Here is a 115,343-nt window from a genome sequence, read left to right as displayed (position 1 = left end):
GTGACGCTCGATTCCCGCGATTTGATCGGCGGTCTCGACCACCTGCGTCAGAGCCTCGGCGGCGGGGCGTTCCAGCTTCGACGGGTCGCTTTCGACCGCCTCGAGATAGACGCGCAAGGTCGCGCCCACCGTCCCGGTGCCTGACAGGCGATAGACGATGCGGCTGCCGTTGTCGAAGAGGATGCGGATGCCCTGCCCTTCCGAGTGCGAGCCGTCGACGGGGTCGTCGTAGGCGAATTCGTCAGCCGCGCTGACGGTGCCCGCCGGAAAGGTCTGTCCCGCAAGCCCGGGCAGGCGCGCGCGGAGGTCGTCCATCAGCGCGTTGGCGCGGGCGTTCTCGACCGCCTCGTAGTCGTGGCGGGTGTAATAGTTGCGGCCGAAGCGCTGCCAGTGCGCACGCATCAGGTCGCCGACGCCTTGTCCCGTTTCGGCGAGGATGTTGAGCCAGAGCAGCACCGCCCAAAGCCCGTCCTTCTCGCGGACGTGGTCGCTGCCGGTGCCGGCACTTTCCTCGCCGCACAGGGTCACCTTGCCGGCGTCAAGAAGATTCCCGAAGAACTTCCAGCCGGTAGGCGTCTCGTAGCAGTCCAAACCCAGCGCCTCGGCGACGCGGTCGACGGCGCCGCTTGTCGGCATGGAGCGAGCCACGCCCTTGAGGCCGCCTGCATAGCCGGGGGCGAGGTGCGCGTTCGCGGCGAGGACGGCGAGGCTGTCGGAGGGCGTGACGTAGAGCCCGCGCCCGAGGATCATGTTGCGGTCGCCGTCGCCGTCGGAGGCGGCGGCGAAGTCGGGGGCGTCCGGACCCATCACGAGGTCGACCAGCGGCTTGGCCCAGATCGGGTTCGGGTCGGGATGGCCGCCACCGAAGTCGGGCATCGGTGTGCCGTTGACGACAGTGCCCTTCGGCGCGCCGAGGCGGCGTTCCAGGATCTCTACGGCATAGGGGCCGGTCACGGCGTGCATGGCGTCGAAGCACATGGTGAAGCCGGAGGCGAAGAGGTCGCGGATGGCTGCGAAGTCGAAGAGGCTCTCCATCAGCGCGGCGTAATCGGCGACGGGGTCCACGACCTCGACCTCCATGCCGCCGAGAGTCGTCGTGCCGGGTGTCGAGATGTCGATGTCCTGCGATTCGACGATCGCGTATGAGGCGAGTGACGTCGTCGCGTCGAAGATGCGGTTCATCAGATCTTCCGAACCGGGACCGCCGTTCGGGCCGTTGAACTTGATGCCGAAATCCTCGTCTGGACCGCCCGGGTTGTGGCTGGCCGAAAGGATGATGCCGCCGTCGGTCTCGCGCTTGCGGATCAGGTGCGAGGCGGCGGGGGTCGACAGGATGCCGTCCTGCCCGACGATCACCTTGGCGGCGCCCGAGGCCGCCGCCATTCGCAGGATCACCTGCACCGCGCGGTCGTTGAAATAGCGCCCGTCGCCGCCGACGACGAAGGTCTTCCCCTCTGCGCCGCCGATGCCGTTCCAGATCGCCTGCACGAAGTTCTCGAGGTAGTGCGGCTCCATGAAGGTGCGGGTCTTCTTGCGCAGACCCGAGGTGCCGGGCTTCTGGCCCTCGATGGGCTGCGTCTTGACGGTCAGGCTTTGCATCTGGTGTCTCCCCTCGCACCACTCGCACCTAGCGAGGGTTCAGTCCCCGGCAACCCCGGCAGGTCAGACGGACATCGTCGCTGCCACGGCCTTCTTCCAACGCGCGTATTTCGTGTCCCGCTCGTCCTTGGGCATCGTCGGCTCGAAGCGGCGCTCCAGCGCCCAGCCTTTCGAAAAGCCCTCGGCGTCCGGATAGACGCCCGCGCGCATTCCCGCCAGCCAGGCCGCGCCGAGCGCCGTCGTTTCCAGCACCTGCGGGCGGTCGACGGGGGCGCCGATGATGTCGGCGAGAAACTGCATGGTCCAGTCGCTGGCTGTCATGCCGCCGTCGACGCGCAGGACGCCTTCGCTGTCGTGGCCCATGTCGCCGCGCATCGCCTCGAGAAGGTCTCGGGTCTGGAAGCCCACGCTTTCGAGCGCGGCGCGCGCCAGCTCCTTGCGGCCCGAGTTGCGGGTGAGGCCGAAGACCGCGCCCCGGCAATCGGGATCCCAGTAGGGCGCGCCCAGGCCGGTGAAGGCGGGCACGAGGATCAGCGACTGGCTTGCGTCCGCGCCTTCGGCCATCGCCTGCGTCTCCTTGGCGGCCTCGATCAGTCCCAGCCCGTCGCGCAGCCATTGCACCACAGCGCCGGCAATGAAGATCGAGCCTTCGAGCGCATAGGTCGGCTTGCCGTCCAACTGATAGGCGATGGTGGTCAGAAGCCGGTTGGTCGACCGGACCGGCGCATCGCCCGTGTTGAGCAGCGCAAAGCAGCCCGTGCCATAGGTCGACTTCATCATGCCGGGCGAAAAGCACGCCTGACCCACGGTCGCCGCCTGCTGGTCGCCCGCGACGCCGAGGATGGGGATGTCGCCGCCGAAGACCGTCGTGGTGCCGAAGTCGTCGGCACAGTCGCGGACCTCGGGCAGCATCTCGCGGGGGACGTCCAGCAGTTCGCAGATCGTCGAGGACCAATCGCCCTTGTGGATGTCGTAAAGCATCGTGCGCGCGGCGTTGGTCGCGTCGGTGACGTGCGAGCGTCCTTCGGTCAGACGCCAGATCAGCCAGCTATCGACCGTGCCGAACATCAGCCGGCCGATGCGGGCGCGGTCGCGGGCGTCCTCGACCTGATCGAGGATCCACTTGGCCTTTGTCGACGAGAAGTAGGGATCGGCGATCAGGCCCGTCTTGGCGGTGATCGTCTCTTCGTGACCGTCGGCCTTCAGCCTCGCGCAGTAGTCCGCCGTGCGGCGGTCCTGCCAGACAATGGCGTTGTGCAAGGGTTTGCCGGTGTCGCGGTCCCAGACCAGCGTCGTTTCGCGCTGGTTGGTGATGCCGATGGCGGCGATGTCGGCGGCGGTGGCGCCGGCCTTGTCCATCGCGGCGGTCGCGGTCTCGACCACCGTGCGATACAGGTCCTCGGGATCGTGCTCGACCCAGCCCGACGCCGGGAAGTGCTGGGGGAACTCCTGCTGGGCAGAGGCCACGATACGGAGGTCGGCGTCGAACAGGATCGTCCGGCTGGAGGTCGTGCCCTGGTCGATCGCCATAACGTAGGTGGTCATGCTGTCCCTCCCTTTGGGGCGCAGTCTGTCCAAAGCCTTGGCACTTCGCAACTGCGTGCCTGCCGCTTCATCTCTTCCCCATCATGCAAGCCCGCTCCTGCCGTCCCTCACCCGCTCGTGATTGGCGCTGGCCGACCTGTCCGCTAGGCTTTGGCACAGGAGGTTTCCCCATGCTCCGACTGACCCTTGCCGTCGCCCTCGTTACCGTCGGCCTGCCCGCGCTGGCGCAGGACCGGATGCCGAGCCACTGCATCGCCATCGCCGACGCCTCGCCCGAACTTGTCTGGCGGGCCGCATGGTCCGACCCCCTGCCCGACGCCGAGACGGTGCGGATCTCCTATGTCGATCACTCGATGTACCTGATCCAGACCGAGGGCGGGCTCGACGTCATCACGGACTTCAACGGGTTCACGGGCTCGGGCGGTCCGCGGCCGGACGTGGTGACGATGAACAACTCGCACAGCAGTCACTGGACCGCCATTCCCGACCCGTCGATCCCGAACATTCTCGAGGGCTGGCGGCAGGAGGGCGCGCCGGCCGACCACTACCTCGATTTGGGCGAGATGCTGGTCCGGAACGTGACCACCGACGTGCGGGGCGGCTTTGGCGGCGACCGGATCACCGACAACAACTCGATCTTCATCTTCGAGGTCGCCGGTCTCTGCATCGGGCATCTCGGACACCTTCACCACGAGCCGTCGGACGAGACCTATGCCGCCATCGGGCGGCTGGACGTGGTGATGGCGGCGGTGGACGGCGGCATGACGGTCGACATCCCGACGATGATCCGGATCGTGAAGCGGCTGCGGTCCTCGGTCGTCCTGCCGATGCACTGGTTCTCGGGGCCGTCGCTGGAGCGTTTCCTTGTGGGCGTTTCGGACGAGTTCGCGGTCGACGTCCGTGACGGCAGCGAGATGGAGGTGTCGCTGCGCACCTTGCCGTCGCGGCCGACGGTTGTCGTGCTGCAACCGGGCTTTCTGGCACCCTCGCTGGATTGACACTCTCGGGGCCCGGACCTACCGCTTGGCCCATGCTGACAGACGCCGACCAAGCCTTCGCCGACGCGCTCGCCCTTCGTGGCGTGACCGTGAAACCCGCCGCACCCAATTACCTGGAAGAGCCGCGCGACGTCTATCATGGCCGTCCCGGCTTCGTGGCGCTGCCGTCCGATACCGACCAGGTATCCGAGGTGGTGAAGGCTTGCGCCGCTGCGGGAGTGGGGATCCAGCCCTATGGCGGCGGCACGGGTCTTGTCGGCGGGCAGGTTTCGTCCGAGGGGCCCGTACCGCTGATCGTCTCTCTCGAACGGATGAACCGCGTGCGCGCGATCTATCCCGAGGAAGATACCATCGTCCTCGACGCCGGCGTGACGGTGTCCGAGGCGCAGGCGGCGGCCGAGGCGGCGGGGCGGCTGTTTCCGGTCAGCTACGGCAGCCAGGACAGCGCGAGGATCGGGGGCGGGCTGGCGGTGAACTCGGGCGGGCTGAACGTCCTGCGCTATGGCATGGTCCGCGACGTGTGCCTCGGGATCGAGGCGGTGCTGCCGGACGGCTCGATCCTGAACGGGCTGAAGCGGCTGCGGAAGGACAACACGGGCTACGATCTGCGCCACCTGCTGATCGGGTCCGAGGGCACGCTCGGCATCATCACGGGAGCGGCGATGCGCCTGTTCCCGCGCCCCGCGCAAATCGCGACGGCCTTCCTCGTCGTGCGCGACCCAGGCGCGGCCATCGCGCTTCTTACGCTCTTCCGACAGCGGGCGGGCGAGGCGGTGTCGGCCTTCGAGCTGATCTCGCGCACGAACTTCGACATGATGGCCGAGACGCATCCCGAGGCGCGTCAGCCGTTCGAGACGTTCCCGGAGTGGGCGATCTTGACCGAACTGGGCACCGGCCCCGGCGCGGACCCCGAGGAGATGATGACCGCACTCTTCGAGGATGCCTTCGAAGCCGGCCTCGTCAGCGACGGCGCGGTGGCGCAGAGCGGGCAGCAGCGCGCCGACTTCTGGCATTTCCGCGAGACCATCCCCGAGGCGAACCGCCGGATCGGCGCCATCGCGTCGCACGACATCTCGCTGCCGCTGTCCGAACTCGCAGGGTTCATCGCCGAGGCGCCGGAGGCGATCGCCGCGATCGCACCGGGCCGCATCGCCTGCTTCGGCCACCTGGGCGACGGCAACCTGCACTACAACCTCTTCCCGCAGAGGGGCGACACCCGCGACGCCTACATGGCGCGGTCGCACGACGTGTCGGACCTTGTCCACGAGATGGTCGTCGCGCGGGGCGGCAGCTTCAGCGCCGAGCACGGCGTGGGCCGCAAGAAGGTGGGCGAACTGCAACGCTGGGGCGACCCCGCCAAGCTGGCCGCCATGCGGGCGATCAAGACGGCGCTCGATCCCAAGGGCATCATGAACCCCGGCGCGGTGCTGCCCCTCCTCTGACCGTGGCTTCCCTGCCGCGTCCGGGGAACTGCGTGACCAAGACGCTTGCGACAGCGCCGGGCGCCTGCCAAGGTTTCCCGACCTACAGCCGCCATGAGAGCGGCGTCCATGAGAGGCAGGACCAATGAGCGAGCAGCACGCTTTCGCCGACGAATTGCGCACGCGAATTCTTCAGCAACCCGACGTGATCCTCGAGGATCCGGATGTAATGCGGGCGCTCATCACGGCGAACGACCGGTCGCTTGGCGGCAATGTCGTCGACCTTCGCGGTGTGGCGATGGACCGTCTCGAGGCACGACTCCAGCGGCTGGAAGACACGCACCGCTCGGTCATCGCGGCGGCCTACGAGAACCTCGCGGGCATGAACCAGGTGCATCGCGCCATCGTGTCTTTCCTCGAGCCTCTGACCTTCGAGGGCTTCCTGTCCTGCATCGGGACGGACGTGGCCGACATCCTGCAGGTCAACCTCGTGCGCCTTGTCCTGGAAAGCCAGGAGATGCCCGACGCGAACCTCGGCAGCGACGTCCTGACCGTGGTGCAGCCCGGCTTCGTGGGAGACTACATGGGGCAAGGGCGTCCGATCCGGCGCGTCACGCTGCGCCAGACCGACGGCAACGCCGGCCTCGTCTTCGGGCGCGGCGCGGGGTGGATCCAGTCGGAAGCCTGCATCTATCTCGACTTCGGCGCAGGCCGCCTGCCGGGGATGCTGGCCTTCGCCTCGGATGATCCGCTGCATTTCGCGCCGACGCAGGGCACGGACCTTCTGGACTTCATGGGATCGGTCTTCGAACGCGCCATGCGGCGCTGGCTGGGGTGATCCAGCCCGGCCTCCGCGACGCGCTGGAGCGGTGGCTGGCCGAGCTGGCCGCCGTGGGCGGGCGGTCGCCGCGCACGGTCGAGGCTTATGGCTCGAACGTGGCGGCATTTCTGGCCTTTCTCCAGACGCATGACGGAGACGGCGCGGGCACGGCGCGGATCGGACGGCTGACGCTTCAGGACATGCGGTCCTGGATGGCGCACGAGCGCGCCCGGGGACTTTCGGCGCGGTCGCTGGCGCGGGCGCTGTCGGCGGTGAAGAACTTCGTCGCCTGGATGGCCGAGCGCGAGGGGTTCGACCCCTCGGCCGTCTTGATGACGCGCACGCCGCGGTTCAAGAACAAGCTGCCGCGCCCGCTGGCCGAGGACGCCGCGCGCGCGATGATCGAGACAGTCGAGCTTCAGACCAGCGCCGGTTGGACGGGCCTCCGCGACCAGGCGGTGCTGACGCTTCTCTATGGCTGCGGGCTGCGGATCTCGGAGGCGCTTGGCCTGATGGGCCGGGACCTGCCTTTGGGCGAGTCGCTGCGGATCTTCGGCAAGGGCGGGAAAGAGCGGATCGTGCCGGTCCTGCCGGTCGCGCGGCGTGCCGTCGCGGCCTATGCCGAGGCCTGCCCCTTCGATCTGACGCCGGAGGCCCCCGCCTTCCGCGCCATGCGCGGCGGCGGCCTGGGGCCGCGCCATATCCAGAAGGTGATGGAGCAGGCACGGGCGCAACTCGGGCTACCGGCGACGGCGACCCCCCACGCCATGCGCCACAGCTTCGCCACACACCTGATGAACGCGGGCGGCGATCTGCGCGCGATCCAGGAGCTTCTGGGCCATGCCTCGCTGTCGACCACGCAAGCCTATACCGCCGTCGATACCGCGCGGCTGATGGAGGTCTACGAAGCGTCGCATCCGCGTGCGGCGGCGGAGTGAGGACCTTTTGCGGTCGAGAACCGTTTTGCACCCGACAGCCGGATCAGGCATGAGGGACCGATGACGCGGAAGACGCAGGCCTACCTTGTCCACCTTTTGACCGCCTCGGGCGCGGTCTTTGCCATGCTGGCGCTCCTTGAGGCGGCCAAGAACGACTGGGCGGCGATGTTCTTCTGGTTGGTGGTCGCCTTTGCGGTGGACGGCATCGACGGGCCTCTCGCGCGCAAGACCGACGTCGGGATCAACGCGCCCCGGCTCGATGGCGCGCTTCTGGATCTCATCATCGACTACCTGACCTATGTCTTTATTCCGGCCTTCGCGCTGTTCCAGTCGGGGCTGATGCCGGGCTGGACGGGGTGGGCCGCGATCATCGTCATCACCTTCGGGTCTGCGATCTATTTTGCGGACACGCGGATGAAGACGTCGGACTATTCCTTCTCGGGCTTTCCCGCCTGCTGGAACATGGTCGTCCTCGTCCTCTTCGCCATCAAGCCCAGCTTCTGGGTGATCCTGCTTCTGGTCTGCATCCTCGCGGTCGCGATGCTGCTGCCGATCAAGTTCATCCATCCGGTGCGCACCGCGCGGTGGCGCTGGATCTCGCTGCCCGTGGCGCTGCTCTGGACGGTCTTCGCAGGATGGGCAGCGGCCGTCGGGTTCGACCCGCAAAGCTTCGCGCACTGGGGCCTCGTGGTGACCTCGCTCTGGCTTATGGGTGCGGGCGCGGCGCAACAGGTGATCTACCGCGAGCGTCTCTGACCCGACGCTGCGGAACTGTCACAAGCATATCGCGTTCTTCGGTCATCGTCCCGTGGCGGGAGACAGTATTTCACCCCGCTTTGCGGAATGGACGAATCGTTGCAGGATCGTCCCCGGGGGGAGTGCATTATGTCGGAATATCTGCCGAAAGAAGTGCGTGAGGGGCTCGAGTTGGCCCGCAAGCAGACGCTTCGCAAGAAGAGCCGGATGAGGGTCAAGGCGGGCGACCGGACCTTCGTCATTCTCAGACACTGGACCGACGGGTTCGCGCTCGATGCCGACGACGCCCCGCACCTGCGGGGGCTGGTCGACGTCTATGACGGCGCGCGGCACCTGTCGCAATGCCTCATCGTGGCGTCCGAGGCGGACGGTGGCGAGATGGTCTTTGAATACAAGCGAGCGACGCCTACCGCCGAGCAGGCGCCGCTGGACTATGAGAAGACGGCGGGTCCGGTCGCCCTGATCGCCAGCCGCGTCGGGCGCAGGCCGCCTTGAGACGGTCGCGCCCATGCGGCGCGGACCAGTCCAGCACCGGATTGATCGGGATGATCCGGTTCGGGTTTATGGTCTCGTGGCTATAGTGGTAGTGGCGCACGATGTGGTCGAAGTTGACCGTCTCGGCCACGCCGGGCCATTGGTACAACTCGCGCGCATAGGCCCAGAGGTTGGGATAGTCGCGCAGGTAGTTCCGGTTGCACTTGAAGTGCGTGTGATAGACCGGGTCGAAGCGGAAGAGCGTGGTTGCCAGCCGCCAGTCCGCCTCGGTGATGCGGTCCCCGACCAGATAGCGGTTCTTCCCGAGGATCCCCTCCAGCCAGTCGAGGCTGTCGAACAGGTCGCCGACGGCCTCGTCATAGGCGTCCTGCGTCGTGGCGAAACCGGCCTTGTAGACGCCGTTGTTGACGGTGTCGTAGACCCGCGCGTTCACCTTCTCGATCCGCTCGCGCAGGTGCTCGGGCCAATAGTCGTCGGTGTTGCCCGTCAGCCCGTCGAAGGCCGAGTTGAACATGCGGATGATTTCGGCGCTTTCATTCGACACGATGGTGTCGCGGGTCTTGTCCCAGAGGACCGGGACAGTCACCCGGCCCGAGACGTCGGGCTCGGCGCGGATATAGACGTCGCGCAGGTGGGGAAGGTTGAACAGCCCGTCGCCCGTCGCCCCCTCGTAATCGGCGTCGAAGGTCCAGCCGTCGGACAGCATCTCGGGATGCACGACCGAGACCGGGATCAGGTCTTCGAGCCCCTTCAGCTTGCGGAAGATCAACGCGCGATGCGCCCAGGGACAGGCGTAGGAGACATAGAGATGATAGCGCCCCGCTTCGGCCTTGAAGCCGCCCTCGCCCGTGGGTCCGGCGCTTCCGTCCGGGGTGACCCAGTTGCGGAAGGCGGTGGTGGACCGCTCGAAGCGTCCGCCCGACTGGGAGGTGTCGTACCAGATGTCCTTCCAAACGCCCTCGACAAGCTTGCCCATGATCTGTCTCCTCTCGCAGTCATTCGTCCTAGATAGGACGCCTGCGCGCCAGATAAGGTCCCGAACGGGACCTGTGCGGCTCCGCACAACGGCAAGTGGGCCCGGCGTCGCCACCGGGCCCTGCACTCGTCACGACAGATCGAGGGGTCAGCCGACGAGGCCGCCGTCCTCGCGCCAGACGGCCACGATGGACGACCGGGGCAGCATTCCTTCTCCGTCCGGGAAGGGGGCGGCGGGGTGCTGGATGCCGACGAACATGGTCGAGCGGTCGGCGGACCAGGTCAGGCCCGTGACCTCCGACCCTTTGGGGCCGGTGAGGAAGCGGCGGATTTCTCCCGTCGCCGGGTCGCCGGCCAGCATCTGGTTGTTGCCCTGCCCTTCAAAGACGCCTTCGTTCGAGTCCTCGCCGTCGGTCTGGATCCAGAGAAGGCCGGAGGTGTCGAACATCATCCCGTCGGGCGAGTTGAACATGTTGCCCTCGGTGATGTTGGCGCTGCCCTTGTGCGCGCCCTCGGCCGCCTTCGGGTTGCCCGCCATCACGTAGAGGTCCCAGCGGAAGCTGTCGGCACCGTGGTCCTCGTTCGTCGGATACCAGCGCACGATCTGGCCGAACTCGTTGGCCTCGCGCGGGTTGGGCGCGTTCAGCTTCATCGCGACGGTGCCGTCATCGCCTGCGACGCCCCGGCGCGAGTTGTTGGTGAGCGCGCAGTAGGCCTCACACGAGACCGGGTTCACGGCGACCCACTCGGGCCGATCCATCGTCGTGGCACCCACGGCAGTGGCCGCCATGCGGGTGTGGACCAGGATCTCGGCCGTCTCCATCCCGGTCGTCTCGGGCGTCAGCTCGACCCAGTCGCCCGTGCCGTCCCAGTCGAAGACGGCCACGTAGAGCCGGCCATCGTCCAGCAGACTGTCCGTGTCGACGCCGGGCGCGTAGACGCCGTTCGAGACGTACTTGTAGAGGTGTTCGCCCCGCTCGTCGTCGCCCATGTACACAACGACATGGCCCTCGCGGGTCAGCGCGCAGGCGGCATTCTCGTGCTTAATGCGGCCCAAGGCGGTGCGCTTCGCCGGAACCGAGGCCGGGTCGGCGGGGTCGATCTCGACAATCCAGCCGTGGCGGTTCGGTTCGTTCGGCTCTTGCGAGATGTCGAAGCGGGCATCGTGCGCCTCGTAGGCATAGCGGCCCTCGGCCCCGATGCCGTAGCGCTTGAAGGCGGGCGTGATCTCGACCGTGGCGTCGGTCGAGCCGAAGTAGCCGTTGAAGTTCTCTTCGCAGGTCAGATAGGTGCCCCAGGGCGTCTTGCCCGCGCCGCAATTGTTCAGCGTGCCGAGGACCGACGTGCCCGTCGCGTCAGCCGAGGTCTTGAGCAGGTCGTGGCCCGCCGCCGGTCCGGTCAGGCGCATCTCGGTCAGATGCGTGATGCGGCGGTTGAAGGGCGAGTCGAGCACGACCGACCAGGTGTCCCCCTCACGCGCGACTTCGAAGACAGCGACGCCCTGAAGGTTCTGGAGGGTCTTCACGTCGTCCGCGCTCGTCACCTCGCCCGCGCTGGCGGGCAGGTTGATCTCGGGGTTGGCGTATTCGTGGTTCACCGCGATGACCTGGCGACCATCGATCTCGAACAGCTCCATCCCGTCGGTGTTCTCGCCGAAGACGCGGGCGGCCGCGTCGGGCGCGAAGGCGGCGTCCTGCGCCATTTCCGACGCGTCCGAGAACAGCGGGTCGCCGTAGCGCACGAGCGTAGACCAGGCATAGCCCTGCGGGACGTGAATCGTGGCGTCGGTCTGGGCCGCGATGCCCTCGAAGGCGAAGCGGCTGGCGGCTGCCTGCGCCGAGGTCGACGACAGAAGCGTCCCCGCCCCCATGGCAGCGGCGCCCGATCCCCAGGCGAGTACGCCGCCCAGGAAACCCCGGCGGCTGAGCGCGATGTCGACCACGCGGTCGAATCCGGTCTCGGCAGGGCGCGGGCTTTTGAGTTCGTCCCACTCGTCCCAGCTCAGGTGGCGGGTGTCGGTCGTGTCTTTCATGTCGGTCTTCCCTCTGACGATTTTACGCCGAAGTAGAGCCGCAGGATGACAGGTTCGCGTCGCCGCCGTTACGGTTTCGTGACGGGGGCGCCGTAACGGCGATGGCCGCGTCTCGCAGCGTCCCGCGAGCAACGGAAAACACCGCCCTTGGCGGAGTTCTGCACAAGACCGGCTTTCCCGAGACATGCCGGCGCCGTGCCTCATTGCCAGGTCGAGGTCGCTCAGCCAATCATGGACGCTGCGAGCAGCGGCATCCCGGCGCGAGTCGCATCGTCGCCAGAGGAACCGGGACCCTCCGAGGTGTGTCGTCACGAACGTTCGGGTCACCGTTATATCGTCTGCGCCCATCCGGCACGCCCGCCGGAACGCCGACCCGAACCCATGTTTCCGCGCATCTTCCCGCCCCGATCCCGACCCGAGGCACGTCCCGGGTTCACGGCGAAGCACCGTCCCGACCCCGTCGCCCGGGTCCGCGGCTGACACGCCACCATCGCTCGACCGCCGCTCGTCCAATCGCGTCCCAGGAGGCGCACCAACCTATGGAAATCCTATCATCGCTCAGCGATGGAATTCTGATCGCCATTCAGCCCGTGAACATACTGCTGATCCTCGCGGGCGTGACCGTCGGCCTCTGGATCGGCGCCATGCCGGGCCTCGGCTCGGTCAACGGGGTGGCGATCCTGCTGCCCATCACCTTCCTGGTCCCGCCGGGATCCGCCATCATCTTTCTCGCCGCTATCTATTACGGCGCGATGTACGGGGGCGCGATCTCGTCGATCACGCTCGGCATTCCGGGGGCCTCGACCGCCGTCGCAACCACCTTTGACGGCCGGCCGCTGGCCCTCAAGGGGCAGGCGCGTCTTGCGCTCATCGCTGCCGCTATCGCGTCTTTCATCGGCGGCACGGTCGCAAATATCCTCTTCACGGCCTTCGCGCCGCTTCTCGCCACCGTGGCACTCAGCTTCGGTCCGCCCGAGATTTTCGCGCTGATGCTTCTGGCCTTCGCGACCTTCGTGGGGCTGGGAGGAGACGATATCCCGAAGACCATCTTCTCGATCTGCTTCGGACTCGTTCTTGCCGCCGTCGGCTTCGACCAGATCACCGGCGCGCCGCGCCTCGTCCTCTTCGACATGAACGGGTTTCTCGGCGGCATCAGCTTCCTCGTCCTCGCCATCGGCGTCTACGGCATCGGCGAGATGCTCTGGACCCTGAACGAATCGCAAGGCAGCACCACGACAAGCGAAGCGAAGATGTCGCTCCGTGGGGTGATGGACGACACTGCAACCACCTTCCGCCGCGGCTGGAGGGGCATGTCGATCGGCTCGTCCCTGGGCTTCTTCGTCGGTGTCCTTCCGGCGGCGGGCGCCACGCCGGGCGCCTTGATGGCCTATGGCGTCGCCAAGATGACGTCGAAGAACCCCGAAAGGTTCGGGCAAGGCGAGGTGAACGGCGTGACCGCGCCCGAATCCGCGAACAACTCGGCCGCCAGCGGAGCGATGCTGCCGATGCTGACGCTCGGAATCCCCGGCTCTCCCACCACCGCCATCCTTCTCGGCGGCATGGTGATGTGGGGCCTGACACCGGGACCGATGCTGTTCGTGGAACAGCCCGAATTCGTCTGGGGCCTGATCGGGTCGTTCTACGTCTCGAACTTCTTCGCGCTCGTCGTGAACCTGGCCTTCATCCCGCTCTTCATCTGGATGCTGCGGATGCCCTTCACGGTGCTGGCGCCGCTGATCTTCGTTCTGTCGATCATCGGCGGCTACGCGGCGACTTCCGACATGTTCGACGTCTGGCTGATGGTCGTCTTCGGCCTCGGCGCGTTTCTGCTGCGGAAGTTCGACTACCCGGTCGCGCCTGCGGTGCTGGCGATCGTCCTCGGCCCGATCGCCGAGCCGACACTGCGGCAGTCGCTACTTCTGTCGTCGGGCGATCCCACGATCTTCATCACGCGCCCGATCGCGGGCCCGATCACGATCATCGCGCTGATCTTGATCTTCCTGCCGGCCCTCAAGTATCTGCGTCCGTCCCGCCGCCGGCCAACATGAGAGGATGCGTTCAGACGCTCGGCTGATCGTGCCAAGAGACCGGCGGGCGCGCTTGCGCAAGCCTCGCCGGTCTCTCGCATTGCGGGCTCAGGCCGGAGCCTTCACGAACCGCAGGTAGGGCAGCTTCTTGTCGAGCGCGCCGAACTTCGCCTCGGCCGCCGCGTCGTCGAGCGACAGTGCCGCGATCACGTCCTGACCGTGGACCCAGTTGGCGGGCGTGGCGATCGGCACGCCGAAGGTCGCCTGCAAGGCATCGAGCGCGCGCAGCACCTCGGCGAAGTTGCGGCCGACCGACATGGGATAGGTCATGGTGAGCTGAAGCTTCTTGTCGGGGGAAATGATGAAGACAGACCGCACCGTGGCCGAATGCGCGGGCGTGCGCCCGTCCGGCAAGTAGGCGTCTGCGGGCAGCATGTCGTAAAGCTTCGAGACCTTCAGATCCTCGTCGGCGATGATCGGAAAGCCTGCGGGCGCACCGGCGACGGTCTCGATGTCCTGCTTCCACTTCTTGTGGTCGTCCACGCCGTCGACCGAGATGCCGATGACCTTGGTGTTGCGCGCCTTCCACTCGTCGGCAAGCTGCGCCACCGCACCGAACTCGGTCGTGCAGACCGGAGTGAAATCCTTCGGGTGGCTGAACAGGATCGCCCACTCGTCGCCGATCCACTCGTGGAACCGGATCGTGCCTTCGGTCGTCTCGGCGGTGAAATCGGGAACGGTGTCGTTGATACGCAGGGACATGGCGTCCTCCTTCGTTTGCTTCGACACCGACATAATCCCCTTTCCGCTCTGTCAACAGAGGCGCAGCGCCGCACGGCAGCATCGCGTTGACCGCGCGGGGGTGTTGGGGCACCCTTGCGAAAACCCGGAGAGGAGCGCGAGCAGCGTGGCGGACAGGCCCAAGGACGTCGATCTCGACGATACCAGCCCGGAAGACACCGGCGCGGTCGGCGTCGCCTTCCAGCACACCAGCAAGAAGGGGCCGGAGTTCCGCACCTGGTTCCGGGGCGAGCACACCAACTTCAACCCGAAGCTCCAGCAGCTGATGGAGCTCGACGGTCCCGAAAAGTGGGTACTTCACGGCTGGCTTCCCGACGCGCCCCTGATCGACAAGGGCACCCAGATCACCGCCTTCGGGTCGTGCTTCGCCGCCAACATCTCGAACTGGCTCAGCGAGCGGAACTTCCGCGTCCTGAACCGAGCGGGCGACGCCGCGCGCGCCTATGTCGTGACCATGGGCGAAGGCATGGTGAACAGCTTCGTCATCCGCCAGCAATTCGAATGGGCCTGGGAGAACCGTGTCTTCGGCCAGGCGCTCTGGCACGGCTACAAGACCGAGGAGTACGGCTACGACGAAGACGTGCGGCTGGAGACGAAACGCATCTTCGACGAGACCGAGGTCTTCATCCTGACCTTCGGCCTCAGCGAGGTCTGGTACGACGAGAAGACCGGTAACGTCTTCTGGCGCACGATTCCCAAGGACGCCTACGACCCCGAACGGCACAAGTTCCGCCTGTCGACGGTCGAGGAGAACCGCGACAACATCCGCGCCATCTACGACCTGATCCGGAAGTACCGCCCCGACGCGAAGGTCATCGTCACGCTTTCGCCCGTGCCGCTGGTCGCAACCTTTCGCGACGTGTCCTGCATCACCGCCAACTCGGTCTCGAAGGCTACCCTGCGCGTCGCCATCGACGAGGTCTGCCGCGAGGTCCGCGACGAGGGACGGCTGTTCTACTGGCCGTCCTACGAGCTTGTGACGGATGTGTTCCGCAGCCCTTACAAGGCCGACCGGAGGCACGTCCGGCCCGTGGTGCTGTCCTACATCATGCACCTTTTCGAATCTGCCTGGTGCAAGGACAGCGGCGTCACCGGCACCGAGTTGCTGGAGGCCTGGGTGCGGGCGCATGTCGCCTCGGGCACGCTTCCCGGCGAGTTGCAGCCTATCCTCGCCAAGCGGAAGCCCTATCGTCTGCGCAAGTTCCTGTCGGGCGTGCGGCTGCACGAGGACGACCGGACCGACGCCGCGATGCGCGGCCTTCTCGAGACGCTTCTCGACGCCTGGCGGGCGGAGAGGGCCGAGGCCGAGGCTCAGGACGAGCCCGCCGACGCGGACGCCTAGCGGCCGAGCGCGGCCTTCTGGCGGCCGATCTCCTCCGTCAGTTCGCGGGGCGCGTGGCGCGCGCCGTCCAGAGCGTCGGCGAGCGGCACGCCCTCGACCGCCGCACTTGCGATCTTCGACAGGCTGTAGGTCGGCACCGCCGTGACGCCGCGCAGCGCCTCGCGCGTCAGGGTCAGGACCGAGAGGTACAGCGTGTGCCCGCCGAGGACTCCCGGCCCTGCCACGGCCTCGCCCTGCGCGACCCTCTCGCAGAGCGCCGCGTCGGGCGAGATGTAGCTGCGGCAGATCGCGGGCCGCGCCTCGTAGGCACGGCACAGCCGCGTCTCGGGATCGAGCGCGGCGCAGGCCGACGGGTGCCAGTCCCGCCCGTCAGGCTGGTCCGCGAGCGGGGCCAGGGCCTCATGCAGCCGCGCCGCCTCGACGCCCGTCATCGTGCCGCCGTCCGAGCCGAGGAGGATGCAGCAGAAGGCGCAGCCCTTGCGGCAATCGGCCTGCGCCATCGGTCCAGTGGGATCGGACGCTTGCGCTCCCAGTGCCGCCCGGGCTACCTCGACCGCCGCCTCGCCGTCGCGCAACCGCCGCAAGGCCTGGCGCATGTCGAGACGATGCGTCTCGGCCATGTCCACCCAAGCCAGTAGGGTGCGCCGCGCCGCCTCGCGGAAGGCTGCCGGAACGGACCCGGACCTGGTCGCACCGACCTTGCGCTTCAGGTCGCCAAGGCTCTTCATGCAGAGGCCTCATGTGCGCCAGCGATCAAGAGATGCGCGAAATCGGCCATTTCATCCGCATCCACACACACTAACTTAGCCTCAACCGAACTACGGAGGGCACCATGCTCAACCAGATCAAGGGACTTCACCACGTCACGTCGCTCGCCTCGTCGGCGTCGCGAAACAACGCCTTCTTCACCGACGCGCTCGGGCTGCGCCGGGTGAAGAAGACCGTGAACTTCGACGCCCCGGATGTCTACCACCTCTACTATGGCGACGCCCAGGGTACGCCCGGATCGGTGATGACCTACTTCCCCTTCCCGCAGGCCGCGCGCGGCCGTCCCGGCACGGGTGAGGTCGGACGCACCAGCTTCTCGGTCCCCGAGGGCAGTCTCGACGCCTGGGCCGACCGGCTTTCGACCTTCGAAACCGCCGGCCTGTCGCGTGATACCCGCTTCGGGCAGGACCGCGTCCTGTTCGACGGTCCCGATGGCGATGCCTTCGCACTTATCGCCACCCGTGACGACGAGCGCGCGCCCTGGACGGGCAACGGCGTGAACGAAGACATGGCGATCCGGGGCTTCCACTCCGCCGACATGCGCCTGCGCGATGCGGGCGCTTCGGCCGAACTGCTGCGCTTCATGGGCTACGAGGAAACGGGCAAAGACGGCGACGTCACCCGCTTCGAGGTGCCGGGCGGCAACGGCGCCGACGCCATCGACATCGAGACGCTGCCGGGCGCGGCCCACGCCGCTCAGGGCGCCGGATCGGTTCACCACATCGCCTTCGCGGTCGAGAACCGCGCGCGGCAGCTCGAGGTGCGCGAGGCGCTGATCGACACGGGCCACGCGGTGACGCCGGTGATCGACCGGGACTATTTCTGGGCGATCTACTTCCGCACGCCGGGCGGAGTGCTGTTCGAAGTCGCGACCAACGAGCCCGGCTTCGACATCGACGAGGATACCGCGCACCTCGGCGAGGCGCTGAAACTGCCATCCCAGCACGCGCATCTGCGCGACAAGCTGGAACGCATCCTGGAGCCGATCCAATGAGGTATGTCACGGCCCGGACCGAGGGCGCGCAAGGCGCGCCCCTCGTCTTCACCTTCCACGGCACCGGCGGTGACGAACACCAGTTCCACGCCGCCGCCTCGACGCTTGTCCCCGGCGCACAAGTCGTGTCCCCGCGCGGCGACGTCTCCGAATCCGGCATGAACCGCTTCTTCCGCCGGACGGGCGAAGGCGTCTACGACATGGACGACCTGGCACGCAGGACCGAGGCGATGGCGAATTTCCTGAGCGCCGAGAAGAAGGCGGCAGGCGATCCGCCCACCATCGGGCTCGGCTACTCGAACGGAGCGAACATCCTCGCCTCGGTCGCCTTCGCGCGGCCCGAGATCGTCGACCGCCTCGTCCTGATGCACCCGCTCATCCCCTTCACGCCCGACCCGCAGCCGGGCCTGTCGGGGCGGCACATCCTCATCACCGCCGGACGGCGCGACCCGATCTGCCCTGCACCTGCGACGCAGGCCTTCGCCGACTGGCTGGAGGGACAAGGGGCGCAGGTCACGCTGACCTGGACCGACGGCGGCCACGAGATTCGCCCCGAAGAGACCGAGGCCGTCCGCGCCTTCCTCGCCTAGCGGAACATCGGCGGGCGGGCGTCCAACCAGACGCCCTCCGCCTGCCCCGAGGCCGCAACCGCCGCGATGGCGGCCATCGACCTCAAGCCGTCCTCGGCTGTCGGATAAAGCGCGGGAGGTGCAGGCTCCCCCGCCTTCCGCGCCCGGATCGCGCGGGCGAGGTCGCGATAGATGTTGGCGAAGGCCAGGGGCATCCCCTCGGCATGTCCGACGGTCACGCGGCTTGCCGCCGCGGCCTCGGGCAGCATCCCGGCATCGCCGCGCTCCACGATCTGCGTGCGTTCCCCCAGCGGCGTCCAGCGCAACTGGTTCGGCTGCTCCTGCGCCCAGGCCAGTCCGCCCCTCTCGCCGTAGACCTGCAGTTCCAACCCATGCTGCCGCCCGACTGCCACGGACGAGGTCCAGAGCCGCCCCACGGCGCCGCCGTTCATGCGAAACGCCACCAGCGCATCATCCTCCAGCACCCGCCCCGGCACGCAGGATGCGAGGTCGGCCGACAGACGCTCGACCTCCTGCCCCGTCACGAAGCTCGCCATGTGCAGCGCGTGGATGCCGCAGTCCGCGAATTGCGCCGAGATACCTGCCGTCGCCGGGTCATAGCGCCAGCGGACGCGCGGGTTGTCGGCGTCGGCCGCATCCGCATGGTGCCCATGCGCGAAGGTCGCCATGACGAGGCGCACCTGCCCCAGGTCGCCACGCGCGACCATGCCGCGCATCTGCCGGACCAGCGGATAGCCGGTGTAGCCGTAGTTGACCGCACAGATGCGCCCCGTCTCGCGCGACAGGCGCACCAGCGTCTCGGCCTCCTCCACCGTGATCGTCATCGGCTTCTCGACCAGCACGTCGAACCCGGCCTCGAGAAACGCGCGCGCGATCCCGAAGTGAGTCGCGTTGGGCGTCGCCACGGTCACCAAGTCGACCCGGTCGGCGCGGCCCGATTCCCCGGCCAGCATCTCCTTCCAGTCGCCATAAGCGCGGTCGCCGGCGATGCCGAGAGACCGGGCATAGGCGCGTCCCGCATCGGGCCGGTGATCCAGCGCCGCCGCGGCGAACGAGAACTCTCCGTCCACCGCGGATCCAAGGCGGTGCGCGGGGCCGATCTGGCTTCCCTCGCCGCCGCCGATCATCCCCCAGGTCAGTCTCTCCATCCGTTCCTCCCCGAACGAAAAAGGGCTGCCCGAAGGCAGCCCCGTATTCCATGCGTTGCGCGGGCGATCAGCCCTGGCGCGCCTTGAACCGGCGCTGCGTCTTGTTGATCACGTAGACGCGGCCCTTGCGACGCACGACGCGGCAATCGCGGTGCCGGTTCTTCAGCGAACGCAGCGAATTCCTGACCTTCATCGGCCCTCTCCTTGTCGTGGCGCGTGACAGGCGCCTGTCCAGATTGCCGCGCGTGGCGCGGCGGTGAATGGTGGGCGGTACTGGGATCGAACCAGTGACCCCTACGATGTCAACGTAGTGCTCTACCGCTGAGCTAACCGCCCGTCCGCCGTTTCCGACTTGTCCTAATAAACACGACGCGGGGGGACTCCCCGCGTCGATCCGGTGTCCTATAATGGGATAGGAAAGGCACTTCAAGGGCCTTTCGACAGCCTGTCAATGCGTGTAGGATGACACGCCAGTGGGGAGCATTCCGTGACGGCTTACCGCCTGAACATGCCGGACATTCGGACGACAAGCGTCGTCTTCGCGTCGCCGCATTCGGGCAACGAATACCCGTGGAGGTTCGTCCGCCGGTCGGTTCTGGACGAGCGCACGCTCAGATCGTCCGAGGACGCTTTCGTGGACGTTCTCTTCGCCACCGCCCCCTATCACGGCGCGCCGCTTCTGACAGCCGTGGCGCCCCGCGCCTGGATCGACGTCAACCGCTCGCTCGACGAACTCGACCCCGCTCTGATCGAGGGCGTGAAGAAGACCGCGCATAATCCGCGCATCGCCTCGGGTCTTGGCGTCGTGCCGCGCGTGGTCGCCAACGGCCGGGCGATCTACAAGGGCAAGCTGACCCGCAAGGAAGCCGAACAGCGTATCGCCGACCACTGGAAGCCTTGGCACGACGCGCTTCAGACGCTGATCTCGGACAGCCTCGCGCTGTTCGGCGAGGCGGTGCTGATCGACTGCCACTCGATGCCGCACGAGGCCATCGAATCGCTCTCGTCGCGCGGGCCGAAGCCCGAGATCGTGCTTGGCGACCGCTTCGGGGCCGCCGCCTCGTCCGAGGTGGTGGATCGGATCGAATCCGCCTTCACCGCCGCCGGGCTCAACGTCGCGCGCAACGCTCCCTTCGCGGGCGCCTTCGTGACCCAGCACTATGGACGGCCGGCGCGGAACCAGCACGTCGTCCAGATCGAGATCGACCGCTCGCTCTACATGAACGAGCAGGCGATCCGGCCGAACAACAACTTCGACGCCTTCGCCAAGCTCATAGACCGTGTGGTGCGCGACGTCACCGACATCGGGCGGGCCGACATCCCGATGGCGGCCGAGTAGGCCGTCGGGGCCGGACTGCATGGCGGAGCGAACGGCCGACAGTCGCACCACGGTCCTCGTCCTCAGCGGATGCGGCCTGATCGGGCTTTCCTGCAGGGAGGCGCTCGACCGGGCGGGCTTCCGCATCCTGGGCGCGGGTCGGTCCGCCAGCGCCGCGGCGGCGACACGCTTCACCGACTGGCGCATCCTCGACCTCGCAAGCGCCTCGCCCCGCGACTGGTCCGACCTCCTCGGCGGCGTCGACGTGGTTGTGAACGCGGCCGGCCCGCGGGATCGGGGCGATCCCTTGCCCTCCGCCTATCACCGCCTCTACCGCCTGTGGTTCGCCTTCGGCTTTCCGGCCTTCGCAGCCGTGCTGGCGATCCTCTGGCTCATGCTCACGAAACCGTCCCTCTGAATCGCGACCGCCGGCCCCGTGAGGGACCGGCGGTTCGAGAGCATGCATGGTTGGGGGGATCAGCTCTCTTCGAGAGAGAGGGCGACGAAGCGCGGCTCTCCCTCGCGGCGGACGAGAAGCAGAAGCGACTTGCGCCCGGCCTCCTTCGCCTCGTCGATGCGGGACTGAAGCTCGGCCACGGTGGCGATCTTCTCCTGCCCGGCCTCGGTGATCAGGTCACCCGCGCGCAGGCCCTTCTCGTAGGCTTCCGAGTCCTCGGCCACGTCCGACACGACCAGGCCCTCGGTGTCCTCGGGCAGGCCGAGCTGCTCGCGCAGCTCGTCGCTCATGTTGCTGACCGTCAGCCCCATGATGTCGCTCGTTTCCGGCTCGGTCGTGGTGACCGCGGCCGGGACCGCGCGTTCGGCCTCTTCACGGCGGCCGAGCGTGACGCGCAGCGTCTCGGTCTTGCCGTCGCGGAAGATCAGCACGCGGACTTCCTTGCCGATGTCGGTCTCGGCCACCTGCCGCACGAGGCCGCGGGTGTCGTCGACCTCAACGCTGTCGAAGGACAGGATCACGTCGCCTGCCTGCAACCCCGCTTCGGCCGCAGGGCCTTCGGGAACATCGGTGATGAGAGCGCCGCGGGCCTCTTCCAGGCCCAGGCCATCGGCCAGGTCTTCGTCGACGTCCTGGATGCGCACGCCCAGCCAGCCGCGGCGGGTCTCGCCGAACTCCTTGAGCTGCGACACGACCTTCTCGGCCACCCGGCTGGACATCGCGAAGCCGATGCCGATCGAGCCGCCGTTCGGGCTGAGGATCGCGGTGTTGATGCCGATCACCTCGCCGTTCAGGTTGAACAGCGGTCCGCCTGAGTTGCCGCGGTTGATGGCGGCGTCGGTCTGGATGAAGTCGTCATAGCTGCCCGACAGCGCGCGGCCGCGGGCCGACACGATACCGGCCGAGACCGAGAAGCCCTGGCCAAGCGGGTTGCCCATGGCCATGACCCAGTCGCCGACGCGGCTGGCCTCGCTGTCGCCCCAAGCGACGAACCTCAGGGGCTTGTCGCTGTCGACCTTGAGAAGGGCGAGGTCCGTGTTGGGGTCGGTGCCGACGACCTTGGCTTCCAGATCGAAGCCCTCGAAGAACTCGATCATCACCTCGTCCGCGCCCTGGATGACGTGGTTGTTGGTGACGATGTAGCCGTCTTCCGAGATCACGAAGCCAGATCCCAGGGCCTGACTGCGCTGGGGTCCGCCGGGCATGCCGGGTCCGTTCGGGCCCTGGCCGTTGCGGTCCATGAAGTCGTTGAAGAAGTCCTCGAAGGGCGACCCCTCCGGCACGATCGGGCCGGGCTGGGTGTTGGTCGCGATCGTCGTCGAGGTGGTGATGTTGACCACCGCCGGGCTGACCTTTTCGGCCAGGTCGGCGAAGGTGTCCGGCCGCGACTGGGCGGCGGCGGAAAGGGTCTGGGCCAGCACGAAGGCGGCGGCGACCAAGAAAAGCCAGATCGACTGAAGCGGGTGGATCCGGCGGGAAGTGAGGGAAAGTTCTCTCACGCGTTCCTCCATTCTGCTCGGTGTGCGGTCCGGGCGACCGCGACAATTGCGCACTCTTCGACCAGATAGGTACGACTGACAATGCAACAAGCGCTCGCAGTCCTTCACCTCGGTGTGACCGACTGCAACGTCCTAGCACGGATGCCACCGACAGGGCTACGGCGGCGACGGCGGCCCGCGGCGCGCCGCGGGAACGTGCCGACCGCGTCACGCGCGGCGACGAGACACGCGCGGCAGTCCGGGACGGAGCCGGAAGGATAGACCGGAAGAACGTGGCCGGAAGGACGTGCCCCGAGAGCCGACTCGTCCTGCCCCGAAGATCGGTGCGACCGCTGCCCTCCGCCTTCGCCGCGGAGACTGCGCCTCAAGCCACCTGCCTGGCCTCTTCCGCGCCGGGGCGGGCGACGTCGAAGTAGCTGACCTCGTGGTTCATCTCGTTGACGGACAAGCGGAGGCTCTGAGCCGAGGCGTTCGTCTCCTCGGCCATCGAGGCGTTGTGCTGGACGGCGCGATCCAGGTCGTCGATGGCGTTGTTCAGCTCCGACAGCCCGGTCGCCTGCTCGTTGGCCGAGTGCGAGATCTGCGAAATGCTCTCGTCGATCGAGACCATCATCTTCGCGATCTTGTCCAGCACCGCGCCCGTCTGGCCGACGAGCTTGACGCCTTCGTCGACCTGCTTTTCCGACGTGGTGAGGAGGTCCGCGATCTCCTTCGCGGCCTCGGACGACCGTTGCGCCAGCGCGCGCACCTCCGAGGCGACGACGGCGAAGCCCCGCCCCGCGTCGCCCGCACGCGCGGCTTCGACGCCCGCGTTCAGCGCCAGAAGATTGGTCTGGAAGGCGATGTCGTCGATCACGCTGGTGATGGAGGAGATCTTTCGTGATGATTCGGCGATGGCATCGACGGCGCGCACTGTCGCGCCAACGATCTTCGAGGATTCCTCGGTGTCGCGGCGGGCTTCCGAGGCCTGCAGGTTGGCCTTCGAGGCTTCGCCGGCTGCGTTCCTCACCGACGTCGAAAGCTGCTCCAGCGCCGCGGCACTCTGCTCCAGCGTGGCCGCCTGCTGCTCGGTCCGGCGGGCCAGCTCGTCCGTCGCCTGGTCGATCACGTTGGTTTCCTCGTCGATGCGCCGCGACCGCTCGATCACGCCCATCATCACGTCCTGCAATCGTTCGACCGAGGCGTTGAAGTCGGTCCGCACGCCGTCCATCTCGCGCAGGTCGGTGGTCAGGCGCACCGACAGGTCGCCGGCCGACAGCCTGTGCAACCCGTCCTTCAACGTGGTCGACAGAAGCTGCGAGACGGTCGTGTCGACCGCGTACTTGACCACCTTCGTGACGCGGCCCGAGGCGTCGCGGATCGGGTTGTAGCTGGCGCGGATGAAGACCTGGCGCCCTGCCTTCCCGACGCGCTCGAAGTCGCCGCTGAACTGCTCGCCCGCCGCGAGCCGACCCCAGAAGGCCTGGTAGTCCGCGCCGGCGGACTGCTCTGGAGGGACGAACATGCTGTGATGCTTGCCCACGATCTCGGCCGCATCATAGCCCAGGGCCGTGCAGAAATTCTCGTTGGCGCGAAGGATCTGTCCGTCGGGCGAGAATTCGATCACCGCCTGGACCTTCTGGATGGCCTCGATCTGGCTTTTCGCGTCCGCCGACACGTTCTTGGACTCGGTCACGTCGAACCCGTACTTCACCACCTTGAAGGGGCGCCCTTCGGCGTCGCGCAAGGTCTCGTAGGTCGCGCGAAGCCACACCGGTTCGCCGGACTTCGAGACGCGCATGACCTCGCCGTATTCGGATGCGCCGTTCGCCAGCCGCTGCCAGAAGGCGGCGTAGTCCGGCGTGTCGGCCTCTCCGGCCGGCATGAAGATGCGGTGGTGCTTGCCCACGACCTCTTCCCGAAGGTAGCCCGTGGCGGCGAGGAACAGCGGGTTCGCGTCGAGGATCTTGCCGGTGAGGTCGAACTCGATCGTCGCCATCGACGACTTGACCGCGTCGGTGTGCCCCCGGTTGTCGCGCCGGCGCAGGTGGAACTCAGTGATGTCCCGCGCGAGGATCAGGGTCTCCCCACTGCCTACGGCGAGATACCCCACGTCCAGCCAGACCTCCGACCCGTCCTTGCTCAGGCGCGGGCAGATCAGGTTGACGTCGCGGCCCGCCGCGATCTCGGGTCTCAGCTTGCCCGTGACCCAGGCCTGGTCCTTCTGCCGGACGAGCCTGAGATAACTCTGCCCGGCCAGCTCACCGGGCGCATAGCCGAAGGAGGCCTCATAGGGGCCGTTCACTTCGACGAACCTGCCTTCCGCATCGAGCCGCGCCACGAGATGCGAGCGGCGGATCGCGTCAAGCTCGGATGGACGGGGCGAGGCGCCTTCGGGCTTCTTCCTGGAAAACGGGAACATTGGATCACTCGGGCTGTGGACGGTCACGCCCTCATAACCCCGACGTCTTACCCGAAGGTTGCCAGCGTCCGCCGAGACGAAAAAGGGGCGCTCCCGCAGGAACGCCCCATCGCACCTTGCCGAGAGGGAAGGCTCAGCAGCTGTAGTACATCTTGAACTCGATCGGGTGCGGCGTGTGCTCGAAGGCATAGATCTCTTCCCACTTGAGATCCATGTAGCCCTCGATCTGGTCGCGGGTGAACACGTCGCCCTGAAGCAGGAAGTCCATGTCGGCCTCAAGCTCGCCCAGCGCCTCGCGCAGGCTGGCGCAGACGGTCGGGATGCCCTCCAGCTCTTCCGGCGGCAGGTCGTAGAGGTCCTTGTCCATGGCCTCGCCCGGATCGATCTTGTTCTTGATGCCGTCGAGACCGGCCATCAGAAGCGCCGAGAACGCCAGGTAAGGGTTCGCCGACGGATCGGGGAAGCGGGCCTCGATGCGCTTGGCCTTCGGGCTTTCGGCCCACGGGATCCGGACGCAGCCCGAGCGGTTGCGGGCCGAATAGGCGCGCAGGACGGGGGCCTCGAAGCCGGGGATCAGGCGCTTGTAGCTGTTGGTCGACGGGTTCGTGAAGGCGTTCAGGGCCTTGGCGTGCTTCAGGATGCCGCCGATGTAGTACAGCGCCTCCTGGGACAGGTCGGCGTACTTGTCGCCCGCGAAGAGCGGCTTGCCGCCTTTCCAGATCGACATGTTGACGTGCATGCCGGTGCCGTTGTCGCCCGCTATCGGCTTCGGCATGAAGGTCGCCGTCTTGCCGTAGGCGTGCGCCACCTGGTGGATGACGTACTTGTACTTCTGGATCTCGTCGGCCTGGTGGGTCAGCGTCCCGAAGATCAGCCCCAGCTCGTGCTGGCACGAGGCGACCTCGTGGTGGTGCTTGTCGACCTTCATGCCCATGCGCTTCATGGTCGACAGCATTTCGGACCGCAGGTCCTGGGCGTCGTCGATCGGCGGGACGGGGAAGTAGCCGCCCTTCACGCCGGGACGGTGGCCCATGTTGCCCATCTCGTAGTCGGTGTCAGTGTTCCAGGCCGCGTCGATGGCGTCGACCTCGTAGGACACCTTGTTCATCGACACCTTGAACCGGACGTCGTCGAAGATGAAGAACTCGGCCTCGGGGCCCATGTAGGCGGTGTCGCCGATGCCGCTGGACTTCAGGTAGGCTTCCGCAAGCTGCGCGGTGCCGCGCGGGTCGCGGTTATAGGGCTCTCCGGTGTCGGGTTCGACGACGGTGCAATGGATCGCCAGCGTCTTCTCGGCGAAGAACGGGTCCATGTAGGCCGAGGTCGCGTCGGGCATCAGCTTCATGTCGGACTGGTCGATCGACTTCCAGCCGGCGATGGACGAGCCGTCGAACATGAACCCGTCGTCCATGAAATCGGCGTCGACCTGGTCGGCCATGACGGTCACGTGCTGCAACTTGCCGCGCGGATCTGTGAAGCGGATGTCGACGTATTCGACGTCCTCGTCCTTGATCGTCTTCAAGACGTCCTTGTTGCTCATGAGAAAGACCCTTCCCTTTCGTGGTCCTGATATGTGTTACAGCGCGTCCGTGCCGGATTCGCCGGTGCGGATGCGGATGGCCTGGCTGACGTCCGAGACGAAGATCTTGCCGTCGCCGATCTTGTCCGTCTTGGCCGCCGCGATGATCGCCTCGATGGCGGGCTCGACCTGCTCGTCGGGCAGGACGACCTCGATCTTCACCTTGGGCAGGAAGTCGACGACGTACTCGGCGCCGCGATAGAGTTCCGTGTGGCCCTTCTGCCGTCCGAAGCCCTTGACCTCGAGGACGGAAAGACCCTGAACGCCGATGTCCTGCAGCGCCTCCTTCACCTCGTCCAGCTTGAACGGCTTGATGATGGCCTCGACTTTCTTCATGGCACCGACTCCCTTGGGGCGTTTCCGGCGTGAGACCACGCGCCGCGCGCGGTCACAATCGGTGCGGGCAAGGGCACCGATGGCCGGAGTCCGGTTTGTCCGGCCAATGCACAAAAAACAGGCATCATGCCCGAAGATGCGGCGAAATTGAAACGGCTGTCAAACGATGCAGTCGGGCCATGCCGGGCGGAAGCCGTCGAGGCTCGCCGCGACCAGCGCGTCGAACGCGCCCTGTGCGTCCGCGCCACCCGCGACGAAGGGCCGCTGGCGAAAGCCGGGCGGCCAATCGAGCCGCACGACCGCGCGCATTCCCTTGCCGCCACCACTCGCGTTTCCGTAATCGAGGTCGAGGACCGAGAACTGCCCGCCGCAGCCCGGTGTAAGGTGCCCGTTCAAGGCCGCGCCCAGCTTCTCCATCAGGTCGGGAAACTTCGGAGGCGGCTTTTCCTTCTTGCGCCGGCGTTTCTTGTCCTTCGCCTGCGCGAAGACGGCCGACGGCGCAATCAGGCTCGCCGCGAGAAGGGCGCCGGTCTGGCGTCGTGTCAGTTTCATGGCCGCACTCTGGACCGGCCGGCGCGCGGAGTCCACGCTTGCCAGGCGACCCGCGATTGCCCAGAACCTGTGAGCATGACCGAACTCCTGACCGCCGCGCAGATGCGCGCCATCGAACAGGCCGCCATCGCTTCCGGCGAGGTGACCGGCCTCGAACTCATGGAGCGCGCCGGCCGCGGCGTCGTCGAGGCGATCTTCGAGGAATGGCCGGAGCTTGCGACGACCTCGCACAAGGCCGTGGTGCTCTGCGGACCGGGCAACAACGGCGGCGACGGCTTCGTCGTGGCGCGGTTGTTGAAGGAGTGGGGCTGGGAGGTGGAGGTGTTCCTCTACGGCGACCCCGAGAAGCTACCGCCGGATGCAAAGGTGAATTATGAGCGGTGGGGGGAGTTGGGGGAGACCTTCGCGTTCTCCGGAACATTCTATCACCCTGAGCGCCGCGTCGCGTACCCGGACGTTTTTTTCGATGCACTTTTCGGAATTGGACTTACGCGGCCTGTCGATCTAGGGGAAGAATACGCTGACACAGCGGAAAGCGTCCCTGGCGACGGACTTCGCGGCAACCTTAGGCACGTCGCAATCGACATACCAAGCGGCTTGTGCTCCGACAGTGGAAAAGTGCTGGGAGCACCCTTCCTTGCAGATATGACTGTGACGTTTCATGGCTTTAAGCACGGTCACCTATTGGACTTCGGTCCTACCCTTTCCGGAAAGGTCATTTGCAAGGACATCGGTCTGCCCGCCGGTGTAGGGTCCGGCGCTTTTGGCAATTTTCCCTACTCTGACAGAGTTACATCGGCTTTTGATCGTGAGCTTCAATTCGATCAGGTGATGCGGCTTGCAAAAACGAGGGTCAAGACCCCTCACGACGACGTCCACAAATACACCCACGGCCACGCCCTGATCCTCTCCGGAGGTCCCGGCAAGACCGGCGCCGCCCGCCTTGCCGCCCGTGGCGCATTGCGCATCGGCGCGGGCCTCGTCACCGTCGGCTGCCCGCAGACCGCACTTTGGGAAGTCGCCTCGCAGGTCACGGCCATCATGTGCCGCCCTCTCGACGGCGCCCCTGGTCTGACCGAAGCGCTCGAGGACGAGCGGATAAACGCGCTCTGCCTCGGTCCCGGCCTAGGCCTCGGCGCCGACACCCAGGCCCTCGTCCTGGCGGCACTGAAGGCGACCGCGCCGCGAGGCCCCGGATCCAGTCCGGGGCAGGACCGCTCCGAACATAACCCCGCTGCCCCGGCCCCCGAGCCGGGGCCCCGCCCCACCAGCACCGCTGCCCCGGCCCCCGAGCCGGGGCCCCGACCCGCCAGCACCACCCCCCCGGCCCCCGAGCCGGGGCCCCGCCCCGCCAGAGCCGTCGTCCTCGACGCCGACGCCCTCACCCGATTCGAGCGCAACCCGCAGGTCCTCTTCGACGCGCTCCATCAAGGCTGCGTCCTCACCCCTCACGCCGGCGAGTTCAAACGCCTCTTCCCCGACATCGCCGAGAAACTCGACGCCCCCGCGACGACAGGCCCCGCCTATTCCAAGGTCGACGCCACCCGCGAAGCGGCAAAACGCGCAGGCTGCACCATCCTGTTCAAAGGCCCCGACACCGTGATCGCTCATCCGTCCGGGCAATGTTCCATCAACTCCAGCGCATACGAGCGCGCCGCGCCCTGGCTCGCCACCGCAGGCTCGGGCGATGTGCTGTCCGGCATGATAACCGGCCTCCTCGCGCGCGGCCTGCACCCCTTCGACGCCGCCGGCACCGCCGCCTGGCTCCACACCGAATGCGCGCTCTCCTTCGGCCCCGGTCTCATCGCCGAGGACATCCCCGAGGAACTGCCGAAGGTCTTCCGCGCGCTCGGCCTTTGATCAGCGCCGCGCCGCGATTTCGCTCGGCGCACCGCTCCAGAGCGTCGAGCTGTCGGCCACGGCAAGCGCCGACGCCAGCGCCAGCGCTGCCATTCCGGCCAGGGTCAGGGTCGTCCGTGCCATGCCGCACCTCTTTTCCGATTGCCCGACTGATACGCACCGTGCCGCCCCTTCCGTCGCGCCAAGCTGTCGCACCTCCCGGAAGCCACGGAAAATCAAGAAAAGGTTGATGAACTGGTCCGTTCGGCTAGGTTCAGCGGAACGACACCGGGGGAAAGCAAATGGATCCGATCACGACGCTGGACGGCCAGCGGGATCTGCCGCGCTATTTCGCAGCCGCCTTCAGCCTCGCCGGAAAGCTCCGAAATGGCCGCCTCGACTTCCGGATGCCGGATGGACGTCTGTTCCGCGTCGAGGCTCCGAACCCCGGTCCGGTCGCCGAGATCGTCATCCACAACCCCGACACCTTCGCGCGCCTCATCCGCGAGGGCGACCTCGGCTTCGCCGACGCCTATCTCGAGGGCTGGTGGTCCACCCCCGACCTCCAGGCCTTCATGGACGTGGTCCACGCCGACAACGACGAGGTCTATCACAGCTTCGGCGGTCTCCAGATCATGCGGCTGTGGGAACGCCTGCGACACTGGATGAACCGCAACACCAGGGAGCGGGCGAAGAAGAACATCTCCTACCACTACGACCTCGGCAACGAGTTCTACTCCCTCTGGCTCGACGACACGATGACCTACTCCTCGGCCCTCTTCGAGACCGGCCAGGAAAGCCTGGAACGCGCCCAGACCCGCAAGTATCAAAGCATGGTCGACCAGATGGGCGTCGCCCCCGGCGCCCACGTCCTCGAGATCGGCTGCGGCTGGGGCGGTTTCGCCGAATACGCCGCGCGCGAACGCGGCCTCCGCGTCACCGGCCTGACCATCAGCCGCGAACAGCACGACTACGCCCGCTCCCGGATCGAACGCGCCGGCCTCTCCGACCGCGTCGACATCAAGCTCCAGGACTACCGCGACGAGCGCGGCACCTACGACGGCATCGCCTCGATCGAGATGTTCGAGGCCGTCGGCGAGAAATACTGGCCCGTCTACTTCCAGACCGTCCGCGACCGCCTCAACGCCGGCTGCAACGCCACGCTCCAGATCATCACCGTCGAGGACAAGCGCTTCGAGACCTACCGCAAGGGCGTCGACTTCATCCAGAAGTACGTCTTCCCCGGCGGGATGCTCCCCTCGCCCAGCGCGCTGCGCGCCGAGATCGAGCGCGCGGGCCTCGGCGTCCTCAGGTCCATCGAGTTCGGCGAGAGCTATTCCCAGACCCTGCGTCGTTGGCACGACACGTTCAATGAATGCTGGTCCGAGGTATCGTTGCTCGGATTCGACGATCGCTTCCGAAGAATGTGGAACTTCTACCTTACATCTTGCGCGGCAGGATTTCATGCCGGATCAATCGACGTCACGCAGATAACGGTCAACAAACCGGGATAGTGACGCATGCCCACGGGCGGAAAACTGATCGCCGCGCTCAGCTTCGCGGCCCTCGCCTACTTCATCTCCGACTTGATGAAACCCATTCTCATGGACACCGAAGGCACGCGCGTCGGCTGGCTCTCGCCGCTCAACGCATGCGTCGGCTTCGTCATGGGCTGGACGATCCTCGGCAACGGATCGGGCAAGACCTACCGCCAGTCCTTCGGCTTCGGCCTGACGACGCTCGCCGCGACCTTCTTCTGGGTGTTCATCGTCTGGTCCGGCTACAAGATGCTGTCGCGGTCGGTCCAGCTTCGCTATGACGGCCCGATGGAGGCGCTCCAGCAGATGGCGCAGCTTTGCGTGGATTACGCCAAGCTCGTCGCGACGCAGGAGATCCTGATCCCCGCCATCGTCGGCGCCCTGTTCATGTCCTGGCTCACCGAGTTCTTCGCCCGCCGCTGGTCGTGAGCCAGTCGGTCTTCTTCTACGGCACGCTTCGGGACCCGGCGCTCCTCGCCCTCGTGGCGGGGCGCGAGGTGTCGGCGCGGCCCGCCAGCCTTCCCGGCTTCCGCACGGCGCAGGTCGAGGGGCACGACTTCCCCACGCTCGTCGCCGACGATGACGCCACGGCCGAAGGCCTCCTGGCCGAGGTTGATGCCCGCGCCCAGGCGCGGCTGGACTTCTACGAGCTGGGCTTCGGCTACGACCTGCGTCCCGTTTCGGTGCGGACAGACAAGGGCGCCGCGGTCGCTCTGGTTTATTTTCCCGAACCCGGTCTCTGGAAGCCCGACGGCGCGTGGTCGCTCGACGGATGGCAGGCAGACGGCGCCCCCCTCGCCCGCGCCGCGGCCGAGGAATACATGCGCCTCCACGGCGTGATGGACCCCGCGTCCGCCGCCCGCGCCTTCGACCAGATCCAGATGCGGGCCGGCGCGCGGCTCCGCGCCGCCGAGGCGCCGACGCCCGCGCCTCTTCCGCCCGCGATGTCGGCCAAAGACGTGCGGATCGCCGAGACGCGCCAGCCCTACACCGCCTATTTCGCCGTCCGCGAGGACGTGCTGACCTTCCCCCGCTTCTCGGGTGGTCACAGCGCGCCCGTGCTGCGGTCCTCGTTCCAGGGCGGCGACGCGGTGACGGTGGTGCCCTACGACCCCGCGACCGACCGCCTGCTCGTCGTCCGCCAGTTCCGGCACGGGCCCTTCACGCGCGGCGACGCAAACCCCTGGACACTCGAACCGGCGGCGGGACGCATCGACGCGGGCGAGACGCCCGAGCAGACTGCCCGGCGCGAGCTTCTCGAAGAGACCGGGATCGAGGCGGGCGCACTGCACCTCATCAGCCGCTACTACCCGTCGCCCGGCGCCTTCAACGAATACCTCTGGAGTTACGTCGCCATCGCCGACCTCTCGGCTCAGGACGGCCGCATCGCGGGTCTCGAAGGCGAGAACGAAGACATCCTCTCCCACGTTCTCGGTTTCGACGAGGCGATGGCGATGGTCGAGACCGGGGCAGCCAACACCGCGCCGCTCGTCCTCACGCTCTTCTGGCTCGCCGCGAACCGCGACCGGCTGCGCGGCTGAGGGGCACGCGGTCCCGTCGAACCTGTTCCTGCCGCCCTCACCGCACCGAGGGATGCACCGACGTGATACCGACGCGATACCGACGCGATACCGATACACCGGATCCGCCGTCCGACGCGGCCGACTCAGGTCGCCCCGCGCTCCGCGCTGCCAGTTAACTTCTACTTGCATTGAAACCCGTTCCCGGCCCGACTAGGACAGAGGCAAGCCCTTCCGGGAGACGCCATGACCATCCGCCGTGACCTCGCCGACGCCATCGGCCATACCCCCCTGATCCGCCTCGCCGGTCCCTCCGAAGAGACGGGCTGCGATATTCTGGGAAAAGCCGAATTCCTGAATCCCGGCCAGTCCGTCAAGGATCGCGCCGCGCTCTTCATCATTCGCGACGCCGTGGCGCGGGGCGAGTTGAAGCCGGGCGGGACCATCGTCGAAGGCACCGCGGGGAACACCGGCATCGGCCTCGCCCTCGTCGGCGCCTCGATGGGCTTCCGCACCGTCATCGTCATTCCCGAGACGCAGAGCCAGGAAAAGAAGGACATGATCCGCCTCTGCGGCGCCGAGCTTGTGCAGGTCCCGGCGGTCCCCTACTCGAACCCCAACAACTACGTCCGCTACTCCGAGCGTCTGGCGGCGAAGCTGGCCGAGACCGAACCGAATGGCGCGATCTGGGCCAACCAGTTCGACAACACCGCCAACCGCCAGGCCCATGTCGAAGGCACCGGCCCCGAGATCTGGAAGGAGACGGGCGGCACCGTCCACGGCTTCACCTGCGCCGTCGGTACAGGCGGAACTCTTGCCGGCGTGGCCGAGGTGCTTCAGCCGAAAGGCGTCAAGGTCGCCCTGTCCGATCCCTACGGGTCGGGGCTCTACAAGCTCTACACGGGCGAAGAGCCGCCCTCCGGCGACTCGATCACCGAGGGCATTGGCCAGGGCCGCATCACCGCCAACCTAGACGGCTTCACCCCCGACGCCGCCTACAAGATCTCGGACGAGGAAGCCCTGCCCATCGTCTTCGATCTGCTTGAAAAAGAAGGCCTTTGCCTTGGCGGATCGAGCGGGATCAATATCGCCGGCGCGATGCGCATGGCCCGCGAAATGGGTCCGGGACACACCATCGTCACCATCCTCTGCGACTACGGCAACCGCTACCAGTCCAAGCTGTTCAACCCGGCTTTCCTTGCCGACAAGGGCCTGCCGGTGCCCGGGTGGCTGGACGGCGAAAGCCGCGCGCTGCCGGGCGTCTACGAAGGCTGACGTCATGCTCCGCCGCGCCTTACGCGTCCTGGCGATCCTGTCCCTGGTCTGGACCTGCCTTGCGCTGCCTCTCGCCGCGCAGGACAATCTCGACTTCGACAGCTTCTCCGGCTTCGCCGACACCGTCGAAGGCGTCATCGAGACACGCGAGGCGACGGACGACGAATTCCGCGCCCTGCGCTCCCAGCTCGTCGACTGGCGCGCGGGCTTCGCCGATGCGCAGGACGTCAACTCGGCCCGCATCGCCTCGCTCGAGGCCCAGCTCGACGCGCTCGGACCCGCCCCCGCCGAAGGCGAGACGGAACCCGAAAGCCTCGCCTCCCGCCGCGAGGCGCTGAACTCCCAGCTCACCGCCGCACGGGCGCCGCGTCTGGAAGCCGAGGAGGCGGCCGCCCGCGCCACGTCGCTGATCGGCCAGATCGACACCACGCTGCGTGCGCGCCAGACCGACGCGCTCTTCGAACTCGCCCGAACGCCGCTCGATCCCACCCTGTGGAGCGGGGCGGTCGCCTCTGGCCTGCGCGTGATCGACACTATCCGCACCGAGGCCACGGCCCGCCTGTCCGAACCCAGCACGACGGGCCTCTGGCAGCGCCTCGCCCTCGCCGCCGCCCTCCTGGTCTTCGCCGCTTTCCTGATCGCCCGCGGCCCCCGCGTCGTCGAGCGCTTCCTCGCCCGAATCGAGACCCGCGCCGGCGAGCACGGCCGCATCGTTTACGGTTTCCTCCTCTCCTTCGGTGGCGTCCTCATGGCGATGGCCGGCGTTTCCCTCATCAACGCCGCCCTCATCACCACCGGAATCCTCGGCCCCATCGGCCAGGCGACGGCCATCGGGATCAACGCCGCCATCCTGTCATCCGCCATCGCGCGATGGCTCGGCGGGCGCATCTTCCCCGAGCGCGACGCGATCCCCTCGCCCCTCGACCTCACGGAACGGCAGAGGGCGAAAGGTCGCTTCTTCTCTACCCTGCTTGGCGTTCTTGCCGGCCTCGCCGTCATCCTGCGCGTCGTCGCCAGCCGCGCCGAAATCGCGCCGGACTATGTCGGCGTCATGGGCCTGCCGCTTCACCTGGCGACGGGTTACGTGCTGTTCCGGCTCGGCAAACTCCTGGTCCACGGCGGAGCGGTCGGCGCGGACACCGAGGTCACCATCGCGCATCACGCGGCCCGCATCCTCGGGACAGCGGTGCAGGCGGTCGGAGTCATCGGACCCCTTGCCGCGCTCGTCGGCTTCCGCGCTCTGGCTCAAGAGCTGATCGCTCCGACGGCCGCCACACTCGCTCTTCTCGCCTTCCTCGCCAGCCTCCACTTTGCGGTCCGAGGCGCCTTTGCCATCGCCCGCGGTCTTGACACCAAACAGGCGCAGCAGGCCCTTGCTCCGGTCCTCATCAGCCTCGGACTCACCCTGGCTGCGATCCCGGTCCTCGCCCTCGTCTGGGGCGCCGAACCGTCCGATCTGGGCGAAGCCTGGACGCGGTTCCGGACCGGGTTCAAGTTGGGCGACACCACGATCTCGCCCGGTGATTTCATTACCTTCATCGTGGTTTTCGCCATCGGCCTTGCCGTGACGCGGCTGTTCCAGGGCACACTGAAAACCACCGTGCTGCCTCGCACCAAGCTCGACCGCGGCGGCCAGAATGCCATCGTGTCGGGCCTGGGCTACCTCGGGCTGACGCTGGCGGCCGTCATCGGCATATCGGCGGCGGGCATCGACCTGTCGTCTTTTGCCATCGTCATCGGCGCGCTTGGCGTCGGCATCGGCTTCGGGCTTCAGAACATCGTCAACAACTTCGTGTCGGGAATCATCCTTCTGATCGAGCGTCCTATCAGTGAGGGCGACTGGGTCGAAGCCGGCGGCCAGATGGGCGTGGTCAAGGCGATCAGCGTCCGGTCGACCCGGATCGAGACCTTTGACAAGCGCGACGTGATCGTCCCGAACGGCGACCTCATCTCGGGGACCGTGACCAACTGGACCCACGGCAACTCGATGGGGCGCGTGATCGTGCCGGTGGGCGTGGCCTATGGAACCGACACCCGCAAGGTCGAACGGATTCTCAAGGAGGTCGCCGAGGCGCATCCGATCGTCGCCGTAAGTCCGGCGCCGAACATCCTCTTCATCGGCTTCGGCGCCGACAGCATGGACTTCGAGATCCGGGCGATCCTGACCGACGTGTCCTTCGTCGTGACCGCCAAATCCGACATGAACCACGAGATCGCCCGACGCTTCGGCGAGGAAGGCATCGAGATCCCCTTCGCGCAGCGCGACATCTGGCTTCGCAATCCCGAGGCCCTGGTGCAGGCGACAACCGAACCGCGCCCGCCTTCCGACGCGCTCGATCCTGCCCTCGTCGGCCCCGACCCGGACGGCGACTAGACGATGCCGCCACCAGCGCCAGTGACGGCGGCGCGTTCCGCTGCAACCTTCGCGCGATAGCCGGACGCACGGAAGGCGGCGACAGGGTCGATTGCGCCGCCTGCCTCCATCCGCGCCATGGCGAGGATCGGTTCGACATCGGTGCGGAACGCGGCCTTCAGGGTCTGCGCCGCCATCAAGGCATCATTGTCGCCCTGGAACCCCCGTAATGCGGCGCGGTCGACCAACAGCGCCTGCGCATATGCCCGACGCACCTCGGAGGCCGACATCATCAGGCTTTCCATCGGGTCCGTCACGTTGTGGCTCTGGTCCAGCATGTGCGCGGGCGCGAAACCGGGACGGTCTTCCGCCTCCACCAGTTCGTTGAAGACGAGGAACAGCCGGAACGGGTCGATGGACCCCGTATCGAGGTCATCGTCGCCGTACTTGGAATCGTTGAAGTGGAATCCGCCCAGCTTCCCGAACCGGATCAGGCGGGCGACGATCATCTCGATGTTCACCGTCGGCGCATGGTGACCGAGGTCGACGAGGCACTGCGCCTTCTCGCCCAGCTCCTGCGCGATGAGATAGTTGGTGCCCCAATCCTGCACGACGGTCGAATAGAAGGCGGGCTCGTAAATCTTGTGCTCGGTGAACAGCCGCCAATCGTCGGGCAGGCCTGCATAGACCTGCTTCATGGCATCCAGATAGCGGTCGAATTGGCGGGTGAAGTCGGTCTGACCGGGGAAGTTGGAGCCGTCGCCGATCCAGACCGTCAGGGCGGTCGAGCCGATGCTCTTGCCGATGTCGATGCACTCGAGGTTGTGCTCGATGGCCTGAGCACGGGTCGAGGAATCGACGTGCGAGAGAGAACCGAACTTGTAGGAACGAGGATCGCCTACGTGATCCTGGAACGTGTTCGAATTCATCGCGTCGAAGCCCAGTCCCACCTCCTCGGCCTTGGCGTTGAGGTCGGCGGCCGGCGCCTTGTCCCAGGGGATGTGAAGCGAGACGCTTGGCGTCGCGCAGGTCATCTGATGGATCACGCCGCAGTCGTCGAGCTTGTCGAAGATACCCCTCGGCTCTCCCGGTCCCGGGAAGCGGGCAAAGCGCGTACCCCCTGTTCCCACGCCCCAGGAGGGAATGGCGACGCCGTAGGCCGCGACCTTGTCCCTGACGCGCCCGATGTCCATGCCGCGCCGGTCAAGATGGTCGCCGAGCGCCTCGTAATCCGCCCTGAGCGCATCCTCACGCGCGGCGTTCTCGCTCTCGATCAGGCCTTTGTCGATCATGGTCCTCTCCCCCCGCCGCCCGCCTCAGCGGGTGAAGGCCTCCTTGTTGCCTGCGTCCACGTTGACGATGTTGCCGGTCGACTTGGCCGAGAGGTCCGAGGCGAAGAAGTAGGCCGCCTCGGCGATGTCCTCGGGCAGGACCGAGAGCTTCAGCATCGAGCGGTTGCGGTACATCTCCTCAAGCCCCTCCTTGTCGGTCTTGTAGGTCGAGGCGCGCTGCTCCAGCCACTCGCCCTCCCAGATCTTCGAGCCCTTCAGCACCGCGTCCGGATTCACCACGTTGACCCGGATGCCGGCGTCCGCGCCCTCCAGCGCCAGGCAGCGGGCCAGGTGGATCTCGGAAGCCTTCGCGGTGCAATAGGCCGAGGCGTTCGGGCTGGCGGCGAGGCCGTTCTTCGACGCGATGAAGACGATGGAGCCCCCGATGCCCTGCGCGCGCATGGTTCGGAACGCCTCGCGGCTCACCAGGAAATAGCCCGTCGACAGGATCTCCATGTTGCGATTCCAGAGGTCGAGCGTCGTCTCTTCAACCGGTGCCGACGACGCGATCCCTGCGTTCGACACGAGGATATCGAGCCCTCCGAATTCCACGGCCGTCTCGGCGAAGGCGCGCGCCACGCCGGCCTCGTCCGTCACGTTCATCTCGACCGCGCAAACCACGTCCCGCCCGTGCCGCTGGACCAACCGTTCCTTCGTCGAAGCCAAAGCCTCCGCGTCGATGTCGGCCAGGACCACGCAGGCACCCTCCGCGAGATATTTCTCTGCCGTGGCCGACCCGATCCCGCCGGCCCCGCCGGTGACGAGCGCCACTCGCCCGGCCAACGCCTTGGGTTTTGGCATCCGCTGGAGCTTCGCTTCCTCCAGAAGCCAGTATTCTATGTCGAAGGCTTCCTGCTCCGGCAGCCCCCGGTATTCGCTGACCGCCGACGCGCCACGCATGACATTGATGGCGTTGACGTAGAACTCGCCCGAGATCCGCGCGGTGGCCTTGTCCTTGGCAAAGGTGATCATGCCGACGCCGGGGACGAGATAGACCACGGCGTTCGGGTCGCGCAGCGCCGGGCTGTCGTCGTGCCTGCACCTTTCGTAGTAAGCCGTGTAATCCTCGCGGTAGGCTGCGACCTGCGCGCGAAGGCCGTCCAGCACCTGATCGAGGTTCTTCTTCGCCGGATCGAAGGCCACGACCAGCGGGCGGATCTTGGTGCGCAGGAAATGGTCGGGGCAAGAGGTGCCGAGCGCCGCGAGCGGCTCCATCTCACGCGCGTTGACGAAATCCAGCACCGTCTCGCTGTCGTCGAAGTGTCCCACCATCCGATGTTGGCCCGAGACCATCCCACGGATCGCCGGCATCAGCCGCGCGGCAACGGTGCGACGTTCGCCTTCCGGCAGGCTCTCGTGAACCGCGCCCCCGAAGGCCGGTGCACCCTCTGTGCGGTCGGCGAACCAGTCCATCGCGCACTGGATGGTGGCCAGCGTCAGGTCGTAGCACTCGCGCGCATCGTCGGCCCAGGTGAACAACCCGTGGCTCTCCAGCACGACGCCCTTCGCGTCGGGGTTCTCCAGGCAGAATTTCTCCAGCCAGAGCCCCAACTCGTATCCTGGCCGCTTCCAAGGCAGCCAGCCGATCTCGCCTCCGAATATCTCCCGCGTCAGCGCCTCCGAACCGGCCGAGGCGGCGATAGCGATGATGGCGTCGGGGTGCATGTGGTCGACGTGCTTCTTCGGGACATAGGCATGGAGCGGCGTGTCGATGGAGGCCGCGCGCGTGTTCAGCGCGAAGGTGCAATGCGGCAGGTAGCCCACCATCTCGTCCTCGTGCTCGAGGCCGCGATAGAGACCCTTAAGCGCGCGCAGCTTGTCCATGTAGAGCGTGGCGAAGCCGTCCAACTTCATCGTGCCGACGTCGCCGCCCGATCCCTTGACCCACAGCACTTCGACCGTCTCGCCCGTGAGTGGATCGCGCTCCGTCACCTTGGCCGAGGTGTTGCCGCCGCCGTAGTTCGTGATCCGCTTGTCCGAGCCGAGGAGGTTCGAGCGGTAGAGCAGCTTTTCGGATTCGCTCATCCCCGCCGCACGGCTTTCGTCCCAGAGGTTTTCAAGCCGCTGTTCTCCAGCGTTTTTCAGCATCAAGCCCTCCCGGAGACGCGGCCGCGCCTGCATGACAGTTGCCGCAAGGCTGCTCAGGCTGCGGCGGATTGTCAATCACAAACGATCATAACCGTTCATGCTGCGGCGCAGAATGATTGAATATGACGATTGTTGATTGACACACTTAGGGAATCCCCACAACGTCACCGATCAGGGAGGGCTTCGATGCACGAGACGGAACGCCACCGGATCATTCTGTCGGCAGTGCAGGAGCGCCCGGTCGCAACCGTGATCGACCTCTGCTCCCTTACCGGCGTATCCGAGGCGACCATCCGGCGCGACATCGCCACGCTCCATATGCAGAAGAAGCTGCGCCGTGTACGGGGCGGGGCCGAGGCGATCAGCCCGCCCCAGTTCGTCGGCCTCGCCGGCAGGCCTTTCTCGGTCAACCAGGCGCTTCACGCCGCAGAGAAGCAGGCGATAGCCCGCGCCGCCGTCGACCTTTGCCAAGACGGCGAGTCGATCATCATCAATGGCGGCACGACCACCTTCCAGATGGTCCATCCGCTTGCCTCGCGGCGGATGCAGGTCTTCACCAACTCGTTCCCGATCGCCGAGCACCTGCTCAAGCACTCGAAGAACACGATCATGCTCTCCGGCGGTGCGATCTACCGCGAGCAGAACATCATCCTGTCGCCTTTCGACAACGACGTGACCCGCAACTTCTACGCCCGCCGCATGTTCATGGGCGCGCAGGGCCTCGGTCCTCTCGGGCTCATGGAGGCGGATCCTCTGCTGATTCAGGCGGAACAGAAGCTGATCGGACAGGCGGACGAACTGGTCGTCCTCGTCGACAGCTCGAAGTTCGAGAACCGCTCGAGCCTCGTCCTGTGTCCGCTGGAGCGGATCGACGTGGTGATAACCGACGATGGAATTTCCGACCGCGCAGCAGCGTTGCTGGACGCGGCGGGCATACGACTGATCGTGGCGCAGGCTGGCGCTGCGGCGGAAAGGGGGACGGCCTGAGACGGCCGGACCGATCGTTCACCTTTGGGAGGTAAGACCATGAGCATCACCAGAAGACTACTGGGCGGCAGCGCCCTCGCGGCCATGATCCTGGCCGGAAGCATGGCGCAGGCGCAGGACAAGGTGCGCATCGCCCTCGTCGTCAAGGCGCTTGGCATCGGCTTCTTCGAAGCCGCGGCGGAAGGCGCCGAGGAAGCCGCGGCAGAACTCGGCAACGTCGAGATCATCTATACCGGCCCGACCGACACCACGGCCGAAGGCCAGATCGAGGTCATCAACAGCCTGATCGCACAGCAGGTCGACGCCATCGCGATCTCGGCCAACGACCCCGACGCCCTGGTCCCCGCGCTGAAGAAGGCGATGGACCGCGGTATCACTGTCATATCGTGGGATTCGGGCGTGGCGCCCGAGGGGCGCGAGATGCACCTCAACCCGTCGTCCAACGCTCTGATCGGCAACATGATCATCAAGCTCGCCGCAGACGAACTGCCGGACGGCGGCAAGGTCGCCGTGCTCTCCGCCTCGGCCACCGCGACGAACCAGAACACCTGGATCGCCGAGATGGAAAAGGTTATGGGCGACTACCCCAATATCGAAGTGGTCGGCACCGTCTACGGCGATGACCTCGCCGACAAGTCCTACCGCGAAGCGCAGGGATTGATGCAGACCTACCCCGACCTGAAGGCGATCATCGCACCGACCTCCGTCGGCATCGTCGCCGCCGCGAAGGCGGTCGAGGACGCGGGCAAGGCGGGGGAGATCAACGTCACGGGCCTGGGCCTTCCGTCCGAGATGGCAGGCGCCATCCAGTCGGGCGCGTCCAAGTCCTTCGCGATCTGGAACCCTATCGACCTCGGCTACTCGGCCACGATGCTGGCCTATAACCTGGCCACCGACGCCGCCGAGGCGGGCCCGGGCGCCGAGATCCCCATGGGTCGGATGGGCACGCTGACACTGGACGACAACGCCGAGGGGGCGATGGCCGATCCCTTCGTCTACGACGCCTCGAACATCGACCAGTTCAAGGAAATCTTCTGATTGTCCGTCCGGCGCGGGGCCGCCCTCGCGCCGGACACATTCCGGAACCCGCACATGCGTCACGCCGCCGACACCGTCCCGGCCGAGGTTCTCGGTCTGCCTGTCCTCACGCTTGAAGGGATCACCAAGTCCTTTCCGGGCGTGAAGGCTCTCTCCGAGGTGGCGCTCGAGCTCTACCCCGGCCAAGTGACGGCGCTCGTGGGAGAGAATGGCGCGGGCAAGTCCACCATCGTGAAGGTGCTGACCGGCATCTACCAGCCCGACGCCGGCACGATCCGGCTGGACGGGCTGCCGGTGACCTTTCCGACGGCTCGCGCCGCGACCGAAGCAGGGATCACGGCGATCCATCAAGAGACGGTCCTCTTCGACGAGTTGACCGTCGCCGAGAACATCTTCATCGGCCATGCGCCCCGCACCAGGTGGGGTCTGATCGACTGGCCCGAACTGCGCCGCCGCGCAGTCGAGATCCTCGACCGGATCGATGCTAGGCTTGATCCGATGATGCCGCTCAAGGAGTTGGGCATCGCCAACAAGCATCTCGTTGCCATCGCCCGTGCGCTTTCAATCGATGCGCGCGTGGTGGTGATGGACGAACCGACCGCTGCCCTTTCGCAAAAAGAGATCGAGGAGCTTTACGATCTGGTCGAACGTCTGAAAGCCGAGGGCCGCGCCATCCTCTTCATCAGCCACAAGTTCGACGAGATCTTTCGCATCGCGGACCGCTTCACCGTCTTCCGGGATGGCGCTCTGGCCGGCTCGGGCCTCATGTCCGATGTGAGCGAGAGCGAGTTGGTCCGGATGATGGTCGGTCGCTCGGTCGATCATATCTTCCCCGCGCGCGACAAGGCGCCGGGGCGAGAGGTCTTGCGCGTCGAGGGTTTGTCGCACCCCACCGAGTTCGACGACTTGTCCTTCACGCTGTGTGAGGGCGAAATCCTCGGCTTCTACGGCCTCATAGGATCGGGCCGCTCGGAGCTGATGCAGGCGATCTTCGGAATTACTCGGGCCTCGAGTGGCACGGTCTCGCTGGATGGCGCGGCCCTTAACATTCGCGCGCCCGCCGACGCGATTGCCGCCGGCATCGTCTATGTGCCGGAAGATCGCGGCAAGCAGGGCGCCGTCATCGGCCTGCCGATCTTTCAGAACATCACGCTTCCCTCGCTGGACCAGACCTCGCGGCAGGGATTCCTGAAGCTCGCTCGGGAGTTCGCTCTGGCCCGGACTTATGTCGAGCGGCTGGAGCTTCGCGCCGCCAGCCTGGATCAGGACGTTGGCAACCTGTCGGGCGGCAACCAGCAGAAGGTCGTTATCGCCAAATGGCTGGCGACGAAGCCACGCGTCATCATCCTGGACGAGCCTACCAAGGGGATCGACATCGGCTCCAAAGCCGCCGTCCACGCCTTCATGGCGGAACTGGCTGCGGAAGGCCTGGCGGTGATCATGGTTTCGTCCGAGATCCCCGAGATCGTCGGCATGTCGGACCGGGTCATCGTCATGCGCGAAGGGCTTATGGCGGCCAAAGTGAAAGGTGACGACCTGACGCCCGAGGTGCTGGTGCGCCACGCGGCGGGGATCGCGGGGGCGTCCGGATGACTTACCTGCTCAAGTCCCGCGAGGCGCTTCTGGTCGGTGTGATCCTCGTCCTTGTCGCGCTTATTGCCGGGCGCTTTCCGGCCTTTGTCTCGCCCGGAAACCTCGCCCGCGTTTTCAATGACACGGCGCCGCTCATCATCCTGGCACTTGGCCAGACCGTCGTGATCCTGACCCGCTGCATCGACCTCTCGGTGGCGGCGAACCTGGCGCTGACGGGCATGGTCTGCGCGATGCTAAACGTCGCCATGCCGGACCTGCCGATCCCCGTCATCCTTGGGCTCGCGCTCGCGCTCGGCGCAACCATGGGGGCGATCAACGGCCTCCTCGTCTGGCTTTTGACCATTCCCCCGATTGTCGTGACGCTCGGCACCATGACGATCTATCGCGGCACCATCTTCCTGATCTCGGACGGCCAGTGGGTCAACGCCCACGAGATGAGCGCAGCCTTTACCGGGTTTCCGCGCTCCGTCCTCCTGGGTCTGCCGATGCTGTCGTGGATCGCGATCCTCGTGGCGGCGACATTCCTCCTCGCAGTCCGCCTGACACCGCTTGGTCGCGCGTTCTATGCCGTGGGCGGTAATCCTCACGCTGCGGTCTACACGGGTCTCGACGTCGGCCGGACGCAGTTCTGGGCCTTCGTGATCTCGGGCACGCTCGCTGGCCTGACCGGCTATCTCTGGGTCGCGCGCTATTCGGTCGCCTACGTCGACATCGCCGGGGGGTTCGAGTTGGAAGTGGTCGCGGCCTGCGTCATCGGCGGAATTTCCATCGCGGGAGGTGCGGGCACCATCGCCGGAGCTATCCTCGGCGCGCTGTTCCTCGGGATCGTCAAGAATGCGCTTCCGGTCATCGGCGTTTCGCCGTTCTGGCAGATGGCGATCTCGGGCACGGCCATCGTGATCGCCGTCGCGTTCAACGCCCGTGTCAGCCGCGCGAAGGGCCGCATCATCCTCAAGCGCGCCGAGGGCCACGCATGACCGACGCCACCGCCCGACATATCCCCGACCGGCTGGTCAGCCCCGCCGCCCGCCTCCTGAAGAGCTGGGAGACGCTGCTTCTGGCCGTGGCGCTGGCGATCTTTGTCGCGAACAGCCTCGCCTCGCCCTACTTCCTGAACGCCTGGAACCTGTCCGACGCCACATTCAACTTCACAGAGAAGGCGATGATCGCCTTCGCGATGGCACTTCTCATCATCTCGGGCGAGATCGACCTCTCCGTCGCCTCGATCATCGCCCTGGCATCTACCGCCATGGGCGCGGCGGTACAGGCTGGTGCGGGCACACCTGTCCTCGTCGGCATCGGCCTCGGCACGGGGCTCGCCTGCGGAGCGGTAAACGGGATTCTCGTCACGCGGATGGGTCTGCCGTCAATCGTGGTGACGATCGGGACGATGAGCCTCTTTCGCGGGATCAGTTACATCGCGCTCGGCGACAAGGTCTACAAGGGCTATCCCTCCGACTTCGGCTACTTCGGACAGGGTTATGTCTGGTGGGTCTTCTCGTTCGAGCTGGTGCTTTTCGCGATCCTCGCGGTCGTCTACGGCGTCCTGCTGCACAAGACTAACTTCGGCCGCGCGGTCTATGCCATCGGGAACAACCCCACGGCGGCCCTCTTCTCGGGCATCCGGGTGCAGAGGGTGAAGTTCATCCTCTTCCTGCTCACCGGCCTCATGTCCGGCATCGCCGCAATTTGCCTGACCTCGCGCCTTGGCTCGACGCGCCCCTCCATCGCCTTCGGATGGGAGTTGGAAGTGGTGACGATGGTCGTGCTGGGGGGCGTCAATATCCTGGGCGGGTCGGGCACGATCCCGGGCGTCGTAATCGCGGCTTTCGTCATGGGGCTCGTTACCTTCGGGCTGGGGCTCCTCAACGTCCCGGGGATCGTCATGTCGATCTTCATAGGCTGTCTTCTGATCGGGGTGATTGCCCTGCCCCGGCTCTGGACGATGTGGAGAGGGTGATGGAGAAGTACGCCTTCCGGATGCGCCTCAATCCCGGCATGAGGAACGAGTATCTGAAGCGCCATGACGAGATATGGCCCGAACTGGTGACGCTTCTGAAGGATGCAGGCGTGTCCGACTATTCCATCCACCTCGACGAGGAGACGAACAGCCTCTTCGGGGTACTGTGGCGGACCGACGATCACGGCATGGACGCCCTGCCGTCGCACGAGGTAATGCAGCGGTGGTGGGCGCACATGGCCGACATCATGGAGACGAAGCCGGACAACGAGCCCGTCGCGGTGCCGCTGGAAACCGTCTTCCACATGCCATGAGGCACGTCGCCGTCATCGACATCGGCAAGACCAATGCCAAGGTTGCGCTGGTGGACCTCGACACCATGTCCGAGGTCGCTGTCGTCACGAGGCCCAACACGGTGCGCACCGGGCCTCCCTGGCCGCACTTCGACCTCGACGGGCACTGGTCCTTCATTCTCGAGGCGTTGCGCGCGTTTCACGACGCGCATGGGATTGAGGCGATCTCGGTCACGACCCACGGGGCATCGATCGTGCTGGTGGACCGGGAAGGAAGACTGGCGACACCCATGCTGGATTATGAGCATCAAGGGCCGGACGAAGTGGCCGCCGAGTACGACGCCATCCGGCCGCCCTTTGAGCAGACCGGCTCGCCGCGACTGTCCGCAGGTCTGAACGTCGGCGCGCAGCTTCACTGGATGCTGAAGACCGACCCCGGCCTGCGGGACCGGACCGCGCTTGTCCTGACCTATCCGCAGTACTGGAGCTTCCGGCTGACCGGAGTTGCGGCGACGGAGGTCACCTCGCTTGGCTGTCATACGGATCTCTGGAACCCGTCAGAAGGCAAGGAATCGGCCTTGCTGGCAACGCTCGGTTTGGAGAACAAGCTTGCGCCGCAGCGTCCGGCGCGGGACGTTCTAGGGACAATCCTTCCCGACGTCGCGGCGCGCACCGGACTTCCGGCCACCACGCCTGTCCACTGTGGGATCCACGACTCGAACGCATCCCTCTTGCCCTACGTCCTGGGAAAGACGCCGCCTTTCTCTGTCGTCTCTACCGGCACTTGGGTGATCGAAATGAGCATGGGAGGCGAGGCCTTGGCGCTTGATCCGGCGCGGGACACGCTGGTCAACGTCAACGCCCTTGGCGCTCCCGTCCCCTCGGCCAGGTTCATGGGGGGCCGTGAGCACGATATCGTCTCGCGCGGGTCGCCTGCACCCGCGACGTTGGCTGCCTTGTCCGATGTGATCATCGAGGGTGTCATGCTGATGCCGTCCGTGGTGCCCGAGACGGGGCCGTTTCAGGGCCGAGCCGCGTACTGGGTCGGGCGCGAACCATCTATCGGAACTTCCGAACGAGCGGCAGCGCTCGGCGCCTATCTGGCTCTGATGACGGCGGAAGGACTGACGTTGACCGGCCACCGGGGCGACGTGGTGGTCGAAGGCCCGTTCGCGCGGAACGAGGCATATCTCGCAATGTTATCAGCTGTCACGGGATCGCTCGTCCTTCCTTCGCGTGGGTCGACCGGCACAAGTCAGGGCTGCGCGCTTCTTGCCCTGCCCGACGGCGGTGTGACCTTACCTGAGACAACTCCGGTCGATCGTCGGGGAGACGCCGATCTCATCGCATATGCCGACGCATGGCGCAGGCTGGCGCGGGCCTGAGGATCCGGGCCTAGGCAAGGCCTTCCCCCCGCACTAAGGTCGCGCCGAAATCAAGGGAGACACACATGGCGACGGGCGGCATCTGGCTGGGCATCGACCTCGGCACATCGGGCGTGAAGACCCTGATGATGGACGGGGACCAGCGCGTCGTCGCCACGGCGCATGCGCCGCTCGACGTCGACCGACCCCGCCCCGGCTGGTCGGAACAGGACCCCGCACAGTGGTGGAGTGCGACCGAGGCCACGCTCGACGAATTGGCCCGCACTCAACCGGAACGCATGGCGCGTGTCCGCGGTATCGGTCTGTCGGGACACATGCACGGTGCGACGCTTCTCGGCGCCGACGACCGCGTGCTGCGGCCCTGCATTCTGTGGAACGACGGGCGCTCGGCCGAGGAATGCAGCATTCTCGAGGACAAGGCCGACTTCCGCGGGATCGGCGGCAACCTCGTCATGCCCGGCTTCACCGCGCCCAAGCTCGAGTGGGTCCGGCGTCACGAACCCGAGGTTTTCGAGCAAGTCGCGAAGGTGCTTCTGCCGAAGGACTATCTGCGGCTTCTTCTCACCGGCGAATACATCTCCGAGATGTCCGACAGCGCGGGCACGCTCTGGCTCGACGTGGGCCGCCGCTGCTGGTCGCCCGAGCTTCTGGCCGCGACGGGGCTGGACGAGGGACAGATGCCGTCACTTGTCGAAGGCTCCGAACCGGCGGGTCGCCTCCGTTCCGAGTTGGCGCAGAGGTGGGGCATGGCCAAGCCTCCAATCGTCGCGGGCGGCGGCGGCGACAATGCGGCGTCCGCTGCGGGCGTGGGGGCGGTGAAACCGGGCGCAGGCTTTGCTTCTCTCGGAACGTCCGGCGTTCTCTTTGTCGCGACCGACGGCTTCGCGCCGAACACGGCCCAGGCGGTCCACGCCTTCTGCCACGCCGTTCCCGACGTGTGGCACCAGATGGGGGTGATCCTCTCGGCGACCGACACGCTGAACTGGTTGTCGCGCATCACCGGACGCGAGCCTTCAGCGCTGACCGACGGTATCGATGCGACGACGCCTGCCAGGGCCGTGCTGACCTTTCTGCCCTATCTGTCGGGCGAACGGACGCCCCACAACGATGCCGGCGCCCGCGGCGCCCTCGTCGGCATGAGCCAGGCAACCTCGGTCGAGGACATCGCGCGTGCCGCGCTCGAGGGCGTAACCTATGCCTTCGTCGACAGCTTCGATGCCTTGGCGGCGGCCGGCACACGCCCAGAGCTGGTCTATGCCATCGGCGGCGGCGCCAGGTCGCTGGCCTGGGTCCAGATGATCGCAGACGCCTCCGGATCGCCGCTGCATCTTCCCACGGCAGGCGACTATGGCGCGGCCTTCGGCGCGGCGCGGCTGGGCTATTGCGCGGCGGAGGGAGCCGACCCGCTCGAGTTCTGCGCACCGGCCCCGATCGAGCGGACGATCGAGCCGAACGCGGTAATGGCCGCCTATCACGCCGATAATCTGGCGCGGTACCGAGCGCTATACCCCGGCACTCGGCCCGTCCTTCCGGCCTAAGACTTGAGGCCGTAATCAGCGAAGGCGGCAAGCGTCTCGGCGATCTCCGCATCCGACAGGATGACGGGCTCGCCGGCCTGCCGGGCCACGACGAATTGCCGCGCGAGGGTCTCGAGTTCCGTCATGCGCCACATCGCCTTGTCCAGCGTGTCGCCAAGCGCGATGGCGCCGTGGTTCGCCAGAAGGCAGGCAGTGCGGTCCCGAAGGGCATCCAGGACCAAAGCGGATAGGTCGGCGCTCCCGTAGCGCGCATACCCCGCACATCGCACGGTCGAGCCGCCGAAGGCCGCGACCATGTAGTGACAAGCGGGAATCTCCATCCTGGCGACGGCGAGCGCCGTGGCATGGGTCGGATGCGCATGGACAACCGCCCCGATCTCGCTTCGTGCGTTCAGGATGTCGAGGTGGAAGCGCCACTCGGTCGAAGGGGGTCTTGGTCCCGTCCATGCTCCGTCTCCCGCGAGCGGCATTCGGGCGATCATGTCCGGCGTCATGGATAGGTAAGGCGTTGCGGAAGGCGTAATGAGCATGTCGCGGCCCGAACGCACCGACAGGTTTCCGGAGGTCCCAGTCGTCAGGCCGCTTGCAGTCATTTCGAGGCAAGCCTCGATGATCGATGTGCGCAAGGAGAGGTCGTCGTCGCTCATATCCTGAGCTTGTCTAACCCGACAGGCGTCGTCCATCGCGGCTGGCGACTTGCCCTTCCACCGAGCGGGTGCCAAGCTTGACCCGGGGCGGGCACGGCGGGCGATGGACGAGCTTTTCGACACCGAGGACATGACCGGACTTGCGGCCCATGTGGCGGATGGCCGGGTGACCGCTGTCGAGTTGCTGGACGCCGCCATCGCGCGGTGCGACAGGGTGAACGGCCATCTCAACGCGGTCGTGCTGCGCTTCGACGATGTCGCCCGTCGGAAGATCGCCGAGGGGCTTCCCGAAGGACCGTTCCGAGGCGTGCCGTTTCTTCTGAAGGACCTCGGTGCCGAGGCCGTAGACTATCCCTCTCACAATGGATCGCGCCTTCTGCACCACACGACCTACGACCGCGACTCGGCGATCTACGAGCGGATCGCGGCGGCCGGTCTCGTGACGTTCGGGCGCACCGCCTCTCCCGAAGGCGGCGTGGGTCCTGTGACGGAAGCGGCGGTTTATGGCGGTCCGACCTGCAATCCCTGGGACACCTCGCGCACGCCCGGTGGATCGTCGGGCGGATCGGGCGCCGCCGTCGCGTCGGGGATCGTGCCCGGCGCGCACGGCTCGGATGGTGGCGGGTCGGTTCGCATCCCGGCGTCCAACTGCGGCCTCTTCGGGTTCAAGCCGACGCGCGCGCGATTGCCGGATGGGCCCTACGCCGGGGAAGGCTGGGCCGGCATGGCGACCGACGGCTTCCTGACGCGTTCGGTTCGGGACCAGGCAGCACTTCTCGACGCCTGTGCAGGCCCGGACCTGGGAGCACCCTATGTCGCGCCGCGTCTGCAGGGCACGTTCACCGAGGCAACACGGACGGCCTTGCCGCAACGACGCGTGGCGCTTCTGACGACGTCGCTGACCGGAGCCGAACTTGCCCCGGCCTGCGTCGAGGCGGCCCGCGAGGCTGCGAGGACGCTTGAGGGTCTGGGCCACGAGATCGTCGAGATCGCGCCACCGCCAGCGGACACGCAAGGCATGATGCTCGCGTGGTGCAAGATCGTGGCTTGCGGCACGGCCCTCTGGATCGACAAGACCGTGGCCGCGCGCGGACGGCCGCTGGAGGAGGGCGAGGTGGAACGCATCGCCCTCTCGGCCCGCGACTACGCGCGAGGCTTGTCCGGTGCGGACTACCTCGACGCGGTCGGCAAGATCCACTCCTACGGCCGTCAGATGGCCAGGGTCTTTCTCGACTTCGACATCCTGTTGACGCCCACGATGGCCGAGCCGCCCGCAAAGGTGGGCCGGTTCTCGCACGACCGGGACGACTATCTCGCCTATCGCACGGCGTCGGATGGTGTCTTCGCCTATTCGCCCTTCACCGCCGCCTTCAATGCCACCGGCCAGCCAGCCGCATCGGTTCCGCTTCACTGGACCGAGGACGGCCTGCCCGTCGGCATCCACCTCGCCGCGCGTTTCGGCGCCGACCTCGATCTGATGAGCCTCTGCGCGGACCTCGAACGCGCCTGTCCATGGGCACAGCGGAGACCGGCGGTTTGGGCGGGACGTACAGACCCGTGACGACAGGAGATCTTCCGTGAGCCCGTCCGCCATCGAGATCGTCGACGCCGCGAAGGTCTATGGTTACGGGGCGAGTGCGGCGCGGGCCCTGGGTGGAGTATCACTGGGCATCCGCACGGGCGAGTTCTTCACCCTTCTCGGCCCCTCCGGCTGCGGAAAGACAACGCTTCTTCGGCTTATCGCGGGCTTCGAGATGCCGACCGAGGGAACCATCCACATCGGCGGCAAGGACATGACCGCCGTGCCACCGAACAAGCGGCCGGTGAACACCGTATTCCAGTCCTATGCACTTTTCCCGCATCTTACCGCGCGCGAGAATATCGCCTTCGGTCTTCAGATGCTGGGACGCCCGAGGGACGAGGTGGCGTCGGAGGTCGAGAAAATGATCGCCCTCGTCAAGCTCGAGGAGATGGCCGACCGCCGTCCGGGACAGCTTTCGGGAGGCCAGCAGCAGCGGGTCGCCCTCGCTCGGGCCTTGGCGCCGGCGCCACAGGTCCTTCTCCTTGACGAGCCTCTTTCGGCCCTCGATCTGAAGCTCCGAAAGGAAATGCAGCTCGAGCTGAAGCGGCTCCAGACCGAAACGGGCATAACCTTCGTCTTCGTCACCCACGACCAGGAAGAAGCGCTGACCATGTCCGACCGGATCGGCGTGATGAGCGGGGGCCGGCTGCTTCAGGTCGGAGCGCCTCGCGAGATCTACAACCGCCCCGTCGACCGCTTTGTCGCCGACTTCATCGGCGAGACGAACTTCATCCCGGCAGAGGCCCGCGGCGACCTCGTCAGGGTCGCAGGTGTCGATCTGTCCTTGCCAGGCGCTGGCAACGGACCAGTGACGCTGGCCGCACGGCCCGAACAAGTGCGCATCGGCAGCAACGGCCCCCTTCCGGCGACACTGACGCGCACGGTGTACTTCGGGACCGACACGCATTGTCACATGACGCTGTCGGACGGCACCGAAATCGTCGCACGCCTGCAAAGCCCGCCCTCGGGCGACATCGGTCTGAGAGATGGTCAGGGCGTGAGGATCGACTTCGCGCCCGGCGCGCTCCAGATCCTCGAGGGCGCATGACGGGCGCGGCGTCCTCGACCCGCTCGGGCTGGCTTCTGTCCCTGCCGGCGCTCGTTCTTCTGGCCCTAGGCGCGGCAGGGCCGCTGCTGATCGTCGTCGTCTACTCCTTCCTGGAACCGGGGGAGTACTCGGGCGTCGTCTGGAACTTCACGACCGAGCCCTGGTTCAGGGTGTTTCTCGAGCGGGACATCTTCGACGGGACCGTCAGCCTTGCCGATGCGCATCTGACGATCTTCTGGCGGTCGGTGAAGCTGTCGCTTCTGACGACCCTCATCACCTTCGCCGTGGGCTTTCCCACGGCCTGGTTCATTGCCACGCGTCCGCCTTCCAGCCGCGCGATCTGGCTCTTCCTCATCACCATCCCGTTCTGGACCAATCTGCTGATCCGTACCTTCGCCATCAGCGAGATCATCCGGAACCAGGGTCTTCTGAACACCGCGTTGCTCAAGTTCGGCCTGATCGAGACCCCGATCCAGATCCTCTATACCGACACGGCGGTGCTCATCGGCATGGTCTATGTCTATCTGCCTCTGATGGTCCTGCCGCTCTTCGCCGCCATCGACCGCTTCGACTTCAAGCTCGTCGAGGCGGGCTACGACCTCTATGCCTCGCGCTGGAAGGTGCTGCGCCGGATCGTCCTGCCGATCGTGCGTCCGGGCATCGTGGCGGGGTCGATCCTCGTCTTCGTCCCCTCGCTCGGCGCCTATGTCACGCCGCGCATCCTGGGCGGCGGCAAGAACATGATGGTCGGCAACTTCATCGAGCTTCAGTTCGGGCAGGGCCGTAACTGGCCCCTCGGGGCGGCGCTGTCGATGCTGCTTCTCCTGATCGTGCTGGCAGCGCTTCTGGCCTACGTCCGCGTCACCTCGTCCGAGAGGCCGCAATGAGAGGACGCCGGTTCGACATCACCGCACTCCCGGGATTCTCGGCAATCGCGATCGGCGTCTTCGTCGTGCTCTATGCGCCGATCGTCACGATAGTCGTCTACTCTTTCAACGCTTCGAACTCGGTGGCCGTCTGGGGCGGATTTTCGTTTCGGTGGTACGAGATCGCGTGGGAAAACACTCAGGTTCAGGACGCTACCATCCGCTCGCTGGTCGTTGCCGTCTCGGCCGCGCTGATTTCAACGACGCTCGCCACGATGGCCGCGCTCGGGACGACACGGCGCGGGCGGTTCAAGGGACAGACCTTCATCTACGTGATGATAAACCAGCCCCTGATGGTGCCGGAGATCGTGACGGCCGTGGCACTCCTGATCTTCTTCGCCACCATCAAGGTCGCGACCGGCTACCAGGGCCTGGGCTATCTCATCCTTGCCCACTCCGCCTTCTGCATTCCCTTCGCATATCTGCCGATCCGAGCGCGTCTCGAGGGCATGGACCTCACGCTCGAGATCGCAGCGGCCGACCTCTACGCCACGCCCTGGCAGACGTTCCGCCGGGTGACGCTTCCCCTCATGGCGCCGGGTGTCGCGGCAGGCGCGATGCTGGCCTTCGTCATCTCGCTCGACGACGTGATCATCACCGAGTTTGTCAAATCCGCCGGACAGGATACGCTGCCGACCTACATGCTGGGCCAGCTGCGCCGTGCCGTCACGCCCGAGGTGAACGCGATCTCGACCGCGCTTCTCGTCCTGACGGTGATGCTGCTGACGGCCTTCTTCCTGCTGACCAGAAGACGGGACTGATCCCGCGACCCATCCCAACAAAGGAGTGACCATGACCAGAACCCTGACATCCGCCGCCGCGCTATTCGCGCTGGCCGGAGGCGCCGCCGCAGAGGGCGAACTCAACATCTACAACTGGGGCAACTACACGAGCCCGGACCTCATCAAGAAGTTCGAGGAGGAATTCGACGTCAAGGTGACCGTCACCGACTACGACTCGAACACCACCGCGCTGGCCAAGATCGAGGCGGGCGGGCACGGCTTCGACATCGTGGTGCCGACGCACAGCTATGATACCGCGATCTGGACCGAGCTTCAGAAGTGACGGACCACAGGCGGGGGGCGGCGACGCCCCCCGATCTCACCTCGCTTGCGGCTTTTGACCTTTCGACGCGTCTCCGCCTTCGCGAGGTGTCGGCCCACGACGTGATGACCGCCTACCTCGACCGCATCGAGACGCTGAACCCTTCCATCAACGCCATCGTCTCACTTCGCCCGCGCGACGAGCTTCTGGCGGAAGCGGAGGCGGCCGACCTCGCGCCAGCAAGCGGACCTCTCCACGGGCTGCCCGTGGCGGTGAAGGACCTCGTCGCGACGAGGGGCCTTCGCACGACATGGGGCTCGCCGCTTTACGCCGACCATATTCCCGAAGCCGACGACCGGCTTGCCCGACGACTGCGCCGGGCAGGCGCCATCCTGATCGGCAAGACAAACGTGCCCGAGTTCGGCGCAGGGTCGCACAGCTTCAATCCCGTCTTCGGCGTGACACGAAACCCCTATGATCCCGCGCGGACGGCGGGCGGCTCTTCGGGCGGCGCGGCGGCAGCGCTGGCGATGCGGATGGTCCCGGTCGCGGACGGATCGGACATGATGGGTTCGCTGAGAAACCCCGCCGCCTTCTGCAACATCTATGGCTTCCGTCCAACCTGGGGTCTGATCCCCGACGACGCCGAGGGCGATCTTTATCTCCATCGCCTGGCAACGGACGGTCCGATGGCCCGGTGTCCGAAGGACCTGGCGCTTCTCCTCTCGGCGCTGGCCGGGCCGGACCCGAAGATGCCCTACGAGGTCGCCGTCCCGGACCTCTCGGCGCTCGACATCGAAGCGCTGAAAGGTGCCAGGATCGGCTGGCTGTCCGACTGGGGCGGCGTGCCCTACGAGGATGGCGTCCTCGACATCTGCGAGGCGGCGCTCGCCGAGATGTCGGCCCTGGGCGCGACCGTCGAGACGCTTCCTCCGCCCGTGTCGCGAGACGCAATCTGGGAAAGCTGGACCACGCTTCGCTCCTGGGCCATCGCTGCGGGGAAGGCCGATCTGTGGAACGACGCCGGCAAGCGTCAATTCATCAAGCCGGAGCTTCAATGGGAGATCCAGCGCGGCAACGCGATGTCCGCGCTTCAGGTCGATGGGGCAAGCCGCATCCGTTCGCGCCTCAACCTCGCCTTCGCCGATCTTTTCGGGTCGTACGACGCGCTCGCCATTCCGTCCGCACAGGTTTGGCCCTTCCCGGCGGACTGGCGGTGGCCAGAGAGCGTCGGCGACGTGGCGATGGACAGCTATCATCGGTGGATGGAATGCGTGATCCCGGTAAGCCTGACCGGCCTGCCCGCCGTGTCGGTCCCGGCCGGCTTCGGCGAGAACGGCTTGCCCACGGGCGTCACGCTGTTCGGGCCGCGCAACGCGGACCGCCGCATCCTGTCCCTTGCCGACCACTGGCACCAGGCAACCGATTGGCCGAACCGCAGACCGCCGCCGTAAGGTTAAGACGTCAGGCTCCTTCGAAACCCTCGAGGACATTTACAGCATTGATGCCCACGGCCTCGATGGCATAGCCACCCTCCATGCAGAAGACGGTCGGCAGACCCAGCCCGGCAATCCGCCGGCCTGCGTCCATGAAGTCCGGGCTGTCGAGCTTGAAGAAACTGATGGGATCGTCCTTGAAGGCGTCGACCCCAAGCGACACGACCAGAGCCTCTGCTCCGAAAGCACGGATCCGCGAGATGGCGTCGTCGAGTGCGCCGGACCATTCGCCGTAGCCTGTGCCCGGGGACATGGGGTAGTTCGCCGTCGAGCCCTCACCGTCCCCCTCTCCGGTCTCGTCCGCGAAGCCCAGGAAGTAGGGAAACGCATCCTCCGGCGCTCCGTGAAGCGAGGCGAAGAAGACGTCGCCGCGTCCGTAGAAGATGTCCTGCGTTCCGTTGCCGTGGTGGAAGTCGATGTCGAGGATCGCCACGCGCCCGGCGCCAGAGGCGCGGAATTGCTCGGCGGCGAGAGCGGCGTTGTTGATGAAGCAGTAGCCACCGTACATGTCCGCCGTCGCATGATGACCCGGAGGACGGCAGAGCGCGAACGCGGCCCATGCGCCTGAGATGACATGCGCGGTCGCGGCTTGCGCCGATGCGGCAGAGGACAGCGTCGCCTCCCAGGTCGTTCGGGTGATCGCGGTTTCGGAGGCAAGAGCGTAATAGCCGACCTTGCCGTCGATGTTGCGCGGCGGGCGTCCGGTCTGCATCCGGCGCACAGGTGTCGACGTGGCGATAATTTCGCCCGCGAAACCAGCCGCTTTCCACTCGTCCCACGCGCTCTCCAGGAATGCGAGGTATCCCGGATCGCTCATGTCGCGGATCGGGCCCATGTCCGCCTCACCGGGATCGACAATGTCGGTCAGCCCCCGCTCCTTCAATCTGGCGAGGACATATTCCACGCGGCTTGGCCGTTCATAGGGCGTGACGAGTTCGCCGCCGTGCAGTTCCGCCTGGGGGAAGTGCATCCGGTGCCGTTCCGAGAAGTAGGTGCGCATCTTGGTCCTCTTTACCTGTCGCGGCGGATCGTTCCCAGGTTCGCCGACGCTGATCGGCTGGCTCTCTACTCAATCCGGCTGCCTGATCGTCGGATTGCCGCTCATGATCGCGAAGCCGTTCGGGCCGAGCGCAAGCGCCCCCTTCTCTACGTTCGCATTGTGGCTCAGAACCAACTCGCCGCCTTCGCAAGGAAGCGACCTTGCCTCTGCCGAGAGGTTGAAGATGCAGAGCGTGTTCTCTCCGCGGCGGAAACCCAGCCACGGCTCGGGCAGCACCAGGAAGTCGCTTGCGCCCTTCATCAGGTCGACGCTGTTCTTCCGGAACGCCAACATCCGCTTGTAGAACGCAAGCACCGAGTCTTCGCCGCCATGCGTATCGACGGCGACCGCACGTTGAGGCTCGCGGACCGGAAGCCATGTTCGGTTGGCGTTGGAGAAGCCGGCGTTCGCTGCATCCTTCTCCCACACCATCGGCGTCCGGCAGCCGTCGCGACCCTTCTCTTCGGGCCAGAAGTTGATTCCGGCGGGATCGGTCAGTTCCTCGAAGCTCAGTTCGGTCTCGGTCTGACCCAGTTCTTCGCCCTGATAGATGCAGATTGATCCCTGCATCGATAGAAGAAGGGCCGCCGCCTGCTTAGCCAGGGATTCACGGTCGGCCGCGTGCCGCATCCAGCGAGAGACGTGGCGGTTCACGTCGTGGTTCGAGAAAGCCCAGCAGGGCCATCCTTGGGGCGCGCCCGCGAAAAAGCCCGCAATTCTCGTACGGAAGTGCTCCGCGGAGAAATCGGGACCCAGCATGTCGAACGAATAGGACTGATGCAAACGGGCGCCGGTGGTGTACTGGCCCATCATCTCGATCGCGTGGTGACTTTCGCCCATCTCACCGATCAGCACGCGCGCCTCGTAGCGGTCGGTCAGCGCACGCATCCGTTCCAGAAACGCCAGGTTCTCGGGCTGGTTCTTCGAGAACAGGTGATACTGCATGTTGTAAGGGTTGTTCTCGGGCTTCTCCTTCCTGCGGAAATCGGCCGCGTCGTCCCGCAGAAGCGCGTCGTGGAAGTAATAGTTCACCGTGTCGAGGCGAAAGCCATCGACTCCCCTGTCCAGCCAGAACGCCATGTTGTCGAGGTGGAAGTCCTGCACCTCGGGATTGTGGAAGTTAAAGTCGGGCTGCTCGGGCAGGAAGTTGTGAAGATAATATTGATGGCGGTGCGCGTTCCAGGTCCAGGCACTGCCGCCGAAGGCGGCCAGCCAGTTGTTCGGCGGCGATCCGTCCGGTTTGGGATCGGCCCAGACATACCAGTCGCCCTTGGGTCCGGCCGGGTTTGCGCGGCTTTCGATGAAGGCCGGGTGCAGGTTCGACGAATGCGAGATGACCTGGTCGATGATGATCCGGAGGCCCAAGTCATGCGCGCGCTCGACCATTCCGTCGAAGTCGTCGAGCGTGCCGAACACCGGGTCGATATCGCGGTAATTCGAGACGTCGTAGCCCATGTCCTTCATAGGAGACGTGCAGACGGGTGACAGCCAGACCGCGTCGACCCCGAGGTCAGCGAGGTAGGGAAGCCTTTGCGTGATACCCGGCAAGTCGCCGATACCGTCGCCGTTCGCGTCCTGGAAAGACCGGGGATACACTTGATAGGTCACCGACCCTCGCCACCAGTCTTCGCTCATCCGGTCGTCCTTTCGTACATTTCGATCATCGTCCATCGTCGCGCGCGAACAGAGCCACCGAGTGTCGCGCCAAGTAGACCTCACCTTCGCAAGCCTGAGGCATTGCATCGGGATCCGCCGTATCAAGCACGCGGAACCACCTGCCCTTGGGCAACCAGACCGAAGTCTCGCCCGCCGCGTTGAAGAAGGCAAAAACATCCGTTTCGTGCTTCGGCAAGGCCTTTTCCGACGACTCGCGGATAATCACCCCAACCGAGTGCCAGTCCGCGTTCTGCCAGTCGTCGTCCGTCGGAGTTGCGCCATCGGCGCGGCGCCATTCCAGGTCGGGCGGGTGATCCTCGCCGCGCCGCTGACCGTGCAGGAACCGCCGCTGAGACAGCACCGGATAGGCGCGCCGCAAGGCGATCAGGCGCCGCACAAACCTCAGGAAACCGTCGTCGGCGCCGCTCCAGTCGATCCAGCCCGTCTCGTTGTCCTGGGCATAAGCGTTGTTGTTGCCGGACTGGCTGTTGCCGACCTCGTCGCCGCCGAGGATCATGGGTGTGCCCTGCGACAGGAAAAGCGTCGCCAGCAAGTTGCGCCGTCTCAGGTCGCGCGCTGCGATCACGTCCGCATCGTCGGTCGGACCTTCGATGCCGAAGTTCTCGGACTGGTTCTCGTTGTGACCGTCGCGGTTGTCCTCGCCGTTGGCCTCGTTGCGCTTGTGGCTGTAGCTGACGACATCGGACAGCGTGAAGCCGTCGTGGCAGGCTATGAAGTTGACTGACGAGACCGCCGCGCGTCCACCGTGGTCGAACAGTTCAGCCGACCCCAGAAGGCGCTTCGCGAGATGGGCCGCGCCGTAAGGATCGCCACGCCAGAAGCGCCGCACCTCGTCGCGAAACTTGTCGTTCCATTCCAGGAAGGGATAGGGGAATCGACCCAGGCGATAGCCGTCCGGCCCTACGTCCCAAGGCTCGGCGATCAGTTTGACCCTCGACAGCACGGGGTCCTGCCTCAGTGCGTCGAGAAAGGCAGACTCCGGCTCGAAGCCCTCCGGTCCTCGAGCAAGCGCACTGGCGAGGTCGAAGCGGAAGCCGTCGACGTGCATGACCTCGACCCAGTAGCGCAGCGAATCCATCACCATCCGAAGAACCATCGGATGGTCGAGGTTCAGCGTATTGCCGGTGCCCGTGAAGTTCTCATAGTCGCGCCCAGAGCCGATCAGCTTGTAGTAACTTCGATTGTCAATGCCACGGAAACTGAGCGTTGGGCCAAGCTGGTCCGCCTCGCCCGAGTGGTTGTAGACCACGTCGAGGATGACCTCGATCCCGGCGGCGTGGAAGCGGCGTACCATCGCCTGGAATTCCCACACGGCCTCGTGGCTCATGTAGCGCGGTTCGGGCGCGAAGAAGCCGATGGTCTGGTAGCCCCAATAGTTCCGCAGGCCTCGCACCTCGAGGAAGCGGTCGTTCAGAAAGGACTGGATCGGAAGCAACTGGACCGCGGTGACGCCGAGGCGGGTGAGGTGATCGATCATCGGCTCGGAGCTCATTCCGAGGAACGTGCCGCGCAATGACGGATCGATGCCGGGGTGCGCCATGGTCAGGCCACGCACGTTCGCCTCATAGATCACCGTGCCGCGAAGGTCGTGGCGAGGCGGGCGGTCGTCGCCCCAGTCGAAGCTTGCGTCGGCCACCACGCACTTCGGCATGGCGAAGGCGCTGTCGCGGGTGTCGAACGACAAATCCCCCGCCGCGCCGCCGACGCGGTAGCCCATCAGGGCATCCGACCACTTCAGCCGCCCGACTATCTGGCGCGCGTAAGGATCGAGCAGGAGCTTGTTCGCGTTGAACCGTTGCCCATTCTCGGGATCGTAGGGGCCGTGGACGCGCAACCCGTAGCGAGTACCCGGCGTCAGCCCCTCGACATGACCGTGCCAGATGTCGCCGTCCCGCTCGGGGAGCGCCAACCGGGCGATCTCGCGCCGGCCGTCATCGGTGAAAAGGCAAACCTCGACGCGCGCGGCATGGGCGGAAAAGACGGCGAAGTTGACGCCTGCGCCGTCGAAGGTCGCCCCCAGAGGCCAGGGTTGCCCGCCCGCGACCGAACGATGCGCCAGTCGTGTCGGCGCCCCTTTCGCACGGGTCGGATTCACGTCGAGAGGCTCCTGTATATCTCGGCGTATTGGCGAGCAGGTCCAACCCAGCTCACGTCGCTTCGCATCGCGCGCCGTATCATGGCGTTCCATGTCTTGCGGTCGGCGTAGAGGCGTAGGAGATGACGCAACGCTCCGGCCAGTCCGGTGGCGTCCACCGGATGGAAGGAAACGCCCGTCGCCGCACCTGCGGCCAGCGTGGCGGGCGTGGCGCCGATCACCGTGTCGTTCAGCCCACCCGTTGCCGCGACGAGGGGGAGCGTTCCGTAGCGCAGTCCGTACATCTGCGTCAGGCCACAGGGCTCGAAGCGCGACGGAACGAGGACCGCGTCGCCGCCAGCGAACATCTGGTGCGACAGGCTTTCATCATAGCCGATCCTGACGCCGACCCGCTCGGGCCGCCGCGCCGCGGCCGAGACGACGGCGGCTTCGAGCGCGGGATCTCCTGAGCCCAGAACGACAAGGCCCCCGCCTGCAGCGGCAAAGGCGTCGATGCCTCCCGCGATCAGGTCGATGCCCTTCTGCTCGGTCAGACGGCTCACCACGATGGCCAGAGGGCCTTCGACCGGGCCAAGTCCGAATTCGGTGAGGAGACGCGATCTGTTCGTCGCCTTGCCCTTCATCGAGCGCTCGGAATACGGCACGATGTCCGGGTCCGTCGCCGGCGACCAGATCGTCTCGTCAACGCCGTTCAGGATACCGTCGAGGTCGCCTGCCCTCGCCTGGAGGACACCCTCGAGACCCATTCCGAACTCTGGCCGCATGAGCTCCTCGGCATAGGTCGGCGACACCGTAGTGATGCGATCCGCCGTGACGAGACCGGCCTTGAGCGTCGAGAGGTTGCCCCAGTATTCCAACCCATCCCGGGTGAATTCGGCTGCCGGCAAGCGCAGGGCGGCCAGCTTTGCAGCGGGCGCAACGCCCTGGAACGCGACGTTGTGGATGGTGATGACTGACCGTGGCCCGGTCGCGCCGCCGTAGCGCAGGTAGGCGGGCGCGAGGCCGGTCTGCCAGTCGTGCGCATGAAGGATGTCCGGGGTCCACCCGTCGGATCCCCCGCCCTTTGCGATCTCGGCCGCAGCCCAGGACAGGGCGGCGAAACGCTCGGGGTTATCGGGATGGTCGCGGCCCTTGTCGGAGTAGATGCCCCCCGACCGGTCGTAGAGGTGCGGCGCCGAAAGGAGCAGAACGGTCAACCCCTCGACGGTTCCCTTCAGGACGCGCGCCGGACCGCCGAACAGATCCCCGGACGTCCAGATGACTTTCCGCCCCTTCAGCTTCGTCTCGACACCGGGATAAGCCGGCACCATGACCCGCATGTCCCAGCCTTCCGCCGCGACGGCCTTGGGCAAGGCGCCGACGACATCGGCAAGACCGCCGGTCTTGACCAGCGGGACGCACTCCGAGGCGACCGACAGAACCTTTCCCAAGCCTCTTCCTTCCGTCTGGCGTCAGCCGAGCTTGGCGGCCCGGCGATCCAGCATGTCCTGCGTGATGAGAACGATCCCCGTGTCCGTGCGCCGGAACCACTTGCCATCTTCCTCGGGGTCTTCGCCCACCACGAGGCCCTCCGGGATGACCACCCCCCTATCGATGACGCAATTCCTCAGCTCTGCCTTTCGATTGACGGTGACGTACGGAAGTACCACCGAGCATTCGATGGACGAGAAGGAATGCGACCGGACGCCGGTGAACAGAAGCGAGTTCTTCACCTCGGAGCCCGACACGATGCAATCGCCCGAGACGAGGGACGACACCGCCATGCCGCGTCGCCCGTCTTCGTCGTGGATGAACTTCGCGGGAGGCACCAGTTCGGCGTAGGTCCAGATCGGCCAGGTGGTGTCGTAGATGTCGAGCTTGGGCACGAAATCGGTGAGGTCGATATTGGCTTGCCAGAAGGCATCGATGGTGCCGACGTCGCGCCAGTAGGGCTCTTTCTCGAGGCCGGAGCGGACGCAGCTTTCCGAGAATCGGTGCGCCATGGCCTTGCCGTTCTTCACGATGCCCGGGATCAGGTCGTTGCCGAAGTCGTGGCTGGAATTGGCGTCCTCGGCATCTTCGAGCAGAAGCTCGCGCAGGAACTTCCAGTCGAAGACGTAGATGCCCATGGAAGCGAGGGCGTGGTCCGGATCTCCGGGGATCGCCGGTGGGTCCGCTGGCTTTTCGAGGAAATCCGTGATCCGCCCCGTCTCGTCAATGTGCATGACGCCGAAGGCGACTGCCTCCATTCTCGGGACGGTGAGACAGCCGATGGTGACGTCCGCGCCGCTGTCGACGTGCTGACGCAGCATGATCTCGTAGTCCATCTTGTAGATGTGGTCGCCCGCCAGAACGATGATGTACTCGACATCGTAGCTGTCCACGATATCGACGTTCTGGGTGACCGCGTCCGCCGTGCCCAGGTACCACTTGCTTTCGTTCACACGCTGCGACGCGGGCAGGATGTCGAGGTATTCGTTCCTTTCCGACCGGAAGAAGCCCCAGCCCCTCTGCATGTGGCGGATCAGCGAATGCGCCTTGTACTGGGTTGCGATCGCCATCTTCCGGATGCCCGAGTTCAGAGCGTTCGACAGAGCGAAGTCGATGATCCGCGTCTTGCCGCCGAAATAGACCGCGGGTTTTGCCCTCCTGTCGGTCAGCTCCTTCAGTCGGCTGCCGCGTCCTCCTGCCAGAACGAAGGCCATCGCCTTGGTCGACAGGCGCTGATTGGGTCTAGGCTGCTGCATTTCTTCCTCCCCTCTTCGGCAGGTCAGGCCTGCCGGAAATTAACGATCCGAGCAATGGCGGAACAACCGGGGGCCACTGAACCTCCCCAAGCCGTTCCGCGCCGTCGGTCGTGACCGATCCACCGTTACCCCGATCGCCACCGCAACTCTCGCGTCCGCGCAAATTCTTGTCCCATGAACAGTAGCTTATTGCCGGGTTGGGTCCACATGAAGCTGCAGTAGGCCCTCAGGTTGCGAAAATTACGCGCCTCGTCGGCCAGAATTTTGGTCCGGTGCCCTGCCCATCTGAGCGAGGATTGGAGCGCCACGTCCCGGATCGCGGCGCAGTTCGGCGGGCTTGGACCGGCTGCTGAGAAGCCAAACGTCGTCGGCCTTCGGAACCAGTGCCAGAGCGTTCCTGTCATGCGAACCGAGGATCGGAAAGGATCGCGGTTGCGTGCCCCGGCCCAAGCGGCCTCGTCCGGCCACATGACCTAGGGCCGCGATGGTCGTGACCATCGTCACCCATCTCCCGACTTTCAGAGCGCGGAAGTGGTTTTCCATATTTCCTTCATGTAGCCCCGAACGGCACGATCCGAGGAGAAGAATCCCATCCGTGCGGTATTCAGGGCCGCCATTCGGGCCCAGCCGTCCGGATCGCGATAGGCGTCGTCGACGCGGCGTTGCGCGTCTCGGTAGGCCGCGAAGTCCGAGGCGACCAGGAAGTAGTCGTGGTGCCAGACCCGGTCGACGATGCCGAGATAGCGGTCGGTCTGGTCCGGGCTGAAGCGCCCCTCGGCCAGAAGCTGCAATACGACCTGAAGCGCCTCACAGGCCTCGATGGCGTGACGCGAATGCTCGGGATCATTGCGCCGCTCGACGGCCTCGTGGGCCGTGAGACCGAAGAGGAAGAAATTCTCGGCGCCCACATGGTCGCGGATCTCGACGTTGGCGCCGTCCAGCGTCCCGATGGTCAGCGCGCCGTTCAGCGCGAGCTTCATGTTGCCGGTGCCCGACGCCTCTTTGCCGGCGGTCGAAATCTGCTCGGACAGGTCCGAAGCCGGGATCAGCCTCTCGGCCATCGAGACGTTGTAGTTCGCCGGGTAGACGACCTTCAGCCGGTCGCCGACCGCGGGATCGTTGTTGATGACCTCTGCCACGTCGTTGATGAGGTGGATGATCTCCTTCGCGACGACATAGCCAGGCGCTGCCTTGCCGCCGAAGATCTTCACCCGGGGCACGAAGTCGGCCTGCGGGTTCTCGCGGATCTCGTGCCATTCCGAGATCGTCTGAAGTATGTTGAGAAGTTGCCGCTTGTACTCGTGCAGTCGCTTGATCTGGACGTCGAAAAGCGCACCGGGGTCGACGCGGACGCCCGTCGTCTCGGCGACCCAGTTCGACGTCGCAGCCTTGTTTGCCCTCTTTGCCGCAGCGAAAGCGTCGCGAAACCCCCGGTCCTCCACATGTGGCTCGAGTTCGCGCAAGCGGTCGAGATGATCTTCCCACCCGCTGCCTATAGTGTTCGTCACCAGCGAGGACAGCGCGGGGTTGGCCATCCGAAGCCATCGGCGAGGCGTCACGCCGTTGGTCTGATTGATGATGCGGTCCGGATGGAGCGCATGAAGCTCGGGGAACAGCCGCTCCTTCACCAGGTCGCTGTGCAGAGCCGAGACGCCATTGACCCGGTGCGACATGATGAAGGCCAGTTCGCCCATCCGCACCTCGTGGTGCTTGACGATGCCGACGTAGTGCTTGCGCTTCGGATGCGACGCCAGGTGATCCTCGTCAATCCTTTCGATGATCTGCATGTGGCGCGGGAGGACATTGCCCATCAGCCACGTCGACCAGCGCTCCAGCGCTTCGGGCAGCAGCGTGTGGTTCGTGTAACCCAGGCAGGACCGTGCGATCTCGATCGCCTCCTCGAACGGCAGCCCGTGCGCGTCGGTCAGAAGCCGGATCAATTCGGGTCCCGCCAGCGCGGGATGCGTGTCGTTCATCTGGATCGCGACCTTCGAGGGAAGCGCGCGCAGATCGGAGTGCGTGTCGAGATACCGCCGCAGGATGTCCTGGATCGCCGCCGAGGTCAGAAAGAACTCTTGCTTCAGCCGAAGCTCCTTGCCCTCGTGCGTGGTGTCCTCGGGATAGAGAACCCGGCTGATCGTCCGCGCCAGCGTCTCGGGTTCGGCGGCAGCGGTATATTCGCCTCGATTGAAGCGCTTGAGGTCGAAGTGCTGCGTCGGTTGCGCCGCCCAGAGCCTCAGCGTGTTCGCCCAGCGTCCGGCCCAGCCGACCACGGGCGTATCGAAGGCCGAGGCCCGGACACTTTCACCTGGATGCCAGACCGACCTGCCGCCCTTCACCTCGACTTGGCCCTTGAAGCCGATGTCATAGGCGCACTCGGGCCGCTCAAACTCCCAGGGATGCTTCTGCGACAGCCAGTCCTCGGCGAATTCTACCTGGTGTCCACCATTGAACTCTTGCCGGAACAGCCCGTGTTCGTAGCGGATACCGTAGCCATAAGCGGGACACCCGAGCGTCGCCATGCTTTCCATGTAGCACGCGGCGAGCCGCCCGAGACCGCCGTTGCCGAGCGCCGCGTCGGGTTCCGTCCCTGCGACCGATGCGAAATCCTGCCCGAGGTCGGCGAGCGCCGCGCCCGCGATCTCGCGCAGACCGACATTGATCGATGCGTCCTCGAGGATGCGCCCGATCAGGAACTCCATCGACAGGTAATAGACCCGCTTCCTGTCCTCGGCCCAGGTGCGCCGCGTGGCGCTGAACCAGGGGGCCACGATGCGGTCCCGCAGCGCATGGGACAGCGCCATGCGCCAGTCATGGACCGACGCGTGCGCGGCATCCTTGCCGACGGTGAAGGTCAGATGACGGAGGATCTCCGAGCGGAAGACGTCCTGGGTGACGGGCTGGGGAGCGAGTGCGTTCATGGAGCGCGACCATAAATTGCTCTTGAGCCGGAAAAAAGAGTTGGCGTGGCTCGATGCACCAACGCCCTATCGACGCGGCGTCCGCTTGGGCTTTCGCGCAACGCTTCGCACAGGATCGAGGCAGGAATCGACGTCAGGCCACCGATCTGCGATGCCAGATCGTCGACAATCAGAACCCTTTCGCAGGTCCGTTCGCGGCTCGACGAAAGGGATGGACGATTTGGTCGGACGGTGTCGGACAACCAGGAACACGTCTCCGCAGGAGAGATGATGCGGACCGTGCTGTCGCGCAGAGCTGACGCTATTCGGCACGAGCGGCTAGCGATCTTGGAGTTCGCTTTCGAAGGCTTAATTTCAGATCGCCGCCGCCTGGTCCTGCGCAAGCCCGTCCGTTCCGAAGAGGCGCGCGCCCTCGACGTCGAAGGTCAGCCCGACGACCTCGCCTGCGCGCACCTGGGAGTGGCCGCCGGTCTGAGCCGTGACGGGGGTTCCGTCGCCGAGGACGACATAGACGATGGTCCGGTCGCCCAAGTGCTCGACCACCTTCACCTTGCCCGTCGTCATTCCGCCCTCGCCCACGATGCCCACGTTCTCGGGGCGGACTCCGAGGTCGAGGCGGCCGCGTCCGGCGATGTCCGGCGGCAGCCCGATCGTCGATCCGTCGTCGAGCGTCGCGAGTGCCTGTCCGTCTGAATTGATCACCTCCACCGGCAGGAAGTTCATGGCGGGCGAGCCGATGAACCCCGCGACGAACCGCGAGGCGGGGGCGGTGTAGACCTCCATCGGCGTTCCCACCTGTTCGATCCGGCAGTCGTTTAGCACGACGATGCGGTCGGCCATGGTCATCGCTTCGGTCTGGTCGTGGGTGACGTAAATCATCGTCGTGCCGATGCGGTGGTGGAGTTCGGCGAGTTCCACGCGGGTGCGGACTCGGAGAGCCGCGTCGAGGTTCGAAAGAGGTTCGTCGAAGAGGAAGGCCGCCGGCTCCTTCACGATGGCGCGGCCGATGGCGACGCGCTGGCGCTGGCCACCCGAAAGCTGCGAGGGGCGGCGATCGAGAAGCTGATCCATTTCGAGGATGCGCGCGGCCTCCTCGACGCGTCGCCTGATCTCGTCGGACGCCATACCGATGTTCCTAAGTCCGAAGACCATGTTCTCGCGCACCGTCATGTGCGGGTAGAGCGCGTAGTTCTGGAACACCATCGCCACGTTGCGCTGGCCCGGCGCGACTGTCTGGCACTCGCGCCCTCCGATCAGAAGCCGCCCGCGGTCGATGGTCTCGAGACCCGCGATCATCCGCAGAAGCGTCGACTTGCCCGAACCGGAGGGGCCGAGGAAGACGATGAATTCGCCAGACTGCACCGTGAGGGACAGGTCGTCGATCACCCTCACCTTGCCGAAGCTCTTCGAGACGTGGTCGAGAACGATGTCAGCCATGAGTCACCCCTTGATCCCGGCGGAGAGCGTGATCGCCCGCGTCACCTGGCGCTGGAACAGCAGGTAGGCCAGCGCCACCGGCAGGCCGGCGAGTACGGCGAGCGACAGTTCGCGCGCATAGTAGATGCCGAAGGCGTCGTTCACCTGCGTGATGCCGACCGTGATCGTCATCCACTCGGTCTTGGTGGCGGCGAGGAAGGGCCAGAGAAAAGCGTTCCAGGACCAGATGAAGACCACGATGGAAAGCGCGGTGGTCACGCCCCAGTTCATCGGCACGAACACCTTGAACAGGATGCGCCACTCAGAGGCGTTGTCCATCACCGCCGCCTCGCGAAACTCCTTCGGCACCTGGTCGAAGAACTGCTTGTAGATGATGATGATGACCGGGTGGATGAGCTGCGGCAGGATGATCCCGGCCCAGGTGTTGAGCAGCCCCATGTTCGCGACCAGCACGAAGTGGTTGATGATGAGCACCTGCGTGGGGACCATGAAGCTCGCGAGGATCAGCCAGTAGAGCGGGCGGCGCAGCGGAAACCGCAGTTGGCTGAGGGCATAGCCGCAGAAGATCGACGTCAAGATGGTGAGGACCGTGGTGCCGACAGCGGTCACGATTGAATTCAGATACCAGCGTCCGATCTGCGTCGCGGTCAGCGCGTGGACGTAGTGCTCGAACGTTAGCGTGTCCGGCCAGAGCTCGATGTAGGGCCGAACCACCTCGTCCTCGGGCTTGAGCGACGACACGATGCCCCAATAGAGCGGAAAGGCCCAGATCACCGCGCAGACGACGGTGAGGATCGTGATGGCGCCGCCCGCGAGGTTGGCACGTCTTGCGGTCTGCGGGGTCATTGCTTGCGCTCCGCGAAGCGCATGAGCTGGAAGTTCAGCACGGACACGACGATCACGATGAAGAACAGCACGACCGCGACAGCGGCGGCGCGACCGCCGTGGTTGTTCTGAAACGCGCGCTGGAAGATGTAGTAGACCATCACAAGGTTGTCGTTCGGTCGCCCGCCCTGGCTGAACAGGTAGACCTGGTCGAAGATTTTCATCTGAAGGATGAGCTGGATGGTGAAATTCAGCGCGGTGATCGGCCAGAGAAGCGGCCAGGTCACGCGGCTGAAGGTTTTCCACCGCCCAGCGTTGTCGAGCGCCGCGGCTTCGTAGATCTCCTGCGGGATGGCGCGGAGCCCGGCGAGGAACAACAGGACGTTGAAGCCGCAGGTCCACCAGACCGTGATGAGTGCCACGGCGGGGATGAACCAGGTGGCCGACTTGAAGACCGGGATGCGATCGATGCCAAGGGCGTCGAAGATGTGCATGGCTATCCCGAACTGGAAGTTCAGCGTCCAGTCCCAGATCAGGTAGATGACCGAGACCGGCAGGATGTAGGGCAGGAAGAACAGCGCCAGAACGGCCGTCTGGAGCCGCCCCGACAGGCGGCTGACGGCAAGCGCGATGCCTAGTGCCACGAAGGTTCCGGGGATGACCGAAAGGACGACGAACCAGGCGGTGTTCCAGACCGCGGTGTCGAAGCGGCGGTCGCTGGTGAGTCGGGTGTAATTCTCGAGCCCGACGTAGTCTCCTGCACCGATCAGCGGTGCGTCCGTGAAGGACAGCAGGAACATGTCGATAGTGGGATAGACGAAGACCAACCCGTAGATCGCCGCGAACGGGGCGATGAGCGTGAGGGCGATCAGCCACTCCTTCTTCGCATCGCGGATCATGGGACTGCCTCCGGTCAGGTCTGTCGGGGCGCCCGGGCGGGCGCCCCCTCTTCGCTTATCAGAGGTCGTTCAGCTCGGCCTTGATTTCCTCGACCGCCTCGGCCGGGTCCATCTCGCCGTTCAGCGTCGGCACGAAGTAGGTGGACATGACGTCGTAGATGGGGCCGGCGACTCCAGCAAGCGGCGTCTTCGGATCGAAGATCATGTTCGAGGTCAGGCTCGAGTAGGTCGCGTTCGGCTCCATCTTCGCGTACTCGTCAGACTGCGTGACCGGGCCGTAGGCCGGGATGTGGCCCGCCGTCGCCCAGAACAGCGAGTTCTGCGAGATCCAGCCCATGACCTCGAGCACCGCGGCGCGCTTCTCGGGGCTCATGTCGTTGCCATTCGGGATCGCGAAGGCGTGGCTGTCGGCGTAGGTCGAGGCGTGGTCGAAGATCACCGGAAGCTCGACGGCGCCCCATGAAAAGAGCTTGCCGTCCTTCTCGAGGTCGACCATCGTCGGCACCTCCCAGACGCCGTTGATCATCATGGCCGCCTCGCCCGAGGTGAAGAGCGCGACCGTCGCCGGATAGTCCGTATAGGTCGATTGCAGCCCAGCCTCGGTCCATTCCGCCAGCACGCCAAGCGCGTTCGTCAGCTTCTCGGCATTGTCGCCGGCCAGGAACTCGCCATCGGTCATCAGCTCGCCGTCCTGCTGGCCCACGAGCGAGTAGATCGTTCGGAACATGAAGGTGCCGTCCGCCGTCACCGAGCCGAGCGGGAAGGTGACACCACTGTCCTTGAGCGCCTGCAGCGTCTGGGTGAAACCCTCGCGGCTGTCCATGCCCATGGGCGTGCCGTCGTCGTTCAACCGCCCGGCCGCCGCCAGAAGATCCTTGTTGTAGTAAAGCACGATGGGGTGCGTATCGAGCGGCACGGCGTACTGCTTGCCGTCGACGCTGACCGCGTCCCAGGTCGCTTCGGCATAGTCGCCCTGGCCTAGGCCCATCGTCGCCCAGTCTTCGGGCGTGATCTCGCTCAGAAGGTTCTGGTCCACCGCCAGCGGGATGCGGCTGGCATGGTAGGTCATGATGTCGGGCGCCTCGCCCACGGCGACGGAGGTCTGCACCTTGGTGTAGAAGGGCACGCCCCATTCGAGCGTGGTCGCGTCGACGGCGATCTCGCTTTGGTGCGCGGCATTGAAGTCCTCGATGAGCTGCTTCATCCGCACGCCGTCGCCCCCGCCGAGGAAGTCCCACCAGACGACGGTTTCCTGCGCCGAAAGGCTGGTTGCCGCGAGACCTGCGATGGCTGCGGCGCCAAGTGTCGTTCTCAGTAAGTCGGTCATGTCGTTCCTCCCTGAAATCCGGTTTCTCTCCGGGTAAGACGGCTCGGCCTATAGCTGGACGCGGACCATCGAATAGCTGTACGGCGGCAGGCTTAGCGTCAGCTCGTCGCCGTCGATCTTCGCTCCCTCGCCCTTGCGCGGGGCGACGTTGTCGGGATTGTCCCTCGTGTTCCTGGCTTCCAGATCGTCGTGCTGGATCAAGGTGTGCGCCACGGATTTCGGCGTGCCGAAGCGTTCCAGCGCAAGGCTGACCTCGATCGGCTCTCCTCCGCTGCGGTTGACCGCGAAGAAGGTGACTGTGCCCGCGTCGGCGTCGTGGACGCCCGCGATGTCGAGCCAGCTCACCCCCGCCGCGATATCTGCGTCATAAGTGGGCGACCTGACGTCGAGGCGTAGCGCCGTGCCGCGGCCGTTGAGCGAGGCGAGCTGGAACGGGTGATAGATCGTCTGCCGCCAGGACGCCCCGCCCGGTTCGGTCATGATCGGGGCGATCACGTTCACGAGCTGCGCGATGCAGGCGATGCGGACCCGATCCGAGCGTCGGATGAAGGTATTCAGAATGCAGCCGACCTGGAGAACGTCCTCGAAGTTGTAGATGTCCTCGAGAAGGACAGGCGCATGCGGCCAGTCCCATTCGGCCATGCGCTTCGCGTCCGACTTGCGCTCGTGGTACCAGACGTTCCACTCGTCGAAGCTGATCTTCACGTCCCGCTTCGAGCGCTTCTTGGCCTTCACGTAGTCGATGATGCCCGAGACCGTGCCGATGTAGCGGTCCAGCTTGTGCGACAACGCGAGGTATTCGCGCGGGTTTTTCTGGTAGTTCTCGAAGTACATGTGGAGCGAGATGTAATCGACCTCGTCATAGGTCTCGTTCAGGACCGTCGACTCCCACTGGGGATAGGTCGGCATGTCGGAGTGCGACGACCCGCAGACCACCAGTTCCAGCGACTTGTCGAAGCCGCGGATCGCCTTCCCGGTCTCGTTGGCGAGCCGTCCGTACTCGGTCGCCGTCTTGTGACCGACCTGCCAGGGGCCGTCCATCTCGTTGCCGAGGCACCAGAGCCGGCAGTTCCACGGCTCGGCCTGGCCGTTCTTTTGGCGTAGGTCCGACCAGTAGGTCCCGCCGGGGTGGTTGACATATTCGACGAAGGCGCGCGCCTCGTCGAGCCCGCGAGAGCCGAGGTTAATGGCGAGCATCATCTCGGTGTTCGCCTTCTTCGCCCAGTCCGCGAACTCGTGGATGCCGACCTGGTTCGATTCCGAGGTGCGCCAGGCGAGATCGAGCCGCGTCGGCCGGTCCTCCTTCGGACCGATGCCGTCTTCCCAGTTGTAGGCCGACACGAAGTTGCCGCCCGGGTAGCGGCAGATCGGTGTGTCGAGGGCGCGGACGAGGTCGATCACGTCCTTCCGCATCCCCGCTTCGTCGGCCTCGGGATGGTCCGGTTCGTAGATGCCGGTGTAGACGGCGCGGCCGAGGTGCTCGAGAAATGACCCGTAGAGCCTGGGGTCGATCTCGGAAACGGCGTAATGCGCGTGGGCCGTTACCCTCGCTTCCATGCGGTCCTCCCTTTATATCCATTTTCCCGGTTCATACCGATGTTTCGGATATGCTCGCGCGATTGGAGGATTCGGTCAAGGACGCCCGTCAGATGATCCGCAGAATGATGTCCTGATCGTAGTTGCCGAAGCCGCGCCCGAAGATGTTGATGCCGCCGGGATGGTTCGCATCCTCTCGCACGCCGATCCTGACGCGGATCGAATGGTGCTCTTCAAGTGCCAGATCTCCGAGCCTCACGTTCGAGACTTTCACGCCGTCGACGTAGCTGCCGTCACCGTGGACGCGCCAGGTCTTGAGCATGCCGTACTGTGAGCCCGCGAGCTTCCACCATGGCGGGGTGAAGACGCCCCGCTTGTCGCCGAAGTCGCCCGGAGACGTCCATGTCGCCACATCGACGTCGTTGATCTCGAGAGAGATATCGGACGGCCAGTCGGCGCTCGTCCCCGGCACCTCGGAACTGAGCTCCATCGAGACCTCAATGGCCGAGACGTCCGTGTTTCTCAGGCGTGCGTTGTTCGGGAACTGGTACTCGACATAGCCCCGGCTGAACCACAAAAGGCCCGCCTTCATCCGGTCCGGGTCGGCAAAGGTGTTCGGCACGTCAAGAAGACCAATGATCCCCTCGGTCGAACACAGACCGCAGGGCGCCGACACCGTCCACCGCGTGTAGAGTCCGATCGGCATCGCGACGACGATCTCGTTCTCGCGCGTCTCCTGGCGCAGCTTACCGAGCGAGATCAGCACCTCGCTGCACGTGGCGGTGCAGATCTTCTGGCTGCCCTTGCGCGCCTTCTCGGTCACGGTCGACAGGAGACCTGCCGCCTCGAGCATCTGGACGCTCGACGAGATCGTGGACTGCGGCTGCTTCAGCGCCTCGGCCAGCTGGTTGATGTTCTTCGGACCCTCGAAGTCGAGCAGCCGCAGAATGGCGATGCGGACCGGACTAGCGAGCGCCCTGATGACCTCGAACTGGGTTTCCGGATCAACAAGCAGAGAGGCTTCGGATTTCATCACCTTCCACCCGTTCAATCGTGCGGTAGGCGGTTCGTACCCGATTTCCCGGTTCGGTTCCAGTCGAACGGTCAGGGCACGCCAGATCAGAGCTGAACGTCGATCTTCAAGAGTCGAACGTGCATCGCGACGGGGAGGTCTGGGCACCGGAGCTCAGGGCGCGCGAAGGAACCAGCCTCTCCTCGCCGACCCCTTCGAGTCCACGACGACCCACTTGATTCTGTAGCGACTGAAATTGAACGACCAAGATGCACCGCCGCCGATCCGGCGGCGGTGCCATTGCGATTACTTCTTGCCGGAACCCTTTTTGCCGGAGCCCGACTTCTTGTCGTCTTTGTCGTCCTTGCTGTTGGCCATCGTCTGTCTCCTACACCGCGCTGTTGCGGCTGATATTAAACCGATTGCCTGGGCGGCCGGTTCCCGTCGTCCAGCGGGACCGTCAGATCTGCCCAATGCCGTCGGCGGAACGATACGACGAAGCGACGCGTTCGCTGATCATCTGCTCGCGGTCGAAAAAGGAAACTCTCTGATGTGCCAATGCCGGATGACTCGTCGCGCGCTGCTTGGCCTTTCCGGGGCAGCGGCACTGCCGATGCTGGCCGGGTGCGATGACGTCAACCTGGTGTCCGACGAGACGGTCGAGACGATGGGACTCGAGGCCTGGGCGGACATCCGGCAATCGTCGCCCGTCGCCGCAGACTCTGAGATGCAGGCAGCGCTCAGCCAGGTGTCGACGCGACTTCTTCGGGCCGCGAACGAAGTGCCGGACGCGTGGGAGGTCCTGGTCTTCCGCGGACCCGAGATCAACGCCTTCGCGCTCCCGGGACGCAAGATCGGCGTCTACGAAGGCATGTTCGACGTGGTGGCGAATGAGGATCAGCTTGCCGCCATCGTCGGACACGAGATTGGACACCTTCAGGCGGAGCACAGCCAGGAACGCATGAATGCACAGGTCGCCAAGGGCTGGGGAATGCGAGCGCTGTCACTTGTCCTGCAGCTGGGCGAAGTTGAGTACGCTGCCGAAATTGCCGCCGCGCTCGGGATCGGGGTGGAATATGGACTTGTCCTGCCGTACTCGCGGCGGCAAGAGCTCGAGGCCGATCGACTGGGCCTGCTCACGATGGCCGACGCGGGATTCCGCCCTGAGCAGGCCGTAACGCTCTGGCAGCGGATGGACGCAGCAATTTCCGAGCGTGCGCCAGAATTTCTTGCGACGCATCCAGCGCCGCAGTCGCGGATCGCCGAGATCAAGGCGATGCTCGCGGAACTGCAATGAGTCGGAGGACCAGATCCCTGCTGCCAGCGCGTCGTTCGCCGCCGAGCGGACTTGGACAGCGGCGGACGTTTGCTGGCCCGCTTGAATGCGGAATGCAGATGCCCATCTTCCTTTGAGGCTGCGGGTCGACTCGCAATGCGGCATCACGCAGAGGATTTCGCGACATGAGCTTGTTCCCTACCGGCTTGCCCCGACTATTCACCGGCACGTCCGTCGCGGCTTTTTCTGCGGCGAGCAGCATGCCAGGCCAATCGCGGCTTGGCATCTGGCTTGTCCAAGTTGACCCGAGGTGACCAATACGACCGAGGCATTGGCCAGGCCGTTGCAGGCTGCGCCGCGTCGGCTGTCGACCGTCCTGCTCGCTCTCGACGAGCAATCGAGCGATGCAATCTCGTTGGGGGAGCTTGTGAGCGCGCTGCACGATCGCAGTTTCGCGCCACTGATGGTGATCTTCGCCGCACCGAACGTCCTGCTGTTCATCCCCGGATCGTCTTTCATCACGGGGCTTCCGCTGATCGTGATAGCCTGGCAGCTCGTCTGTGGACGGCCATCCGTCTGGCTGCCCGGTTTCCTGTCGGCGCGCAGCATAGATCATGCGAGGTTCTCGCGGATCGTCAGCGCGGTCCATCCTTGGGTCCTGCGCGTCGAGCGGCTGGCTCGTCCGCGCTATTGGCCCGCCTCATACCTGGTGGCGGAGGGTGCAGCGGGCTGCGCTGCTTTGGTCATGGCGACCTTCATGTTTCTGCCGATCCCTTTCGCCAACACCCTGCCCGCCATTTCGGTCATCATGCTGGCGATGGGTCTGGGCGAACGCGACGGGCTTTGGCTAACAGGCGGCCTGTTGCTCGCGCTGATCTCCACCGTCCTGGTGATCGCGCTTCTCGGCGCCGGGGCGGCTGGCGTACTGACACTCGTTACCTGAACCCGACAGTTGCCTCAGGGGGCAGAAAACCTGCGGATCGCTCTCACGACGTTGAACATAGCTAGGGAAAGCCTTTTTAAGACGTGGCTTAGCTGCCCCTAGGTTTTTTCGAGACGAGGTGTTTTCCTATCTGGACGAGATCATCAACCACATCCCGGCGGGAGCGGGACGCATGACAAGCGCCCATTCGCCTCGCATACTTCCGGGATGCCATCGACGCAGAAGTCGGGTGGGTCTTCGCCCTTTCATGCCGCTGTTCTGGCTCGAGATCTGATCACCTCACAGCTTTTCGCATCAGCTGTCCCCAGCCGGAGCCGCGATCCTGGCAAACCGTTGACGGTATCGTGCCGGTGTGACGCCGACCATCCGCTTGAAGAGACGCCGGAACGAATTCGGATCCTCGTAGCCGACGTCAAATGCGATGGCATCTACCGCCGACTTCTCCGTTTCCAGGAGCTGCTTGGCCTCTTCGATCCGGAGCGTCTGCACGTAGTCGATCGGAGCGTATCCGGTCGCCGCACGGAAGCGGCGCGCGAACGTTCGGGGTGACAGCCCGGAACGGCGCGCCATGACTGCTACAGGATTTTCCGTGCGGTAGTTGTCGGCGATCCAGCTCTGAACCTCTGCGACCACCGCATCGTCGTGGCGCTGCGGCCTCCGCGCCCCGGCGAACGGGAGCTGTCCCTCGCTGTGGTCGCCGAGGAGAAAGATCTTGGCCGCACGAACCGCCTCGGTTCCGCTGGAAAAGCGGGCGACGAGGTGAAGGGCCAGGTCGGCCCAGGCCGAGGCACCTCCGCTTGTCACGATCCGCCCGCCCTCGCCCGAAGGCGTCAGGATGCGCTGGGGCGCCAGCTCCACCGAGGGATAGTAGCGCTTCATCAACTCCACGATTGCCCAGTGCGTGGTCACGGTATGGCCGTCGAGCAGACCGGCCTCGGCGAGCATCACCGTCCCGGTGCAGACCGAGCAGATCATCGCGCCAGCGGCATAGCGCTCCCGCAGCCAAGCCGCCTCGGCCGGCCATTGCCCGCGAGGATCCCAGTCCGGCGGGAAGGCGAGATCGGAGACAATCACCACATCGGGGTTGCCAAGACCTTCATGCGGCGTGATCGACACGCCGAACCGGCTTGGCGGTGGCGTGCCATCCTTAGCGACGATGCGCGCGCGGATACGACCGCCGGTCGGCTTCTCGCCAGTCAGGATCTCCCAGTCCCGTCCAACCGACTGGAACACCTCGTAGAGCCCGTAGATCGAGGCGGGCGTGCTCTCGGGCAACACCAGCAAGGCGAAGTTGGGTTCATGACTTTCTTCGGTCGGCGCCGACATATGGCCAATTTGACCCGCTTTGGACCGGAATGCCCGTTAATAGCACGAAGACTTCGACCTATTCCAGCGCATCGACACACCAGTTGGAGTAAGAAATGACACAGCATATTGATGCGGCAGCATTCGACACCGGCAAGGCAGATGCGTTCCTGGATCGGGTGGCCGGCCTTGTCAACGACGGCGCCATTGCCGTCATGGTCGGTCTCGGGCATCGCACCGGTCTCTTCGATACGTTGGCCGGGATGCCGCTGGCGACCAGCACCGAACTCGCCGAAGAGGCCGCGCTTGCCGAACGCTACGTGCGCGAGTGGCTGGCGGTCATGGTTACCGCCCGGATCGTCGCTTTTGACCCGACGCGCGGCACCTACAGCCTGCCGGCGGAGCATGCTGCGAGCCTCACCCGCGGTGCGTCGCTCGGCAACCTGGCGGTCTACGCACAACACGTGGGCCTGCTCGGCCAAGTCCAGGAGCGTCTCCTCACGTGTTTCGAGACCGGCGAGGGCATGAGCTATGACGACTATCCATGTTTCCATCACCTTATGGCCGAAGACAGTGCGATGACCGTCACAGCGGGGCTGTTCGATCATATCCTGCCGCTGGTCCCGGGCATCGACCTCCGGCTCGAAGGCGGTATCGACGTGCTGGATGCGGGCTGCGGCCAAGGCCACGCCCTGATCGCGCTGGCTGCCCGCTATCCGCGAAGCCGGTTCGTCGGATATGATCTTAGCGGCGAAGCAATCAGTCACGCGGCGGAAGTCGCGCGGCGCGCCGGGCTGGAGAACCTGACCTTCGAAACCCGTGACCTGACGGGTTACGACGAGCGGGAGCGGTTCGATTTCATCGCCTCGTTCGACGCGGTCCATGACCAGAAGGACCCAGCGGGTCTGATCAGGGGCCTCAAGGGAGCGCTGAAGCCTGGCGGCGTTTACCTGATGCAGGACATCGGGGGGTCGGCGCGGCTCGAGAACAATCTCGACTTCCCCATGGCGTCGTTCCTCTACGCGATCTCCTGCGCGCATTGCACGCCGGTGTCACTCGGACAAGGCGGCGAAGGACTTGGTACGATGTGGGGCTGGGAGACGGCGGAAAGGATGCTTCGCGACGCCGGCTTCACCGATGTCAGCCGGCGCGTCTTGCCCCACGACCCGATGAATGTGTGGTTCGTCGCCTCCGAGTGACGGTCTTTCGCCACCTCTGCGGCGCGCCCAGCATCAAATTCCGAAGGCTCCCCCAAAAGACTCTCAACAAGGACGGCTCCGTCCGTCCTGCATGATCAAAGGAAAACACCGATGAAACGCTCGACTATCACTGCAACGTCCGCCGCTCTCGCCGGCTGTCTCACCTTCGCGGCTGTAGCCGCGAGAGCCGAACAGACCGCACTTGTTCTCTTCGAGACGAAGGGCGCACAGGCACTCCGGCAGGAGGGCATGGCCTTCCTTGAGATCGACCCCGAGGCGCCGGATTACGGCAAGATCCTCGCAAGGATCGATCTCCCCCCCGACATGATCGGGCACCACATCTTCTACAATCCCGCGCGAGATCGCGCGTACGTCACATCCCTCGGGCGCTCCGAACTTTGGGTCTTCGACGTCAGCGAGTTCCCGTACCGGCCGAACGTGGTGCCCGTCCCCGACTGCGTCGTCGGCGAAGACGTCACCTTTTCCGAAGCTCTGGATCGCTGGTATCTCAGTTGCATGGGCAGCTCTGTCGTCATCGTCGGCGACGCCCTGACCGACGAACCTCTGCGCACGATCACGCTCCCCCAACCCTGGCCGCATGGCATCACGGTTCACGACGGGATCGACCGCATTCTACTGACCAGCACGTCGAACCCGGCTGACTTTTCGCAGGCAGGGGAGACAATCACCGTTCTTCGCGCCAGTACCGAAGAGGTGCTTTCGACACACAAGGTGTCGGACAAGCCGTCGCCTTCAGGCGCGGAACCCGTCGAAATCTTCTTCGTTCCGGGCGTCGAGCCGCCGCTCGCCTATATAACCAACGTGACCGAGGGGACGCTCTGGACGGCCGAGTGGCAACCCGAGGCCGACGAGTTCGCGTTCCGCCAGGCGTTTGACTTCAGTTCGCTGGAGCAGGGCATGCCCCTCGAGGTCTACTTCGACGCGGCAGGTGACCGTGCCTACATCACCACGGCGCTCCCGGGGCATCTCGACGCATTCGACATCACCGATCCACAGTCGCCCCAGCATCTTTGGGCAGCCGAGGCTTCGCCGGGGGCGCACCACCTTGTGTTCTCGCCCGACGAACGCCGCGCCTATGTCCAGAATGGCCTCGCCAATATCGACGGCGTCAACGATGGCTCGATCTCCGTCATCGATCTGGAGACCGGGGGGAAAATTGACAGCATCGACACATTCAAGGATGCAGGTTTCACGATGAACATGATCGCATTGACGCCCGAGGCGCAGGACAACCACACGCATTGAGCCGACTTGGGAATGCGGTTCCTGACGTCCCGTCGCGAAGGTCAGGCCCATGCTGAATGCTGGCTGAGACTTGTCAGACATGTAGACGCAACGAACTCCAGTCTCTGACGGCCCGGTCCGAAAGGATCGGGCCGTCCTATGTCTCAGCGTGGGAACACCGATCTGACGCACCCGGGCAAGCGTGCTTCGTTGCAATCAAAGTCTGTCTTGCCCACAGTGCCTCCTTCCTTCGGTTCGCACGATCCGCCCGGCTGTACTCCTGCCGCCTACGAGAGCCACTTCAATTCACTGGGTGAGCGGATCGTCTGACGGGTCGATGTACCCGATATCGAACGGACCCGGACCGTGAATCTGCACGACAGTCTCGGAAGCAGTCCAGGCGAAGTGAGGGTGTCCCGCGGGCATCTCGATGAACCCGCCGGCAAGCAACGCGACAGATGCGCCACGGTCCAGCTTCTCCCCGTGGCCGACGTTGAACTCGCCCGAGATCACCGTGATGAGCTCGTCGCCACTGTGGGTGTGGGCTGGCACCTCGTAACCCCGAGGCAGTTTCAAGCGCAGGACGAACGGACCCTCTGCTGAGGGATTGCCGGACAGAACGGCAATCTGCGCCCCCTCCGGAAGAACGGGCGGCGCAGGAGCCCATGTCATTGTGTCGGGCAGTGCGGGGGCCGGTGGTTCGTGTGCCTGCGCCAAACTGGTGGACGTGAAGGCAAGGACGGCGAGCGCCGTGACGAGAGTAAGTCTTTGCATGATGGTTTTCCTAATGCATGAGGATCGGAAGTCGATCCCATCGCTCCCAAACACCATGAGCCCCGCTGCCCTCCAGTTCAGCGGTTGAATCGAGTGGATCTTCCGGTCGGCTGCATGCTCCAACATCGGCTTGGCGCAAGCCGACACTTTCATCACGGTCCGCAAGTCAAGCAACTGAAGTGCAATCGGATTCAACAGGGCGCCACGAGTTCATCGAGTGTATCGCCGTTGCTCTACAGGTTGCTCTACACCCTGAAAGGAGCCCTGGCAGGACCGAACCGATACAATAGGAGAACCACGGTCGATCAGCGCGAATCCCCCCGAGATTCCTGTCGCATTTTCAGCTCCCTTGTTCCACGACCTCAGGAAGATCCTTCGCATATGTCGATGTCACCTCTGGTGCACGAGCAGCGGTCGTCCGCTCTGATACTTCCGCTGAACTTGAGAGATTTATCGATCCAGCCGATCCGCGTTGCAGAGCGACGCACAGACAAGTGCCCGCATTGCAACGAGGATGACCCCTATGCCGGAGACTGGAATACTTACCCTTTCGAGGGCCGTCTCTGACCCGGAGAACTCCTTCCGCCGCAACCACAACGTCGCCCCGGCAATGCCTGCTCGACGGGCCGGCTGACTGCGCTCGGAGGTGTTCTCATGGCCAGGTTTTACCGCCCAGGCGTTGGTTTCAGCCCGCCCGAAATTCCACCTGCGCTTCGGGTGCAGGTGCTGCGGGCGACGGTCGAGGGCCGCCTGCTGATTGCCGCGGCTTCGCCAGTGGCCGTGCTTGGCCTTCTCAACATGGCGCTAGGCCTGACAGACATGGTCATGGTGGGGCGCTTCGACCCGCAGGGCCTCGCCGCGATCTTGGCGGTGGGAGATCTGCAGTCGATCGTCTTCAACTTCAGCGCGGGATTTGCCGGTCTGGTCGCGCCACATGTCGCCGCCGCTATCGGTGCTCGCGTCGCCTGGCAGGTCTGCACCATCGTGCAGCGGGTGGCCGTTCTTGTCGCAACGCTGGCTCTCCTTTGCGTCGCCCTGATCTGGAACTCGGCAGCAATCCTCGAGGCTGCGGGCGTCCACTTCGACCAACCGCAAGTCACCCGCGACTATGCCAGGTACATGGCGGGGGCCTACGCCTTCATGGTGCTCTTCGCCTTCGGTCGCCACGCGCTCACTGCGCTGGGCCGGTCACGTTTTGCGATCTGTGTGATCTTGCTTGCCCTGCCGCTGAACGCGACCGCGAACCAGGTCTTCATGGAAGGTGCATTCGGTTGGCCGGGGCTAGGCGCCGCCGGCGCAGGCCTCGCCTCGTTTGTCGTCGCTGCCGGAATGGGCGGATCGGTTATGGTCTATCTGTTCATGTCTCCGTCCTTCGGCCGTTATCGTACACCCGTAATGCCTCCGATCTTCGTCTTGCCCGAAATCCTCACGCTTCTCAGGCCTGCGCTTCTCATGGGGCTGGCAGCAGTCGCCGAAACCGGTCCTTTCCTTTGCGCCACGCTCTTGATCGGCGCCGTCGCGGCAGAGGATCTGATGGCCCACGGGCTCGCCTTCAGGGCGATGGCCGTCTGCTACCTGCTGCTTGCGGGTCTCGGTCAGGCGGTCACGTTGCGCATTGCATATCTTCGCGGTCGCTCAACGTCCCGACGAGAAGCGCATGCACTTTCTACTGCGAGACTCTTCGGTGCTGCACTCATGGCGGGGATACTCGTGCTGTTCTGCCTGAACCCAGAGATCGTCGCGTGGGCGGCAGCACGGAGTATCGGTAGCACCGACCCAAAGCTCATCGCCGATACGTCAGCGCTGCTGCCGCTGACTGGGTTCGCACTCACGGCGGCCGTTCCCGCTCACCTCGGTTGCGCTGTGCTGCGCGCGCGCGGCGAGGCGCTCAGCGCGCTCGTGGCTTTCGCCGTCGGTCATAGCTGCGTTGGCCTGGTGGCGATGGCTGCCTTCGGAGCAGCGGGCTTCGGCGCTGACGGAATCTGGAGTGGTCTCTTCCTCGGAGTTGGGTCCGGGTCGGCCGTTGCAATCTTGCGTCTGCAGTACGAGCGCTCCGTTTCCATTGGCCTTGCCACGGTGTAGGCCGCACTATCCAATCGTAGGGAGAGTCTGCAGATGCCCGCCAGAGAGACCATTGGATACGGACAGTTTTGCCCGATCGCCATGGCGTCTGAATTGTTGTGTCGCCGCTGGACCACCTTGATTCTTCGCGAAATGCTCTGCGGCAGCACCCAGTTCAACGACTTGCGTCGCGGCTTGCCGCGGATGTCGCCCGCACTGTTGTCGATGCGTCTTCGCGAGCTTGCCGAGGCCGGGCTGATCGAAAGACGCGGGCGCAAGGGAGCGACCTCCTACCACCTGACCCCAGCGGGCGAAGCTCTGAGGCCGGTGATCGTGGGCATGGGCGAATGGGCGCATCGCTGGATCGAAAGCTCTGCCTCGCTCGCCAACCTGGACCCATCGCTCCTGATGTGGGACATCCGCCGCAACCTGCAGCCCGAGCCCATGCCGGTCAGACGAGCGGTCGTCCAATTCCTTTACAAGAACCTGCCGGCCGGAAAAGACAAGTGGTGGCTGATCGTGGACGAGGGCAACGTCGACCTCTGCTACTCCGACCCGGGTTTCGACGTTGATCTTTACGTCGCCACCGATTTGCGGACGATGACCGCCATCTGGATGGGTTTCGCCGCGATCAAGGCGGAAGTAGAGGCCAGGCGAGTTTTTCTTGAAGGCGATGAACGTCTCGCCGCGACGGTCAGCAAGTGGCTCGGATACAGCCCGTTCGCCGTCAAAACAGCGAGTTAAGCCTGTTGGCCTTTCCTGCTCTCTCAAGTGGAGATAGACTACGTGATCTCTGAACGGGTCGAGCAAGCACGTCGACCGTTATCGGCTATGTGGAGCCATTCAGCGAGCGAGCAAGCTAAACCGTCCCTGTTTGGTGCCCACATACTGCACTAGGCCTTCTCGGGCTGATTGCAGGGACCGCGTCCGGATCTCGAAGACTCCGCTCAAGCCCTCGTATTTGCCTGAGCCACCCAACCACCTGCCAGTGCCGACATGTTGGGCGTCCAGCGGCTGCTCGTCGAACACGGCACTTTCGTAAATCTGGTCGCCATCGGCGTCGGTGTAAGTGCAGCTGACTTCCTGCTCGAAGGTCTTCCGGTTCTCGTCGACCGACCATGTGCCCAGGCAACGGCCCGTCTGATTGTGAAGGAAATCGGCATTGTCTGCGCTCATTGCAGTCAAGATCGAATTCGTCAGCCCAACAAAGCGACCGGGCCCAATCTGCAATGCTTCGACTTCGTTGTCGGCGTACCCAACAAAGTTCGCGGCAAATGGACCTTCGCCAGAGACGGATTGGGCCTGCGCCGATTGCAGAAACCCGAGTGTAATGACGACCCAAAGCGCGGTCGCAGAGACCGGATGAAAGAAACGCCTAGCACCCCACGGGATAGAGCATTGTGAGGACAGTACTGCCATCGGGAATCCGGTGCATTTCGGTCTGATCAGTATCATTGGAGATTCCTTGGTAGGCATTGATCGGTCTGACGGTGGTTTCTGCGCGCGGAGGACCCTGCGTCGGTGCAGCGCTGGCAGGAGTCACCCAAAGAGAGATGTCGCGCGGTGCGATGTCCGGCCGAGAGTCCTGGCGCCCGGATCCCAATACCTGCGACAGCAAGACCGCAGCCGATAGCCCCGCGACAAAAGCTCCCCACGCGCGAATGCGGACGGGTTCTGCTGGTTTGATCGAAGGAGCTCCGCGATGACGAAGACGTGGCCGGGGTCGCGTTTTCAGTGCCTCGCTCACCTCGGGGGCCGGTGCCACGCCAAGCTCCTTACGGAACAGATCGTGACACGCGAGGTGGGCTTTCAGTGCCGCTTGGCGTCGACCATGACGAACGCAAAGTGCAATCAGGGTAGCATGAGCTTCGTCCTGAAACGGTTCAAGCTCAAGCCAGCGCCGGGCGGCGGCTATGGCGGCGTCGCCTTCATTGCGTTCCGAGAGCACCTCGGCGGCCTTGGCGTGCAGGTCCGCACACAGACGGTCGCACTCGGTTTGGCGCGCTCGAAGCCACGTGTCGAAACCGAAGCTCCCGAGGTCCAAGTCAGCGCAGAAGCGGCCTCGCACCTCCATGGAATGCCTGACGATGGCATCGGACTGGCAAGTCGTCACTGCGGCCTGTGCTTCGATGAAATCCACGGACACCAGATCCGGGTTTATCCACACCTCACTTGCATCAGCCACGAGCACCTCGGCTGCGCTCCCGAGATGCGACCGCAGCCTGACCAGACATTGCCGCAACGAATGACGCGCATCGGATGTGCTTGACGCATCGCCCCACACTAGTTCGGCCAGTGCAGTGCGGCCCATACGCAGATCGCGCGAGGATGCCAGGCACGCCAGCATAGCCGTTGCTTTGGGGCCCGGTGTTGCCAGCAGCTTGCCGCAAGCATCCGTCAGGCGCAGATCGCCCAGAAAGGATAGGTGCAGGTTCGACATCTCGGACCGCCTCCAGGCTCACACCTAACATGGGCTCCTCAAAAAATCCTGCCAAAAGGCAAGATTTCCAGCCACCCACTGTCGCGTGACGGTCTGCGTGACGCTGTCGTGACGCGGTCCGCTGCAGAGGTGTTCTTCCAACAACGGCCCGAGCCGAATCAGAACAAGGAGAATGCCAGGTGAAAAATGTCCCCCGCACGCCGCTGGCTGCAATCTCGGCAGGCTTGCGTGACAACCGCCCGACAAGCAGCCGACACCGGTGCGTGCGCCAGCCGGCTTCGAACTGTGTGGCTCGTGTCAGCGGTTGCGATATCGGAATCCGTCATGATTGAATTCGTGTTGATCGCTTGTCTGGGCGGAGACATGGACACCTGCAGAACAGAAACTCGGCTCCTTACGGACATCACGCTGGTCCAGTGCATGATGGGCACCCAGTTTCTTGTTGCTGACTGGGCAGACGAGCATCCAGGCTGGTTCGTTCAGAAGCATTTCTGCCGCCAGTTCGATCCGACACGTACGAATGCCTGAACGCAAAGGATAACAGAAGGTCTGCTGGACAGCCCTATGGAAGCGCGCCGGGTCTTATGCCAGGTCAAAAACGCCGACAACAGATCGGACCCAACCGGGCGGCCGCGCAACTCGGGCTTTGTCATGCGACCATGAGATCGCCGGTCCCGATCGCGGGCACCGAGTTGGAGCTACGCCGGTCTTGCCAGCACCCTGCCCTGTCTTACGCCGATTTTATCGGACAGACCCGAGATAAGCTATTACCGCTGGTTATGCAGGAACGATGGATGCTCGGCCGTTCGGTCGCAGGAGGATCATTGAAGGTGGTCACACTTTGGCGAACCAGGCTCCGCCAGGACAGTGACGCAGACCCTTTTTCCCGAGCGGGGCTGGGCCCTCTCTGGGAGGCCACGCGCGATCTCCACGACGCAGCAGAAAGACACCCCGTAGCGAAACGAATGTCGTCAGGCACAACGAAACCAAAAGAGTGGGCCGACTGGCTGCATGCCCATTGGACGATCCAAAAGGTGCTTGATCCGCACCTGCCGTTTTGCGTTCGACGCTCGAATGCGCTGGCTCTTGACCTGTCCGCTCTATTGCCGGTGCGGGCGACGCCAAGTCCCTCGGCGGTAGATTTTGCCGCCGGGTTGACCAGCATCAAGGACATCTTAGGCGCAGCTTACCTGACGATCGGGGCCCATCGCCGAGGCGGCCGGGTGATCGAGAAGGCGATGCTGGCCGCTGGAAATCTCTTGCCTTCCAGGCACATAGTCTTTGACGATCCCAAGTCGGCAGAGCTGTTCGTGAAGCATCTGCGCGACGTGCCTGAAATCGCCAGCGGTGCACGCAAGGCCTTTTCCACCCTGATTGCCGTCATGGATGAGATCGAGGACCGCCGGTGAAAGATCGGCCCTTCGCGCTGCAGTGGTTCTGGAAAATTGTCCGGGAGGTCGCTATTGAGCGCACTATGGACGCTGTCACCCCAAAGACCCTTCACGGTATGATATGCTTCACGGGAAGAGCGATACGGGGAGGGTGGAGCGTCGATGGTGCTGAGCAGAGGTCGTTGTCAGACTCGCGCGCAGGCAAATGGCGTTGGACTTGGCGTGACTCCAGAGGCACGGGCTGGACGTTGACCGTCAACTGCCTCGAGAGCCTGATCACCCGCGGCGCAACATTCAACGGCTGCAGGTTGGATGCACGCAAGATGTCTCGACCGTTCGCCGGTTGGATGGCCCGTCTGGACCAGGCGAAATGTGCCGCATGTCCTGACCCGTTCTGACCGTGGACACCGTAAACCTCGATACATGCGACCGCGAACCGATCCACCTCATTGGAAAGGTACAGCCGCATGGCGCACTGATTGCCCTGAATGCCTCGAGTTTCGTGGCCGAGTACGCGAGCGTGAACACGGGAGAATTCGTCGGCTCGCCCCCCGAGGCGATCCTGGGCAAGAACATCGCGCAACTGATCGGGGAAGAGAACACTTCCCAGCTTCCGGATTTCCCGCTTGAACCGTCGATGCCGGACTTGCTGAAGCCGTGGTTCTTCAGCTTTGACGGTCGCGACGGCACGCCGATAAAAGTCGAATGCCTGCCGCACAGGAACAGGGACCACATCATCTTGGAGTTCCTTGAACCGGAGCCCGGTCCGGCCCCGGTCTGGGAAGACGAATACCTGCGGCGGGGCTTCATCTCGGAGCTCATCAAGCCCGACGCTCTGCACGAGCTTGCAGACGCGAGTGCGCGGATCATTCGGGATGTGACCGGGTTCGACCGGGTCATGATCTACCGGTTCGCGGAAGACAAGCATGGCGAGGTGATCGCGGAAAGCACCAGCCGGGTGCTGTCAGACTAATGCGAACCAGTCTCCGCAGGGCCGGTGACGCAGATCCTTACTCGGCATAGAGACCGCGCCATTCGGCTAGAGCGGCGGTGCGGTTCAACTTGAAAAGGCTTCGGCTTGAGAGGCTGCGTTCCTGGTTGAAGTGGTTCGAGACGGAGGCGTGGACGGAGGCAAACTTCTGCAGACATCGCATCTGACGAAAGCGCTGCATTGCCCGCTCCCGCCGTCGGAACGGGAGGTGAGAATTCTCCGCCCGGTTGTTCACCCATCGACCCATTTCGCGATCGTCGCCTCGCCCCATCTCCTTGAGGGCTGCGCCATAGGTGCGGAGGCGATCCGTCACCACCTCCTCAGGCCGGCCGTGACGCCTCATCGCTTTCCTGAGGAACTTCAGCGCTGCGGTCTTGTCCCGGGTCGTCGTGACGAAGCTTTCCAGAACCTCACCCTCATGATCGACGGCCCTCCAGAGATAATGCTGCCTGCCGTTGATCTTCACGAACATCTCGTCCAGGTGCCACCGCCACCGGCTCGAGCGCATGTCCTGGACCCGGCGCTTCCGGATCTCGGAGGCGAACATCGGACCGAGCCGGTTCCACCAGTACCGGACCGTCTCGTGGCTGACGTCGATGCCACGTTCGTGCAGCAGGTCCTCGACGTTGCGCAATGAGAGTGGGAAGCGGACGTAGAGCATCACGGCCAGGCGGATGATCTCGGGGCTCGTCTTGAAGTACTTGAAGGGGCTGCGTTTCGTCATCGGGCGAGGGTAGGGCGGGCACACTCCTGTCTCAAGGCAAGTTCTTCTGACACTGCCCTTTCGTCAGATGCGATGTCTGCAGAAGTTTGCCTCTGTCCACGCTTCTGTCTCGAACCACTTCAACCAGGACCGCAGCCTCTCCAGTCGAAACCTCTTCAAGCTGAACCGCACCGCCGCTCTTGCCGAGTGCCGCGGTCTCTATGCCGAGTAAGGGTCTGCGTCACCAACCTAGCGGAGACTGGTTCGCATTAGTCTGACAGCACGTGGAAGGCCATCGACGACTTCGCCAACTCCCGAGGTGCGGACGTCCTGGCACGCTTTACCGAGGTCGAGAGCGGGGGGAAGAACGAACGACCTGAACTGGTCAAGGCGCTGACCCTCGCCAAGCTCACCGGAGCGACCTTGGTGATTGCCAAGCTCGACCGGTTGAGCCGCAACGCGGCCTTCCTGCTGACGCTCCGGGTCCGCTACCTTTATACGAGCCAATAAAGATTTCAAAAAGCCATTCTTCGGTATCGACATAACGTGTGACAACTTAAGAGCCAATTTTGGGGTTTCCGCATTTGAATGATTTTTTTGTCGCCACACCTTGTCTCAACAAGAACTCATATTGAGGATGCGAAGCGCTGCCGATCAGAAAGTATAGCGCCGCCGTATGTATTTTTCGCCGACCTATGAAGCCGAGAAAACCGAATGCGCTAGTTTATCACGACGCTTGCATGCATTCCTGATTCATAATGGCCAGGGATTTCACATGTGATCTCCACAGGACCATCTGTCGTTTGCACAGGTACAATAAACCATTCAACCGTCCTGCCCGGACCAACTTCGACTTCCCTGATCGACCCTTTGACCTCAGTTATCAGATTGCCGTCGGCATCGGATGCCTCGATCTTGCGGGTGAATATGCGTTCACCCACTCCGTTCAGTGGGCACGCGGTCAAGTCGCGAGCATGTGGGGAGGATTTCCGACCATTTTACATTATATATCAATGGTTTAGGTGGTTGGCGGTGCTGTCAGACAAATGCGAACCAGTCTCCGCTAGGACAGCGACACTGCCCCTTAGGCGGCGCAAAGACTGCGCCATTTTGCTGCCTGCCGTTGATCTTCACGAACATCTCGTCCGGGTGCCACCGCCACCGGCTCGGGCGCAGGCCTGCACCCGGCGCTTTCGGATCCCAGAGGCCGTCTCGTGGCTCACATCGATGCCGCGTTCGTGGAGAAGATCTTCGACGTTCCGCAATGAGAGTGGGAAGCGGACGTAGAGCATGACGCAACAAGGATGATCTCAGGGGACGTTTTGAAGTACTTGAACGGTGATCGTTTGGGCATCGGAGCAGAGCAGGCCCAAGGCAGGTGCCTCTGACACTACTGGCGCAGCACTGCAAGACAAAACGACCGCACTCATCCTTGAGATATTGTCTCCTCCAGCGGCCGTCTCGTGGCCGGCTTCGCACCCGGAACCGCGTCGCCGGCCACACCAGCCGTAGCGCCACGAACCGTCAAGCACTAAGACTGCAACCGGACCTTCAATCGGGGCAGGTTAAAGTTTTCGTGCCGCACTTGGTCACCGTTCGCGGCCGATCTGTCTTGCGCGCGGACACCCCTCGCAACAAAATGTTTCCCCTATGGGAACAAAATAGCCAAAATCGTGTTATTGGTTCGTCCAGTCTTGCCGCTGGGCGGCAGCAGGGAGAACGGTTTGAGACATACGCCGCAACGCCAGCGCACCATTACAGGCCATGAGACGTGCTTGCGCGCGAGGGCCGGCGCGGGCCGGGCCTGGCACTATTCGGCGGCAGGCTCGGACACAGGCAGAGAGGAATTCCGCAGTGGGGCACGCTGCTGCCGCGGGAAGCGCCAAGAGTACTGGGCATTAAGCGTTCGGCAGTATTTCGCCCGCGCGTCGCGAATTTCTGCTGCCGCCGGTCGCGGCCCCCCTGCGCCATTGTCAGTCCTGATGTTGTAACAGTAGCGTGTCTGTTGAAAGGCAGCGGCCCGACATTTCGGAATCGTGTCAAAATTTGAACACAATCGGGTGGAAGGCTGCATGAGAGGACAAACAAGGATGAACGATATGATGGTTGGTCTTGTTCTTGCCGGCATGCTCATCGGTGCGATGGCCGCGGCTGTCTGGATCGGGACCGGCGGTTCACTCCTTCTCGCTTTCGCCCTCTACGGGATCGTGGCGGCACTATTCGTCGTGATCGGTGCCGGCGCCGCTTACCTCGCTGCCGCCCGGCGCGGCCTGGCGTCGGTGGCCTACACGCTGGGTCGGACGAGCCGATAGGCATCGGTCTCAGCGGCACGTGATGCGCCGCCGCGCCGATCTTCCCTCCCACACCCGTGAATTGGCTTTCCGTCCGGTTTCACCGATCACCGATTCCCCGCCGCACCAGCGCGCCCCCCACCGATCCGCTCTCTGACCAGCATAAGGTCCCATTCTGTGTTGGCCGGCCGCGGCGACGGCTGACCCCGGGTAAAAAAACTTCGTGCAATTCGGGGAAACGCGCTTGCCCGGGAAACGCACGATCGCCGACGTCATCGTCGAAGGACCGATCGGATCGCGCTAAAGGGCAAGAACGAGATTCGCATGTCCAAAAAGGCCCGATCCGGGCACGTGCGGAAATCTGCGACGATGTCGCGATCCTCGGTCGCCGGGTCGTGCCGGTCCAGGCGCGCGGGCCACCGGCAATCGCGCTTGCCTCCGACCACGGCCGGTACTGCAACGCGAAACGGCGAGCAACCTGCCGTCGATGTTTCAGCACCGACTCCAAAACCTCCAGATCACGTGCACAAGGGCGTCGGCCACGACGTTGAGGTGCGCCATCCCTGCGCGTCCGGGCAAAGAGATAAGCGAAAACGCGATGCGGTGCGGAAGACGTAGTCATGTGCTGCAGCAGCCCGGCGACTTTTTAATACAGATAGCGGACATTCAGTAGCTGTGGCCGCGACCTGACGGTCATGCTCGCTAGGTTGGGTGTGAGATAACGAGTGAGGCGTCGGCTCGAGCTCGAATATGGCGGCGGCGACTCGGCCCTCATGAACCCGCCCACGGTCCTGGTCCTGCAGACGGTCGGCGGCGAACTCGATTCGACTCCCACGGCGTGAACCATACGTTCGATCCCGGCGACCGGTCCTTCCCCGGCGGCTATGACATGTCGTTCAACCGGCTCTCGCGCCAGGCAGGGGCGACGAGTACACCTACTCGCTGTGCATCCGGACGGGGATATAGTCGACTTTCTCGCGTCATCGGCGATCCGACGACGGACGTTCAGCTCCCGACGGTTGGGACAGCGACCTATTGCGGGTCCGTTTCGCAGAGATCTTCCGGCCCGTCTCCGTGGCCAGAGAGGCGCCGTGACGATGGCTATGTAACCGCAGCGCAGGCGTGGACTGGCAACCGGGCTACAACATGCGGAATGAATCAGCGCCTATCGCACCGCGGCGCGGTAGACCTCAAGGGTTTCGTCGAGCATGCGCGAAACCTGCAAGTCCTCGAGAAACAACCGTCGGGCAGCGGCACCGACGCGCCTGCGCTGGTCGGGAGACTCGGCCAGGTCCTGGACACGCCGACGAATGTCGGCCACGTCGCCGACGCGATGGAAGAATATGGTTTCGCCGTCCAGGAAGATATCGTCAGTCCCCTCAAGCCTTGACGCCAGCACGGGCACAGATTGCCGCGCCGCCTCCAGCACCGTGTAGGGCAGGCCTTCGCTGAGCGATGGCAGACACAGAAGGTCGGTCCGGGTCAGGATCGACGCGATGTCGTCGCGAAAACCTGAAAAATGCACGTATCCCTCGAGCCCGGCAGCCGCGACCTGCTCGCGAAGACGTCGCTCCTCTCGGCCCGTGCCGACGACGAGAAGCCGGATTTTTTCCTCGCCGGTTGTGACCATCTCTTGCAGAGCGTCGATCAGGAAGCGATGCCCCTTGCGCGGGTCAAGGCGGCCTATCATGGCCAGCACCACGGAATCCTCCGGCCAACCGGTCTCGGTGGATAGGTCGAACGGCGGAGGTGGTGCCGCGAGGGCTTCCATCCCATTGCGGCTGAGAATGACCGCGGAGGAGGGGATCCCGAGCGTCTCGACCAAGTAGTTCACGACGTTTGACGAAACCGCGATGAAGCGAAAGCCCGCGATCCGGCAGAGCCAGAGAGCAGCTTCGTGCAGCCATTGCCGAAGCCGCCCATCGTGATCCTCGCGATAAACGGAATGCACTGTTGCGACGCGACCCTTTACCCCGGTCGCCAACACGGCGAGCGCCGCCCAGTACTGTGATTGCGTGTTGTGCGCATCCACGAGGCCGATTCTGGCGTGGCGGACAAGACGGACTAGATCGATCACTATGCGTGGGTCAGCTCTGCGGCGGGAAATGGCGACGACGGGAATGCCTTCCTGCAGGAGAGTCTGATGAAGGCGCGATCCTTCGATCACCACAACCCGGAAGACCGCGCCGTTGTGGTGCAACTCCCGCGCTGTCTGCACGATTCGCACGTCCACCCCACCATGCCGGATTGCGAGGCACACGACGAGGAGAGGCGGCAGACTCGCGGTGGCCTCCAGATGTGGAGGCTCTTCGCTTCGGGCGGCTTTACGTTGAGGCAGCATGTCATTCTGAACGAGCGTCGGCGAGGGCGTCCGGCTAAAGCGTCGGTCGCACGCGCACTTGGCCGCAATTGTCAACCGAGAGCAAGTCCGTTTTTGCTCACTCGACATGACGCGAGCGCCACGCACGGCGCTGTGAGCAAACCGGAGAGCAGGGGCACGAGATACGTCAGGCCAAGCCACGGCCTGCTGGACGGTCGGCGGGTCCGGGACACGGCTGTTTTGGGCGCAAAACAGCCCGTTGCGGGTCGCCGCTTGCAGATGCACAGCCTTGTCCTGTCGCGAATGGACGTTCCCCCTTCGGTTGTTGCCACGCCATCTGACGCGTGCTCCCAGCCCCGTTCAGCACGGCGGAGGTCAGTTCGCCTTGCGCAGGAAGTCGCGCACTTTCCGAACGGCTTCAGCATCGAAGAGCACCATCAATGCGGCGTACATGGCGATGCCCACGGTGGTCGCGAGAGCAAGCGACGCGACCCGCGAGACATCTGCAAGGCCCTGCACGAACAGGACACCTGCGCCCATGAGGAGCGCGAAGGTGGCCGGTCGCAGCACCGCGGCGACGACTTGGGTAATTGACGCCACGCCGATCGCGTGCGTCACCACGACGCGCGCGATCCCGGCAAGGCATTCGCAGACGAAGAGCGCGATCGCGATGGCGGTGAGATCCTTAAAGATCGCGGCAACGGTCCACAGGACCGGCACGATGATGGCGGCCTCGACGATGTTGACGATCATCAGCGTCCTGGGACGACCGGTCGCCTTGAGGAGGTCGCCAATGGTCCATCCGAGTGTCTGCGGGATCCCGATGAGCGCGAGGAAGACCAGTGCCGGCGCCGCGTACTCATAGGATTCGCCGAAAACGAGCGGCACAAGATCCGACGCTACGACCGAAATTCCGATCGAGATGGGGGCGATCAAGGCCATGCAGCCATGGATCGTGCTCAGAAAGATCCTTTGCAATCCGCTCTCGTAGCGACCAGCCTCGATGAAGCTCGGAAAGACAACGCGGGTAATCGCGCCGTTGATCCCGGAGATCATGATCTCCGGCAGGCGCGAGGCCAGAAAGTAGCCGGCCAGCGCAATTTCGCCAACCCAGACCGCGATTGCCGCCTGGTCGGATCGCATTCGCAGCACGAAGACAAGTCCCGTGACGAATATGTTTACTCCGTAGCCAAGCAGTGACCGCGCCCGATCCCGCGAAAAAGGAGCGCCGACGAACTTCGGCATGTCCGGGCGCCAGAGGATGAATGTCGACCTGATCACACTGCCGGTTAGGTGACCGATCGCGAAGCTTGTCGGCCCAAAGCCGAGAAAGACGGTAAGAAACGTCACTAGCGCCTTGGACGTCACGCCGAGTATCTCGGCGACGGCAACTTCGTTGAAGCGCATAAGGCGCAGAAGAATAGATTCATGGATTGCGCCGGCTGCCTGCACCGGGAAGAAGAACGCCATGACCGCCAGCAGTTCTCCAAGCTGATGGCGGTCGAAGCCCCCCGCCAGAACGCCCGAGACAGCAAGCGTCGCAGTCGCCTGGATCGCACTGAGCCCAAGGACAAGGTAGAAGGCCGTGGCGAGAGTCTCGGCCGTTCCGGTGGGCTCGAACACTATCGCATCGCGTAGCCCAAAGTCCCGCGCGACATCCACGAAATAGACGATGAGCAGAGCGGTCGCGACAAGTCCCATGTCGGCCGGCGAAAGCAGGCGGGCGAGACCAACTGTCGTGAGGAAATTGATGAGTCGCGAAAAGACGTAGGACGACAGCGTGATCGACAGCCCACGCGCCATCTTGCTCCCGTAGCCGCTCGAAGGGCCCCTCTTCACGCTTGCATTCTCACTTCGGTGGTTGCGGTCACAGCCCGACATGTTGTGAGGCACTGGCCTCACATCCTCTCACTTGGGCCCCTGCCGACGAGTCGAGCGATAGGACGGCGCCCATGAATCCTCATGTGCCTGTACTGTGCGAAATATGCCAGCATCGTCCTGGAGATGCACATCGTAATCATCTAGCCGCTCCGGTTGCGACACATTCGTGCACAATTCGAGTATTGCCACGGTCATGGCGCTGCTTCATGCACAGTGCCCTTTTGCCTCCTAGACGGGAGAGGCCACTCCAGTCGAAGTGGGTAGGGCACGCCTTCACCATGCCGCATCAACCGGCATCTTCATTTCGGTGTGCGGTTCGAAGCGGTCGCCGGCGAGAAGCGGGTCACGAGCCGAACAGCCTCTACATCTATTCCTCTCCGAGAGCCAAATTCGTTTGGCGGCACACCGCGTGAACGCCGCCATGCGCCCGCGCACCGTACCTTGGGGGTTTCCGATGCAAAAAACGTTCATCAAAGCGGACGCGGCTGTCGACGGAAAGGCGACGAGCGCGAAAAAGACTTTGGACCTCTGTGCCCATCATGCTAAGGGAATGGCATTGACGTGATGGGGAACGTTCGGCCGGTAACGATATTTCGACCTAGTTCAGTGTTAACTGGCTTGGTCCGTGTGTGGATAGGAGGTGCGACTTCAATCCGGCTGGCCAATGAGCTAGGGCTGAATGTTCGACGATGCTGCTCTTCCGGTCTTGCCGAACGAGCCCCTTCACGGTGTTCGGAGCCGATGTCGCTCGTGCGTCGTGACTCTAGTAGTGTCGTGGCTCTTGTAGAGTAGCTTTGGGGGTGCGTAGTGGAAACGTTGCAGCAAGATCAAGTTGCGTTTGACATTGTTGAAGAGATTGATGTTCTGCCGAGCTCCGTGAATGCACGCATAGTGGCGGCCTCGGATGTCATATCTCGGGTGTCTCCGACGAAGATGCCGTATCCGTTCCTGAAGCGCGTTCTAGACCTGGCCTTTGTTGCGGCTGCAGCTGCGCCACTAACGATCATTGCGCCCTTCATCGCGGCGGCCATCTATCTCGAAGATCGAGGCCCGGTCTTCTACGCGCACAAGCGCACCGGAAAGGGCGGCAAGACCTTCAGGATGCTGAAGTTCAGAACCATGGTTCCGGATGCAGATGAGCGGAAGGGCGAAATCATCCACCTCAATGAGTGCCGGGGAAGCTTTAAGATGACCAACGATCCACGCATTACGCGCGTCGGACGCTTTCTGCGCGTGACGAGTCTGGACGAGATCCCACAGCTTCTGAACGTCTTGATGGGGCATATGACGCTAGTAGGACCGCGCGCTTGCTCCGTGCCGGCGCAGGACTATGCAGCGTACCAACTTAAGCGTCTGGACGTCGCGCCAGGAGTAATCGGCCCGGCACAGATCTGGATTCGGCACGCGCATTTCGATGAGAAAGTCGAACTGGAACTCGTGTATCTGGATCGCCAGAGCCTCAAGCTCGACATCTATCTTCTCTTCCGGGCACTGCTGGTCCTTCTGCGGCCTAATGGAGTATAAACCCTGGCTACACGTAACGGCAGAGTTGAGCCGTCCCTTGTCGGGATCGCACTCGCGACATTCGTGGCCAGCCCGGCCCTGATTACCGCGATTTCGCTCGACGTCGCGCTTGAAGCACTAAGCGTTATGTCGCTCGGGGCGCTGGCAATCGTGGCGATCGCCCGACCGTCGATCGCTGTCTTCGGCTGCGCCCTCGCAATCTTCACCAACTCGCCGATGGTTCTTGCCGAAGCGACGGGCTTCACATCGCTCACCGAGGTGGTTTTCCTGGCTCTCCTCGCCGTCTTCCTCAAGGACTGGATGACCGAACGGGAGAGGGTATTTCGTGCCGCGGCGCCCGTTCTTGTAACTGTTCTGTACTTCACTTCCGTTTGCGCGGGACTTCTCGTGTCCGATCACGTCACCGCGACGATCCGCGGACTAATGGAGCTCGGGCGCTTTATAATTCTTGGCTGCGCCTTCATCCTCGTGATTAATTCGTCGACCAGGTTCAAGGCTGCCGTGCTCGGAGTCGTGGCCGGAGCGGTGCTCCTAAGCTCTCTCACAATTCTTCAGTACGTCCTTGATCTGAAGAACCAGACCTTCTTCGGCTACGCCAAGAACCACATAACCTACATGTTCGGCCAGATTGACGAGGTTCGGTTCGGTGGCCCCGTAGCCGAGCCAAATTTCTACGCTCAGATCCTACTTCTGGCCTACCCCGTGTCGCTTTGCCTCGCGCTTGTCGACCACGGACGCGGTCGCGTCCTGTTCTTTACCTGCGCGGCTGTCATATTCGCAGGAGTCATCTTGACTCAGTCCCGTGGCGGCATGGTCTCGCTCGCCGTCGTCTCGCTTCTCGCCACCTTCCTGATTAAAGCGCGCGCGCCCGTCATCGTCTTGGCCTTGGTGTCGATCGTCTTCCTGTCGTTGCTCGTCGTGTCGTCTGAGGCCGGAGAGCGTATCACGATCGCGATCCAAGACGTTCAAGCGCTGGTGACGCTGAAGGGCAACGTGACCGACGAAGCCATCGCCGGACGAGTTTCCGAAATGCTGGCCGCCTGGCACCTCTTCTTAGAAAATCCGCTGTGGGGTACCGGATATGACACATTTGAACGGCTCTATCAGGACACGGCGAGACGATTCGACTTGATGGCGCGGGGAGAAAACAGGCAGGCACACAGCCTTTTTCTCGAGATACTTGCTGAACGCGGCGTTATAGGGTTCCTCGCCTGGAGCGCTCTTCTCTGGTTCGCCTTTTCTGCTGCCTTGGAAGGAATGCGCAAGTTTTCAGGAGAACGAGATCGGTTTGGGGAGGCGGCCTGTGCCGGGCTCATGATTGCCATGGTCGGTAACCTGCTCACGGCCATTTTCCTGCATGAGGCATTTCCGTGGTATTTCTGGTTTCTAATTGCCCTGGTTTGTTCGGCCCCCAACGCCGTTCTTGGATCCGGACTAGAACGCGGAAGGGATAGCATCTGGTAAACGATACAGCGGATCGACCGCAGCGCAGCGTGATGCGCTTTCTCCTTATATACGTTCCCCTCGTTCTCGCCTTCGGTGCCCTTGCCGGAATGTTTGGGCATGATTCCGCCAAGCGTGACATCCCCGTCTTTGAGGCAGACGCAACATTGCTGTTTCGCTTCGGTCTGGAGTACATGCCCACGAATCCCGCCTTCGAGTCGTGGCGCGGCGATCCTATCCGTCTGCTCAACGACGACGCGGTGCAGACAGAGATCCAGGTCCTTGGAAGCCGGCGCGTTCTTCAGAGCACGCTCGCTTCACTTTCCGAAGACAACGCGCCCGCTCCTTCGATCGAGGAAGCCAACCGAGTCCTGAGCATCCGGAGAATCCAAGGCACGAACGTTGCACGGATCAGCTATCGCAGCCCGAACCCGGAACTGGCAAAGCAGTTGGTTGATCGACTGATCGCCAGCTACCTCGAGATACGCACGGAGCTTCTGGAGAGACAATCTGGCGACACCCTCATGTCGCTCGCCGAGGAGCTGCGTGAGAACTGGCTCAAAGCGGAGGAACGCCTTGCACGGTACGAGCGCGATGCGAAAATCAACGAGATCAGCGCTGCTAGCAGCGTTGGTGGCGATCTGTCAGTGGACTGGGTGCTTCAGCGGCAGTCGCTCGAGTCCGAGGTACAGAACGCGCGGCGGCTCTTCGAAGACGCCTCACGCCTGGCAGATCAGAATCGGCTCGCCGAAGAGGTACAGGCGGCGATGGGATCAACCATTGAGGTTCTCGACGTCGCAGCCGTCGGCGCCCAGCCGGTCGGTCTTAGTCTCCTCCAGAAGACAGCGGTCTCTGCGGCATTGGGCGCGACAGCCGGCCTCTTGATCGCCTTGATTTTTGGGTGGCGTCGAACCGCGTAGATGTTGGAAGAGGGAAGCATCATGGCGCAATACCTTTTCGCCTGCGGCTGCGGCTTTGTTGGTCGGTACCTTTCCAGATGTCTCCTCGCGGCCGGCGACGAGGTGGTCGTACTGGGCAATCTGTCGAACAGCGCTCTGACGAAGCTCGTTCCGGGATGCGAGCTTCTCGAAGGCGACGTCCGGAAGCCCGATGATGTCGAGGCTGCAAACAGTTCTTCAGACGTTGTTTTTCACCTCGCTGCCGTCGCCTCCGTGGGACCTAGCAACAGGCGCTGGAGCAAGAGCCATCATACAAGTCAGTCGGGTTCGGCGATCGTTTTTGAAGTCGCCGCCCGGAGCAAGGTCGGGCACGTCGTGTACGCTTCATCCGCAGCAGTGTGCGGGGGCAATGCCTAACTGCAGCTTGCAGAGCCAGTGACACCGGCTCCTCTGACCGCCTATGGCGTCGACAAGCTGGGGAGCGAATTTCGCGCTGCGGTCACCGCGCGCGTTCATGGCCCCGACGGTCGGCAAACGCCCCTTCAGTAACCTAGGAACGGGCCAGGATCCGCCCTCACCATACTCCGGCGTGTTTTCGATTTTCGTTCCAAGCCCAGACGAGACGAGCCCTTCGTGATCTACGGCGAAAGTTCTCAGTCGCGAGACTACATCCACGTCTCCGATGTTGTCGAAACCCTCGTGGCCGCGATGCTGCGACCGCGTGAAGGTCCCTAAGTTAACGCAGCCAGCGGCCGTGGTACGACAATTTCAGAGTTATTGATGGTGATGTCAGGCCTCACGGACGAGTTCCCGCGGATCACGCACGCTGAGGCGCGCAGAGACATCAAGCATTCCCTCGGCTCGACCGAGTGGATGCAAAAGTCCTAGGCGTACAAGCGTATATTGGGCTGGAGGAGGGATTGATGCTCCCCGCAAGTGTACCTGTTATCGCCTCTTGTTGAAATGCCTAGGTGTCGTCATGCTCAATAGCACGACGTCGATTCCGTCATGCGCGACGCTTTGCTGGCCGCGTGCAACCCGAAGCGCTCTGAACAGAAACGGTACATGGTGGCGCTATGAAACGCAGACATGCCCTAAGACTTCTTGCTTTTGTTTTCTCCGCGAGCGGCGTGGGTTCGGTCCTATGGATCGGAAATGGCCAGGTCACCGCGAACCGATGGATCCTGAAGGCTGAGGATTTCTGATGCTTTTTGACCTAGACACCGTTTCCGACGGTCCAGTTGCGCAAGACGGATACGACGTCTGCATCGTTGGCGCGGGCGCAGCTGGAATAACACTCGCCCTGTCCCTTTCAGACAAGGCTCTTCGTGTTGCTCTTTGCGAGGCTGGTGGCCGAGATTTCTCGGTCGACTCGCAAGACGCGTATCGTGGCCGTGTTTCAGGAGATCCGTATTTCGATCTTGATGTCACCCGCCTTCGTTTCCTCGGCGGGACGACGAACCACTGGGCGGGTTGGAGCCGACCTTTCGAGGATGTTGATTTCGATAGAGGTCATCATGGAGCCCACTATACTTGGCCGATCGACAACTCGGATCTCGAACCGTATCTGGAAGAGGCCTGCGATATACTGGAGATTCCGAATGATTTCGAGTTTGAGCAGAATCAACTGGGCCATGGCCTCCGACGTGTGAAGTTCCAATTCTCACCACCAGTGAGATTTGGTGAGAAGTACATCGAAGTGCTATCGGCGTCAGAGAACATTGCGTTGTACTTGAACGCCAATCTTAATGATCTGAGCGGTGAGAACGGCAACGTCACATCAGCTGCTTTCGTAGGATACACCGGAAGAGAATTAAGTATCTCCGCAAAGCATTTCGTGCTCGCGATGGGCGGCATAGAAAACTCTCGCTATCTTCTGTGGTTCACCTCGAAGTATCCTGGACGATTCTTCAGCGCCAACACGCCTATCGGTAAGTATTGGATGGAACACCCACACTTCGAGATCGGACAAGCGGTCGTCAGCACGTCCATACCGCGCATGAGCAAATACTACTCCCTTGCCCGCGAAGCGCAGGAAGAAGCGCAAGTCCTCGGGTGCGGCCTGATCCTTGAGACGAATGTCGTGGAAGGAACAGAGGCCCTGATCCGCGACCTCCTCTGTGTTGCTCCAGGAGTTGGCCGAAGGCTGGCATCTTTGGCCGACAAGAACCTCGTCTGCGGCGTGTACCTTCGGGCTGCGTGGGAGCAGGCACCGGAGATGTCGAACGAGATCAGGCTGAGCGACGAGGTCGATCGCTTCGGCATACCGTACGTCGAGTTGAGGTGGTCCAAGGGTCCAACCGAGCGTCGCACGATTGTCGAGGCGGCGACCCGCTTTAATCAATGGCTCTTGGAAGAGGATCTGGGAAGAATCCAGGTCAGCGAATGGCTTCTCAATAACTCCGACTATCCCACGAATGACCTCCTCGCCGGCAATCACCACATGGGCGGGACACGCATGTCGTCTTCGCCAAGCTTTGGTGTCATCGACCGGAACTGCCAGGTCTTCGGATCCCGAAACCTGTTCGTGGCAGGATCCTCCGTTTTTGTGACGGGCGGCTACAGCAACCCGACATTGCCAATCGTCCAGTTCTGCCTGCGTTTAGCGGACCACTTGCGGTCTCTGGTCTAGGTTGGGTGAAGAGAAATAGGAATGGTAATCCACATCCTTGGTGTTGACGCACGCGTAGTTGGACTGGTTGCTCGAAATTCGTGCGACTACTTCGAAAGTTTCTTTGAACTGGTATCGAATGGCACGGTCGTTGTCTCTCTTCGCTCTGCCGAAGACGTCGAGCGTATCAGATCCTGCGAGGTGACAGAAGTCATAACTCCAAAGAACCGAACCGGTTGGATTAGCCGCCAGGGTGAATTGCCATGCGATTCGTCTGTTGCTCAAGTCGCCTTCACGTCCGGAACGCAGGGCGAACCCAAGGGGATCGTCCTCACCCGCGGGAACATGTCGAACACGAGCCGTCGGTTGTGCGAGTTCATGGAGATTGACCACTCGATCAGAGAGTATATCGGGGTTCCTGTCCACCATTCATTCGGGCTGGGGCGATGCTTGACGGTTGCCGCAGCCGGCGGCCGCTCGTTTGTCCCAGAAGTGGGGTTCAACCCGCTCGAGATCGCTCAGATGCTCCGCAACGGCGAGATCAACGCGATTTCTGCGGTTCCTACGCTTTGGCGTACGCTTCTGCAGCGCGCCGAGTTGATCGGATCACTAGGGGACCGCGTGCGCTGGATTGAGATCGGCAGTCAGTCGATGACAGGTGATGAAAAGCGCAAGATGAGAGAGCTTTTTCCTCGCGCGACCATCGTTCAGCACTACGGCCTCACGGAGGCTTCACGTTCAACCTTCCTCGACATCAGCAGTGTGCCGGACGAGATGCTGCCGTCGGTTGGACGGCCATACGGTAACGTCGAGATCAGCCTAGACCCAGAGCAACGTATCCGGATTCGCGGGGAGAACGTTGCCGCCGAGCGCCTCGAGAATGGTCGGCGCGTTCCGAATGTCGATGCAGCAGGATGGTTTACGACGGGGGATCTGGGGGAAGTTCGGGAAGGCGTCCTGTACTTCAAGGGTCGCGCCGACGACGTCATAAATCTTGGCGGGCTGAAAATTTCGGCAGACCTCGTTCAGCAGCAGGTGGCCGACGCGCTCGGGATTGGGGAGTCGTTCGCAGTAAGCCGCATATCCGACGCCTTACGAGGCGAAGGCGTGCTGGCAGTCGTCAAGACGGACTGCGCGATCAGCGACGCGCAAGTGTCTGCTGCTGTCGATGAGGAACTGCGCGGTCAGGGTGTCGGCGCAAGTTCCTCCATCCACGTCATGCGTGTCGACGACTTCCCGATCACGGCGACGGGGAAACTGCGCCGAGGCGCGCTTGCGACTCAATATGAGGAGATGCGCCGAGGCTCCGCTTCGAAAACCCACCGTCGGAGCGGTGACTGGCGACGATTTCTGCAGATGCCGATTTTCGACGAGCCGGATTCAATTCTTGAGATCTACAAAACGATGTTCCCCGGGCGCGCGGTCAAAAGCACCGACAGCTTTGTCGGCCTAGGTGGCGACTCGCTCACCTATATCGAGGCTTCCTTGGCATTGGAGTCGAAGCTGGGAAACATTCCTAAGAACTGGCAGGAACTGACCATTGCAGAGCTGGGGGCGATACGACCGCACAAAGGGTGGGTCAAGCCAGTCGATACCACGATTTTCCTGAGGTTTCTCTGCATCATCTTTATCGTGGCGTTTCACTTCTCGCCGTTCAGCTACGGGGGGGCAACATTTCTTCTTTTTGCTGTCGCTGGCTACAACTTCTCTCGCTTTCAATTGCCGAAGGTTATAGAGAACGGTAGTGTTCGTTCCATTCTCTTGTCCGCAAGAAGAATCGCCATCCCTACCGTCCTGGTTCTCCTTCTTGTCCAGACGGCCGTCATCGGTTATTCTGCAGACATCCTGCTGCTTGTCTCGAACTTTTTCGTACAGGATAATTGGCGGGCGCTGACATGGTATGTTGAGGTCCTCATACAGATTCTTCTCTTTCTGTCGCTTGTCTTCGCGTTTCAGATTGTCCGTGAAGCAGTTCGGTCGGGGCTCCGAAGATTCACTGTCGCCTTCTTTCTGATCTCGGTGATTGTCGCTATGGTTGCCCCCACCGTATGGGACACTTCTGCCCTGAAGGATCACCTTCCGCATATGTTGCTGTGGCTATTCTTGTTGGGGTGGATGCTTGAGCAGGCAGATACAGCTAAACTGAAAATTGGTGTCGGGATAGCAGCCTTCCTTTCCCCGCTCCTGGTCTGGGGCTTTGTTGATCGGGCCGAATACATCTATCACGGCCCCTTCTGGGTGTGGGCGGGTGCACTACTGCTTCTACTCTTCGAACGCATCCCGCTTCCTGTTCCCTTGAATTTGGCTGCGTACTGGATCGGAGGCGCATCGCTCTTCATATACATCACGCACTGGTACGTCCCGCCGGTACTCCGACGGGTGCTGATGGTCGATAACTACCTTTTGGACATGGTCGTTTCGCTCGCGGTGGGTGTCGTATCTTGGATCTGCTGGGAGTTCTTCACCCGCTGGCTTCTTCAGCAGCACAGGAAAAAGGGCGTTCTGAGGGAGCAGTGACACCCGGTATCGCCGGCCTATGACGGAGAGCATCGCGGGGGAAAAGCCCCGCCATCGGAACTTCAAGGGGCGTCCGGGCCAGACGGCCGCACTAACCTGGAGGGCCAAGTACCACCGGATCTTGCCCTGGGGAGCGCGATCCGGACTGACCTGCTCCCCGTATTGTCCTCGTTCATAAGTTAGTTCTGTTCAGGGGTTGATGTGCTACCCAACGCGCCCTCAGCCGTTGTCGGAGTTTCCGCCCTTCGATCAGACACACGGGCTGGATGCCTGTGCCGGTTTCATCAGCGCTGCCGGGACCTTGTTCCCGATCGCACCATGGGGCCGTTCCTCGTTGTAGTCTCTACGCCAAGCCTCCAACTTTTCGGCCGCATCTTCAAGGCTCATGAACCAGTGAGCGGACAGACATTGCGCCCGGAACCGGCCGTTGACGCGCTGTTCCAACGCGGCCTGACCGGGCCGACGAGACGTGTGCCGGTAGGTTCTCGGATCGAACCCGATCACCTCACCGCACATGCCCGGCGGATCGACACCTGCCAATCCGCCGCATCTCGTCGACCAGCGCCCTCTTCCGGGCAGGGTCGCCATTGTTGCGTCATTGGTCTAAGCGACAATGGCGAAGAGCTTTCGCTTCATGACGTCCTGAAGCATCTCCTTGTCGAGCGACAAGTCCGCGAAGATCTTCTTCAGACAGGCTTTCTCCTGCTCGATTTCCCGAAGGCACTTCATCTCGGACGGAATCAGGCCCGCATACTTCTTCTTCCAATTGAAGAACGTCGCCGAGCTGATCCCGGCCTTGCGACAGACTTCCGCGACAGGCGTCCCGTCTTCAGCCTGCTTGATGATGCACGCCTGTCTCGCGCGTCCGTGAACTTGCTGGCCTTCATGGGCACTCCGCTCATCTCCCAGCCAGGGATTCGATGCGGAAACTCTAACGAAAATCGGGGGCGTTTCAGGGGATCACATCATGTTCAACTGGATGTAAGGAGCTACCATTCTTAGGTAGATCGATTCTGAGTGCTGGAGCAAACCTCCAGTAGCCAGCCGCCGGAGTGCCGGTCCAGCGTCACTCAGTACTTCTCGCTGTCGACGATGACATACACACGGTCGCGCGTGATCAGCCCGTCGAGGAGGTCGCGCGGATAGACCGCGTAGCCACGGCGGACGACGTCAAGGCCGACACGCTCCCAATCATCGTCCGCGGACACCAAGGACTCGAATTGGAAGCCTGCACTTCCGGACACATCGGTAATGAACCAACCGTAGTCACGAAGCGCGCTGGCAATTATGCGAGCTGCTCTCTTCTGGGAAAGAGGGACGTCGAGACCGGACACCCACTCCTCTATCTCATCATCGGTCACATCAATCGCAAACCGCATGCCCTCGGGAATCCCAACTTCTCCTGTCGCGTTCTCAAGTTTCGTTGCAGGAGGCACATAGTACTGTCCGCTGGGGTTCCGAATCGGCATAGACAAGGCGTGATCGATGCTGCCTTGAACGATTTCTTCCGGTCGAACGAGCATGGCCAAATAGGGGATGCCAACTCCCCGAGATGGCGCAAAACCTTCGACCCTCGTCCGGTAGTCACCGGGTACAAGGTTCGCGTTGACCGCCCTGATCACACCGTCAAAGGGCATTTTTACTTTATAGAGGTTCCACTCCTTCCCGTTTTCGACATCCAAAACGATTACTTGCGCGTCGCTGCCAGGCGCAGGACGCCAAGCTGGATTCCAAGGTATTAGTTTTTCATGCAGGTTCGATGGCCAGTCAGTTTCCACTGGAAAAAACCCTGTCGCGTCCTTCGTCGAATATACCGGATACGTATACTCTTGCATTCGAATGTTGAAGTTACCCGGCCTGTCGGATGCTTTGAACCACAGAAGGTCAGCGTATTTTTCGTTTTCTGGATGCCGCGGCAAACCAGCCACCGGCACGTTCCAAGGAGCATTTCGACCGTAGGGACGAGTATAGCTCGACGTCGTCTCTTTGATCGGGCGCTGAGAAGCTGCCGTCGTTTTTCCCTCCTCCTCCATCGAAGGCGGGGTGCAACTCGGAATCAATGATGCCAAAGCCAAAGTCAGTACAGCTAAGGGTGGCATGGACATGTACTAGTCGTCCTCAAATGAGCAACTGGGCACACGCTACTAGGTCCGTTCCAAGCGTTCAACGCTTAGGAGCTGCTTGCACCTGAAGAAAGCTTCACGCGCTCGCGGATCTCGGATCCTTCTGCAGTGTAGGACGCTCGAGAGTCATCGATCGGAACTGAGGAGCTCACGATTGTGCGGATGTCTCCAGAGCCGCCGCGGGCGACCGGGTCAAGGTCCTGATCGCCGGTGAACGCGGACGAGGCGCAGATATAGCGCAAGAAGGAAAGATCATGTCTGCCCTCCACCTGATGTAACGTCAAGACAAGCCCGCGCACCCGACCAGAGGCGTCTTGGCGCGAAGGAAGCGTCGAGGCGTCAGTGCAAATGCGACGAATACATGCATGACAACACTCTGTCCTTACCGGCGGGTTCGCGTGCGTAGCGTGGTGCAGAGGATTCACCGCGATCCAATCGCCGTGAACTTGCCCCCGTTTCGACCGGGCACTTGGGCATAGCCATGGAGGCTTAGGCGTATGCCTGAGCACGTGCTTATGTCTGAGATAGAGATCATCACTGATGGCGGCCGTCGGCGCCGCTGATCCGCGGGCGAGAAGCTTCGGATCGTCGAGGAGACGCTGGAGGAAGGTAGCAGCATCTCGGTCGTGGCGCGCCGAAATGGCGTTGCGCCGAACCTGCTGTATCGTTGGCGCCGCCTGATGCTGGATGGAGGAGCCGTTGCCGTGTCCGAGGATGACGACGTGACCAGCAACCGCGCCGTTCAGCAGATGGAGGAGCGCATCCGCGAGCTTGCGCGACAGCTTGGCCGCAAGACGCTGGAGGTCGAGATCCTCAAGGAGGCGCTGGACAAGACCCGCTTAAAAAAAACGGACGGGCTCGCGCAGTCGCTGCCGAAGGACGGTTCCCGCTGAAGGTGGTGGCCGAGACCCTCGGCGTCTCCCGCTCGAACCTGCACGCCTGGCTGAACGGGAGCGCGAAGCCGCGGCGGCGCTATCACAAGGCGCAAGACGCGGCGGTCCTGCCGTTGATCGAGCGGCTGGTCGCGAAGCGCCCCACCTACGGCTACCGCCGGATCACGGCGCTGCTGAACCGGCAGCTTCGAGCCACGGGTGCTGCGCCCGTGAACCACAAGCACGTCTATCGCATCATGAAGGCGCACAATCTCCTGCTGGCTCGCAGATACACTGAACGGCCAGACCTGATCCACGAGGGCAAGGTGGTCACGATGCGCTCCAACATCCGCTGGTGTTCCGACGGCTTCGAGTTCACCTGCTGGAATGGGGACGCCATCCGCGGTGCCTTCGTCATCGACGCGCACGACCGGGAGATCATCTCTTGGCAAGCCGTGGTGAACGCCGGCATCAGCGGATCGGACATCCGCGACATGATGCTGGAGGTCGTCGAGCAGAGCTTCGGGGGCTACAGGGCGCCGCACCCTGTCGAGATGCTGAGCAACAACGGCTCATGTTACGTCGCCAGGGAGACGCGCATCTTCGCCCGCCAGCTCGGCCTGAGGCCCTGCTACACGCCGGTGAAGAGCCCACAGAGCAACGGCATTGCCGAGGCGTTCGTCAAGACGCTGAAGCGTGACTACGTCCACGTCACGCTGCTGCCGGACGCCGATCGCCGGGTGGATCGAGGACTACAATGACAATCACCCGCACTCAGGGCTGAAGATGCGCTCGCCACACGAGTTCATCGCAGCTCAAACCGCAACCGCCTGAGTGTCCGGTGAAACGGGGGCAAGTCCACGCCGGTGCGCGACATTGACGGCCGGTTCCTTTCGGTCAGAAGGCAGATCTCTCGGAGCCGCTCACTCCCGCACCAGCTATACGGCCGATATAGACGTACCGAACCGCCCCCTAACCCGCGACACCATCCCGAGTACAGGGTGCGCTGCATCCTGGTCGGAAGCCCATGCGCGGCATCAGTTCGATGGAAGACTGCACCGTGCGGAAAGGTTGACGTCGATATCCCGCAGAGGCAGTTTCCGTCATCCTACACCTCTGCGAGCTTCAGAACCTCTCTCGCAAACTTGTTCCAGGACCGGTTTTCGGCCTGGTCCAGATAAGCAGCTTCGGCCATTCGCTGAGCCCCCACGTGATCATTCAACATCTCGCCAATCGCCCTTGAAAGAGCCGGGATGTTTCGTGCAGGCACAATGCGCCCAGTAACGCCATCTTGAATAATTTCCTTGAACCCGCCGACGTCGGTGGCGATGATAGGACAATGCAGGTACTGTGCCGCCGCCGCAGGACCGCTGGCTGTCGCATTACGGTAGGGGAGAACAAGCATTTCCGCGAGCGTGAGAAGTGGACCCACATCACCATCCGGAACATAGTCAAGATGCAACAACACCTGCCCCTCAAGACCGAAACTACGAACGCGCTCTATTAAGCCTTCCGCGTCGAAGTTCTTGGTGGGATATCCAGCGATGAGCAGACACACGCCCGAGCGGTTCTTTAGCGCGGCGAATGCATCGACCAGATCTTCAACACCCTTGCTTGGGCGAAGGAGTCCGAAGAAGAGGATAACCCTCTCGAAATCTCCAATTCCGTAGCGCGCCACTCCTGAATCCTTATCGAAACTACCAAGAGAAAGCGGCGGGCCATGCGGCAAGATTACCCGACGGGAAATATCCCCATAGAGATCCACGAAGTCACGTTCCACGGAAGATGCAAGAAACACAATGGAAGAGAAACAGGCGTAGGCCCGCTTCAACAGCGGATCGCCAAACCATGTCTCAAACCAGCCTCGCTTTACGTCTCGCTTCTCTATCTCATGGCAGATCTGGATTAGATTCAGGCCGGATGCACGAAGCCGATGGAAGAAATAGAGTTCAAACGGAAAATGAATCATGCTGAATATTACGACGTCGGGGTTTTCGGCCCGCAATCGTCGAACGATATGAGCCCAAGCCCGTATGAACTTTCCGCCTCTTCGGATACGTCGAACCGTTCTTGACTCACCGAGACGTTTTCCGCCCGATCGTCCGCTGCGGCCTTCAAACAGGCTCCAAAGATCAAGCTCTAAAAGAACCGTAAAGTTATGAGGCAAATGTCCTAACTCATATTCCCGGCCGGTAAGAAGAGTTACGTCCGCCCCCTGCTCCGCAAGAGACGTTGCCATATGATATGCAAAAAGAGCCAGTCCACCTTTTGCATTGGTTTCGACTATGAAGATTCTCAAGACGGAGGCCTCACACCGGCGATGACTTCATCATAGAGATCGGCGAGCTTTTGAACCTGAATAGAAAGCGAGAAGTCAGTCTCCGCTCGACGCAGCGCAGCAAGGCCGATTGTCTCGCGGCGACGAGCATCGGTCAACATCCCAAGGATTGCGCTCGCAAGTGCGGGCACATCTCCGGGCGGGACAAGCGCACCTTGCACGCCGTGCTCCACCATATCCGGAATGCCGCCTACTCTACTCGCCACGATCGGCAATGAGGCAAACATCGCCTCGATGACCACGGTAGGTAGGGTATCCCAAAGCGTCGGAAGAACGAAAAGATCAGACGATCGCAGCAAATCATAGACGTCCTCCCGAAATCCCGTGAAGACCACACGATGCGCGATTCCTTGGTCGCGAGTCTGTTGTTCCAGTTGTTCACGCTCGCTGCCGTCTCCCACTACAAGAAGAATTGCATCGGGCACAGAGGCGAGGACGTATGACATCGCGGCCAGGAGGCGATCGACACCTTTGGGCGGCCGGAGCACCGCTACCGTGACGACAACGAGCGCGCCCTCGGAGATTCCGAGTTCCGCGCGAAGCCTCTTCCGGACAGTACAACGGTCATCCAAGCTCTCCGGAGGGAGAATTCCATTCGGTAGCGTAACCAGTGGCGCTCTACGAAGTCCATGCTCGCGCGCCTCATCTGCGATTGTATCCGAAAGGCACAGGACACGATCGTAAATATGAGTCAGTAGCAGCCTAAGGACCCACAGTCGAAAGCTGGCTCGGTTGATGCCGGTCGGATGCTCGAGCGTATGAAGTGTCGTCACGGCGGGAACACGCAGGACCGCGCTGGCAATGCCTCCAACGACCGTCGCCGCCTCCAGATGAGTATGAATGACCGAAGGCTTCGGCTCCCGAATACACGCGATGACCTTCCTTAGCTCGGTGACGTTGCGTAGCTTCGTGAGTTCTACATGTCGAACAGCTATCCCAGCCGCCCGCAGTTTCTCGGCTTCTGCGTTGCCATCTCGAACCTGCAGCGTAACCACAATCGCGCGATAGCCAAGAGCCCGGATTGCAGGAGCATAAAGCGCTAGTAACCTTTCAGCCCCACCTCGCCCCAAACCATCTATGACAAGTACAACCGTGCCTCTTCGTCCTTCACTAGGAGATTCACTGTTGTGTTCAGCAACTATCTCCATGCAGCCTCTTCGCGACGCATGATGCCTATCTCCTCACGAGCAACGCCTATCCTTAAACGATGATCACGACGGCTAGTCCCATGCGGATCTATCGATTTTAGGACAGGAGTATTGGGAGAAATCCAGGACTCCGTTGCTGAATATTCGAGGGCGATCAACAGTTCATCACCCAACGCCGCCGCGGGTTGTCTCCCGATCCGTTCAGCCCGATAGGACCAGATGGATACACCTTGCTCCCTCTTTCTGTGATGCTGGACATACAGCGCGCACCCGATACGGCCCGCGCAGCCTATCGTATCATTTACTATGAAAGATCTCCGGAATTGTACTCCCCACAAAGTGGCATGTAGAGCCATTCAAGGCTCCCGGTGGATGCATCAGGTAAGCGTTCAATTCAATACTTACACCCTGCTGCCGAAATGAATGTGGGCGATCGCCATCCCATGGCAGCGCGCGACCGAGGAGACCGTCCGACGCGTGGACGACGGGCTTCGAACCCCGCGCGAGTTTCTCCGCGCCGCGCCGCGAGATCAGGTAAGCAACTGAGGACGCAACATACGAGTCACTGAGATGGACACCATTCGCGATCTTGCCTCGAGGCGGCTCTTCATCAAGTTGCGCATGGAGGAAGAAGACATCAAAGTCCGAAGGGACGTTCGAGCTGTTAAGGGCATTGATATTTCGGGGCAGGAAGAGGACATCATCCTCTAGAATGACGGCTTCCTCCAAGTCCCGAGAGATGATCTCGGAATAAATCCTCGCATGCGTAAGGCTAATCGCAATCTCCGTCAATGAGAGCGAGCGGCCATGGTATCGTTTAGCCGCGACATCGTCATACAGACCTTTTTTGATGAGATCGGTGACATTCAAGTCACGGCCGACAATGGCATCATGAAACTCGAAACGCTCCAGCCCCATCCTGCTTGCCTGACGCTGTGCCAGTGCGCGGCGACGTGTACTTGAAGTGAGGTTGATACAGAAATAGGGAGCCAGCCGCAATCTTTCATTGGTCAACCTTGAAACCGGCCAATAATTGAGCGTTCCGAACACGCGGTTCCGTACAAGTCCGGGTCGACGGAACGCCGTTAATGCGGCAGAAGTCAATCGTTTTGCCATTCCCTTTTTAGCTCCCATAAGAATACCGCGGAAGGACGCCTCCGCTCTTGCGCCATGTTCCAGGACAAATGCCCACCGGTCCCGTTGCCGCGAGTAAGCGCCGATTCAGTCTGTAGCCCAAGCATAGGTCACCCATACCACACCTCGGATAGCAAGGCCTTCTCGCGACCGGCAGGATAAACTCCCAACACGGTCGCGACAAATCTCAGCAGTGTCACATCACTGCCGATATCCCATCTCGTCAAACGATAGGGACTTGTGCCCGCTCTGTTCCTCGCTTGAACCGTCGTCACTGCATTCTTTACACTCGTCCCGGAAAGCAGATCTATTGCGCGCTCGTCGAAGTCCTCAGGCCCCCCGTTTGGATAGGCGAAGGTCCTGCACTCCCTACCAGTCAAGTGCCCCGTCTGCTCAACGGAATCGAGAATTTCCCGGCGCAAATCTGCGTCTCCCAATCTTAATAGAATAGGATGTGTGACGGTATGCGCCCCGAACTCGATTAGCCTGCTGCGATGCGCAACACGAATGGCGGCTTCATCGACCATCGCAAAGTCGTGTTGCCGGTCGAACTCAGGCTCAGTGGGTGTCTCGCAGGCTATCTCGATCTCCTTGCTCGCAGAGTTGGGATCGGCACCAGCAATCTCCTTGATGGCGCGCTGCAAACCGCGCGAAGCTGTGCGGCGATCTTCATGACTGCCAAGGGAATAGCGATGCCCTCGGAAGTCCACGCTCTCGCGATGACTGCTTTGGACCGCATGGATGACACGGTTTGACCAAAGGGTCCTCTTTTCTCCAACCAGACCCGTCACCAGGTATATTGTTGCGTGGTACCCATACTGCTCCAGAACCGGGAGCGCGAGACTGACGTTGTTGAGGTAGCCGTCATCAAATGTGATTGAGACGCAGTGCCCTTGCAGGCTCCCATCGAGAAGCGACGACACAGCATCAACAAGAGGCAAAACCCTTATACCCATTCGTCTCAGCGTTCGCATCTGTGTCGCAAACTTACAAAGGGGAAGAAAGCACCAGTCGCCGAGGGGAGCTTTGTTCGGGGTAATGGCGTGATAAGTCAGAATGTCCAAGCGGCCCGATGTGCGGTTTGCTTGTCCTCGCTGCGTAATTGGAATTGGCATCACGGACCTATTGCTGTCAGCTCGCTTCAACTTACACGTAAAGGCCGGTTCGGTTATTGGTGTCATCATTTCATCCAGGATGATCCAGTACAATATGATTTCCTCGAGAAAGCAAGTCGCGACATTGGACGTGCAGCATGATCACACCTATCCAAAGTCTGATCCGCCCTACAGCGTCAAGGTGCGAACGCACCGCTGCAACGTTTTGCGGTTTTCAGGCCGCGACTCCACCTCCTAAACACCGCACCCGATTGGGATGCAGAACGTAGCTGGTGTGCAAATAGACGAGGCCCTCGCTTTAGCGACGGGCATCAGGTGTGCAGCAACCCCAAGCGGGCATAGCGGATCATCATTATCCGACAGGACGAGTCAAGCACCATGTGCCCATAGATCATCTCCAGTTGCCCACAGAAGCATTGGAAACCTCCGGCAGTGGGCCCGCCTGTGCCCCGCTTTGTTCGAAGCGTAGCAAGCAACGGGACAGTTGCGTTCTACATGACAACAAAGGTTGTAGGATTTCACGGCCTCCAGTTTCCCAAGCCACGACAAAGGCTGCATTGAGGCCACTTTTGATTTAGGTTCGAAACGAGGCCGACGCTTCACTGCCTTCGGACCTAACCGTTCGAACCCCGGTTCTCTCATCCGATTCTTCGTTCGCCGTCTATAAGCCCTTACCTCGGCAACTCGCTTGCCGAAGCCCTCCTTTTCAGCGCTATATCAGTACAGCAAAGCAACTGACCTTCTGCATAAACTGCGCCGCGACGATGGCTCGTGGCCTCATGCGGAGCGCGGCTGACGGCATCAAGGCAGCAAAGTTCAACAGCTACGTCCACAGTCGGGACGGGACCTCATTTTAAGATCACAATATCCTGTCAGGTCTTCCTCGTCCTCCTGGAACCAACTTATGTCCTGAACATCCATTGTGATTACGACACGGATGATCCTCGTCAACTTGGCCTGCGCACATCTGCCGGTGAATGCTAAGCGTTTCGAAGATTTACCTCCGAGACAGCTACCGATGGCCCTGCATCGCTCGAGTCTCCCCACAGGATATCCGGCAGCACACCAAGTGGCCTCTCGAAGAACCGATGGGACTCGCTCTCGTTGCCGGATGACCGAAGGTTCCCGCTCGACGTTTGGTGATCTGAGGATCCTAGGGGGTGCTTCCTTGGGTGCGACAGCCTCTAGCGCATCCGCCATCCAACCCGGCGCCGCTGCAAGAAGCGACACCGAAGAAGGCGGCACAGTCCTACGTGCGAGTTGAGCTCTTGCCAAAGCGCTTGGCACGTCCGCGGTTTTAAGCTGCTCCGAATCAGCGATGATGACAGGGTAAGGCCCGGCGAGGCGCATCGTCACCTTCGACCTACGCTTCCCAAGTCCCGTGGCAAGGCCAGATACAGGAGAGTAAGGGTTCCTCAAATCAGCGAGGGCCTGCGGATCGAGCGGGCGCCGTGTCGGTTGAAGCGCTTCAGAGGCGAAGGTTACGCGACGCGCCGTCGATAGAGTCCACCTTTCAGAGTCCACCTTTCCTAAGCAACTGATCGATATAGATAGACGAGCGCCCGCGGTAGACTGTTCTAGACCAGTGGCGCACAATGTTCCGCTTCACGAAAGGCATCTTCGCCTGCTGCAAGCCGGCTACGAAGGCAGCCTCAGACGTCGCTCATTCAGACACTTCGTCAGCGAAGCTGAGCGTCGCGGTTCAGGGCAGGTCCGGCCAACAAAAGTTTGCGAACCCATGATCGCCAATCGGCCGCGCCCAGATCCTCGAACTCAACGCAGTATGAGAGCCCGCAAGGCGCGACCAATTTACCCCCGGAGGCAACGGAAGCTTGACTGTCGGGACGAATTGCAGAACTCTGATTGAGTTTCCAAACGAGATGTGAAGCGGAATCCTTGTTCTATATAGCCTCTTGTGGAGGCACTCTACGTCGCTCTGCTAGTACTGTGGCAACGGACCGCCCGATAACACCAAGCCAAGCAAAGGTTGCAAATGAAGTTCCGAATTCGACCCGTCCTGTTTATGTCGCCTTTGATCCTCGCCGCCGCGTGTGCAGAATTCGCTTACGAGGCACCAATGGAAGGGAAATTTGATGAGGTTGGAAGTTTTGCAGCGGATTTTGCATTGCTGGTGAACTATCAGCAAAGCACGTTCAGTGGCGTTATGCGGAACTTTCAATTCTCCCGGTCAGGTTTCAAGCGCCCTGACGGAGACGTTCGCGTAACGGGGGTCGTGACCCGCGGAGATGATGATCAAGTACTTCTGCGGGGTGCCGGACAGGGTATTCTGACGCAGGATGATCGTGAATATCTCGTGGAGGTTGAGCTGGAAAGCTTTTACATCTCAGAAGATCGGACTTCCTTGAGTGGTTGGTACGCTGGAGGTGGCAACTTCAATGTCTCCGGTCAATTCAGCGATTGGCCTGGTATCAAGGGTCGCTTCGAGGCAGATATCGTATGCCCGACCGCGGTGAATATTGGCCCATGCACGCTTCCGATTGGCTCGAGGCAGGGAATTAACATGTGATCTTTGCTTCTCGCCATGGAAGGATCCAGCCCTGTTCCGCTACCTCGAATGCGCCTTCTCTTTCCTCGCAACTTGCACTGGCCAACTTCTGGTGCCATCGCCGATAGTGCAGGCCCAGCGTGCAGTTCAGCGTGGACGAGTGATGTTATGCAGCAGCTTCCCGATTCAGGTTTAGGAGGAAAGCGGCATCGCCTCTCCGACAACACCTTGCCGCCTCACAAGAGCCACTTTGATCGAGATGCTTCGTGTTATGGTGAGGAAGTTCCTAAGGAACAGTAGAACTGCATGAATCGGCGCCGTCCCGAGGTGTTTGTCGATGAATTTCACGGCACGGATTGGCCCGCAAAAAAAATGCTGGAAGCCCCTGCGTACCGCGTTGCCCATCTCCGTATCAGTTGGCGCAAATATGCATTACTTGGAGAGATTCGATGACACTTGCTGACTTCGCCGCAGCAGTGACACTGTTATGCATTGCTTATCAATTTTATCACTATGTTGGCTATCCAGCGGTCTTATTTCTGCTGAATGCAATAGCGTCGGATCGGCAGTACGTTAGCGGCTCCTCCCACGGGGGAGGAGTATCGATGATCATTCCCGCACATAATGAAGCCGGGGTCATTCGTCGGAAGCTAGAGAATTCATTGGTGCTCGCACCCGCACCAGATGAGGTGATCGTCGTAAATGACGGGTCCGATGATGCAACACTGGCTGTCGCGCGCGAATTTGAAAGTGCGTCTCACCTTGTTCGCGTAATCGATCGCCAGCCTCGCGGCGGGAAGGCCGCCGCGATGAACGCTGGAGTCGAGGCTGCAAGCTACCAAACATTACTCTTCTCCGACTGCTCCGAGATCTACGAGAGGAACGCGATCGGTGAACTGATTGGAGAGTTTTCCGATCCCTCAGTTGCAGTTGTCAGCGGATCGCATCGCCTCACCGAGCCCGACTTCACTAGCGAAGGGGCAATGACAGGTAGATCGGAGGGACTCTACTGGCGCTACGAGGACTACATCCGTAGTATGGAAAGCCGACTGGGCGCAACCGTGGCATCTGTGGGATCTATGCTCGCAGTTCGTCGTACCGACTGGCAGCCTCTGGCAAAAGGGATCGTCAACGACGACGCTTGGATTACCATGTCGAATCTATCTAGAGGTCGCAATGTGCGGTTCGCGAGTCATGCCATCGGTTGGGAAGCCCCGAGCGAATCCACGGCAGTCGAGCGCACTCGCCGTATTCGTATCACCGCAGGGCGCATTTTTCTCCTGACTCGAAGGGAAATCTGGCCTTTCAGACGTCCATTCATTCTTGCCGCGTTCCTCTCTCACAAGGTGATGAGGATATTCTTGCCTTTACCTATGTTGCTCGGCGCGATAGCAAACCTGGCCGTGGTATGGATGGCACCTGATCGGACCTTTTTTGCTGTTCTGCTCTTCCTCCATGGCGCAGCTGCATCCTTGGCACTCGCTGGGCTTGTGGCGGAGCGGTTGGGGCGCAAGTGGCGCCTTGCCCATCTCGCATACCATTTGGTGGCGTCGAACGCGGTGATGCTTTTAGCCCTTGTTCAGGTCGTTCTTGGACGCAACTTCACGTTCTGGAAGAAGGCATCTCGCTAGACCAAAGTTGAGGAGAGCCGCTTGTGTTCCGCATGCAATGCAAACTGATAGCCAGAAAAAACTTTAGGGCTCTGTGCGCAAAGCGTCCTCCCTTACGCATGGCCTTCTGAGAGACGAGTCAGTCAACTCGAGTCGTTTCCAGTCTCTTCGCGAGGAAATTCATACTGTTGCTGTTCTCTAGAGCGTGTTGCGGTCGATTCGTTCAGGATTCCCATGAAGTCGGCTGTATGATTCTCTGCCTGCAGGGCAGATATGGGGGTCCGAGATGGGCAAGCCACATCCTATGGCGCTTCGGG

The 115,343-nt window shown here is 63.4% G+C and carries 92 protein-coding genes, 1 tRNA gene and 5 pseudogenes (1 of these 98 running past the window's edge); 54 read left to right on the top strand and 44 right to left on the bottom strand.

Annotated elements, in window-relative coordinates; all coding sequences use genetic code 11:
* Both C8D95_RS00500 and glpK read right to left on the bottom strand, forming a co-directional pair.
* A protein-coding gene (locus C8D95_RS00500; protein WP_109757201.1) for an alpha-D-glucose phosphate-specific phosphoglucomutase crosses the window boundary here: on the bottom strand, positions 1-1,599 show its 5' portion. It extends 33 nt beyond the left edge of the window; the window shows 1,599 of its 1,632 coding nt (coding positions 1-1,599); the start codon lies at positions 1,597-1,599; its stop codon lies beyond the left edge, outside the window.
* A 63-nt stretch (positions 1,600-1,662) separates the two neighbouring features.
* Positions 1,663-3,144 carry a glycerol kinase GlpK gene (glpK, locus tag C8D95_RS00495; protein WP_109757200.1) on the bottom strand — a complete coding sequence of 494 codons (1,482 nt, stop codon included), beginning with the start codon at positions 3,142-3,144 and terminating at the stop codon, positions 1,663-1,665.
* Between the two features lie 170 nt (positions 3,145-3,314).
* Here glpK and C8D95_RS00490 point away from each other — a divergent pair, with 170 nt between their 5' ends.
* The 6 genes from C8D95_RS00490 (at position 3,315) to C8D95_RS00465 (ending at position 8,572) form a co-directional block, all read left to right on the top strand.
* Positions 3,315-4,142: an MBL fold metallo-hydrolase gene (locus C8D95_RS00490; RefSeq protein WP_109757199.1), complete on the top strand. Its 828-nt coding sequence runs from the start codon at positions 3,315-3,317 to the stop codon at positions 4,140-4,142.
* 32 nt (positions 4,143-4,174) lie between these two features.
* Entirely contained in the window at positions 4,175-5,584 is a 1,410-nt protein-coding gene (locus C8D95_RS00485) for an FAD-binding oxidoreductase (protein ID WP_109757198.1), read from the top strand.
* Positions 5,585-5,708: 124 nt separating this feature from the next.
* A complete protein-coding gene (locus C8D95_RS00480; RefSeq protein WP_109757197.1) occupies positions 5,709-6,401 on the top strand; it encodes a DUF484 family protein in 693 nt (230 codons plus the stop codon).
* On the top strand, positions 6,398-7,321 hold the full coding sequence (locus C8D95_RS00475) for a tyrosine recombinase XerC (RefSeq protein WP_241239772.1): 924 nt from the start codon (positions 6,398-6,400) through the stop codon (positions 7,319-7,321). Before C8D95_RS00480 ends, C8D95_RS00475 begins: the two co-directional genes overlap by 4 nt.
* Positions 7,322-7,381: 60 nt before the next feature.
* Entirely contained in the window at positions 7,382-8,077 is a 696-nt protein-coding gene (locus tag C8D95_RS00470) for a CDP-alcohol phosphatidyltransferase family protein (RefSeq protein ID WP_109757195.1), read from the top strand.
* A gap of 129 nt (positions 8,078-8,206) precedes the next feature.
* Positions 8,207-8,572 carry a hypothetical protein gene (locus C8D95_RS00465; protein WP_109757194.1) on the top strand — a complete coding sequence of 122 codons (366 nt, stop codon included), beginning with the start codon at positions 8,207-8,209 and terminating at the stop codon, positions 8,570-8,572.
* Here C8D95_RS00465 and C8D95_RS00460 read toward each other — a convergent pair.
* Both C8D95_RS00460 and C8D95_RS00455 read right to left on the bottom strand, forming a co-directional pair.
* On the bottom strand, positions 8,484-9,548 hold the full coding sequence (locus C8D95_RS00460) for a glutathione S-transferase family protein (protein ID WP_109757193.1): 1,065 nt from the start codon (positions 9,546-9,548) through the stop codon (positions 8,484-8,486). The genes C8D95_RS00465 and C8D95_RS00460 overlap by 89 nt on opposite strands.
* Before the next feature lie 147 nt (positions 9,549-9,695).
* Entirely contained in the window at positions 9,696-11,579 is a 1,884-nt protein-coding gene (locus C8D95_RS00455; protein ID WP_109757192.1) for a PhoX family protein, read from the bottom strand.
* 539 nt (positions 11,580-12,118) lie between these two features.
* Between C8D95_RS00455 and C8D95_RS00450 the strand changes: the two genes are divergently transcribed.
* Entirely contained in the window at positions 12,119-13,627 is a 1,509-nt protein-coding gene (locus C8D95_RS00450; RefSeq protein ID WP_109757191.1) for a tripartite tricarboxylate transporter permease, read from the top strand.
* Positions 13,628-13,714: 87 nt separating this feature from the next.
* Here the strand turns inward: C8D95_RS00450 and C8D95_RS00445 are convergent, their stop codons facing one another.
* Positions 13,715-14,368, bottom strand: a complete 654-nt coding sequence (locus tag C8D95_RS00445) for a peroxiredoxin (protein WP_109757907.1) — start codon at positions 14,366-14,368, stop codon at positions 13,715-13,717.
* 145 nt (positions 14,369-14,513) lie between these two features.
* Between C8D95_RS00445 and C8D95_RS00440 the strand changes: the two genes are divergently transcribed.
* Entirely contained in the window at positions 14,514-15,749 is a 1,236-nt protein-coding gene (locus C8D95_RS00440) for a GSCFA domain-containing protein (RefSeq protein WP_164721550.1), read from the top strand.
* Here the strand turns inward: C8D95_RS00440 and C8D95_RS00435 are convergent.
* A complete protein-coding gene (locus C8D95_RS00435; RefSeq protein ID WP_109757189.1) occupies positions 15,746-16,477 on the bottom strand; it encodes a YkgJ family cysteine cluster protein in 732 nt (243 codons plus the stop codon). The two genes, C8D95_RS00440 and C8D95_RS00435, sit on opposite strands and share 4 nt — an antisense overlap.
* 104 nt (positions 16,478-16,581) lie before the next feature.
* Here C8D95_RS00435 and C8D95_RS00430 point away from each other — a divergent pair, with 104 nt between their 5' ends.
* Both C8D95_RS00430 and C8D95_RS00425 read left to right on the top strand, forming a co-directional pair.
* Positions 16,582-17,511, top strand: a complete 930-nt coding sequence (locus C8D95_RS00430; protein WP_109757188.1) for a VOC family protein — start codon at positions 16,582-16,584, stop codon at positions 17,509-17,511.
* Positions 17,508-18,101, top strand: a complete 594-nt coding sequence (locus tag C8D95_RS00425) for an alpha/beta hydrolase (protein ID WP_109757187.1) — start codon at positions 17,508-17,510, stop codon at positions 18,099-18,101. The genes C8D95_RS00430 and C8D95_RS00425 overlap by 4 nt, the downstream gene beginning before the upstream one ends.
* Here the strand turns inward: C8D95_RS00425 and C8D95_RS00420 are convergent.
* The 3 genes from C8D95_RS00420 to C8D95_RS00410 form a co-directional block, all read right to left on the bottom strand.
* Positions 18,098-19,249 carry a Gfo/Idh/MocA family protein gene (locus tag C8D95_RS00420; protein WP_109757186.1) on the bottom strand — a complete coding sequence of 384 codons (1,152 nt, stop codon included), beginning with the start codon at positions 19,247-19,249 and terminating at the stop codon, positions 18,098-18,100. The genes C8D95_RS00425 and C8D95_RS00420 overlap by 4 nt on opposite strands.
* Before the next feature lie 67 nt (positions 19,250-19,316).
* Positions 19,317-19,442, bottom strand: a complete 126-nt coding sequence (ykgO, locus tag C8D95_RS00415) for a type B 50S ribosomal protein L36 (protein ID WP_005850168.1) — start codon at positions 19,440-19,442, stop codon at positions 19,317-19,319.
* A 68-nt stretch (positions 19,443-19,510) separates the two neighbouring features.
* Positions 19,511-19,585: transfer RNA gene (locus tag C8D95_RS00410), tRNA-Val, on the bottom strand.
* Between the two features lie 172 nt (positions 19,586-19,757).
* Here C8D95_RS00410 and C8D95_RS00405 point away from each other — a divergent pair.
* Positions 19,758-20,588, top strand: a complete 831-nt coding sequence (locus C8D95_RS00405; protein WP_109757906.1) for an N-formylglutamate amidohydrolase — start codon at positions 19,758-19,760, stop codon at positions 20,586-20,588.
* Between the two features lie 19 nt (positions 20,589-20,607).
* Positions 20,608-20,985, top strand: a complete 378-nt coding sequence (locus C8D95_RS22405) for a DUF2269 family protein (RefSeq protein ID WP_241239771.1) — start codon at positions 20,608-20,610, stop codon at positions 20,983-20,985.
* Between the two features lie 59 nt (positions 20,986-21,044).
* Here the strand turns inward: C8D95_RS22405 and C8D95_RS00395 are convergent, their stop codons facing one another.
* The 5 genes from C8D95_RS00395 to C8D95_RS00375 all read right to left on the bottom strand — a co-directional run bounded on the left by C8D95_RS00395 (position 21,045) and on the right by C8D95_RS00375 (position 27,391).
* Positions 21,045-22,535 carry a DegQ family serine endoprotease gene (locus tag C8D95_RS00395; RefSeq protein ID WP_109757185.1) on the bottom strand — a complete coding sequence of 497 codons (1,491 nt, stop codon included), beginning with the start codon at positions 22,533-22,535 and terminating at the stop codon, positions 21,045-21,047.
* A 352-nt stretch (positions 22,536-22,887) separates the two neighbouring features.
* Positions 22,888-24,924, bottom strand: a complete 2,037-nt coding sequence (locus C8D95_RS00390) for a methyl-accepting chemotaxis protein (protein WP_109757184.1) — start codon at positions 24,922-24,924, stop codon at positions 22,888-22,890.
* 133 nt (positions 24,925-25,057) lie between these two features.
* On the bottom strand, positions 25,058-26,464 hold the full coding sequence (gene glnA, locus C8D95_RS00385; RefSeq protein ID WP_109757183.1) for a type I glutamate--ammonia ligase: 1,407 nt from the start codon (positions 26,462-26,464) through the stop codon (positions 25,058-25,060).
* A gap of 36 nt (positions 26,465-26,500) precedes the next feature.
* Positions 26,501-26,839, bottom strand: a complete 339-nt coding sequence (locus tag C8D95_RS00380) for a P-II family nitrogen regulator (protein ID WP_109757182.1) — start codon at positions 26,837-26,839, stop codon at positions 26,501-26,503.
* A 159-nt stretch (positions 26,840-26,998) separates the two neighbouring features.
* Positions 26,999-27,391: a hypothetical protein gene (locus tag C8D95_RS00375; RefSeq protein WP_109757181.1), complete on the bottom strand. Its 393-nt coding sequence runs from the start codon at positions 27,389-27,391 to the stop codon at positions 26,999-27,001.
* A 75-nt stretch (positions 27,392-27,466) separates the two neighbouring features.
* Between C8D95_RS00375 and C8D95_RS22400 the strand changes: the two genes are divergently transcribed.
* Positions 27,467-29,251 (top strand): NAD(P)H-hydrate epimerase, encoded by a 1,785-nt coding sequence (locus C8D95_RS22400; RefSeq protein ID WP_241239770.1) that lies wholly within the window; start codon positions 27,467-27,469, stop codon positions 29,249-29,251.
* Here the strand turns inward: C8D95_RS22400 and C8D95_RS22695 are convergent, their stop codons facing one another.
* Positions 29,252-29,374, bottom strand: a complete 123-nt coding sequence (locus C8D95_RS22695) for a hypothetical protein (RefSeq protein WP_277601031.1) — start codon at positions 29,372-29,374, stop codon at positions 29,252-29,254.
* A 158-nt stretch (positions 29,375-29,532) separates the two neighbouring features.
* Between C8D95_RS22695 and C8D95_RS00365 the strand changes: the two genes are divergently transcribed.
* The 5 genes from C8D95_RS00365 to C8D95_RS00345 all read left to right on the top strand — a co-directional run bounded on the left by C8D95_RS00365 (position 29,533) and on the right by C8D95_RS00345 (position 35,937).
* The gene (locus tag C8D95_RS00365) at positions 29,533-30,744 is read left to right on the top strand and encodes an SAM-dependent methyltransferase (RefSeq protein WP_109757180.1); all 1,212 of its coding nucleotides are present in this window, start codon (positions 29,533-29,535) and stop codon (positions 30,742-30,744) included.
* A 6-nt stretch (positions 30,745-30,750) separates the two neighbouring features.
* Complete coding sequence (locus C8D95_RS00360) at positions 30,751-31,197, top strand: TrgA family protein (RefSeq protein WP_109757179.1); 447 nt, start codon at positions 30,751-30,753, stop codon at positions 31,195-31,197.
* Positions 31,194-32,309, top strand: coding sequence for an NUDIX domain-containing protein (locus C8D95_RS00355; RefSeq protein ID WP_164721549.1), 1,116 nt, complete (start codon positions 31,194-31,196; stop codon positions 32,307-32,309). The genes C8D95_RS00360 and C8D95_RS00355 overlap by 4 nt, the downstream gene beginning before the upstream one ends.
* A gap of 225 nt (positions 32,310-32,534) precedes the next feature.
* Positions 32,535-33,563: a cysteine synthase A gene (locus C8D95_RS00350; RefSeq protein WP_109757177.1), complete on the top strand. Its 1,029-nt coding sequence runs from the start codon at positions 32,535-32,537 to the stop codon at positions 33,561-33,563.
* 4 nt (positions 33,564-33,567) lie between these two features.
* The gene (locus C8D95_RS00345) at positions 33,568-35,937 is read left to right on the top strand and encodes a DUF3772 domain-containing protein (RefSeq protein ID WP_109757176.1); all 2,370 of its coding nucleotides are present in this window, start codon (positions 33,568-33,570) and stop codon (positions 35,935-35,937) included.
* Here C8D95_RS00345 and rhaI read toward each other — a convergent pair.
* The gene (gene rhaI / locus C8D95_RS00340; RefSeq protein ID WP_109757175.1) at positions 35,934-37,208 is read right to left on the bottom strand and encodes an L-rhamnose catabolism isomerase; all 1,275 of its coding nucleotides are present in this window, start codon (positions 37,206-37,208) and stop codon (positions 35,934-35,936) included. The genes C8D95_RS00345 and rhaI overlap by 4 nt on opposite strands.
* A 24-nt stretch (positions 37,209-37,232) precedes the next feature.
* A complete protein-coding gene (locus C8D95_RS00335; RefSeq protein ID WP_109757905.1) occupies positions 37,233-39,335 on the bottom strand; it encodes a bifunctional rhamnulose-1-phosphate aldolase/short-chain dehydrogenase in 2,103 nt (700 codons plus the stop codon).
* 186 nt (positions 39,336-39,521) lie between these two features.
* Between C8D95_RS00335 and C8D95_RS00330 the strand changes: the two genes are divergently transcribed.
* The 8 genes from C8D95_RS00330 to xylB all read left to right on the top strand — a co-directional run bounded on the left by C8D95_RS00330 (position 39,522) and on the right by xylB (position 48,129).
* The gene (locus C8D95_RS00330; RefSeq protein ID WP_109757174.1) at positions 39,522-40,322 is read left to right on the top strand and encodes a DeoR/GlpR family DNA-binding transcription regulator; all 801 of its coding nucleotides are present in this window, start codon (positions 39,522-39,524) and stop codon (positions 40,320-40,322) included.
* Positions 40,323-40,361: 39 nt separating this feature from the next.
* Entirely contained in the window at positions 40,362-41,360 is a 999-nt protein-coding gene (gene rhaS, locus C8D95_RS00325) for a rhamnose ABC transporter substrate-binding protein (protein ID WP_109757173.1), read from the top strand.
* Between the two features lie 54 nt (positions 41,361-41,414).
* Positions 41,415-42,953: a sugar ABC transporter ATP-binding protein gene (locus C8D95_RS00320; protein ID WP_109757904.1), complete on the top strand. Its 1,539-nt coding sequence runs from the start codon at positions 41,415-41,417 to the stop codon at positions 42,951-42,953.
* A complete protein-coding gene (locus C8D95_RS00315) occupies positions 42,950-43,930 on the top strand; it encodes an ABC transporter permease (RefSeq protein WP_109757172.1) in 981 nt (326 codons plus the stop codon). Before C8D95_RS00320 ends, C8D95_RS00315 begins: the two co-directional genes overlap by 4 nt.
* Positions 43,927-44,913: an ABC transporter permease gene (locus tag C8D95_RS00310; protein ID WP_109757171.1), complete on the top strand. Its 987-nt coding sequence runs from the start codon at positions 43,927-43,929 to the stop codon at positions 44,911-44,913. The genes C8D95_RS00315 and C8D95_RS00310 overlap by 4 nt, the downstream gene beginning before the upstream one ends.
* Positions 44,913-45,227 (top strand): L-rhamnose mutarotase, encoded by a 315-nt coding sequence (rhaM, locus tag C8D95_RS00305; protein WP_109757170.1) that lies wholly within the window; start codon positions 44,913-44,915, stop codon positions 45,225-45,227. The genes C8D95_RS00310 and rhaM overlap by 1 nt, the downstream gene beginning before the upstream one ends.
* Positions 45,224-46,591, top strand: coding sequence for an FGGY-family carbohydrate kinase (locus C8D95_RS00300; RefSeq protein WP_109757169.1), 1,368 nt, complete (start codon positions 45,224-45,226; stop codon positions 46,589-46,591). The genes rhaM and C8D95_RS00300 overlap by 4 nt, the downstream gene beginning before the upstream one ends.
* Positions 46,592-46,656: 65 nt before the next feature.
* Positions 46,657-48,129, top strand: a complete 1,473-nt coding sequence (gene xylB / locus C8D95_RS00295; RefSeq protein WP_241239769.1) for a xylulokinase — start codon at positions 46,657-46,659, stop codon at positions 48,127-48,129.
* Here the strand turns inward: xylB and C8D95_RS00290 are convergent.
* Positions 48,126-48,776 (bottom strand): class II aldolase/adducin family protein, encoded by a 651-nt coding sequence (locus C8D95_RS00290; RefSeq protein WP_109757168.1) that lies wholly within the window; start codon positions 48,774-48,776, stop codon positions 48,126-48,128. The two genes, xylB and C8D95_RS00290, sit on opposite strands and share 4 nt — an antisense overlap.
* A gap of 103 nt (positions 48,777-48,879) precedes the next feature.
* Here C8D95_RS00290 and C8D95_RS00285 point away from each other — a divergent pair, with 103 nt between their 5' ends.
* The 6 genes and pseudogenes from C8D95_RS00285 to C8D95_RS00260 all read left to right on the top strand — a co-directional run bounded on the left by C8D95_RS00285 (position 48,880) and on the right by C8D95_RS00260 (position 54,830).
* The gene (locus C8D95_RS00285; protein ID WP_109757167.1) at positions 48,880-50,337 is read left to right on the top strand and encodes an amidase; all 1,458 of its coding nucleotides are present in this window, start codon (positions 48,880-48,882) and stop codon (positions 50,335-50,337) included.
* 16 nt (positions 50,338-50,353) lie between these two features.
* Positions 50,354-51,406 carry an ABC transporter ATP-binding protein gene (locus tag C8D95_RS00280; protein WP_241239768.1) on the top strand — a complete coding sequence of 351 codons (1,053 nt, stop codon included), beginning with the start codon at positions 50,354-50,356 and terminating at the stop codon, positions 51,404-51,406.
* Positions 51,403-52,293, top strand: coding sequence for an ABC transporter permease (locus C8D95_RS00275; RefSeq protein ID WP_109757166.1), 891 nt, complete (start codon positions 51,403-51,405; stop codon positions 52,291-52,293). Before C8D95_RS00280 ends, C8D95_RS00275 begins: the two co-directional genes overlap by 4 nt.
* Positions 52,290-53,093 (top strand): ABC transporter permease, encoded by an 804-nt coding sequence (locus C8D95_RS00270; protein WP_109757165.1) that lies wholly within the window; start codon positions 52,290-52,292, stop codon positions 53,091-53,093. The genes C8D95_RS00275 and C8D95_RS00270 overlap by 4 nt, the downstream gene beginning before the upstream one ends.
* 31 nt (positions 53,094-53,124) lie before the next feature.
* Positions 53,125-53,364 (top strand): annotated as a pseudogene (locus tag C8D95_RS00265) (extracellular solute-binding protein); the annotation flags it as partial.
* A gap of 29 nt (positions 53,365-53,393) precedes the next feature.
* A complete protein-coding gene (locus C8D95_RS00260) occupies positions 53,394-54,830 on the top strand; it encodes an amidase (protein ID WP_109757164.1) in 1,437 nt (478 codons plus the stop codon).
* Between the two features lie 10 nt (positions 54,831-54,840).
* Here C8D95_RS00260 and C8D95_RS00255 read toward each other — a convergent pair whose 3' ends face one another.
* From C8D95_RS00255 to C8D95_RS00195, 12 genes are all read right to left on the bottom strand, one after another.
* Positions 54,841-55,872 carry a histone deacetylase family protein gene (locus C8D95_RS00255; RefSeq protein WP_109757163.1) on the bottom strand — a complete coding sequence of 344 codons (1,032 nt, stop codon included), beginning with the start codon at positions 55,870-55,872 and terminating at the stop codon, positions 54,841-54,843.
* 69 nt (positions 55,873-55,941) lie between these two features.
* Positions 55,942-57,546, bottom strand: coding sequence for an alpha-amylase family glycosyl hydrolase (locus tag C8D95_RS00250; RefSeq protein WP_109757162.1), 1,605 nt, complete (start codon positions 57,544-57,546; stop codon positions 55,942-55,944).
* Between the two features lie 25 nt (positions 57,547-57,571).
* Complete coding sequence (gene glgX / locus C8D95_RS00245; protein WP_241239767.1) at positions 57,572-59,683, bottom strand: glycogen debranching protein GlgX; 2,112 nt, start codon at positions 59,681-59,683, stop codon at positions 57,572-57,574.
* The gene (glgA, locus tag C8D95_RS00240) at positions 59,680-61,113 is read right to left on the bottom strand and encodes a glycogen synthase GlgA (RefSeq protein ID WP_109757901.1); all 1,434 of its coding nucleotides are present in this window, start codon (positions 61,111-61,113) and stop codon (positions 59,680-59,682) included. The genes glgX and glgA overlap by 4 nt, the downstream gene beginning before the upstream one ends.
* Positions 61,114-61,134: 21 nt before the next feature.
* Complete coding sequence (glgC, locus tag C8D95_RS00235; RefSeq protein ID WP_109757160.1) at positions 61,135-62,409, bottom strand: glucose-1-phosphate adenylyltransferase; 1,275 nt, start codon at positions 62,407-62,409, stop codon at positions 61,135-61,137.
* A gap of 518 nt (positions 62,410-62,927) precedes the next feature.
* The gene (locus tag C8D95_RS00225) at positions 62,928-65,330 is read right to left on the bottom strand and encodes a glycogen/starch/alpha-glucan phosphorylase (RefSeq protein ID WP_109757158.1); all 2,403 of its coding nucleotides are present in this window, start codon (positions 65,328-65,330) and stop codon (positions 62,928-62,930) included.
* A gap of 354 nt (positions 65,331-65,684) precedes the next feature.
* Complete coding sequence (locus C8D95_RS00220; RefSeq protein ID WP_109757157.1) at positions 65,685-66,767, bottom strand: ABC transporter ATP-binding protein; 1,083 nt, start codon at positions 66,765-66,767, stop codon at positions 65,685-65,687.
* A 3-nt stretch (positions 66,768-66,770) separates the two neighbouring features.
* A complete protein-coding gene (locus C8D95_RS00215) occupies positions 66,771-67,613 on the bottom strand; it encodes a carbohydrate ABC transporter permease (protein WP_109757156.1) in 843 nt (280 codons plus the stop codon).
* Positions 67,610-68,491 carry a carbohydrate ABC transporter permease gene (locus C8D95_RS00210; protein ID WP_109757155.1) on the bottom strand — a complete coding sequence of 294 codons (882 nt, stop codon included), beginning with the start codon at positions 68,489-68,491 and terminating at the stop codon, positions 67,610-67,612. Before C8D95_RS00210 ends, C8D95_RS00215 begins: the two co-directional genes overlap by 4 nt.
* Positions 68,492-68,549: 58 nt before the next feature.
* Positions 68,550-69,818, bottom strand: coding sequence for an extracellular solute-binding protein (locus C8D95_RS00205; protein ID WP_109757154.1), 1,269 nt, complete (start codon positions 69,816-69,818; stop codon positions 68,550-68,552).
* A 48-nt stretch (positions 69,819-69,866) separates the two neighbouring features.
* The gene (gene arfA / locus C8D95_RS00200) at positions 69,867-71,375 is read right to left on the bottom strand and encodes an arabinosylfuranosidase ArfA (RefSeq protein WP_109757153.1); all 1,509 of its coding nucleotides are present in this window, start codon (positions 71,373-71,375) and stop codon (positions 69,867-69,869) included.
* Between the two features lie 88 nt (positions 71,376-71,463).
* Entirely contained in the window at positions 71,464-72,387 is a 924-nt protein-coding gene (locus C8D95_RS00195; protein ID WP_109757900.1) for an ArsR/SmtB family transcription factor, read from the bottom strand.
* Between the two features lie 343 nt (positions 72,388-72,730).
* Here C8D95_RS00195 and C8D95_RS00190 point away from each other — a divergent pair, with 343 nt between their 5' ends.
* Positions 72,731-73,663: a M48 family metallopeptidase gene (locus C8D95_RS00190; protein ID WP_146202970.1), complete on the top strand. Its 933-nt coding sequence runs from the start codon at positions 72,731-72,733 to the stop codon at positions 73,661-73,663.
* 289 nt (positions 73,664-73,952) lie between these two features.
* Positions 73,953-74,585: an exopolysaccharide biosynthesis protein gene (locus tag C8D95_RS00185; protein WP_109757151.1), complete on the top strand. Its 633-nt coding sequence runs from the start codon at positions 73,953-73,955 to the stop codon at positions 74,583-74,585.
* 294 nt (positions 74,586-74,879) lie between these two features.
* Here the strand turns inward: C8D95_RS00185 and C8D95_RS00180 are convergent, their stop codons facing one another.
* On the bottom strand, positions 74,880-75,911 hold the full coding sequence (locus C8D95_RS00180) for a GlxA family transcriptional regulator (protein ID WP_109757150.1): 1,032 nt from the start codon (positions 75,909-75,911) through the stop codon (positions 74,880-74,882).
* A gap of 95 nt (positions 75,912-76,006) precedes the next feature.
* On the opposite strand from C8D95_RS00180, the gene C8D95_RS00175 reads away from it, so the two are divergent.
* The gene (locus C8D95_RS00175; protein ID WP_109757149.1) at positions 76,007-77,089 is read left to right on the top strand and encodes a class I SAM-dependent methyltransferase; all 1,083 of its coding nucleotides are present in this window, start codon (positions 76,007-76,009) and stop codon (positions 77,087-77,089) included.
* Positions 77,090-77,200: 111 nt separating this feature from the next.
* On the top strand, positions 77,201-78,355 hold the full coding sequence (locus tag C8D95_RS00170) for a YncE family protein (RefSeq protein WP_206508404.1): 1,155 nt from the start codon (positions 77,201-77,203) through the stop codon (positions 78,353-78,355).
* A gap of 285 nt (positions 78,356-78,640) precedes the next feature.
* Here the strand turns inward: C8D95_RS00170 and C8D95_RS00165 are convergent, their stop codons facing one another.
* Complete coding sequence (locus tag C8D95_RS00165) at positions 78,641-79,108, bottom strand: cupin domain-containing protein (RefSeq protein ID WP_109757898.1); 468 nt, start codon at positions 79,106-79,108, stop codon at positions 78,641-78,643.
* A gap of 654 nt (positions 79,109-79,762) precedes the next feature.
* On the opposite strand from C8D95_RS00165, the gene C8D95_RS00160 reads away from it, so the two are divergent.
* Positions 79,763-81,190, top strand: coding sequence for an MATE family efflux transporter (locus C8D95_RS00160; RefSeq protein WP_109757148.1), 1,428 nt, complete (start codon positions 79,763-79,765; stop codon positions 81,188-81,190).
* A 33-nt stretch (positions 81,191-81,223) separates the two neighbouring features.
* Complete coding sequence (locus C8D95_RS00155) at positions 81,224-81,913, top strand: winged helix-turn-helix transcriptional regulator (RefSeq protein ID WP_109757147.1); 690 nt, start codon at positions 81,224-81,226, stop codon at positions 81,911-81,913.
* A gap of 99 nt (positions 81,914-82,012) precedes the next feature.
* On the opposite strand, the gene C8D95_RS00150 is transcribed toward C8D95_RS00155, so the two are convergent.
* Both C8D95_RS00150 and C8D95_RS00145 read right to left on the bottom strand, forming a co-directional pair.
* Positions 82,013-82,588 carry a hypothetical protein gene (locus C8D95_RS00150; RefSeq protein WP_126918464.1) on the bottom strand — a complete coding sequence of 192 codons (576 nt, stop codon included), beginning with the start codon at positions 82,586-82,588 and terminating at the stop codon, positions 82,013-82,015.
* Entirely contained in the window at positions 82,545-83,609 is a 1,065-nt protein-coding gene (locus tag C8D95_RS00145; RefSeq protein WP_109757145.1) for an AfsR/SARP family transcriptional regulator, read from the bottom strand. Before C8D95_RS00145 ends, C8D95_RS00150 begins: the two co-directional genes overlap by 44 nt.
* A gap of 324 nt (positions 83,610-83,933) precedes the next feature.
* On the opposite strand from C8D95_RS00145, the gene C8D95_RS00140 reads away from it, so the two are divergent.
* From C8D95_RS00140 to C8D95_RS00125, 3 genes are all read left to right on the top strand, one after another.
* Complete coding sequence (locus C8D95_RS00140; protein WP_109757144.1) at positions 83,934-84,137, top strand: hypothetical protein; 204 nt, start codon at positions 83,934-83,936, stop codon at positions 84,135-84,137.
* Between the two features lie 437 nt (positions 84,138-84,574).
* The gene (locus C8D95_RS00135; RefSeq protein ID WP_109757143.1) at positions 84,575-85,018 is read left to right on the top strand and encodes a hypothetical protein; all 444 of its coding nucleotides are present in this window, start codon (positions 84,575-84,577) and stop codon (positions 85,016-85,018) included.
* A gap of 382 nt (positions 85,019-85,400) precedes the next feature.
* Positions 85,401-85,973, top strand: a complete 573-nt coding sequence (locus C8D95_RS00125) for a phytochrome family protein (protein WP_164721547.1) — start codon at positions 85,401-85,403, stop codon at positions 85,971-85,973.
* Between the two features lie 37 nt (positions 85,974-86,010).
* Here C8D95_RS00125 and C8D95_RS00120 read toward each other — a convergent pair whose 3' ends face one another.
* On the bottom strand, positions 86,011-86,715 hold the full coding sequence (locus C8D95_RS00120; protein WP_109757140.1) for an IS6 family transposase: 705 nt from the start codon (positions 86,713-86,715) through the stop codon (positions 86,011-86,013).
* 52 nt (positions 86,716-86,767) lie between these two features.
* Here C8D95_RS00120 and C8D95_RS00115 point away from each other — a divergent pair.
* Positions 86,768-86,926: pseudogene (locus tag C8D95_RS00115) on the top strand (IS6 family transposase); the annotation flags it as partial.
* 62 nt (positions 86,927-86,988) lie between these two features.
* Positions 86,989-87,204, top strand: coding sequence for a recombinase family protein (locus tag C8D95_RS00110; protein ID WP_109757139.1), 216 nt, complete (start codon positions 86,989-86,991; stop codon positions 87,202-87,204).
* Positions 87,205-87,810: 606 nt separating this feature from the next.
* Here the strand turns inward: C8D95_RS00110 and C8D95_RS22885 are convergent.
* Positions 87,811-88,048: pseudogene (locus C8D95_RS22885) on the bottom strand (IS6 family transposase); the annotation flags it as partial.
* Between the two features lie 736 nt (positions 88,049-88,784).
* Here C8D95_RS22885 and C8D95_RS00100 point away from each other — a divergent pair.
* Positions 88,785-89,006 carry a hypothetical protein gene (locus C8D95_RS00100; protein WP_109757138.1) on the top strand — a complete coding sequence of 74 codons (222 nt, stop codon included), beginning with the start codon at positions 88,785-88,787 and terminating at the stop codon, positions 89,004-89,006.
* A 1,144-nt stretch (positions 89,007-90,150) separates the two neighbouring features.
* Here C8D95_RS00100 and C8D95_RS00095 read toward each other — a convergent pair.
* A complete protein-coding gene (locus C8D95_RS00095; RefSeq protein ID WP_164721546.1) occupies positions 90,151-91,401 on the bottom strand; it encodes a glycosyltransferase family 4 protein in 1,251 nt (416 codons plus the stop codon).
* A gap of 279 nt (positions 91,402-91,680) precedes the next feature.
* Positions 91,681-93,108, bottom strand: a complete 1,428-nt coding sequence (locus tag C8D95_RS00090) for an oligosaccharide flippase family protein (protein ID WP_164721545.1) — start codon at positions 93,106-93,108, stop codon at positions 91,681-91,683.
* An 885-nt stretch (positions 93,109-93,993) separates the two neighbouring features.
* Between C8D95_RS00090 and C8D95_RS00085 the strand changes: the two genes are divergently transcribed.
* From C8D95_RS00085 to C8D95_RS00055, 7 genes are all read left to right on the top strand, one after another.
* Positions 93,994-94,710, top strand: a complete 717-nt coding sequence (locus tag C8D95_RS00085; RefSeq protein ID WP_206508403.1) for a sugar transferase — start codon at positions 93,994-93,996, stop codon at positions 94,708-94,710.
* 63 nt (positions 94,711-94,773) lie between these two features.
* Positions 94,774-96,174 carry an O-antigen ligase family protein gene (locus tag C8D95_RS00080; RefSeq protein WP_109757135.1) on the top strand — a complete coding sequence of 467 codons (1,401 nt, stop codon included), beginning with the start codon at positions 94,774-94,776 and terminating at the stop codon, positions 96,172-96,174.
* 32 nt (positions 96,175-96,206) lie between these two features.
* Positions 96,207-97,073: a GumC domain-containing protein gene (locus tag C8D95_RS00075; RefSeq protein ID WP_109757134.1), complete on the top strand. Its 867-nt coding sequence runs from the start codon at positions 96,207-96,209 to the stop codon at positions 97,071-97,073.
* The gene (locus tag C8D95_RS00070; protein WP_109757133.1) at positions 97,074-97,469 is read left to right on the top strand and encodes an NAD-dependent epimerase/dehydratase family protein; all 396 of its coding nucleotides are present in this window, start codon (positions 97,074-97,076) and stop codon (positions 97,467-97,469) included. It abuts the gene before it with no gap.
* Positions 97,470-97,631: 162 nt separating this feature from the next.
* On the top strand, positions 97,632-97,787 hold the full coding sequence (locus C8D95_RS22880; protein WP_109757132.1) for an NAD-dependent epimerase/dehydratase family protein: 156 nt from the start codon (positions 97,632-97,634) through the stop codon (positions 97,785-97,787).
* 469 nt (positions 97,788-98,256) lie between these two features.
* A complete protein-coding gene (locus C8D95_RS00060; protein ID WP_109757131.1) occupies positions 98,257-99,684 on the top strand; it encodes a GMC oxidoreductase in 1,428 nt (475 codons plus the stop codon).
* 21 nt (positions 99,685-99,705) lie between these two features.
* Positions 99,706-102,180, top strand: coding sequence for an AMP-binding protein (locus C8D95_RS00055; protein ID WP_109757130.1), 2,475 nt, complete (start codon positions 99,706-99,708; stop codon positions 102,178-102,180).
* A 249-nt stretch (positions 102,181-102,429) separates the two neighbouring features.
* Here the strand turns inward: C8D95_RS00055 and C8D95_RS22875 are convergent.
* Positions 102,430-103,067: pseudogene (locus C8D95_RS22875) on the bottom strand (integrase core domain-containing protein).
* 183 nt (positions 103,068-103,250) lie between these two features.
* The gene (locus C8D95_RS21635) at positions 103,251-104,285 is read right to left on the bottom strand and encodes a hypothetical protein (protein WP_126918461.1); all 1,035 of its coding nucleotides are present in this window, start codon (positions 104,283-104,285) and stop codon (positions 103,251-103,253) included.
* Positions 104,286-104,887: 602 nt separating this feature from the next.
* On the opposite strand from C8D95_RS21635, the pseudogene C8D95_RS00040 reads away from it, so the two are divergent.
* Positions 104,888-106,009, top strand: a pseudogene (locus tag C8D95_RS00040) (IS3 family transposase).
* A gap of 274 nt (positions 106,010-106,283) precedes the next feature.
* Here the strand turns inward: C8D95_RS00040 and C8D95_RS00035 are convergent.
* The 4 genes from C8D95_RS00035 to C8D95_RS00020 form a co-directional block, all read right to left on the bottom strand.
* On the bottom strand, positions 106,284-107,474 hold the full coding sequence (locus C8D95_RS00035; RefSeq protein WP_126918460.1) for a glycosyltransferase family 4 protein: 1,191 nt from the start codon (positions 107,472-107,474) through the stop codon (positions 106,284-106,286).
* Entirely contained in the window at positions 107,471-108,661 is a 1,191-nt protein-coding gene (locus C8D95_RS00030; RefSeq protein WP_109757127.1) for a glycosyltransferase, read from the bottom strand. Before C8D95_RS00030 ends, C8D95_RS00035 begins: the two co-directional genes overlap by 4 nt.
* A 297-nt stretch (positions 108,662-108,958) precedes the next feature.
* On the bottom strand, positions 108,959-109,777 hold the full coding sequence (locus C8D95_RS00025; protein ID WP_164721542.1) for a glycosyltransferase family 25 protein: 819 nt from the start codon (positions 109,775-109,777) through the stop codon (positions 108,959-108,961).
* A gap of 128 nt (positions 109,778-109,905) precedes the next feature.
* Positions 109,906-111,003, bottom strand: coding sequence for a polysaccharide deacetylase family protein (locus C8D95_RS00020; protein WP_109757125.1), 1,098 nt, complete (start codon positions 111,001-111,003; stop codon positions 109,906-109,908).
* A 1,930-nt stretch (positions 111,004-112,933) separates the two neighbouring features.
* Here C8D95_RS00020 and C8D95_RS00015 point away from each other — a divergent pair.
* Both C8D95_RS00015 and C8D95_RS00005 read left to right on the top strand, forming a co-directional pair.
* On the top strand, positions 112,934-113,437 hold the full coding sequence (locus tag C8D95_RS00015) for a hypothetical protein (RefSeq protein ID WP_146202969.1): 504 nt from the start codon (positions 112,934-112,936) through the stop codon (positions 113,435-113,437).
* Between the two features lie 428 nt (positions 113,438-113,865).
* Positions 113,866-115,047: a glycosyltransferase gene (locus C8D95_RS00005; protein WP_109757122.1), complete on the top strand. Its 1,182-nt coding sequence runs from the start codon at positions 113,866-113,868 to the stop codon at positions 115,045-115,047.
* Positions 115,048-115,343: the final 296 nt, after the last annotated feature.

Source organism: Silicimonas algicola, assembly GCF_003148765.1.
Taxonomy (GTDB): Bacteria; Pseudomonadota; Alphaproteobacteria; order Rhodobacterales; family Rhodobacteraceae; genus Silicimonas; species Silicimonas algicola.
This window is presented reverse-complemented; position numbering and strand designations above follow the sequence as displayed.

What these genes read in the sequence shown, in the direction of transcription:
- C8D95_RS00275 (WP_109757166.1), top strand. Translation starts at nt 51,403, where the DNA reads ATGACGGGCGCGGCGTCCTCGACCCGCTCGGGCTGGCTTCTGTCCCTG.
- glgC (WP_109757160.1), bottom strand. Translation starts at nt 62,409, where the DNA reads ATGCAGCAGCCTAGACCCAATCAGCGCCTGTCGACCAAGGCGATGGCC.
- C8D95_RS00320 (WP_109757904.1), top strand. Translation starts at nt 41,415, where the DNA reads ATGCGTCACGCCGCCGACACCGTCCCGGCCGAGGTTCTCGGTCTGCCT.
- C8D95_RS00270 (WP_109757165.1), top strand. Translation starts at nt 52,290, where the DNA reads ATGAGAGGACGCCGGTTCGACATCACCGCACTCCCGGGATTCTCGGCA.
- C8D95_RS00395 (WP_109757185.1), bottom strand. Translation starts at nt 22,535, where the DNA reads ATGGAGGAACGCGTGAGAGAACTTTCCCTCACTTCCCGCCGGATCCAC.
- C8D95_RS00150 (WP_126918464.1), bottom strand. Translation starts at nt 82,588, where the DNA reads ATGGCAGTACTGTCCTCACAATGCTCTATCCCGTGGGGTGCTAGGCGT.
- C8D95_RS00310 (WP_109757171.1), top strand. Translation starts at nt 43,927, where the DNA reads ATGACCGACGCCACCGCCCGACATATCCCCGACCGGCTGGTCAGCCCC.
- C8D95_RS00465 (WP_109757194.1), top strand. Translation starts at nt 8,207, where the DNA reads ATGTCGGAATATCTGCCGAAAGAAGTGCGTGAGGGGCTCGAGTTGGCC.
- C8D95_RS00210 (WP_109757155.1), bottom strand. Translation starts at nt 68,491, where the DNA reads ATGATCCGCGATGCGAAGAAGGAGTGGCTGATCGCCCTCACGCTCATC.
- glpK (WP_109757200.1), bottom strand. Translation starts at nt 3,144, where the DNA reads ATGACCACCTACGTTATGGCGATCGACCAGGGCACGACCTCCAGCCGG.
- C8D95_RS00135 (WP_109757143.1), top strand. Translation starts at nt 84,575, where the DNA reads ATGTCGTCAGGCACAACGAAACCAAAAGAGTGGGCCGACTGGCTGCAT.
- C8D95_RS00420 (WP_109757186.1), bottom strand. Translation starts at nt 19,249, where the DNA reads ATGGAGAGACTGACCTGGGGGATGATCGGCGGCGGCGAGGGAAGCCAG.
- rhaI (WP_109757175.1), bottom strand. Translation starts at nt 37,208, where the DNA reads ATGATCGACAAAGGCCTGATCGAGAGCGAGAACGCCGCGCGTGAGGAT.
- C8D95_RS00490 (WP_109757199.1), top strand. Translation starts at nt 3,315, where the DNA reads ATGCTCCGACTGACCCTTGCCGTCGCCCTCGTTACCGTCGGCCTGCCC.
- C8D95_RS00215 (WP_109757156.1), bottom strand. Translation starts at nt 67,613, where the DNA reads ATGACCCCGCAGACCGCAAGACGTGCCAACCTCGCGGGCGGCGCCATC.
- C8D95_RS00250 (WP_109757162.1), bottom strand. Translation starts at nt 57,546, where the DNA reads ATGAGCGAAGACTGGTGGCGAGGGTCGGTGACCTATCAAGTGTATCCC.
- C8D95_RS00430 (WP_109757188.1), top strand. Translation starts at nt 16,582, where the DNA reads ATGCTCAACCAGATCAAGGGACTTCACCACGTCACGTCGCTCGCCTCG.
- C8D95_RS00365 (WP_109757180.1), top strand. Translation starts at nt 29,533, where the DNA reads ATGGATCCGATCACGACGCTGGACGGCCAGCGGGATCTGCCGCGCTAT.
- C8D95_RS00055 (WP_109757130.1), top strand. Translation starts at nt 99,706, where the DNA reads ATGGTAATCCACATCCTTGGTGTTGACGCACGCGTAGTTGGACTGGTT.
- C8D95_RS00165 (WP_109757898.1), bottom strand. Translation starts at nt 79,108, where the DNA reads ATGCAAAGACTTACTCTCGTCACGGCGCTCGCCGTCCTTGCCTTCACG.
- C8D95_RS00070 (WP_109757133.1), top strand. Translation starts at nt 97,074, where the DNA reads ATGTTGGAAGAGGGAAGCATCATGGCGCAATACCTTTTCGCCTGCGGC.
- C8D95_RS00195 (WP_109757900.1), bottom strand. Translation starts at nt 72,387, where the DNA reads ATGAAATCCGAAGCCTCTCTGCTTGTTGATCCGGAAACCCAGTTCGAG.
- C8D95_RS00315 (WP_109757172.1), top strand. Translation starts at nt 42,950, where the DNA reads ATGACTTACCTGCTCAAGTCCCGCGAGGCGCTTCTGGTCGGTGTGATC.
- C8D95_RS00480 (WP_109757197.1), top strand. Translation starts at nt 5,709, where the DNA reads ATGAGCGAGCAGCACGCTTTCGCCGACGAATTGCGCACGCGAATTCTT.
- C8D95_RS00435 (WP_109757189.1), bottom strand. Translation starts at nt 16,477, where the DNA reads ATGAAGAGCCTTGGCGACCTGAAGCGCAAGGTCGGTGCGACCAGGTCC.
- C8D95_RS00335 (WP_109757905.1), bottom strand. Translation starts at nt 39,335, where the DNA reads ATGCTGAAAAACGCTGGAGAACAGCGGCTTGAAAACCTCTGGGACGAA.
- C8D95_RS00140 (WP_109757144.1), top strand. Translation starts at nt 83,934, where the DNA reads ATGATTGAATTCGTGTTGATCGCTTGTCTGGGCGGAGACATGGACACC.
- C8D95_RS00445 (WP_109757907.1), bottom strand. Translation starts at nt 14,368, where the DNA reads ATGTCCCTGCGTATCAACGACACCGTTCCCGATTTCACCGCCGAGACG.
- C8D95_RS22400 (WP_241239770.1), top strand. Translation starts at nt 27,467, where the DNA reads ATGACCGAACTCCTGACCGCCGCGCAGATGCGCGCCATCGAACAGGCC.
- C8D95_RS00205 (WP_109757154.1), bottom strand. Translation starts at nt 69,818, where the DNA reads ATGACCGACTTACTGAGAACGACACTTGGCGCCGCAGCCATCGCAGGT.
- C8D95_RS00005 (WP_109757122.1), top strand. Translation starts at nt 113,866, where the DNA reads ATGACACTTGCTGACTTCGCCGCAGCAGTGACACTGTTATGCATTGCT.
- C8D95_RS00300 (WP_109757169.1), top strand. Translation starts at nt 45,224, where the DNA reads ATGAGGCACGTCGCCGTCATCGACATCGGCAAGACCAATGCCAAGGTT.
- C8D95_RS00145 (WP_109757145.1), bottom strand. Translation starts at nt 83,609, where the DNA reads ATGTCGAACCTGCACCTATCCTTTCTGGGCGATCTGCGCCTGACGGAT.
- C8D95_RS22405 (WP_241239771.1), top strand. Translation starts at nt 20,608, where the DNA reads ATGGCGGAGCGAACGGCCGACAGTCGCACCACGGTCCTCGTCCTCAGC.
- rhaM (WP_109757170.1), top strand. Translation starts at nt 44,913, where the DNA reads ATGGAGAAGTACGCCTTCCGGATGCGCCTCAATCCCGGCATGAGGAAC.
- C8D95_RS00285 (WP_109757167.1), top strand. Translation starts at nt 48,880, where the DNA reads ATGGACGAGCTTTTCGACACCGAGGACATGACCGGACTTGCGGCCCAT.
- C8D95_RS00100 (WP_109757138.1), top strand. Translation starts at nt 88,785, where the DNA reads ATGAACGATATGATGGTTGGTCTTGTTCTTGCCGGCATGCTCATCGGT.
- C8D95_RS00175 (WP_109757149.1), top strand. Translation starts at nt 76,007, where the DNA reads ATGACACAGCATATTGATGCGGCAGCATTCGACACCGGCAAGGCAGAT.
- C8D95_RS00390 (WP_109757184.1), bottom strand. Translation starts at nt 24,924, where the DNA reads ATGTTCCCGTTTTCCAGGAAGAAGCCCGAAGGCGCCTCGCCCCGTCCA.
- C8D95_RS00330 (WP_109757174.1), top strand. Translation starts at nt 39,522, where the DNA reads ATGCACGAGACGGAACGCCACCGGATCATTCTGTCGGCAGTGCAGGAG.
- C8D95_RS00380 (WP_109757182.1), bottom strand. Translation starts at nt 26,839, where the DNA reads ATGAAGAAAGTCGAGGCCATCATCAAGCCGTTCAAGCTGGACGAGGTG.
- C8D95_RS00180 (WP_109757150.1), bottom strand. Translation starts at nt 75,911, where the DNA reads ATGTCGGCGCCGACCGAAGAAAGTCATGAACCCAACTTCGCCTTGCTG.
- C8D95_RS22695 (WP_277601031.1), bottom strand. Translation starts at nt 29,374, where the DNA reads ATGGCACGGACGACCCTGACCCTGGCCGGAATGGCAGCGCTGGCGCTG.
- glnA (WP_109757183.1), bottom strand. Translation starts at nt 26,464, where the DNA reads ATGAGCAACAAGGACGTCTTGAAGACGATCAAGGACGAGGACGTCGAA.
- C8D95_RS00450 (WP_109757191.1), top strand. Translation starts at nt 12,119, where the DNA reads ATGGAAATCCTATCATCGCTCAGCGATGGAATTCTGATCGCCATTCAG.
- C8D95_RS00425 (WP_109757187.1), top strand. Translation starts at nt 17,508, where the DNA reads ATGAGGTATGTCACGGCCCGGACCGAGGGCGCGCAAGGCGCGCCCCTC.
- rhaS (WP_109757173.1), top strand. Translation starts at nt 40,362, where the DNA reads ATGAGCATCACCAGAAGACTACTGGGCGGCAGCGCCCTCGCGGCCATG.
- C8D95_RS00015 (WP_146202969.1), top strand. Translation starts at nt 112,934, where the DNA reads ATGTCGCCTTTGATCCTCGCCGCCGCGTGTGCAGAATTCGCTTACGAG.
- xylB (WP_241239769.1), top strand. Translation starts at nt 46,657, where the DNA reads ATGGCGACGGGCGGCATCTGGCTGGGCATCGACCTCGGCACATCGGGC.
- C8D95_RS00460 (WP_109757193.1), bottom strand. Translation starts at nt 9,548, where the DNA reads ATGGGCAAGCTTGTCGAGGGCGTTTGGAAGGACATCTGGTACGACACC.
- C8D95_RS21635 (WP_126918461.1), bottom strand. Translation starts at nt 104,285, where the DNA reads ATGTCCATGCCACCCTTAGCTGTACTGACTTTGGCTTTGGCATCATTG.
- ykgO (WP_005850168.1), bottom strand. Translation starts at nt 19,442, where the DNA reads ATGAAGGTCAGGAATTCGCTGCGTTCGCTGAAGAACCGGCACCGCGAT.
- C8D95_RS00025 (WP_164721542.1), bottom strand. Translation starts at nt 109,777, where the DNA reads ATGGCAAAACGATTGACTTCTGCCGCATTAACGGCGTTCCGTCGACCC.
- C8D95_RS00345 (WP_109757176.1), top strand. Translation starts at nt 33,568, where the DNA reads ATGCTCCGCCGCGCCTTACGCGTCCTGGCGATCCTGTCCCTGGTCTGG.
- C8D95_RS00120 (WP_109757140.1), bottom strand. Translation starts at nt 86,715, where the DNA reads ATGACGAAACGCAGCCCCTTCAAGTACTTCAAGACGAGCCCCGAGATC.
- C8D95_RS00255 (WP_109757163.1), bottom strand. Translation starts at nt 55,872, where the DNA reads ATGCGCACCTACTTCTCGGAACGGCACCGGATGCACTTCCCCCAGGCG.
- C8D95_RS00375 (WP_109757181.1), bottom strand. Translation starts at nt 27,391, where the DNA reads ATGAAACTGACACGACGCCAGACCGGCGCCCTTCTCGCGGCGAGCCTG.
- C8D95_RS00220 (WP_109757157.1), bottom strand. Translation starts at nt 66,767, where the DNA reads ATGGCTGACATCGTTCTCGACCACGTCTCGAAGAGCTTCGGCAAGGTG.
- C8D95_RS00225 (WP_109757158.1), bottom strand. Translation starts at nt 65,330, where the DNA reads ATGAACGCACTCGCTCCCCAGCCCGTCACCCAGGACGTCTTCCGCTCG.
- C8D95_RS00455 (WP_109757192.1), bottom strand. Translation starts at nt 11,579, where the DNA reads ATGAAAGACACGACCGACACCCGCCACCTGAGCTGGGACGAGTGGGAC.
- C8D95_RS00155 (WP_109757147.1), top strand. Translation starts at nt 81,224, where the DNA reads ATGCCCGCCAGAGAGACCATTGGATACGGACAGTTTTGCCCGATCGCC.
- C8D95_RS00060 (WP_109757131.1), top strand. Translation starts at nt 98,257, where the DNA reads ATGCTTTTTGACCTAGACACCGTTTCCGACGGTCCAGTTGCGCAAGAC.
- C8D95_RS00030 (WP_109757127.1), bottom strand. Translation starts at nt 108,661, where the DNA reads ATGGAGATAGTTGCTGAACACAACAGTGAATCTCCTAGTGAAGGACGA.
- C8D95_RS00485 (WP_109757198.1), top strand. Translation starts at nt 4,175, where the DNA reads ATGCTGACAGACGCCGACCAAGCCTTCGCCGACGCGCTCGCCCTTCGT.
- C8D95_RS00075 (WP_109757134.1), top strand. Translation starts at nt 96,207, where the DNA reads ATGCGCTTTCTCCTTATATACGTTCCCCTCGTTCTCGCCTTCGGTGCC.
- C8D95_RS00160 (WP_109757148.1), top strand. Translation starts at nt 79,763, where the DNA reads ATGGCCAGGTTTTACCGCCCAGGCGTTGGTTTCAGCCCGCCCGAAATT.
- C8D95_RS00405 (WP_109757906.1), top strand. Translation starts at nt 19,758, where the DNA reads ATGCCGGACATTCGGACGACAAGCGTCGTCTTCGCGTCGCCGCATTCG.
- C8D95_RS00350 (WP_109757177.1), top strand. Translation starts at nt 32,535, where the DNA reads ATGACCATCCGCCGTGACCTCGCCGACGCCATCGGCCATACCCCCCTG.
- C8D95_RS00360 (WP_109757179.1), top strand. Translation starts at nt 30,751, where the DNA reads ATGCCCACGGGCGGAAAACTGATCGCCGCGCTCAGCTTCGCGGCCCTC.
- C8D95_RS00090 (WP_164721545.1), bottom strand. Translation starts at nt 93,108, where the DNA reads ATGGCGCGTGGGCTGTCGATCACGCTGTCGTCCTACGTCTTTTCGCGA.
- arfA (WP_109757153.1), bottom strand. Translation starts at nt 71,375, where the DNA reads ATGGAAGCGAGGGTAACGGCCCACGCGCATTACGCCGTTTCCGAGATC.
- C8D95_RS00290 (WP_109757168.1), bottom strand. Translation starts at nt 48,776, where the DNA reads ATGAGCGACGACGACCTCTCCTTGCGCACATCGATCATCGAGGCTTGC.
- C8D95_RS00170 (WP_206508404.1), top strand. Translation starts at nt 77,201, where the DNA reads ATGAAACGCTCGACTATCACTGCAACGTCCGCCGCTCTCGCCGGCTGT.
- C8D95_RS00470 (WP_109757195.1), top strand. Translation starts at nt 7,382, where the DNA reads ATGACGCGGAAGACGCAGGCCTACCTTGTCCACCTTTTGACCGCCTCG.